The sequence below is a fragment of the Pseudovibrio exalbescens DSM 16456 genome, from assembly GCF_000422785.1.
Lineage (GTDB): Bacteria > Pseudomonadota > Alphaproteobacteria > Rhizobiales > Stappiaceae > Pseudovibrio > Pseudovibrio exalbescens.
In genome coordinates this window covers 115,343-230,685 of the sequence record NZ_KE383919.1, presented here as the reverse complement: position 1 = coordinate 230,685, position 115,343 = coordinate 115,343, and the positions used below count along the sequence as shown (strand labels likewise).

At 56.0% G+C, this 115,343-nt stretch carries 111 protein-coding genes and 3 tRNA genes (2 of these 114 running past the window's edge); 90 read left to right on the top strand and 24 right to left on the bottom strand.

Annotated elements, in window-relative coordinates:
- The 5 genes from G512_RS0117955 to G512_RS21740 form a co-directional block, all read left to right on the top strand.
- Positions 1–186, top strand: the final stretch of a protein-coding gene (locus G512_RS0117955) for a polysaccharide biosynthesis/export family protein (protein WP_028482901.1). Its footprint begins 951 nt before the window's first position; only the last 186 of its 1,137 coding nucleotides appear in the window; its start codon lies off the left edge, out of view; its stop codon occupies positions 184–186.
- Positions 187–254: 68 nt separating this feature from the next.
- Positions 255–1,622: a capsule biosynthesis protein gene (locus G512_RS21755; RefSeq protein ID WP_051269594.1), complete on the top strand. Its 1,368-nt coding sequence runs from the start codon at positions 255–257 to the stop codon at positions 1,620–1,622.
- Positions 1,612–2,925 (top strand): capsule biosynthesis protein, encoded by a 1,314-nt coding sequence (locus G512_RS21750; protein WP_051269592.1) that lies wholly within the window; start codon positions 1,612–1,614, stop codon positions 2,923–2,925. Before G512_RS21755 ends, G512_RS21750 begins: the two co-directional genes overlap by 11 nt.
- A complete protein-coding gene (locus tag G512_RS22285; RefSeq protein ID WP_051269589.1) occupies positions 2,922–4,415 on the top strand; it encodes a capsular polysaccharide export protein, LipB/KpsS family in 1,494 nt (497 codons plus the stop codon). Before G512_RS21750 ends, G512_RS22285 begins: the two co-directional genes overlap by 4 nt.
- A gap of 29 nt (positions 4,416–4,444) precedes the next feature.
- Positions 4,445–5,338, top strand: coding sequence for an SDR family NAD(P)-dependent oxidoreductase (locus G512_RS21740; RefSeq protein WP_162143392.1), 894 nt, complete (start codon positions 4,445–4,447; stop codon positions 5,336–5,338).
- Positions 5,339–5,363: 25 nt separating this feature from the next.
- Here G512_RS21740 and G512_RS0117930 read toward each other — a convergent pair whose 3' ends face one another.
- Together G512_RS0117930 and G512_RS0117925 are read right to left on the bottom strand one after the other, a co-directional pair.
- Positions 5,364–6,683 carry a UDP-glucose dehydrogenase family protein gene (locus tag G512_RS0117930; RefSeq protein ID WP_028482900.1) on the bottom strand — a complete coding sequence of 440 codons (1,320 nt, stop codon included), beginning with the start codon at positions 6,681–6,683 and terminating at the stop codon, positions 5,364–5,366.
- Between the two features lie 222 nt (positions 6,684–6,905).
- On the bottom strand, positions 6,906–7,298 hold the full coding sequence (locus G512_RS0117925) for a hypothetical protein (protein WP_143181424.1): 393 nt from the start codon (positions 7,296–7,298) through the stop codon (positions 6,906–6,908).
- 286 nt (positions 7,299–7,584) lie between these two features.
- On the opposite strand from G512_RS0117925, the gene G512_RS0117920 reads away from it, so the two are divergent.
- Positions 7,585–8,271 carry a response regulator transcription factor gene (locus G512_RS0117920; protein WP_028482898.1) on the top strand — a complete coding sequence of 229 codons (687 nt, stop codon included), beginning with the start codon at positions 7,585–7,587 and terminating at the stop codon, positions 8,269–8,271.
- A gap of 106 nt (positions 8,272–8,377) precedes the next feature.
- Here the strand turns inward: G512_RS0117920 and fliI are convergent, their stop codons facing one another.
- The 4 genes from fliI to G512_RS0117900 are packed head-to-tail and all read right to left on the bottom strand — an operon-like array spanning position 8,378 to position 11,858.
- A complete protein-coding gene (fliI, locus tag G512_RS0117915; protein ID WP_028482897.1) occupies positions 8,378–9,694 on the bottom strand; it encodes a flagellar protein export ATPase FliI in 1,317 nt (438 codons plus the stop codon).
- Complete coding sequence (locus G512_RS0117910) at positions 9,695–10,357, bottom strand: hypothetical protein (RefSeq protein ID WP_028482896.1); 663 nt, start codon at positions 10,355–10,357, stop codon at positions 9,695–9,697. It abuts the gene before it with no gap.
- A gap of 3 nt (positions 10,358–10,360) precedes the next feature.
- Complete coding sequence (gene flgF, locus G512_RS0117905; RefSeq protein WP_028482895.1) at positions 10,361–11,080, bottom strand: flagellar basal-body rod protein FlgF; 720 nt, start codon at positions 11,078–11,080, stop codon at positions 10,361–10,363.
- Between the two features lie 4 nt (positions 11,081–11,084).
- On the bottom strand, positions 11,085–11,858 hold the full coding sequence (locus G512_RS0117900) for a DUF1217 domain-containing protein (RefSeq protein ID WP_028482894.1): 774 nt from the start codon (positions 11,856–11,858) through the stop codon (positions 11,085–11,087).
- A gap of 152 nt (positions 11,859–12,010) precedes the next feature.
- On the opposite strand from G512_RS0117900, the gene motA reads away from it, so the two are divergent.
- From motA to G512_RS0117710, 38 genes are all read left to right on the top strand, one after another.
- Entirely contained in the window at positions 12,011–12,871 is an 861-nt protein-coding gene (gene motA / locus G512_RS0117895) for a flagellar motor stator protein MotA (protein WP_028482893.1), read from the top strand.
- Positions 12,872–12,874: 3 nt separating this feature from the next.
- The gene (locus G512_RS21735) at positions 12,875–13,852 is read left to right on the top strand and encodes a flagellar motor switch protein FliM (RefSeq protein ID WP_081657548.1); all 978 of its coding nucleotides are present in this window, start codon (positions 12,875–12,877) and stop codon (positions 13,850–13,852) included.
- Positions 13,833–14,513 (top strand): hypothetical protein, encoded by a 681-nt coding sequence (locus G512_RS22280; protein WP_051269583.1) that lies wholly within the window; start codon positions 13,833–13,835, stop codon positions 14,511–14,513. The genes G512_RS21735 and G512_RS22280 overlap by 20 nt, the downstream gene beginning before the upstream one ends.
- A 172-nt stretch (positions 14,514–14,685) precedes the next feature.
- The gene (gene fliN / locus G512_RS0117880) at positions 14,686–14,964 is read left to right on the top strand and encodes a flagellar motor switch protein FliN (RefSeq protein ID WP_228130537.1); all 279 of its coding nucleotides are present in this window, start codon (positions 14,686–14,688) and stop codon (positions 14,962–14,964) included.
- Between the two features lie 17 nt (positions 14,965–14,981).
- Positions 14,982–16,019: a flagellar motor switch protein FliG gene (locus G512_RS0117875; protein WP_028482891.1), complete on the top strand. Its 1,038-nt coding sequence runs from the start codon at positions 14,982–14,984 to the stop codon at positions 16,017–16,019.
- A gap of 45 nt (positions 16,020–16,064) precedes the next feature.
- Positions 16,065–17,129, top strand: coding sequence for a flagellar biosynthesis protein FlhB (gene flhB / locus G512_RS0117870; protein ID WP_028482890.1), 1,065 nt, complete (start codon positions 16,065–16,067; stop codon positions 17,127–17,129).
- A complete protein-coding gene (locus G512_RS21725; protein ID WP_208975060.1) occupies positions 17,126–17,629 on the top strand; it encodes a hypothetical protein in 504 nt (167 codons plus the stop codon). Before flhB ends, G512_RS21725 begins: the two co-directional genes overlap by 4 nt.
- Positions 17,630–17,820: 191 nt before the next feature.
- On the top strand, positions 17,821–18,204 hold the full coding sequence (flgB, locus tag G512_RS0117860) for a flagellar basal body rod protein FlgB (protein ID WP_028482889.1): 384 nt from the start codon (positions 17,821–17,823) through the stop codon (positions 18,202–18,204).
- A 3-nt stretch (positions 18,205–18,207) separates the two neighbouring features.
- Positions 18,208–18,627, top strand: coding sequence for a flagellar basal body rod protein FlgC (gene flgC, locus G512_RS0117855; RefSeq protein ID WP_028482888.1), 420 nt, complete (start codon positions 18,208–18,210; stop codon positions 18,625–18,627).
- Positions 18,627–18,980, top strand: a complete 354-nt coding sequence (locus G512_RS0117850) for a flagellar hook-basal body complex protein FliE (RefSeq protein WP_028482887.1) — start codon at positions 18,627–18,629, stop codon at positions 18,978–18,980. The genes flgC and G512_RS0117850 overlap by 1 nt, the downstream gene beginning before the upstream one ends.
- Positions 18,981–18,990: 10 nt before the next feature.
- Positions 18,991–19,779 (top strand): flagellar basal-body rod protein FlgG, encoded by a 789-nt coding sequence (flgG, locus tag G512_RS0117845; protein WP_028482886.1) that lies wholly within the window; start codon positions 18,991–18,993, stop codon positions 19,777–19,779.
- A 23-nt stretch (positions 19,780–19,802) separates the two neighbouring features.
- Positions 19,803–20,282 carry a flagellar basal body P-ring formation chaperone FlgA gene (flgA, locus tag G512_RS0117840; protein WP_028482885.1) on the top strand — a complete coding sequence of 160 codons (480 nt, stop codon included), beginning with the start codon at positions 19,803–19,805 and terminating at the stop codon, positions 20,280–20,282.
- Positions 20,283–20,285: 3 nt separating this feature from the next.
- Positions 20,286–21,413: a flagellar basal body P-ring protein FlgI gene (gene flgI, locus G512_RS0117835; RefSeq protein ID WP_407636270.1), complete on the top strand. Its 1,128-nt coding sequence runs from the start codon at positions 20,286–20,288 to the stop codon at positions 21,411–21,413.
- Positions 21,410–22,021 (top strand): MotE family protein, encoded by a 612-nt coding sequence (locus G512_RS21720; RefSeq protein ID WP_102867537.1) that lies wholly within the window; start codon positions 21,410–21,412, stop codon positions 22,019–22,021. Before flgI ends, G512_RS21720 begins: the two co-directional genes overlap by 4 nt.
- 20 nt (positions 22,022–22,041) lie before the next feature.
- Complete coding sequence (gene flgH / locus G512_RS0117825; protein ID WP_036490176.1) at positions 22,042–22,725, top strand: flagellar basal body L-ring protein FlgH; 684 nt, start codon at positions 22,042–22,044, stop codon at positions 22,723–22,725.
- A gap of 9 nt (positions 22,726–22,734) precedes the next feature.
- Positions 22,735–23,223: a flagellar basal body-associated FliL family protein gene (locus tag G512_RS0117820; RefSeq protein WP_051269577.1), complete on the top strand. Its 489-nt coding sequence runs from the start codon at positions 22,735–22,737 to the stop codon at positions 23,221–23,223.
- A 56-nt stretch (positions 23,224–23,279) separates the two neighbouring features.
- Positions 23,280–23,969, top strand: coding sequence for a flagellar type III secretion system pore protein FliP (fliP, locus tag G512_RS0117815; RefSeq protein WP_081657568.1), 690 nt, complete (start codon positions 23,280–23,282; stop codon positions 23,967–23,969).
- Positions 23,970–24,296: 327 nt separating this feature from the next.
- Positions 24,297–25,184 carry a hypothetical protein gene (locus G512_RS0117810; protein ID WP_036490066.1) on the top strand — a complete coding sequence of 296 codons (888 nt, stop codon included), beginning with the start codon at positions 24,297–24,299 and terminating at the stop codon, positions 25,182–25,184.
- Positions 25,185–25,276: 92 nt separating this feature from the next.
- The gene (gene fliF / locus G512_RS0117805; protein ID WP_028482879.1) at positions 25,277–26,962 is read left to right on the top strand and encodes a flagellar basal-body MS-ring/collar protein FliF; all 1,686 of its coding nucleotides are present in this window, start codon (positions 25,277–25,279) and stop codon (positions 26,960–26,962) included.
- Positions 26,959–27,597, top strand: coding sequence for a hypothetical protein (locus G512_RS0117800; RefSeq protein WP_028482878.1), 639 nt, complete (start codon positions 26,959–26,961; stop codon positions 27,595–27,597). Before fliF ends, G512_RS0117800 begins: the two co-directional genes overlap by 4 nt.
- Before the next feature lies 1 nt (position 27,598).
- Positions 27,599–29,494 (top strand): flagellar motor protein MotB, encoded by a 1,896-nt coding sequence (locus G512_RS23010; protein ID WP_028482877.1) that lies wholly within the window; start codon positions 27,599–27,601, stop codon positions 29,492–29,494.
- Positions 29,495–29,498: 4 nt separating this feature from the next.
- Complete coding sequence (locus G512_RS0117790) at positions 29,499–30,707, top strand: hypothetical protein (RefSeq protein WP_028482876.1); 1,209 nt, start codon at positions 29,499–29,501, stop codon at positions 30,705–30,707.
- Positions 30,704–32,158, top strand: coding sequence for a flagellar hook-length control protein FliK (locus tag G512_RS0117785; RefSeq protein ID WP_143181423.1), 1,455 nt, complete (start codon positions 30,704–30,706; stop codon positions 32,156–32,158). The genes G512_RS0117790 and G512_RS0117785 overlap by 4 nt, the downstream gene beginning before the upstream one ends.
- Positions 32,115–32,684: a transglycosylase SLT domain-containing protein gene (locus G512_RS0117780; protein WP_407636271.1), complete on the top strand. Its 570-nt coding sequence runs from the start codon at positions 32,115–32,117 to the stop codon at positions 32,682–32,684. Before G512_RS0117785 ends, G512_RS0117780 begins: the two co-directional genes overlap by 44 nt.
- Before the next feature lie 113 nt (positions 32,685–32,797).
- Positions 32,798–34,009, top strand: coding sequence for a flagellar hook protein FlgE (locus G512_RS0117775; RefSeq protein ID WP_028482873.1), 1,212 nt, complete (start codon positions 32,798–32,800; stop codon positions 34,007–34,009).
- Between the two features lie 14 nt (positions 34,010–34,023).
- Positions 34,024–35,493 (top strand): flagellar hook-associated protein FlgK, encoded by a 1,470-nt coding sequence (flgK, locus tag G512_RS0117770; RefSeq protein ID WP_028482872.1) that lies wholly within the window; start codon positions 34,024–34,026, stop codon positions 35,491–35,493.
- Between the two features lie 3 nt (positions 35,494–35,496).
- Positions 35,497–36,558 (top strand): flagellar hook-associated family protein, encoded by a 1,062-nt coding sequence (locus G512_RS0117765; protein ID WP_028482871.1) that lies wholly within the window; start codon positions 35,497–35,499, stop codon positions 36,556–36,558.
- Between the two features lie 34 nt (positions 36,559–36,592).
- Positions 36,593–36,940, top strand: a complete 348-nt coding sequence (flaF, locus tag G512_RS0117760; RefSeq protein WP_028482870.1) for a flagellar biosynthesis regulator FlaF — start codon at positions 36,593–36,595, stop codon at positions 36,938–36,940.
- A gap of 11 nt (positions 36,941–36,951) precedes the next feature.
- The gene (flbT, locus tag G512_RS0117755; protein ID WP_028482869.1) at positions 36,952–37,386 is read left to right on the top strand and encodes a flagellar biosynthesis repressor FlbT; all 435 of its coding nucleotides are present in this window, start codon (positions 36,952–36,954) and stop codon (positions 37,384–37,386) included.
- A 15-nt stretch (positions 37,387–37,401) separates the two neighbouring features.
- Positions 37,402–37,833 carry a flagellar hook assembly protein FlgD gene (gene flgD, locus G512_RS0117750; protein WP_028482868.1) on the top strand — a complete coding sequence of 144 codons (432 nt, stop codon included), beginning with the start codon at positions 37,402–37,404 and terminating at the stop codon, positions 37,831–37,833.
- 104 nt (positions 37,834–37,937) lie between these two features.
- Complete coding sequence (gene fliQ / locus G512_RS0117745; RefSeq protein ID WP_028482867.1) at positions 37,938–38,204, top strand: flagellar biosynthesis protein FliQ; 267 nt, start codon at positions 37,938–37,940, stop codon at positions 38,202–38,204.
- Positions 38,205–38,299: 95 nt separating this feature from the next.
- Entirely contained in the window at positions 38,300–40,375 is a 2,076-nt protein-coding gene (flhA, locus tag G512_RS0117740) for a flagellar biosynthesis protein FlhA (protein WP_028482866.1), read from the top strand.
- Entirely contained in the window at positions 40,372–41,127 is a 756-nt protein-coding gene (locus G512_RS0117735; RefSeq protein WP_208975059.1) for a flagellar biosynthetic protein FliR, read from the top strand. The genes flhA and G512_RS0117735 overlap by 4 nt, the downstream gene beginning before the upstream one ends.
- Before the next feature lie 3 nt (positions 41,128–41,130).
- Positions 41,131–41,544 carry a hypothetical protein gene (locus G512_RS21705; RefSeq protein ID WP_073833325.1) on the top strand — a complete coding sequence of 138 codons (414 nt, stop codon included), beginning with the start codon at positions 41,131–41,133 and terminating at the stop codon, positions 41,542–41,544.
- A 49-nt stretch (positions 41,545–41,593) separates the two neighbouring features.
- A complete protein-coding gene (locus G512_RS21700) occupies positions 41,594–42,091 on the top strand; it encodes a rod-binding protein (RefSeq protein WP_036490064.1) in 498 nt (165 codons plus the stop codon).
- Entirely contained in the window at positions 42,091–42,534 is a 444-nt protein-coding gene (locus G512_RS0117720) for a hypothetical protein (RefSeq protein ID WP_028482864.1), read from the top strand. Before G512_RS21700 ends, G512_RS0117720 begins: the two co-directional genes overlap by 1 nt.
- A gap of 6 nt (positions 42,535–42,540) precedes the next feature.
- Positions 42,541–42,999, top strand: a complete 459-nt coding sequence (locus G512_RS0117715) for a hypothetical protein (protein WP_028482863.1) — start codon at positions 42,541–42,543, stop codon at positions 42,997–42,999.
- A gap of 2 nt (positions 43,000–43,001) precedes the next feature.
- Positions 43,002–43,316: a hypothetical protein gene (locus G512_RS0117710; RefSeq protein WP_208975058.1), complete on the top strand. Its 315-nt coding sequence runs from the start codon at positions 43,002–43,004 to the stop codon at positions 43,314–43,316.
- Between the two features lie 10 nt (positions 43,317–43,326).
- Here G512_RS0117710 and G512_RS0117705 read toward each other — a convergent pair whose 3' ends face one another.
- The 3 genes from G512_RS0117705 to G512_RS0117695 form a co-directional block, all read right to left on the bottom strand.
- A complete protein-coding gene (locus G512_RS0117705) occupies positions 43,327–44,016 on the bottom strand; it encodes a GntR family transcriptional regulator (protein ID WP_028482861.1) in 690 nt (229 codons plus the stop codon).
- Positions 44,017–44,231: 215 nt separating this feature from the next.
- Positions 44,232–45,296, bottom strand: coding sequence for a succinylglutamate desuccinylase/aspartoacylase domain-containing protein (locus tag G512_RS0117700; RefSeq protein WP_028482860.1), 1,065 nt, complete (start codon positions 45,294–45,296; stop codon positions 44,232–44,234).
- 65 nt (positions 45,297–45,361) lie between these two features.
- Positions 45,362–45,574, bottom strand: coding sequence for a SlyX family protein (locus tag G512_RS0117695; RefSeq protein WP_028482859.1), 213 nt, complete (start codon positions 45,572–45,574; stop codon positions 45,362–45,364).
- A gap of 813 nt (positions 45,575–46,387) precedes the next feature.
- Between G512_RS0117695 and G512_RS0117690 the strand changes: the two genes are divergently transcribed.
- From G512_RS0117690 to trpB, 7 genes are all read left to right on the top strand, one after another.
- On the top strand, positions 46,388–47,977 hold the full coding sequence (locus G512_RS0117690; RefSeq protein WP_028482858.1) for an ABC transporter substrate-binding protein: 1,590 nt from the start codon (positions 46,388–46,390) through the stop codon (positions 47,975–47,977).
- A 125-nt stretch (positions 47,978–48,102) separates the two neighbouring features.
- Entirely contained in the window at positions 48,103–49,113 is a 1,011-nt protein-coding gene (locus G512_RS0117685; protein WP_028482857.1) for an ABC transporter permease subunit, read from the top strand.
- A 3-nt stretch (positions 49,114–49,116) separates the two neighbouring features.
- Positions 49,117–50,016 carry an ABC transporter permease subunit gene (locus G512_RS0117680; protein WP_028482856.1) on the top strand — a complete coding sequence of 300 codons (900 nt, stop codon included), beginning with the start codon at positions 49,117–49,119 and terminating at the stop codon, positions 50,014–50,016.
- Between the two features lie 5 nt (positions 50,017–50,021).
- Positions 50,022–50,864, top strand: coding sequence for an ABC transporter ATP-binding protein (locus G512_RS21695; protein WP_051269574.1), 843 nt, complete (start codon positions 50,022–50,024; stop codon positions 50,862–50,864).
- A complete protein-coding gene (locus G512_RS0117670) occupies positions 50,864–51,691 on the top strand; it encodes a dipeptide ABC transporter ATP-binding protein (protein ID WP_028482855.1) in 828 nt (275 codons plus the stop codon). The genes G512_RS21695 and G512_RS0117670 overlap by 1 nt, the downstream gene beginning before the upstream one ends.
- A 454-nt stretch (positions 51,692–52,145) precedes the next feature.
- Positions 52,146–53,729, top strand: a complete 1,584-nt coding sequence (locus G512_RS0117665; protein ID WP_028482854.1) for an ABC transporter substrate-binding protein — start codon at positions 52,146–52,148, stop codon at positions 53,727–53,729.
- 231 nt (positions 53,730–53,960) lie between these two features.
- On the top strand, positions 53,961–55,175 hold the full coding sequence (gene trpB, locus G512_RS0117660; RefSeq protein ID WP_028482853.1) for a tryptophan synthase subunit beta: 1,215 nt from the start codon (positions 53,961–53,963) through the stop codon (positions 55,173–55,175).
- 86 nt (positions 55,176–55,261) lie between these two features.
- On the opposite strand, the gene G512_RS0117655 is transcribed toward trpB, so the two are convergent.
- From G512_RS0117655 to gph, 4 genes are all read right to left on the bottom strand, one after another.
- Positions 55,262–55,474 carry a hypothetical protein gene (locus G512_RS0117655; protein WP_143181422.1) on the bottom strand — a complete coding sequence of 71 codons (213 nt, stop codon included), beginning with the start codon at positions 55,472–55,474 and terminating at the stop codon, positions 55,262–55,264.
- Between the two features lie 129 nt (positions 55,475–55,603).
- Positions 55,604–55,679: transfer RNA gene (locus G512_RS0117650), tRNA-Val, on the bottom strand.
- 121 nt (positions 55,680–55,800) lie between these two features.
- Positions 55,801–57,105: an MFS transporter gene (locus tag G512_RS21690; RefSeq protein ID WP_081657546.1), complete on the bottom strand. Its 1,305-nt coding sequence runs from the start codon at positions 57,103–57,105 to the stop codon at positions 55,801–55,803.
- A gap of 952 nt (positions 57,106–58,057) precedes the next feature.
- On the bottom strand, positions 58,058–58,732 hold the full coding sequence (gph, locus tag G512_RS0117640; protein ID WP_028482851.1) for a phosphoglycolate phosphatase: 675 nt from the start codon (positions 58,730–58,732) through the stop codon (positions 58,058–58,060).
- A 234-nt stretch (positions 58,733–58,966) separates the two neighbouring features.
- On the opposite strand from gph, the gene rpiA reads away from it, so the two are divergent.
- From rpiA to gltX, 9 genes are all read left to right on the top strand, one after another.
- On the top strand, positions 58,967–59,656 hold the full coding sequence (rpiA, locus tag G512_RS0117635) for a ribose-5-phosphate isomerase RpiA (RefSeq protein ID WP_143181421.1): 690 nt from the start codon (positions 58,967–58,969) through the stop codon (positions 59,654–59,656).
- Between the two features lie 59 nt (positions 59,657–59,715).
- Complete coding sequence (locus G512_RS0117630; protein ID WP_028482849.1) at positions 59,716–60,228, top strand: DUF2059 domain-containing protein; 513 nt, start codon at positions 59,716–59,718, stop codon at positions 60,226–60,228.
- A 140-nt stretch (positions 60,229–60,368) separates the two neighbouring features.
- Positions 60,369–61,751, top strand: a complete 1,383-nt coding sequence (gor, locus tag G512_RS0117625) for a glutathione-disulfide reductase (RefSeq protein ID WP_028482848.1) — start codon at positions 60,369–60,371, stop codon at positions 61,749–61,751.
- Between the two features lie 78 nt (positions 61,752–61,829).
- Positions 61,830–62,468 carry a hypothetical protein gene (locus G512_RS0117620; protein WP_028482847.1) on the top strand — a complete coding sequence of 213 codons (639 nt, stop codon included), beginning with the start codon at positions 61,830–61,832 and terminating at the stop codon, positions 62,466–62,468.
- Positions 62,469–62,811: 343 nt separating this feature from the next.
- Entirely contained in the window at positions 62,812–64,188 is a 1,377-nt protein-coding gene (locus G512_RS0117615; RefSeq protein WP_028482846.1) for a class II 3-deoxy-7-phosphoheptulonate synthase, read from the top strand.
- A 107-nt stretch (positions 64,189–64,295) separates the two neighbouring features.
- Positions 64,296–64,919 (top strand): response regulator, encoded by a 624-nt coding sequence (locus tag G512_RS21685; protein WP_073833317.1) that lies wholly within the window; start codon positions 64,296–64,298, stop codon positions 64,917–64,919.
- Positions 64,920–65,021: 102 nt separating this feature from the next.
- Entirely contained in the window at positions 65,022–66,692 is a 1,671-nt protein-coding gene (locus G512_RS0117605; protein ID WP_028482845.1) for an NAD+ synthase, read from the top strand.
- Positions 66,693–66,808: 116 nt separating this feature from the next.
- Positions 66,809–68,023 carry an MFS transporter gene (locus G512_RS0117600; RefSeq protein WP_081657545.1) on the top strand — a complete coding sequence of 405 codons (1,215 nt, stop codon included), beginning with the start codon at positions 66,809–66,811 and terminating at the stop codon, positions 68,021–68,023.
- 142 nt (positions 68,024–68,165) lie between these two features.
- Positions 68,166–69,530, top strand: a complete 1,365-nt coding sequence (gene gltX, locus G512_RS0117595) for a glutamate--tRNA ligase (RefSeq protein WP_028482843.1) — start codon at positions 68,166–68,168, stop codon at positions 69,528–69,530.
- On the opposite strand, the gene G512_RS0117590 is transcribed toward gltX, so the two are convergent.
- Positions 69,493–70,689, bottom strand: a complete 1,197-nt coding sequence (locus tag G512_RS0117590) for a DUF2865 domain-containing protein (protein ID WP_162143391.1) — start codon at positions 70,687–70,689, stop codon at positions 69,493–69,495. The genes gltX and G512_RS0117590 overlap by 38 nt on opposite strands.
- A gap of 219 nt (positions 70,690–70,908) precedes the next feature.
- Here G512_RS0117590 and G512_RS0117585 point away from each other — a divergent pair, with 219 nt between their 5' ends.
- Positions 70,909–71,412, top strand: coding sequence for a CreA family protein (locus tag G512_RS0117585; RefSeq protein WP_028482841.1), 504 nt, complete (start codon positions 70,909–70,911; stop codon positions 71,410–71,412).
- Positions 71,413–71,621: 209 nt separating this feature from the next.
- Here the strand turns inward: G512_RS0117585 and G512_RS22270 are convergent, their stop codons facing one another.
- Positions 71,622–73,478, bottom strand: a complete 1,857-nt coding sequence (locus G512_RS22270) for a L,D-transpeptidase family protein (RefSeq protein ID WP_051269573.1) — start codon at positions 73,476–73,478, stop codon at positions 71,622–71,624.
- Between the two features lie 276 nt (positions 73,479–73,754).
- Between G512_RS22270 and cysS the strand changes: the two genes are divergently transcribed.
- From cysS to rarD, 3 genes are all read left to right on the top strand, one after another.
- On the top strand, positions 73,755–75,203 hold the full coding sequence (gene cysS / locus G512_RS0117570; RefSeq protein ID WP_028482840.1) for a cysteine--tRNA ligase: 1,449 nt from the start codon (positions 73,755–73,757) through the stop codon (positions 75,201–75,203).
- Between the two features lie 95 nt (positions 75,204–75,298).
- Positions 75,299–76,900: a citramalate synthase gene (gene cimA, locus G512_RS0117565; RefSeq protein WP_028482839.1), complete on the top strand. Its 1,602-nt coding sequence runs from the start codon at positions 75,299–75,301 to the stop codon at positions 76,898–76,900.
- A gap of 42 nt (positions 76,901–76,942) precedes the next feature.
- Entirely contained in the window at positions 76,943–77,878 is a 936-nt protein-coding gene (gene rarD / locus G512_RS21675) for an EamA family transporter RarD (RefSeq protein ID WP_036490062.1), read from the top strand.
- A gap of 53 nt (positions 77,879–77,931) precedes the next feature.
- On the opposite strand, the gene G512_RS21670 is transcribed toward rarD, so the two are convergent.
- Entirely contained in the window at positions 77,932–78,534 is a 603-nt protein-coding gene (locus tag G512_RS21670) for an LOG family protein (protein WP_036490060.1), read from the bottom strand.
- Between the two features lie 219 nt (positions 78,535–78,753).
- Between G512_RS21670 and G512_RS21665 the strand changes: the two genes are divergently transcribed.
- From G512_RS21665 to G512_RS22670, 7 genes are all read left to right on the top strand, one after another.
- On the top strand, positions 78,754–80,070 hold the full coding sequence (locus tag G512_RS21665; protein ID WP_051269571.1) for an Ig-like domain-containing protein: 1,317 nt from the start codon (positions 78,754–78,756) through the stop codon (positions 80,068–80,070).
- A gap of 381 nt (positions 80,071–80,451) precedes the next feature.
- The gene (locus G512_RS0117545) at positions 80,452–82,389 is read left to right on the top strand and encodes an ABCB family ABC transporter ATP-binding protein/permease (protein ID WP_028482838.1); all 1,938 of its coding nucleotides are present in this window, start codon (positions 80,452–80,454) and stop codon (positions 82,387–82,389) included.
- Positions 82,390–82,487: 98 nt separating this feature from the next.
- Positions 82,488–83,189, top strand: a complete 702-nt coding sequence (locus tag G512_RS0117540; RefSeq protein ID WP_028482837.1) for a phosphatidylserine decarboxylase — start codon at positions 82,488–82,490, stop codon at positions 83,187–83,189.
- 13 nt (positions 83,190–83,202) lie between these two features.
- Positions 83,203–84,033 (top strand): CDP-diacylglycerol--serine O-phosphatidyltransferase, encoded by an 831-nt coding sequence (pssA, locus tag G512_RS21660; RefSeq protein ID WP_073833314.1) that lies wholly within the window; start codon positions 83,203–83,205, stop codon positions 84,031–84,033.
- Between the two features lie 280 nt (positions 84,034–84,313).
- A complete protein-coding gene (locus G512_RS0117530) occupies positions 84,314–84,853 on the top strand; it encodes a dihydrofolate reductase family protein (RefSeq protein ID WP_028482836.1) in 540 nt (179 codons plus the stop codon).
- A complete protein-coding gene (locus G512_RS0117525; protein ID WP_028482835.1) occupies positions 84,850–85,425 on the top strand; it encodes a TetR/AcrR family transcriptional regulator in 576 nt (191 codons plus the stop codon). The genes G512_RS0117530 and G512_RS0117525 overlap by 4 nt, the downstream gene beginning before the upstream one ends.
- 115 nt (positions 85,426–85,540) lie before the next feature.
- A complete protein-coding gene (locus tag G512_RS22670) occupies positions 85,541–85,717 on the top strand; it encodes a hypothetical protein (protein WP_155943667.1) in 177 nt (58 codons plus the stop codon).
- Here G512_RS22670 and G512_RS23005 read toward each other — a convergent pair.
- The 4 genes from G512_RS23005 to G512_RS0117500 all read right to left on the bottom strand — a co-directional run bounded on the left by G512_RS23005 (position 85,672) and on the right by G512_RS0117500 (position 91,294).
- Entirely contained in the window at positions 85,672–89,154 is a 3,483-nt protein-coding gene (locus tag G512_RS23005) for an efflux RND transporter permease subunit (RefSeq protein ID WP_051269570.1), read from the bottom strand. The two genes, G512_RS22670 and G512_RS23005, sit on opposite strands and share 46 nt — an antisense overlap.
- Positions 89,154–90,254: an efflux RND transporter periplasmic adaptor subunit gene (locus tag G512_RS0117510; protein WP_028482834.1), complete on the bottom strand. Its 1,101-nt coding sequence runs from the start codon at positions 90,252–90,254 to the stop codon at positions 89,154–89,156. The genes G512_RS23005 and G512_RS0117510 overlap by 1 nt, the downstream gene beginning before the upstream one ends.
- A gap of 18 nt (positions 90,255–90,272) precedes the next feature.
- Entirely contained in the window at positions 90,273–90,824 is a 552-nt protein-coding gene (locus G512_RS0117505; RefSeq protein ID WP_028482833.1) for a PadR family transcriptional regulator, read from the bottom strand.
- Positions 90,825–91,003: 179 nt separating this feature from the next.
- Positions 91,004–91,294 carry a hypothetical protein gene (locus G512_RS0117500; protein WP_028482832.1) on the bottom strand — a complete coding sequence of 97 codons (291 nt, stop codon included), beginning with the start codon at positions 91,292–91,294 and terminating at the stop codon, positions 91,004–91,006.
- A gap of 189 nt (positions 91,295–91,483) precedes the next feature.
- Here G512_RS0117500 and puuE point away from each other — a divergent pair, with 189 nt between their 5' ends.
- The 5 genes from puuE (at position 91,484) to G512_RS0117470 (ending at position 98,855) form a co-directional block, all read left to right on the top strand.
- On the top strand, positions 91,484–92,395 hold the full coding sequence (gene puuE / locus G512_RS0117495; RefSeq protein WP_028482831.1) for an allantoinase PuuE: 912 nt from the start codon (positions 91,484–91,486) through the stop codon (positions 92,393–92,395).
- A gap of 362 nt (positions 92,396–92,757) precedes the next feature.
- Positions 92,758–93,426 (top strand): L,D-transpeptidase, encoded by a 669-nt coding sequence (locus tag G512_RS0117490; RefSeq protein ID WP_028482830.1) that lies wholly within the window; start codon positions 92,758–92,760, stop codon positions 93,424–93,426.
- Positions 93,427–93,724: 298 nt separating this feature from the next.
- Positions 93,725–94,909, top strand: a complete 1,185-nt coding sequence (locus G512_RS21650) for an efflux RND transporter periplasmic adaptor subunit (protein ID WP_051269568.1) — start codon at positions 93,725–93,727, stop codon at positions 94,907–94,909.
- An 87-nt stretch (positions 94,910–94,996) separates the two neighbouring features.
- Positions 94,997–98,146 (top strand): efflux RND transporter permease subunit, encoded by a 3,150-nt coding sequence (locus G512_RS0117480; protein WP_028482829.1) that lies wholly within the window; start codon positions 94,997–94,999, stop codon positions 98,144–98,146.
- 361 nt (positions 98,147–98,507) lie between these two features.
- Positions 98,508–98,855 carry a hypothetical protein gene (locus G512_RS0117470; RefSeq protein ID WP_051269566.1) on the top strand — a complete coding sequence of 116 codons (348 nt, stop codon included), beginning with the start codon at positions 98,508–98,510 and terminating at the stop codon, positions 98,853–98,855.
- A 36-nt stretch (positions 98,856–98,891) separates the two neighbouring features.
- Here the strand turns inward: G512_RS0117470 and G512_RS0117465 are convergent.
- The 3 genes from G512_RS0117465 to G512_RS21645 all read right to left on the bottom strand — a co-directional run bounded on the left by G512_RS0117465 (position 98,892) and on the right by G512_RS21645 (position 100,341).
- Positions 98,892–98,965 (bottom strand) — tRNA-Gln (locus G512_RS0117465).
- Positions 98,966–99,077: 112 nt separating this feature from the next.
- Positions 99,078–99,151, bottom strand: a tRNA-Gln gene (locus G512_RS0117460).
- Positions 99,152–99,339: 188 nt separating this feature from the next.
- Positions 99,340–100,341 (bottom strand): LysR family transcriptional regulator, encoded by a 1,002-nt coding sequence (locus tag G512_RS21645; protein WP_208975056.1) that lies wholly within the window; start codon positions 100,339–100,341, stop codon positions 99,340–99,342.
- Between the two features lie 123 nt (positions 100,342–100,464).
- Between G512_RS21645 and G512_RS0117450 the strand changes: the two genes are divergently transcribed.
- From G512_RS0117450 to G512_RS0117385, 14 genes are all read left to right on the top strand, one after another.
- Positions 100,465–101,331, top strand: coding sequence for an ABC transporter permease (locus G512_RS0117450; protein WP_028482826.1), 867 nt, complete (start codon positions 100,465–100,467; stop codon positions 101,329–101,331).
- A 1-nt stretch (position 101,332) separates the two neighbouring features.
- The gene (locus G512_RS0117445; RefSeq protein WP_028482825.1) at positions 101,333–102,118 is read left to right on the top strand and encodes an ABC transporter permease; all 786 of its coding nucleotides are present in this window, start codon (positions 101,333–101,335) and stop codon (positions 102,116–102,118) included.
- Between the two features lie 31 nt (positions 102,119–102,149).
- Positions 102,150–103,289, top strand: coding sequence for an extracellular solute-binding protein (locus G512_RS0117440; RefSeq protein ID WP_028482824.1), 1,140 nt, complete (start codon positions 102,150–102,152; stop codon positions 103,287–103,289).
- A 74-nt stretch (positions 103,290–103,363) separates the two neighbouring features.
- Positions 103,364–104,449 (top strand): ABC transporter ATP-binding protein, encoded by a 1,086-nt coding sequence (locus G512_RS0117435; protein ID WP_028482823.1) that lies wholly within the window; start codon positions 103,364–103,366, stop codon positions 104,447–104,449.
- A complete protein-coding gene (locus G512_RS0117430; protein WP_028482822.1) occupies positions 104,446–105,801 on the top strand; it encodes an aminotransferase family protein in 1,356 nt (451 codons plus the stop codon). The genes G512_RS0117435 and G512_RS0117430 overlap by 4 nt, the downstream gene beginning before the upstream one ends.
- Positions 105,802–105,814: 13 nt before the next feature.
- Entirely contained in the window at positions 105,815–106,744 is a 930-nt protein-coding gene (locus tag G512_RS0117425) for a BKACE family enzyme (protein WP_028482821.1), read from the top strand.
- On the top strand, positions 106,744–107,247 hold the full coding sequence (locus G512_RS21640; RefSeq protein WP_051269564.1) for a GNAT family N-acetyltransferase: 504 nt from the start codon (positions 106,744–106,746) through the stop codon (positions 107,245–107,247). The genes G512_RS0117425 and G512_RS21640 overlap by 1 nt, the downstream gene beginning before the upstream one ends.
- A complete protein-coding gene (locus G512_RS0117415; RefSeq protein WP_028482820.1) occupies positions 107,228–108,250 on the top strand; it encodes a histone deacetylase family protein in 1,023 nt (340 codons plus the stop codon). The genes G512_RS21640 and G512_RS0117415 overlap by 20 nt, the downstream gene beginning before the upstream one ends.
- The gene (locus G512_RS0117410) at positions 108,247–109,347 is read left to right on the top strand and encodes an NAD(P)/FAD-dependent oxidoreductase (protein WP_028482819.1); all 1,101 of its coding nucleotides are present in this window, start codon (positions 108,247–108,249) and stop codon (positions 109,345–109,347) included. The genes G512_RS0117415 and G512_RS0117410 overlap by 4 nt, the downstream gene beginning before the upstream one ends.
- A gap of 16 nt (positions 109,348–109,363) precedes the next feature.
- Entirely contained in the window at positions 109,364–109,714 is a 351-nt protein-coding gene (locus tag G512_RS0117405) for a RidA family protein (protein WP_028482818.1), read from the top strand.
- A 130-nt stretch (positions 109,715–109,844) separates the two neighbouring features.
- Positions 109,845–110,846 carry an amidoligase family protein gene (locus tag G512_RS0117400; RefSeq protein WP_073833342.1) on the top strand — a complete coding sequence of 334 codons (1,002 nt, stop codon included), beginning with the start codon at positions 109,845–109,847 and terminating at the stop codon, positions 110,844–110,846.
- A complete protein-coding gene (locus G512_RS21635; protein ID WP_073833311.1) occupies positions 110,843–111,541 on the top strand; it encodes a gamma-glutamyl-gamma-aminobutyrate hydrolase family protein in 699 nt (232 codons plus the stop codon). The genes G512_RS0117400 and G512_RS21635 overlap by 4 nt, the downstream gene beginning before the upstream one ends.
- A gap of 479 nt (positions 111,542–112,020) precedes the next feature.
- Positions 112,021–113,325, top strand: coding sequence for a Ppx/GppA phosphatase family protein (locus G512_RS22500; protein WP_228130531.1), 1,305 nt, complete (start codon positions 112,021–112,023; stop codon positions 113,323–113,325).
- On the top strand, positions 113,322–114,029 hold the full coding sequence (locus G512_RS0117385) for an RlmE family RNA methyltransferase (RefSeq protein ID WP_028482815.1): 708 nt from the start codon (positions 113,322–113,324) through the stop codon (positions 114,027–114,029). The genes G512_RS22500 and G512_RS0117385 overlap by 4 nt, the downstream gene beginning before the upstream one ends.
- 20 nt (positions 114,030–114,049) lie before the next feature.
- Here G512_RS0117385 and G512_RS21630 read toward each other — a convergent pair whose 3' ends face one another.
- A protein-coding gene (locus tag G512_RS21630) for an MFS transporter (RefSeq protein WP_036490059.1) crosses the window boundary here: on the bottom strand, positions 114,050–115,343 show its 3' portion. 140 nt of this gene lie beyond the right edge of the window; 1,294 of the gene's 1,434 nt are visible here — the last part of the coding sequence; the start codon falls outside the window, past its right edge; the stop codon is at positions 114,050–114,052.

Sequence of the window (115,343 nt, the reverse complement as noted above, 5' to 3'; positions counted from 1 at the left end):
CCGGTGGTTTATCGATTGAACCTGCGCCGTGCAGACGGGTTCCTGCGGGCACGATTTGTCCAGATGAAGGACAAGGACATTCTCTATGTCGCGAACCACCCAACCGCAGAGTTCGGCAAGTTCCTGCAGATCATCTCGCCGTTGCTTTCCAATGTCTCCACCGTAAACCGTTTGGAGTTTTTCTAGGATTGCTCAGCCGACTGCCGGGTTTAAAACAAAAAGGACGCCCGAGGGGCAAGGGAGGCGCACGATCAATGGGGGACAAGCAGCGGGTCATATTGTTTCTGCAAGGTCCACCGTCGTTTTTCGCACGTGAATGGGCCGATGAACTGGAGCGCCGCGGTGCCCGTACCTTGCGCATCAACCTGTGCATCGGCGATTGGGTGTACTGGCGGGGCCGGCGCACGGTGTCCTATCGAGGCCCTTTGAAAAACTGGCGGTCCTATCTGGAAAATTTTCTGCGCCAGCACAGCGTGACGGACGTGGTGTATTATCAGGATCGTTTTCCTTATCACGCCATCGCCAACGAAGTGTGCGCGACGTTGAAGATCCCGTGTTACGCTTATGAGTTCGGCTATCTCAGGCCCGACTGGATCACGCTGGAACGTGATGGCATGGGAGCGTATTCACGGTTTCCGGAGGATCCGGCCCGCATTCGCGAACTGGCCAGGCAGCTTCCCAAAGCAGATCGGTCCATTGAATACCCGCATCCGTTCTTCAATGAAGCGTTTGGAGAGGTATTCTATCATCTGGCCAATTTCTTCTTTCCCTGGCCCTATCTGCGCTTTGATAGCGACAAGGTTTACAATCCCTTGGTGGAATACCTGGCGATGATCCCCAGGTTGCTGATGGCGCGGCGCAAGGATGAAAGCGCCAACATGCTGATTGAGGACGTGATTGAAGTTGCTGCAGGTTACTTCGTCGTGCCCCTTCAACTCCAGAGCGACTATCAACTGCGCTACAATGCCGGGTTTGACCATCTGAGTGAAGCTATAGATCAGGTCATGGCCAGCTTTGCGCGTACCGCACCCAAGGCTCAACATCTGGTTTTCAAGGTCCACCCGTTCGACAATGGGATTGAGCCGTGGACCGCCATTGTGCGCCGTTTGGCCCGCACCCATGGGCTCAAAAGGCGTGTACACGTCATAGATGGCGGTAACCTGGTGACCTTGCTCAAGTCCGCCCGCGGGGCCGTGATGGTCAACAGCACCACAGGGTTGCATGCGCTCCGGTTGGGGTGTCCCGTCAAGATCCTGGGTATTGCGATCTACGATATTGCAGGGCTGACAGCGCAGGGCAGTCTGGATCAGTTCTGGCAGAACCCGACACCGCCGGATCCCGAGCTGCTTGCGGATTTTGAAAAGGTGTTGGCCGCCACCATTCAGATCAAGGGCAATTTTTACACGCGAGAGGGGCGGCGGGCCGCTACAGTCACCGCGACGGACCGGCTGCTGTCGGGAACCATCAATCAGCCCGGCGCGCTTGAGCCGGTGGCCCCACGGCTCAAACGGGCGGCCGCACAAGGGATCCCGTTGCGGGCCGAGGACCAGATCGCCTCGCGTGGCCGTCGGACCAAAGAGGCCAGCGGGCCAAGCCTCGGGGAGCTGGAACATGAACATTGACGCCAGCGTTCTTGGGTCTGATGAACTGGCAGAACGCAGTTTTGTTTTCCTCCAGGGACCGTTGTCGCCGCTGTATCGCCGGGTTGGACGCAAGCTTGAGGCTGCTGGGGCGCAGGTGTGCCGGATCAACTTCTGTTTGGGCGATGCCTTGCACTGGCCTTCGTTGAATACTGTGCCATTCCGGGGGCGCCCGCGGCAATGGCCAGCGTTTTTTCGCGATGTTCTAAGGCACCTCAAGGCAACGGATCTGGTCTGTCATGGCGATCAGCGGCTGTACCATCGTCTGGCTATCGAAATGGCGAGGCGGGACGGGGTTCGGGTTCATGTCAGCGAGATGGGGTTGCTGCGTCCCGGATACATGACCTTGTGCAGGAATGGTCTGGGGTCAGCGTGCCCCATGCCGCGTGATCCGGTTCAAGTCCGGGCGCAGGCGCACATGCTGCGGAAAACAACTGCGTCCGGCGGGGAGTTTCCCACGCGGTTCACCATGCAAGCCTTGCCGGATGTGGTGTACAATCTGGCCAATTATTTCGATCTCTTGGCCTTCCCGCACTACCAAAAGCACACCCTTTATAACCCGGTGGTCGAGTATGGCCGCTGGATTGCCAAGTTGGTGGGTCGGCGACATCAGGAGCGACGTGCGGCTGCCGTGATGAAGAGATTGTGCGATGAGCCTGCCCCTCGCTTCCTGTTTCCCCTTCAACTGGAAGGTGATTTTCAAATCCGTACCCAATCCCAATTTGGCAGCATGATCCCGGCGCTTCGTCACGTAATGGAATCGTTCGCACGCTCAGCGCCAGCCAGCGCTCACCTTGTCGTCAAGGAACACCCCCTTGATGCCGGCTTTGAAGATTTTGGGGGCGTACTGAAGCGTCTTGCACGCAGTTTGGGATGCGCACAGCGGGTGCATTTCGTGCAAGGCGGGCCCATGCCGGCTTGGCTGGCGCTCTGCCATGGTGTGGTTACGGTCAACTCAACCGCAGGGCTCGAGGCATTGCAGGACGCCAAACCCGTCAAGTGTCTGTCGCCAACACTATATGATCTGCCGGGGCTGACCGATCAGCAAACCTTGGATGGGTTCTGGCGCAATCCGGTAAAGCCCGAGATGGACCTGCTTCAAGACTTCCTGAAGGTGCTGATCGCGCAAACGCAGGTGCCCGGATCCATCCATCATCCGGGTGGTCTGACAACAGCAGTGGAGAGTTTTGTTTCCAAACTCGCCTGCACCTTTGAGCCGCACCAGGAAACGTCGGGGCTGCAGCCCGATCTTCAGGCTCACTATGAAAGTGAGGGTCGTGCATGATCGGCGTGCATTGTTTTGAAGGTCAAAGTCGGCGCTGGCTGAAGGCGCTGGGCATCTTGACCGGTTTGAACCCCGCGCTTGCTGTCTCTCGCCCCATGGCGCGGGCGGGGATCGTTGCCGCTGAATCTCCCCAGTTGGTCGAAGCGGTGAGATGGAGCCTTGAGGCGGACAAGCCTTTGTGGGTGTGGCAAGCCAAGGGTGTCCAGCAACCGGAGCATGTGCATGGCGAGTGGTTGTTGAACTGCAAAATCATCAACTACAATAAGTCGTTAGGAAAGAAAGCGGACTCTTTTTTTGAGGGGCTTGAGAAAGCACTGGAGCAGGCCCCTGAACGTTTTGTTCTTTCCGGCGGCGAGATCCTTGAGCCCAAAGAGGGGGCGTGGCTATGGCAGGCGCGCGCGCGCCACATCGAGGAGGCTTGTGCACCGCTGGTGTGTCTGGGCGTGAAGGCGTGGAACCACCGCTCCATGAGCCACCTTTTGGGCAATGGCCAGAATGTCACCTTTGTGTCCAGCGCCGATCAGGCTCTGGACACTGCAAGGCGTCTTGGCGGTCCGTTGGTGGTATGGGGCATGCAACAATCCGATGAGGTTTTGGCCAGATTTCGAGCCGCAGATATACCGGTTCGCAGGATTGAAGATGGGTTCATACGGTCCGTCGGGTTGGGGGCCGGTTTGGTGGCCTGTTCGTCCATCGCGATGGATGATGAGGGGCTGTATTATGCGCCCACAACGAACAGCCGGCTGTTTCGCCTCTTGTCGTCCTTCAAGTTCTCACAGCACCAGCGTGAAAGAGGCCTCACACTCAAGCGATTGTTGAGTGAAAGCCGGGTCACGAAATATAACCTGACCGGCAAGACCTTGTGGCAACCGGCGGATCGCAGCCGAGAAATCATTCTGGTTCCGGGGCAGGTGGCGGACGACATGGCGGTCCGGCGCGGCGTTTCAGATCGGTTGGCGTCTCAGTCAGACGAGAACATCAACATTCAGTTGTTGCAGGCCGTGCGTGAGGACTATCCGCAGGCCCATATCGTGTACAAACCCCACCCAGACGTGGTCAGTGGCTTGCGCAAAGGCCATATCGACGCCCCGCAAGCACAAGGGTTGTGCGACGAAGAGATCGGGCGAGCGGACCTCATTCATCTGATAACTCAGTGTGATCGGGTCGCGACACTTTCCTCGCTCACCGGTTTCGAGGCATTGATCCGCGATAAGCCGGTGACGACCTATGGCCTGCCTTTTTATGCGGGATGGGGGTTGACGGAGGACAGAACGCGTTCCTCTGCGCGCACACGAACCCTGAAATTGGAGGAACTGATTTACCTCGTACTGGTGGAATACACTCGCATGATCGACCCGCTCACCTTGAGCATTACGACACCGGAGCGCCTGATCCGGCGATTGGCACAACTCAGGGAACGGCGGCAAAACCAATCATGGCGTTGGGTCTTGCAGCAGGTGTCTTGGGCTGGACGCCGTTTGGGTATTTGAGCAAAGGCACAGCGAGGGAAGGCGACCACATGGCGAAACAGCCGCAAACCATCGTGATAACCGGCGCAAGTGGCGGCATCGGCAGCGAGCTTGCCTTGGCCTACGCCGCGCCGGGCCGTCGGCTGGCCCTCTTGGCTCGAAATCGGCATAAGCTTGAAACACTGGCACTGCGGTGTTCAGATGCCGGGGCTCATGTCCATCTCATCACGATGGATGTGCGTGATCGTCTGGCTTTGCGCCGCACACTGAAAGCCTTTGATGACCAGTACCCGGTGGACGTTCTGATAGCCAATGCCGGGATTACCTGTGGTGTCGCGCCGTCTACCGGTTTGGAAGATCCTGAAGAGGCTCACCGGCTGACCGAGGTAAACTATACGGCTGCTGTCGAGGCGGCAGAAGCGGTGCTTCCGGGCATGCGGGCGCGCAATTGCGGTCAGATAGTTTTCCTCTCGTCGCTGGCAGGGCTGCGCGCCTTGCCCGATATGCCAAGCTACAGCGCGACCAAAGCGGCTGTAGCGGCATACGGAGCCGCCCTGCGCGGTCAGCTGCGCGGAACAGGGATCCATGTTTCAGTGGTGTTTCCCGGCTTTGTCACCAGTGCCATGTCACAGCGTCATCAGGGACCCAAGCCCCTCGAGATCTCGGCCGTCCGAGCCAGCAAGAAGATCTTAAAGGGAATACAACGCCGCCGCTCGGTAATCGCTTTTCCGAAGATCTTGGTTGGCTTGATCTGGTTGCAGAAAACATTTCTCATTCCCCGGCTCTCTGATTGGACAATGAGCTGGTTTCCCGCTCGTATTGATCCCGATCCCAGCTACAGCGCAGTACCGGACCCGGATCAGGCTCATAAAACGGTCAAGCCTCAGGGGGCGGAAGGGGAGGCAAACAAAAAACCCGCCAGCACTATGCCAGCGGGTTTTTGAGAACTGTTTTGCCTGTAGCCAATGCCTACCGGATTTCTTGTGCCGGACGGCCCACACAGAAATAGGAAAAGCCGTGCCGTTCCAACTCGTCCCGGCCGTAAATGTTCCGTAGATCAACCAGAACCGGGGTTTTCATCAGGGACTTCAGGCGGGTAAAGTCCAGCGCGCGAAAGGCGTTCCATTCCGTCACAATCACCAGGGCGTCCGCATCCTGCGCAATCTCGTAGGCATCTGTACCGAACGTGACATTGTTCATCAGTTCGGCTGCGCTTTCCATGCCTTCAGGGTCATAAGCGTGAATGGCCGCGCCCTTGTCTTGTAAAGCCTGAACGATGGACAGGGCCGGGCTGTCGCGCATGTCGTCCGTGTTGGGCTTGAAGGTGAGGCCAAGAATGGCAATCTTCTTGCCGCGCACGTTGCCGCCAACAGCCTCTTGAACCTTACGGGACATGGAACGCTTACGCTGATCGTTGATGGAACATGTGGTTTCAATAAGACGAACAGGCGAAGAGTTATCCTGAGCTGTTTTGACGAGAGCCAGCGTATCCTTTGGGAAGCATGAGCCACCATAACCGGGACCGGCATGAAGGAACTTGGAGCCAATGCGGTTGTCGAGGCCAATGCCGCGGGCCACATCCTGCACGTCGGCACCAACAGCTTCGCTCAAATCTGCTATTTCGTTGATGAAGGTAATCTTCATGGCAAGAAATGCATTGGCGGCATACTTGATCAGTTCTGAGGAACGCCGTGAGGTGAACAGAATTGGTGACTGGTTCAAATAAAGCGGCCGGTAAACTTCCGTCATGACCTCACGGGCACGCTCACCTGTCACGCCAACAACAATTCGGTCAGGCCGTTTGAAATCGTCGATCGCTGCCCCTTCACGCAAAAACTCCGGGTTGGATACCACGTCGAATTCAGCAGACGGGTTGGTTTCTCGAATGATGCGCTCGACTTCATCACCCGTGCCAACGGGCACGGTGGACTTGGTTACAACAACCGTAAATCCATCAAGGGATGCTGCGATTTCTCGCGAGACGTCATACACAAAGCTAAGGTCTGCATGGCCATCACCACGCCGAGACGGTGTGCCGACAGCGATGAACACAACATCGGCTTTCTGGACGGCGCTGGGCAGATCGGTGGTAAAGGTAAGGCGACCTTCGTCACAGTTTCGTTTTACCAGTTCATCAAGGCCCGGCTCGAATATGGGGATCTGACCGCGCTTCAGGCCTTCAATCTTCTCGGCTGCCTTGTCAACGCAGATTACTTCGTGTCCAAAGTCTGCAAAGCATGCCCCCGAAACGAGGCCCACATAGCCACTGCCAATGACTGATATGATCATGGTCGCTCCTGTTGTCGGCACAAAGCCGATCTGTCGTGCCAGTATGTTTGGCAGAACGCTTATCGCGATCCTGTGACCAAGAAAAGTCTTTCGTCGCCTTAAAGGGTATGGGTGGGGACAAGAACCATAGAACTGTCACAGAAGAAAGGGGACTGCACACTTCATAGGAGTGGTTGGGGGGCGCAATCCGGGTCGTCACAACGCTGTTGTGACGGGGCCGGCTCATTTAGTGAGGGCGTAATAAAGCCCTTTTAGCGCCCTCAGGTCCTTGGCGGTGAATGTGTGTATGTCGCACGGCTCAGAGACAAAGCAAACGCCAGCTTCTGATTTATTCTTCCAAACCACCTCAAACAACGCAATTTTACTATCATCATCAAAGTAGAGTTGCCCCTGCTTTGGGACGTCTGTTGTCTCGCTTACCAGCAACCGGGCGCCTTTGCGGGTCCGATCGCGCACGATGCATTCTGCCACAAATTGGTCATTAAGATCGCAAAGCTTACCTTCTCTAAAGCGAATCCTTTGCCGATTCTCGCTGCGTCGTTCCATAAAACTGCGAAATTCCCTGATTTTTATCCCATAAAATTTAAAGGGCATCGTTGAATGGGTTTTTTCCATCGCGCCCAATTCATGTCACGTTCTGTCGTGCAAAGCTTGCCACAAACTGACCATTCGCCGGTTAATAAGGCAGGCTTCCTTGTTGAGATTCCGAAAGGATTCCGTTTCGAGGGAAAAATAGAATAAAATTTTATATAAATCTCTATAGATTTTTCCAAGATTAAATTGGTTAACAAAGTGTTAACCTCTTATATAAACTAAATAATTTCACAAAAACATAAATTGACAGGGCAGAATGAACTGTATTAGTGCCAATGGTGTCCGTGGGGTATTTGGATTTGGGGTTATGTATCTAATTGTAGATGAACAGGAGCTTGTGACTGAAGGTTATACCTCTGGTTTCAAGCGTGAAGGAATTTCTTCTAGCGGTTTTAATCCGTCAGAGTTTCATGACTGGATTAGCTCCGCGCCGGAGACGGATTTTGAAGCGGTTGAAGCCATCTTGATCGGTGACTGCATTGACCGCGAACAATATCCGGAAATCATCCGCCGTCGATGTGGCCAGAAGCCTGTGATCGCACTCAACAGCACGACTCAGCTTGAACAGACCTTGAAACTGTTTGCTGCAGGCGTGGATGATGTGGTCCGCAAGCCGGTGCATGTTCAGGAAATACTGGCCCGGGTCAATGCCATCAAACGCCGGACCCAGACCCAGTCTGTCCAAGTGGATCTGGGAGATCTGACCGTGTTTTTTGACGGCCGTGATCCGCAGGTTAGCGGCGATACATTACCACTGCCGCGCCGTGAGCGCCGTATTCTGGAATATCTGGCGCAGAACAATGGTCGTCGTCTGACCAAGGCGCAGATCTACAATTTTGTCTATGGCATCTTCGAAAGCGAAGTGGATGAGAACGTGATCGAAAGTCACATCAGCAAGCTGCGTAAAAAACTGCGCAAGCGCTTGGGCTATGATCCGATCGATTCAAAGCGCTATCTGGGATACATCATCAACACGACGCAAGAGGCGCGCTGACGTCGCCTCACCCAAGACATCACCACCACAATCCATCATGAAAAGGCCCGCCTGATTGAACCAAGGCGGGCCTTTTTTGTTGCGATTGCAGAGGGGAAGAGGGCAGCTACAGCATTTGGGCCAGCTCGGTGAAGGCGTCCGTGCTGGAAGGGTCTGTAGAGCTCTGTGAGAGCGCCTTGTAGAGCTTGGGTACGATCTCTAAGGCTTGATCAAGGAACGGCTCCACGCCCTGTTTGTAGCCGCCCATCATGCGCAAGTCTTTCGTGTCTTCGAATTTGGCTACCATGGCCCGCAATTTCAGAACCAGATCACGTTCTTGCGGCGACCAGGCGTGTTGCGCCAGACGAGAAACCGATTGCAGGATGTTAACCGCCGGATACCGGCCATCCTCGGCAATGTGTCGGTCGAGAACAATATGCCCGTCCAAGAGGCCGCGGATGTTGTCAGCAACCGGATCATTGTGATCATCACCGTCCACCAGGACGGAGATGACGGCAGTAATCATGCCGGTTCCCTCAACGCCCGGTCCGGTGCGCTCCAGCAACGCCGGAAGTTCCGTGAACACGCTGGGCGGATAGCCGCGTGATACGGCGGGTTCTCCAGCTGCCAGTGCCACATCGCGCAAAGCGTGGGCATAGCGGGTGATGCTATCCAGCACCAACAGGACAGAATCGCCCTGATCACGAAAGTATTCTGCCACGGATACGGCTGTTTTGGGCGCCAGGCGGCGCATCATTGGGCTTTCATCGCCAGTTGCAACAACAACGACGGATTTGCCCATCTGCTCGCCAAGTGTTTCTTCGATAAACTCGCGCACTTCGCGGCCGCGCTCACCGATCAGGCCAATCACCACAGTATCGAAGGAATTGCTTCGGGCGATCATCGACAGGGTAGTGGATTTGCCCACGCCAGAACCTGCGAAAATTCCAAGGCGCTGACCGTGCAGCATCGGCGTGAATATGTCGAGGACACGTACGCCGGTCCGAGCATGTTCGGTTACCCGCTTTCTTTGAATGGCGGGAGGTGGGGGCCGATTGAAAGGAACTTCTTCCGCGCCGCGCTTGAGGGGATCAAGCATGTCCACGGGTTTGCCCATGGCATTGATGACGCGGCCCTTCCAGCTTGGGTCTGGCCGCAGGCACAACTCTCCTGCGCGTTTGATGCGTGTTCCCAAACCCAGATCGTTGCGCGGAGAATACGGTTTGACGATGACGCTTTCGGCGTCGATCTTGATGATTTCACCGAAGCAGGTTTCACGGCCATTGTTGAAGGAGACCTGATCACCCAGGTTGACACCGCTTGAAAGGCCACGAACGCGCAAGTAGTTGGATGTTACTTCGCTCAGGATGCCGGTTACATCAATGTCCCATGCATCAGATGGCACATGCCGTGTCAGCTTTTGCAGCCGCTCCAGATCGTGCATTTACGACTCGCCCAGATGTTTGGCCTGCAGTTGCCGGAGAACGTCTTCTGGGAACACATTGCGCGGGTCGTTTGCCAGTCCTGCAAGGTCAGGTACCGGTGTTTCCTCGGCCTGTTTTTCCCGCGCCGCGTTCGCTTCGCTGTCATCGGAGGCAGATGGCATCAGGCCCGAAACGTCTGGGGCTACTGCTGCCTGCTTAGCTGCTGCCATGCCCACGTTGCCAAACAGCGCGGGAATATCTTTCACGCCGTTCTCATAGGAAACGCCAGCCACGTCAGTGGGCAGGGCATCGGCTTCAAGCGTGGCAAGTTTTTGCGACAGGGCATCGGCGCCAGACTCTGCAACCATGGTTTCCTGCTCAAGCTCGCCGGTGACGGACATTTGAACCATGTTGGCCGCCATCAGACCCACCATGCCCACAGGACCGCCCAGCAAGCCGAACAGGCTGCTCCCGATCGCACGGGAGCGAACGGAGGCTTCATCCCCTGTGAAATTCTGATAGAGCGTGTTGATTCCCGGAATGTGTTGCAACGGATTCAGGATATCGATGAACTCATCCATGGTGAAATCGGGAGCAGGGGCAGCCTCGTGGCCCTGCGCCTGTTCATTCAGCCGGTTGATCATCGGGCTGCCGGTATTCGTCGAGACTCCATCCACATACATGGGTCAGCCTCCCAACTGGCGGATTGCATTCTGCCGAGCCGATTCAGCAGTCTGCATCGCATTGTTCGTGCTCTCGAACGCGCGCGTGATTTCGATCATGCGAGAGATTTCCATGATCGCGTTCACGTTGGAACCTTCAACATAGCCCTGTTCAAGGCCGTTCTCCGTGAACTCGAAAATCGGTTGGGCATCCTGATCCGGCACGACGGCCGAGTTGCCCATGCGGGATAGTTTGGCTCCCTCCGGAATCTCATAGAGACCGATAACCGCCACACGCTGGTCGTTTTGGAAAACGGACCCATCGCGCAGGATGTTCGGTGTGCCGCCGGCCGGATCCAGAGCAATGGGACCACCGCCGGCATCAAGAATGGGGTTGCCCTCAACCGTGCGAAGCAAGCCGTCCACCGAAATCTGCATGCGTCCATCGCGGGTGTAGGCGACGCCGTTGCCGGTTTCAATGCCCAGCCAGCCTTGGCCGGCAATGGCCACGTCCAGCGGGTTGCCGGTTTGTTTGATCGGTCCAGCCTGCCGGTTGATGTAAGTCTGTCCTTCAGAGGCGAAGGAGACTGGATCAAGCCCGGCCCGATTGACTTCGGTGCTGAACTTGACCGCATCCGCCCGATAGCCCGCTGTATCCATGTTCGCAACGTTGCGTGCCACCGTTTCAAGGCGGCGTTCCAAGGCCAACTGACCTGAAAGCGAGACGTAAAGCGACGATTCCATAGCTTTAACCTCCAAACTTGAGGGAGTTGACCTGCAGCAGAAGGTCCGGATTTACACCGGGTCCCGTATTCTGAAACAGCGATAAGGTTGGTGCCGATGAGACGTTGTTCTGAACATCGTAGAGATTGGTGAACTTCGTCAGAAACTCACCCAATTGTTCGGGGTCCTTCAAGCTTTCCAGATCCAGACGCTGGTCGATGTAGTCTGCCTGGCGATCCACATCCGTGCCAACCATTGATTCCGGCATGCCGATGGCCGTACGCACCACTGCATAAAGGGCCTGATCCGCCAGAATGTCATAGGCGGTGTTGATCTCTGGTGCCTTGCGCTGGAAGTAGAGAGCCAGACGCACTCCTTCGTTCTGCGCGCCTTCCTGCTCCTCCAGTGTTTGAAGGATGTAGGAATCGACGATTTCCTGCTGCGCCCGATCAAAGTTGGTCGCAGTTCCGCCGTAGGCTTCGAAATTGAAGGCCTTTGCGAACTCATAGTAGCGCTTGTCATTCAGACGGTTGGCGTAGCTGTCCTTGTCCTGAATACCTTGTTCAAGCACGTCGCGCATGAGGCCCTTGGCATAGGCCATGTCGCCCAGCCCCTTTGCCTTCATGGCGTATGTGAAGATGCGATCGTCCTCGAGAAACTGGTCGATCGTTTTGATATTGCGAATGTTTTCCAGATAGTACTGGCTTTCACGGTCGACGATCGGGTCCTCGGAGGTCCGCTTGATCGTCGACCCCATGTCGCGTGTCAGCATGGTGTAACGCAGCGCTGTATCAAGCATAGGGCACCTCAAGATTACTAAAATCTCCGACAACCTAGGGCTGATTGCTTGCCTGAAACTGATTTGGGGTCTGTTCGGTGCGCCAGTTTCAGACAAGCCAGTGCCTCTAGAACGTTCTCAATCTGGAATTGGCTCGAAGAGTGGAGCGCGTTTTGAATATTATTGTCGGTTTGGTGATCGTGATCGGGTCGTTGCTCGGTGGTTACATGGCAATGGGTGGTCATCTTGGCGTGCTATGGCAACCCTTCGAGTTCGTAATCATTGGCGGTGCTGCTTTTGGGACATTTGTTGTCGGGAACTCCTTCAAGACAATAAAGGACACGGGGCGAGGCATCGTTCAGGCTTTCCAATATGCCGTGCCGAAGAAGCGGGATCACCTTGATACGCTGAGTGTGCTTTATGGTCTCATGCGCACGCTGCGCGCCAAGGGGCGCAACGACGTGGAAGCCATTATTGATAATCCGCATGAATCGGAACTGTTTCAGCGCTTTCCCAGCGTTTTGGGTAATGAATCCCTGACCAGCTTCATCTGCGATTACTTCCGCCTGATCGTGATTGGCAATGTGCGCCCCCATGAGATTGAAGCCCTCATGGATGAAGAGCTGCATACCATCGGTCGGGAAGAGTTGAAGCCTTACCATGCATTGAGCACGTTGGCCGAAGCCTTGCCTGCATTGGGTATTGTTGCTGCAGTGCTGGGTATCATCAAGGCGATGGGCGCCATTGATCAGGAGCCCGAAATTCTAGGTGCGCTTATCGGTGCTGCGCTGGTCGGAACTTTCCTCGGTATCTTCCTGTCCTACGGCATCGTCAGCCCTATCGGGCAAAAGATCAAACAGGTTCGTGAGCGCCGCTATCGCCTCTACATCGAAGTCAAGCAAACCCTTCTGGCCTTCATGAATGGTGCAGCTCCGCAGATTGCTTTGGAGCACGGTCGCAAGACCATCTCCGCAGATGCGCGCCCAACCATTGATGAAGTTGAAGAAGAGACAATGAACGCAGGAGCCGCTTAACCCATGCAGTACGAAAGCGATGTGATCGAGCCGGGCACCTATGATGACAGTGAAGAAGATAACGGGGCAAAGTTTGACTTGCCTCAGCGTCTTCTCGATGCGGCAGGTATCGGCGTTGATCGGTTGCCCATGCTGCACGTTGTTTTCGACCGCATGGCGCGCCAATACATAGACATCTTGCGTCAGATGGCAGCGTCAGCTCCGTACATCGCGGTTCAGTCCGTGCGCAATGATCGCATTGGTGATGCGCTGGATGTCTATGAAGACAAGGCCATTATTGCGGTTTTGCATGCTCAGGAGTGGGATGCGCGCATTCTGCTGGGTTTTGACAAGCAATTCATCTTTTCCATGGTGGAGCTGCTGCTCGGCGGCGATGGGGAAGAGGAGCCGTTCATCGAGGATCGGGCCCTGACCAGTGTGGAGCAGCGCCTCGCACACAAGATGTTTACCGAAGCGGCGCAGGCAATGGCCAGCGCCTTCGAAGCGATTGCGGATGTCACGTTGAAGGTAGAGCGCCTGGAAACGCGCACCGAGTTCGCGCAAACCGGTCGGCGCAGCAACCAGTGTGTCGTTTGTCAGATGGCCGCCGAGCTTATCGGGCGCGAAGGCGAGATCTTCATTGTAATTCCGCAGTCGGTTCTGAACCCGCTGCGACAGAACCTGACACAGGTCCTTTCCGGCGAAGTTGCAGGACGGGATACCCGCTGGACGAAACAGTTCCAGCACGAAATTCAAAAAACAGAGGTGAAGCTCACGGCTGTGCTTGAAGAGCAGCGCCTGACTTTGGATGAGGTAGCTCAATTCGAGGTCGGTCTTGTGCTTGAGCTTAATGCAACACCCAAAACACCTGTGCGGCTGGAGTGCAACAGACAACCCCTGTTCAACTGTAAACTGGGACAGGTTGCTGGGTCCTATACCGTCCGAATTGATGAGTTGATCCAGCAAGATGGAGACCTTCTAGATGACATCATATCTAATTGACGGATTTTTATTTCTCGCGCTTTTGCTCACCACGTGGCGGGTGGTGCTCATGTACAGGCAGCTGCGGGTCATGGCATCGCATCATGAAGACTATCAGCGGGTCTTTGATCAGACATCGGACGCGATGGATGCCATTAGCGTCACGCTGCAAGAGCTGCGTGTTCGTGGTGAAGAAATCTCCAATACCTTGAGCGAGCGTATCGATACCGCCAAGGAAACAACCGTGGATATGAACTCGGTCATCCATAAGGCTCATGAGGAAATGAGCCATTTGCAAGAATATGTCGACTGGCTTCAGGCGGCCGCAGACAAGGTTGGAGTAGACCTGTCTCATGTTGATGCCCGCGTTCCGGATCGCCCGGCAGGCCGAGGCGCTCGAAGCGCCGCGCCGCGCAGCCGGTTGCACGCCGGTCAGGGCCGCGCGATGCAGGGTGCGGCGAAGCCGGATGCCTCTCACAAGGCGCAGGGTGCCGCAGCGGGCCGCGCTGCAGGTGGTGCGGCCGCTGGGGGCAAGTCGGAGGCGGGTACGGCACCTGCAGGAAAGGCCGGGGAGGGTCAGTCTGGTGAGGCTGTCTCAGCGGTTAACAAACAGAATTTGCGTGTGCGCAAGGTAAGCTTTGGACAGGCTGCGCCGTTTAGAAGCGTAAATGTCAAAGACTAAACTAACAATTCTCTTGGAGTGATTGGCTATGAGCGGTTCCAACGATATGACCAGCGATGAGGCTCTGGCCCTGCAGTGGGAAGCTGCTGCTGCCGAAGCCGATATGAGCATGGAAGAGGCAATGGCTGCAACGCCAGCCGCTTCAACCTCTCAGGCGCAGGATAGCGATGGCATGAGCGATTCCAACGTGGATCGCAATCTGGATGCCGTGCTTGGCATTCCGGTTGACATGCAGGTCGTGCTGGGCTCCGCCACCATGCCGGTTGCAAGCTTGTTGAAGTTGGGCCGTGGCGCTGTCATCCCGCTCGATCACCGTGTGGGTGAGCCAGTCAATATCGTGGTGAACGGGCGAACGGTTGCCCGAGGTGAGATCGTGGTTGTTGAAGATGATAATTCACGGTTCGGCGTCTCTCTGACAGAGATTGTGGGCGCCAAGGGTAGTTACGCGTAAGGCGATAGGGAAGCAGCATGAACAAAGCGCTTCAGGTTCAAGGAACCGGAACAGCGGTGGCTGTTCACAAATCCGGGACACAAAAGGCCGCAGCCCTGCTTTTGGCGATGGGCAACGAGAAGGCGACACGGGTGCTCAAGCATTTCGACAATGACGAGATGCGTCTGATCATCCGGTCGGCGGCCGAACTGGGGACGGTGCCAGCAAATGAACTTGAGGAACTGATTGAAGAGTTCATCGAACTGTTTTCCGGCGGTGTAAACCTGTTTGGTACGGCAGAGGGCGCTGAAGGTCTCCTCAGAGGGATCCTGCCGGAAGAGCAGGTTGCCGAGATCATGTCCGATGTCATGGGGTATTCCAAACGCTCCATATGGGACAAGGTCTCTCAGATCTCGGAGCACGTGCTGTCGACCTATCTGCAAAAGGAGCATCCGCAGACGGCTGCTTTCATTCTGTCAAAAATTTCGCCGAATGCTGCAGCGGGTGTCATCTCGCAAATTCCGCGGCGCAAGAGAAATGAGATCGTCCGCCGCATGCTGACCCTCAAGCCAATTGTTGAGGACGTGATGGACGAAGTGCAAAAAACACTCCATGAAGACTTCATGGTCAACTTCGCCCGTACTGTGGGTACGGATGCGCATGCGCGGATGGCGGACATCCTCAACAAGATGGAACGCGACGATCTTGAGGACACGTTGGACAATCTTCGGGAAGTGCTGCCCAAGTCGGCGGAACAGCTCGCAGGTCTTCTGTTCACGTTCGACGATATCGTCAATCTGGATCAGCGTACACGGATGGCAATTTTCGACGACATCAATACGGACGTCATCACTTTGGCTCTGAAGGGAACCGAGCCAGACTTCCGCGATGCGATCCTGTCGTCCATTTCTTCGCGCGCCAAACGTATTGTCGAGAACGACCTGGCCTCCGGCGAGCCATCACCACAGCGTGAGGTATTCGATGCCCGTCGCCAGATCACCGATCTGGCTTTGGAAAAAGCGAACAGCGGAGAGATCGAGCTCGACCTGGGACGTAGCGAAGAGGTCTACATCTAATCCGGCATGCCGGTTTTCATGGGCGGCTAGTTCAGGCGGGTGGGCATGTCGGAAGATCAGGATAAAGAGAGTAAAACAGAAGAGCCTACGGAGAAGCGAATCCGGGATGCCATTGAGAAAGGCAATATCCCGGTATCGAAGGAAGCCTCCGTTCTCGCGTCTTTCGTAGGCATGATGTTTATTCTGACTTTCATGCTTAACGACGCTGGTGCCGGCTTTTCGGGCTTTTTACGTTGGTTCCTCGACAATCCTGGCGAGATACGCATGCTCAGCGATGAGGATGCGGTGGAATTGCTGTATATCGTGTCCTTGGAGTTCGGTCGGTTTTTCATGCCGATCGCGGGTCTCTTGATCATTCTTGGACTGGCCGCCTCATTCTTGCAAAACGCACCGCGCCTGGTCCTGGATCGCATTCAGCCGAAACTGAATCGTATTTCTCCGATCAAGGGGTTCGGCCGCATCTACAGCATGAATGGCTTCATGGAGTTTGTTAAATCCCTGATAAAGCTGAGCATCGTTGGGGCGGTTGCATTGATTGTGTTGCGGTCTCAGCAGGCGGTGGCACTTACTGCCATGTATCAGGACCCTTCGCTATTGCCGCAGACCATTTTGCAGATCGCGATCAAGTTGCTCTCGGCCATTTGTGTTGCAACGATTGCGTTGGTCGGCTTCGATCTGGTGTTGGCACGGTTCCAGTGGCGCAAGAACTTGCGTATGACGCGGCAAGACATCAAGGACGAGTACAAGCAGGCAGAAGGGGATCCCATCCTCAAGGCACGCATGCGGTCGCTGGCGCGCGACCGGGCGCGCAAGCGGATGATGTCCAGTGTAGCCGAAGCGACGGTGGTGGTCGCCAACCCGACGCACTTTGCCGTCGCGTTGCATTATGATCGTGGTGAGAATTCAGCGCCCCGAGTGACCGCGAAAGGGCAAGATCTCGTTGCGCTCAAGATCAAGGAGATCGCCTATCAAAACGATGTCCCTGTGGTTGAAAACAAGGAACTGGCGCGCGGGCTGCATGCAGCCGTAGCGGTAGATCAATATATTCCCCCTGAATATTACAGGGCAGTTGCAGAAATTATTTCTTACGTGTATGTGAGTAGAAGATGAGTAGATGTGTAGCCGCGCGTAAGGATGCCATGCGGACATTTCCATTAGCCGAAAGTCTAGTCGACGCGAGCGAAGTAGATACGACGGTTACCGAACATGCAGAGCGCGAGGCTTTGCTTGCAGAAGCCATTCGGCCGTTGGCCGCCGAACTGCGCCTTGTCGATTTGAATTGCCTTGCACGGCATATTCTTGGGCATGAGACCGGCAATATCGCCGATTTGATCGAGTCCTCCTGTGAGCTTTATTTCAAGGACGGGACGATCAGTTACGCGGGCACGGCGACCATTGATCTCAATTGGTCGGGCGATCAGTCCGTATGCTTTCATCTCAACTTTCAGAATAACGGCGTGACTGTGATGTTTGAATTGTTCCTGTTGCCGCTCAAGTCGGCCGTGGACGTCAAGTTCATCGCGTTTGATCGTTTGGAGCGTGACGTGCTGGACAATTCGCAGCGGTTTCGTGATGCACTGGAAGATGCAGTCCTGTCCGGACAATCCTGAGTTCCTGAAAGTGGGGAAGGGCGTGTGGCTCGCACTTGGTGCGGGCCTTTTTTATTGGTGTGTCCTGCTTTGGGTACGGGCATCTGGTGCCATCAACCGGCGGTGGTGGGTCTGAATGGCTTTGGCCGTCAGGCTCGTGCAAGATTCGATTGGTACCCAAGGGTCACTAATGTGATCCATGGAGTAGCGTTTTGGAACCGGTTTACTTGTTCGATCTTGCTTCGCGCCAATCCACTTGGCTGTCCGTCAGGCAGGCGACAATTGCCGAGAACGTCTCTCAGGCAGATACGCCTGGCTACACTGCAAAGGATGTCGAGCCCTTTCGCGATGTTCTCGACAAGACGCAGTTGGGCATGATCGCCACAACCTCTGGTCATTTGGGCGGCGATTTCGAAACAGCGCGTGATGTGCGCAATGTGGAGGCTGAGCCTTGGCAGGTGTCGGCCTCTGAAAACTCCGTCTCTCTGGAACAGGAAATGATCAAGTCGGGTGAAGTGGCCCGATCACATCAGCTGAATACGGCTGTTGTGCAGAAGTTCCACGGCCTTCTTCTGGCTAGTTTAGGAAAGCGATGACACATGATTGATCCTTTAGCCGCATCATTGAAAATCAGCGGGTCGGGGCTGCATGCGCAATCGCAGCGTATGCGCGTTGTCTCCGAGAACCTCGCTAACGTTCAGTCCACGGGCAAGACCGAAGGGGCTGATCCCTATCAGCGCAAGACCATTACTTTTCAGAGCGAGATGGATCGTGCGCTCGGTGCGGAGCTGGTGGAAGTTGATGGCATCGGCAAGGACGATAGCGCCTTCCGTATTGAATATGATCCGTCGCATCCGGCTGCAGATGAGAATGGAAACGTCAAGTATCCGAATGTGAACACGCTCATTGAGCTTTCTGACATGCGCGAAGCAACTCGCTCCTATGAGGCCGGGTTGTCGCTGATGAAGCAGTCGCGCGAAATGATTACCCGAACAATTGACTTGTTGAGGTCGCGTTAATGGTTGGATTTATCGAAGGTTTGGGCAGTGTCGGTAGCCTGATGTCCAGTTCCCGCTCTGTTGGGACAGAGGCACTTGGTGGCGCAGCAGAAACTCGTCAGTACGCGCCGGTCGGCGATACGGCGCAAACGCAAGAAGCCAGCTTTACCGAAGTGATGGCCGATGCCATGCAGCAAACCGCTGACACGGTAAAGACAGCGGAAGCAACGTCAATCTCTGGCATCAAGGGCGAAGTCTCCGCTCAGAAGGTGGTCGAGGCCGTGATGGAAGCTGAAATTCAGCTGCAAAGTGCCATCGCCATCCGGGACAAGGTCGTCTCGGCCTATCAAGAATTCTCCAGAATGTCGATCTAGGGGCTAGACCATGAAAGCACTGGCAATCGCTGCGACTGGTATGGCTGCCCAGCAGACCAACCTTGAAGTCATTTCCAACAATATCGCCAACATGAACACGACCGGGTTCAAGGCCTCCCGCGCAGAGTTCACCGATCTGCTGTACCAGATCGACCGTGCCGCGGGGATTTCCACGCAGGCTGGTGAAGCGCCGATCCCGGAAGGCATTCAGCAAGGGTTGGGTGTAAAGACGGCGGCTGTACGCAAGCTGCATTCCCAAGGCGCACTGGTTGAAACGAGCAACACATTTGATCTGGCAATTGATGGCAAGGGGTGGTTTCAGATCACCGGTCCTGATGGCGAGACGCTCTTTACCCGCGCCGGCGCATTCAACGTGAATGCGGAGGGCCAGCTCGTGACGCTGGACGGCTATGAAGTGCAGCCGGGCATTGTTGTGCCGGAAGATGCTGTTCGCGTCTCCATCAACCAGAGCGGTCAGGTGTTTGCCATCCTTGATGGGGATGAAGCGCCGCAGGATCTGGGGCAGATGTCCCTGGCGTCCTTTGTGAACGATGCGGGTTTGTTGGCGATTGGCGGGAATCTTTTCCGTGAAACGGAAGCATCCGGCGCAGCGACTGAAGGTGTTCCAGGTGATCCGGGGCTGGGGGTTATCCAGCAGGGGTATCTTGAAACCGCCAATGTGGATCCGGTCAAGGAAATCACAGAGCTGATCAGCGCTCAGCGGGCCTATGAAATGAACTCCAAGGTCATTCAGGCCGCCGACGACATGGCTGGCACGGTCAGCAAGGGCATCCGATAAAACCTAGAAAAGCGAGAGCGAACGTGACGAGACCACGCCCCTATCTTCGCCTCGCCATGGCGGCGCTGGCATCTGTGGTTATAACTGCTTCCGCCGTGGCGCGAGACAACAGTGTAATCGACCTGCCGGTGCCCTCAATTGTGATCTATCCCGGTGATGTGGTGCGGGAAGGCATGTTGCAAGACAAGGCCTTCTTGAAGCGTGGCGTGGCCGATATGGCCGTTGTTCGCGGCGCCGACGGGGCGATTGGCAAGGAAGTGCGTCGCACTTTGGTGCCAGGACAGCCAATTCCTCTCAATGCCTTGAGAGAGCCGTTGGTAGTAAAGCGCGGCACGCTGACCAATCTCGTTTTCCGTGAAAATGGCCTTGAGATTATCGCAGTGGTCGAGCCGCTTCAGTCGGGGGCGTTCGGTGAAATGATCAAGGCACGCAACGTGGATACGGGGCAGCAGGTAACGGGGATTGTCCAGACGGATGGTACCTTGCTGATAAGGGGTAATTGAGAAGTGTTTACCAAAGTTCTGCGGATTGTAACACGAGCCCTTGGGGCCGGTCTTCTCAGTTGTCTGATGGTGGCGAACGCGAATGCGCTTGTTCGCATCAAGGATATTGCGGAGCTGCGCGGCATTCGCGATAACCAACTCGTTGGCTATGGTTTGGTTATAGGTCTGAACGGGACGGGCGATACCATGCGCAACTCGCCGTTCACCGAGCAATCCCTGCAATCCATGCTTGAGCGGATGGGTGTGAACGTACGAGAAGCGCAGGTTCGGTCCCAAAATGTTGCGGCTGTGGTTGTCACCGCTGACCTGCCACCGTTCGTGGGCAATGGTTCGCGCATCGATATCTCCATTGGGTCGTTGGGTGATGCATCGTCCTTGCGCGGCGGAATGTTGTTGGTCACTCCGCTTATGGGTGCTGATGGCAACGTGTACGCCGTAGCGCAGGGGTCGGTCTCGGTCTCCGGGTTCAATGCGGAGGGAGATGCGGAAAACCTGACCCAGGGCGTACCCACCTCCGGTGTCATTTCCAACGGCGCGCTCATCGAAAAGACGCTTCCGGATTATTTTTCCAACATGCCCAAGCTGGTGTTCGAGTTGAAGAACCCGGACTTCAAGACTGCGGTCCGTGTGGCTGATGCCATTAACGCATTCACCACCACCCGTTATGGGCGCAAGATGGCGCAAGAGGTGGACTACCGGGCTATTGAAGTCCGCAAACCGCAAGGCATGAGCCCTGTACGGTTTGTTTCCCAGATTGAAAGCCTTCTTGTGCAGCCAGACACGCCTGCCAGAGTGGTTGTGGATGAGCGGACTGGTACAGTGGTTATTGGCCAGAACGTGACGATCTCAACGGTCGCTGTTACGCACGGCAACCTGACGGTTCGTGTCTCGGAGCGGCCCGAAGTATCGCAGCCCAACCCGTTTGCGGAACAGGGTGAGACCACGGTCGTACCGCGGACGGAAATCGAGGCGGTGGAAGAAGATGGGCAACTGCAGATTGTCGGCGGAACGAATCTGCAAACTCTCGTCAATGGCCTGAACCGAATTGGGCTCAAGCCCAGCGGCATCATTGCCATCCTTCAGGCGATCAAGCGGGCCGGCGCACTGCAGGCCACCCTTGTGGTCAAGTGATTGAGAAGGCGCACAACAAGCCACAGGCAAGTTTGCGCCTTCAAGATCAGCTCAACTCATTCCTCAGGACTTATGGTGCGATGGCTTTTTGCATGAAATCGCTAAAACTTGCGAGCGTCGGCGGCGTCTTTCTTTTTGCCGCGTCAGTGGCATCGCTGGCTCAGGAAACTCAAGAGCCCCTTGATGAAGTTACGAAGCAGGCGATCGAGGATGCACTGAACTATTGCGAAAACGTTTCTGAAGATGCGGAGGCCATTCGCATGAAGTGGCAGATGCGCGCAATGTTCGATGCAGAAGAACAGATGAACGCCAAGATAGCCCAATTAGACGAAAAGGTGGCGGAGTTGCGCGAATGGGTCGAGCGTCGGGAGCAGATTCTTCAACGCGCGGAAGGCCACGTTGTCGACATCTACTCAAAGATGCGCGCCGAGGCAGCCGCCGAGCAGCTTTCCACGCTGGATGATATCACCGCCGTTTCTGTTCTCATGCAGATGAAGGCTCGTCAGGCCGGCGCGATCTTGGCTGAGATGCCAGCTGAACGAGCGGCATACCTGACAGACACCATGGCTCTACTCACCCAGAAATATTCAAAAGGGGCCGACTCGTGAAGAAACTAGCTCTTCTGTTCATGGCCCTGTCACTGGCCGGATGTAATTCGCTGAAGAACGTTGGCAAGGAACCGGAGCTGACGCCGCTTGGCAACGGTCTTGCGCCCAATGTTGGCGCGCTACCCGTGGCCACATCGGTTCAGAGCAAATCCGAAAAGCGTGCCTTCCATGGTTTGTGGGCGGAAGGAGAGCAAGACTTCTTCCGCGACCCACGGGCGAAGAAGATCGGGGATGTGCTGACCGTTACCATCCAGATTGATGACAAGGCCCAGATCGACAATGAATCCGAGCGCTCGCGGAACTCTGATGCGCGCACGTCGGCAGATGCGTCTTTCGCTTGGGGCTCCATATCAAGTGGCGCTGCAAACGGCAATATTGGCGCGTCCGGCAAGACGACCAGCAAAGGTGAAGGCGCCATTGATCGTTCTGAAAAGATCAAGCTTTCCATTGCAGCGGTCGTTACGCAGGTGTTGCCCAATGGCAATTTGATCATCAGTGGGCAGCAGGAAGTGCGGGTCAACTATGAGGTGCGCGTTCTGTCGGTAGCTGGCATTGTGCGACCGGAAGACATAACAGGCCGCAACACAATTCCTTATGACAAGATTGCAGAGGCTCGTGTGTCGTATGGCGGCCGCGGTCGCATCACGGAAGTTCAACAGCCTGGCTGGGGGCAGCAGGTCATGGACATTATCGCACCTTACTAGGAGAGACCCATGATCGGTGGCTTGTTGAAACGCCAGTCTTCGCTGATTGAGACCGTTATAGCTTTTGTTGTTGTAACTCTTGTTGCGCTGGGGAGTGGATACATTCTGGGCGACAAGCTGGTGACGACGGTACATGACACGTTGTTGGCCGAGCGGGAAGTGGAGCAGGAAGGGATTGTAAATCCCATCTACGCTGAAGAGAGCCAGATTCTGTCCCTGAACCCGATTGTGACCAACTTGCTGTCTTCCTCAGAGAACTGGATCCGCATAGAAGCATCGTTGGTCATTGAAACCGCCCGCCTTGGTGACATGGACCGGGATGTGCTGGCCAAGGAAATCGAGCAGGATCTATTGGTCTACGCCCGCACGCTGGGGCCCCGTCAGTTGGAAGGCTCCAGAGGTTTGTTGCGCTTGAAGGACGATCTGAATGAGCGGGCCCGCATGCGAGGCGGGGATGCAGTGCATGAACTGGTTCTAGAATCGGTGGTCATCCAGTGAAGCTGAAAACGCTCCTTTTCGGTGTTGCCGTTCTGCTTCTGACCGTAACAGCGGGTATGGCACAGGAATTCGATCTGTCCTCGGTACTGCCTGATGGTCAGCCGAGCACGACCGGTCGGATAATTCAATACATTGCTATTCTGACGGTGCTGTCACTGGCCCCGGGTATCCTGATCATGGTCACGAGCTTCACCCGATTTGTGGTGGCGTTGTCGTTCGTGCGGTCAGGCATGGGGCTTCAGACGACTCCCGCAAACATCATTCTGATTTCTCTTGCCTTGTTCATGACGTTTTATGTCATGGCGCCCACCTTTGATCGAGCGTGGCAGAACGGTCTCCAGCCGTTGATTGCCAACGAGATCACTGAGGCCGAGGCGTATGATCGCATGACCGATCCTTTTCGTCAGTTCATGCTCAACAATGTGCGGGAAAAGGATTTGGCGTTGTTTGATAGTCTGGCGGTGGAATCGTTTGACTACGACCGCAACGTACCTGTCGAGGAAATCGATCTTCGTGTTTTGATCCCGGCTTTCATGGTATCGGAGCTGAGGCGCGGTTTCGAAATCGGGTTTCTGATCGCTCTGCCATTTCTCGTCATTGATTTGATCGTCGCAACCCTGACCATGTCCATGGGCATGATGATGTTGCCGCCAACGGTCATCTCGCTGCCGTTCAAGGTGCTTTTCTTCGTCCTGGTGGATGGGTGGCATCTTCTGACGGCGGGATTGATCCGATCGTTTGTCTGATACAAGCTGACATCGCAGTGCGAATTTCAGGAGGCCGTCCAATGAGGCGGCCTTTAGTATTTTTACATAAATAGATACCCGCCTAACTTAATAAAATTGTATCTTTGGTCAGGCTGAAGCAAGTTCATTCACTATACTTGGCAAGTGTACAATGTGTACTCAATCAATCATTCAAGGTGTTGGGGCTGTCGGCGTCTAGGCGACAGGTCATGCTGATGCACCTTATGCCATGGAAAGGTGAGGGGCATGCGGCCTTTTCCATCCAAACCTGCGAAATCCCATAAGCAATCAAAACCCAGCCGAATTTCGCTCAGGGCAATGTGTGGCATGATAACGGTGCTTGGTGAGGAAACCGATGTCGGGACCGCGCTGGCCGTCGATCATGGCGAGGATGGGGCCATGCCTGAACAGGATATGGTTGCTGCATACCACAAAACGGTCGCTGATGGCTCATCGGAGGTGCTGGAGCTTGCCGATCTCCAGGTCAGTCTCATAGGGTACCTGTGCCAAATTCGCGACTTGCTGAATGAAGCTGGTGCGCCGGGAGTGGACCGTGGCAAGGTGCAAGCGGAAATTAGTATCCTTCAGGAAAAAGTGTCCTGTTGCGCCAATCAGTTGGCCTTCAAGCAGGAGCGCTGCAAGCGCCAGGACTTCGTTGCGCGTTCCGACGTTGAATATCTGGCTGTGCCAATCGATGTCATGACCGCCGCTGACGGATCCGCGGTCGTCACCAAGGCATTGTTGAACCTGTCTCGCGTGGTTTTGATAACTGGCAACGGCGCAGGGGCCTTGGAACAACCGGTCTGTCGACCTGATGCCAACCTTGAACCCGCCCCGACGGTTCTCACGATGGATCTTTTGGACCTGACACAGGGCGTGGAGGGGGAGGCCCGTCTGTTTGAGGTGCTCTCTGCCGTTGAAGGCCTTGAGCGGCGACTTCAGGATGCCAGGGGCACCTTGGCGGCTTTTCTCAATCGACTGGATGCCCATCAGTCCGCCCTTGGGCAAAAAGTCGAAGCCATGCGCGACCACCTGTTGGAAAAGGTGAACGAGAGCCTGTCCTTGCGGGCAGCGTTGCAACTTGCCGGGCTGACGGCAGAGCATCTCGCCAGCTCGTCTCAGGGAATCGCGGAGGGCCGGTTGAGCGATTTTCAAGCCATTACACCTTTGGGTAGGTCAGGTGATGGGCCGCGTTCGCCCATTTCGATCCCTTGAAACTGGCTGTTTTCCGCCAATAATCGCCGCACCACCTTCGCGCAAGGTTATTGGTCAAAATAGGGCAGGAATGTAAAGCATCAGAGGTGCGTATGGCTGCCCGCGAAAACGCAGAAAAAATCTATGCCAACCTGGCTCAGCTTGGAACAAAGCGGCTGATCGCCCTTGGCTTTGTTGGTTTGATCACCTTTGTAGCGATTGGTGTTGCTGCATATCTTCTGTCACGTCCCCAACAGGAAGTGTTGTATGCGAACCTGGAGCGGGACGACGTAAGTCAGATCGGGACGGCTCTGCAAAATGCAGGCATCCCGTTCGATGTCAGTTCCGATGGCTCGGTGGTCACGGTTGATGTTGGGTCAACAGCTCGGGCGCGCATGCTGCTGGCCGAGAAGGGGTTGCCACGTGGCTCTGGCGCTGGCTATGAGCTCTTTGACGAAATGGGGTCGCTTGGGTTGACCTCGTTCATGCAAGGCATCACCCGGGTTCGCGCTCTCGAAGGGGAAATCTCCCGCACAATTCAATCCATGCGCGGCATCAAGGCCGCCCGGGTTCATCTGGTGTTGCCGGAGCGCGCGTCGTTTCGCACCGAAGATCAAAAGCCGACGGCGTCGGTTCTCATTCGCACAGATCCGGGTGAGGTGGGTAGTCTTGCGCAATCCATCCGTCATCTCGTCGCTGCCGCCGTACCGAACCTGTCTGCAGACGGTGTAACGGTGCTGGACACCGAAGGGCAGCTTCTGGCGGCTGGTGATGCCGAGGCGAATGCGTCTACTGGCCGCAAGGTCATGCTGGAAGAGACCATGGTGTCGCGTGCGCAGTCGTCCATTCGCCGTGCGCTGCTGCCTTATCTTGGAATCGGGAATTTCGAAGTCAGCGTTTCGGCTCAACTCGACACCGACCAACAGCGCGTTTCGGAGACGATCTTCGATCCCGAAAGCCGTGTGGAACGGTCCTTCCGCGTCGTGCGTGAAAATGAGCAATCTCAAAACGCCAGTGTCGAGACACCGGTCACGGTTGAACAAAACCTGCCTGAAGAAGAGATCGATGCCCAAGGCGGCGAGCGCTCGTCTGAGCAGAACGAACGCCGTGAAGAACTAACAAACTATGAAATCTCAAGCCGTACAGTCGAAACCGTATTCGATGATTACAAGATCGACCGCCTGTCTGTCGCGGTTGTGGTGGACCGTCATCGTCTGCTGGCTGACTCCGGCACTGGTGAGGAGATTACCCCTGAGCAGCTGGATGAAAAGCTTCAGGAAATCGAGCAGATCATCGCCACCGCTGCAGGTCTGGATCAGAGCCGCGGTGACCGCATCACTGTGAGTGCGGTGAACTTCCTCACACCACAAGGTCAGCTGCAACCTATCCCTCAGCAGACCATAATGGATGCGCTGATGCGCAACATGGGTAGTCTGGTCAACGCACTGGCAATCCTTGTCGTTACGTTGATGATCATCTGGTTTGGTCTTCGTCCAGCCGTCGCCTTCCTGCTGCCAACTCAGCAGGAACTGGAAGATGAAAACGCAGCGAATGCCTCTGCGTTGGCGGCGTTGCCTGAAGGGCATGCAGAGCAGGCCGCTCTGGAAGGGGCAGCGGGCGCTGAGGGCGGATATGCCGCCCTTGGAGGTCCGGAGTTCGCTCACGTGGCCGATGATGAAGATCCGACCATGGTCAACCGCGTAGCGCTTCGCAAGCTGGAGCGTGCAGTGGATCTGGATGATGTACAGGCTGCGATTATTCTCAAGCAGTGGATGTATAACCAGGGTCATGCCTCATGACAAAGGCGCTGGCAGATACTCTCGCCGACTTTACGGATGCGACCGAGAGAGGGTCACATGATCCGCTCGAACTGAACGATGTTGTCGCCATCCTGCCCAAGGCGTACGGCGAGGGCGGCGACTGGGTCGGCCGTGTTTTTGAAGCGTACGAGAACGGCTTTTCGGAAGGTGAGGAGTCCAAACAGGCTGAGTGTGATGCCCGCATCGAGGAAATGAAAAAGGAACTCGATGAGAAGTTCGTCACGACCCAAAAAGCCTGGAAGGAAGAACAGGGCCGCATCCTTGAAGAACAAGTGAAGCAGGCGCTGGCTGGACTTGAAGAAAAGGTGTCTGCAGCTGTTGCGGAAATCCTGATTCCGTTCCTGCACGATCAGGCGCGAGAAAAAGCCATTTCCACGCTCTCACAGGTCCTTCGTCGTCACCTCTCCGACAATCGTGAGGCGGTGATTGAGGTCAAGGGACCAAAGGATCTGCATGACCTCTTCGAGCGAACTTCCGGCGATCTGTTTCACTTGATGAATTACACAGAGACAGAAGGCGGAGATCTGGAGGTGCGCGTGGGTGAAATGACGCTGTCCTCCGGTCTTTCGGAGTGGATTTCAGAACTTCACGCAAAAGAAGAAGGCAAGGGGTGAAATGGCTGAAAAAGAGCAGTCTGAGCTGATCATTGTCCGGCGCCGGAATGACGATCTTGATCAAGGCGGGAAGTCTGGCGTGTGGAAGATCGCTTATGCCGACTTCACGACCGCCATGATGGCCTTTTTCCTCGTGATGTGGCTGGTCAACGCTTCCGATAGCGCTACCCGCGCCGGTGTCGTTGCCTACTTCAACCCCATGAAGATCGTTGATACAGCCTCGCAACCGAAAGGGTTGCGGGACCCGGAAGACCCCAATCCGCCCGCTGAAGGCAATGAAGGCATCGAGGACGGCAAGAACGCCGGTCTCGGTGGAACGGAGCTGAATGGCCCGGCAACCGGTGGGGGGCTGGATGAACCGGAGCCGATCACCGAGTCGGAGACAGAAGACGCCAACGGCGCGGGACGTTCTTCTGAGAAGGTTCCCGGTGATGCCAGTCGTGTGAAAAGCCCTCGAGGCGGCAAGGCCGGCAGCTACACGGAACAGGAACTTTTTGACAATCCCTATGCCGTTCTTGCCGCGCTGGCCGTTGAAGCCGAAGCGTTGGTTGAAACGGACGGCACTGCTGGGCAGGGCGGCCCTGGTGCCATGCAACGCGCCAAGACGCCTGTGTTGTTTGCCCGTCCGAACCGGGACCCCGAAGGGCAGGGTCTTGCAGAGGGCTCCAGTTTTCGCGATCCCTTTGATCCATCCGGTTGGCAGAGCGAAGAATTGCCAGGCAACTCTCCATTGCTCGCCCGGGTTCCAATCGTGACGGAAGTCGAAAATGGGCTGGATGTGACTGCATTGAGCCCGGAACAGATCCGTGTTCTTGAAGACGCTAAAGATCTGGCCCGCGCCGGGATCAAGGATCCGGAAATGGAAGGTCAGGAAGAGGCCTTGAAAAGCGGATCTGCCATTGTTTATCGCCCTGAAGCTGGATCTGACATCGCTGGCAAGGAGCAAGGCACGCAAGTGGGGCTAGTCAAGCGTGAGGAAGCCGAAAACGGCGGTGCTACAGAAAGCTCTGTAATTGTGCTGGGGCAAGCTGCGCAGGACGAGGCGGCTGCAGGAGAAGCCGAGTTTGCCGAGATTGCAGAAGTTCTCGCGTCTCAGCGCCCGGATTCGGATGGTTCGGGCAACGATGGGACGGAACTGGCGGAGAACGGAACCTCGGATCAGCCTTTTGAGGGGGCGACTTCGCAAAAGGAAGACGGCACCTCCGATCAAACAGCAGATGGAAGTTCTGATCAGACCGAAGATGGTGGTTCCGGACAGCCATTCTCTGGCACTTCCGACTTGAAGGAAAACGGAACGTCGTCTCAAAGCGAAGATGGCACCTCTGACCGTGAGCTTGATGGCGAAACCAACACGATGTTGATGGCGAACTCAGACAAGTCTGAACAGGGGATTGGTGAAACCAAACCGGCGGTGCCTGCACAAAAGCCGGCGGCTGAGGCGCGCCTTGCGGAAATTCGCAGTCGCGTGGGTAATGCTCTGAGCGGTGTGGCATCTGGTGCCAGCGTCGAGTTCTCCCACAATGCCGAGGGCGTGCTCATTCAGGTAATGGACAACGATCAGTTCGGCATGTTTGAGGTTGGATCGGCTGAACCAAAGCCCCAGGTGGTCAAAGCCATGGAGCGCATTGCCGAAGTGCTCAAGCAGGAAAACGGCAAGATCGTTATACGCGGGCATACTGACAGCCGCCCGTTCCGCTCTGGCAACTACAACAACTGGCGCCTCTCAACGTCGCGCGCTCACATGGCCTACTACATGCTACGGCGAGGCGGCCTTGATGAAGAACGGTTCGTAGGCATCGAAGGGTTTGCGGACAAGCGCCCCAAGGTGCCAAGCGATACGCTGGCACCACAGAACCGTCGCATTGAAATCATGCTGTTGAATGACCCGGAGGTCTGAGAGCATGAGGTTGCGTCATTCCATCAGAGCCGCCTGCCTAGCCATTGCACTCGGCGCAACGGGTACTGTGGCGGTCAGGCCGGCAACAGCACAGGTCTCGGTGTCTGCCAATCCGGATCTGATGGTTCTGGAGATGCAGATCCTCCAGGATGAAATCATCAAGGGCAACCGGGAAGCCTACGATTTGCTGCAACCCTCACTGTTGGTGTTGGGCCGCCGCTTCCTGTCGGTCGATCCCCAGATTTGGGAAAAGCGCAAACAGGCCAATGCAGCGGTTGCGTTTATGCTCAGCGGCGGCTCCGGATCGGTATTTCAGGAGTTGGCCTCGCGCGGCATTACGTTCAACACCGACTCCAATCTGTTTGCGGGCGCAATGGCCTACTCGCAAGGGAACCGGACCGCTGCTAAAAACCTGCTTTTAAAGGTTGATGTTCATGACCTTCCTTCAGGCCTTTCAGGTCAGGTGGCCTTGGCCCAAGGTATTCTTCTCAGTCAGGACCAGCCAGCCAAGGCAAACAAACGCTTCGATCTGGCCCGGCTGCTCATGCCCGGTACCTTGGTCGAGGAAAGCGCGTTGCGTCGTCAGGTGCCGCTTGTTGCGCGCATCGGTCAGCATGACAAGTTCGAGCGCTTGGCGCAGCGCTACTTGTTTCAATATCCCAAGTCGATCTTTGCCGATGATTTCCGCAAGACCATGGCGGAAACCATGAGCACGTCAAGCTATCTGCAACGCGAGACGGATTGGGACAAGGTGTTCCAACTGATCGCTGATTTTGATGAAAAATCGCGGTTGCAGGTGTTGTTGACCTTGTCACGGGCGTCGCTGGTGAGCGGCAACATGCAGTTTGCCCGCAAGGCGGGGCACATGATTTTGGAAATGGACAAGCTTGAGCCGGAAGAGCGCCGCAACGCGATGCTTTATGTGGCTGCGGCAAAGGCGTCGTCAGAGGATTGGCTGGAGGCACTTCGAGGGATCGGCAAGATCGAGTACGCGTCGCTGTCCCCAGAGAACAAGGTGCTTACTGACGCCGTTGCCCGGGTGGCCAACTCCGTTCGCGCATGGCCATCTCCCAAGATCACCGAAGCATCTATTTTTGCGCCCCATCTGCCGCCCAATGAATTGAAGAAGTATGGTGTCAACACTGAGGTGTTGGCCGAAGTTCATGAGAGTCTCGCGCAAGCGAATGCTGTTTTGAAGGACGCAGAATTTTGAGTAACGCACCAGTCCTGATGACCCCCGGCATGAGCGGGGGAGCCAAGACGCCGAAAGGCGGATCGGGTGACGCAGCCGAAACACAGGCGCGCAGTGGAGAGTTCACTGCTCTGTTCGAAAAGCTCGGCGGGAAGGGCAAGGAGCACGCCTTGCCCGGTCGCGATGGCGGGCAAAACGCGCTAGCGGCCAACGAAAAGGGGGGCGCTGCACAAGGCTTGCCGACGAGCGAGGAAATGCAAACGGCGCTCAAGCAGCTTCTTGAGCAAAATCCGGAAGGTAAAACCGCGGCCAAGGCCGTGAAAAACCCGGAAAATGCGCCGGAAGTCTTGCTGTCTAAATTGGCTGCTGGCGAAGAGCTGGAGCCCGGTGCTGAAAAAGCCTTGAAACGTTTGCTCGCACTCGCTGGTGATGAGACCGGTGGGGACGCGTCTGAGGCTGCCGAAAGCACAGACGTGAGCGCAGCAAATCAAACCGGATCGGCGCAGGCGACCGCAGCGCAAACTGCCGCTGGACTTGTTGTGGCACTCAACGCCGCGCAAGCCAACCAGGGGCAGATGCAAGGGCAAGCTGGTGCCGTGGTGGGCGCGACCTTGCCCCGTGCTTCTGGGCAGACAATGGAAACGGGAAAAACCGTTGACCTGCAAACCGCAACCGCTGCTGGAGAAGGTTCTAAACTTGGAAAGGCGACCCCGATACCTGGTGAGGGTGTGGCTAAGCCGGTAGCGGATCAAGTCGCGGCGGGCCAAGGCAAGGTGATGCCGTCCAACACGGCGGAAGAGATGCGGGTTGATCCGAATGCGGGCACCAAGCCTTCTGTCGGAGAAGCGGAGGTGTCGCCGGAGGCCAAGGACGTGAAGGTTCTCAAGGCTGAGACCCATTTCATGCCGACGAGTGATCTGAAGGGGCCATCTCGTCAGGTGGCGGAAGGTGTAATGCGTGCAGATGGTGGTTTGAACGATCCGGCCAAGCTGGTTCGTGAGCTGTCTCAGGCGGCGCAGAACAGCAAGTCTGCGACACCCGTAAAGACACTGGAAATACAGCTGCGACCAGAAAATCTTGGCACCGTACGGGTCTCCATGCAGCTTTCAGGTGATGCCTTGGAAATTACGATGACCGCAAGCTCCAAGGAAGCGGCCGAGCAGTTGCAACGGGATAGTCTGGCGTTGACCAAGGTGCTGCGCGATGCCGGTTATCGGACGGATTCCGGAAACCTGACGATCAATGTTCGCAACGACGTGTCTGATCAAGTGCGGCAGCATTTGTCCGGTCAGGGCGACAGAGGCATGGGCGATCGAGCCGGATCAGGTGATGGTCGCCAAGGCGGTGACGCGCGAGGCGGGGACGGGCATCCCAATCAAAACGGTCGTGAGAAAGCTTTTCAGGAGGGCAGAGGACGTGATGCGCGTTCTGGCGTCGACGCTGCTGATTTGCGCGACGGTATTTACCTCTGACACCGGAGCGTTGGCGACCACGGCTTCCAAAACCGGAATCCGGTTGTGTGAACGTGAGTTGGAACGTGCCGCCGCTCTCTACAACGTGCCCCTCGGTATTCTTTATTCCGTGGGACTTACCGAAACCGGGCGCAAAGGGTCACTGCACCCCTATGCGCTCAATATCGAGGGGGCCTCTCACTTTGCCCCAAGTGCTGCTGATGCAGTGCGCGCAATCCGCCGGGCACAGGCCCGCGGCAAGAAGCTAATAGATGTGGGGTGCATGCAGATCAACGTTTTCTATCACGCGCAGGAATTTCCTTCGCTGAAGAGCATGTTGGTCCCTCGGGAAAACGTGACCTATGCGGCTCGTTTTCTGAGCGAACTCAAGCGCAGGGAAGGAACATGGACCATGGCTGTAGCGCGTTATCACGCCGGTCCAAATAACGACCCTGCACAAAAAAGATACATCTGCCGCGTCATCGCCAACATGGTGGCCAGCGGCTTCGGCAAATGGACGTCGAATGCCCGTCAGTTTTGTCGATGAAAACGGCGCAACTACCCGTTCTGAATGAGAAAACTCAGTCAGGCTCGGGCAAGTTTACAACGGTTAACTGAGGACACATCAAGGGTCCCTGCGATCTTAGGAGCATTAGATCGATGAGTATCTACGGTATCATGAACACCAGTGTGTCTGGGATGAACGCTCAGGCGAACAAGCTTTCCACTGTTGCTGACAACGTGGCGAACGTGAACACGGTGGGCTACAAGGGTGTTGAAACCCAATTCTCGTCCATGGTTGTCGGGTCCGGCGGTTCGGGCCACAACTCAGGCTCCGTGCGCACATCAGTCGTGCAGTCCATTTCCCAAGAAGGCGGTTATAATTTCACGACAAGCGGGACCGATCTTGCTGTGCGTGGCAATGGCTTCTTCATAGTCAACGATGCCTCGGGTACACCGTATCTGACGCGCGCCGGTGCATTTGTCATCGACAACAGCGGTGATCTGGTGAATACGGCAGGTTACTATCTGCAGGGGTACCCGATCGACGCCGCGGGCAATATCAACAGCGCCGCCAACAGCACCGCTGGTCTTGAAACGGTCAATGTCTCGAATATGGAGATGCAGGCGGTTCCTTCCGATAGCGGCAAGCTGAATGCCACTTTGCCGTTTGGTGCTGCCGTGGGCGACACGGAATCCACCTCCATGGTGGTCTACGATTACAACGGTAACGAGGTGAAGGTTGATTTCGCCTATACCAAGACAGGTGTAAACCAGTGGGAAGTGACGGCGACGTCGAGCGATCCTGCTTACACCGCAACGTTGAACCCCGCGACGGCGACGCTGGATTTTGATCCGGCAACGGGGTCCGTCACTGCCGGTGGCAATTTCGACATTGAGATCACGGGTCCGGATCCTGCCGCGCCGATGCAGACCATCGCAATGGATGCGGGTGGCAGCAAGCATCTGGCTGGGGACTTTTCGGTTCTTGATGTTGATGTGAATGGTAACGCCCCATCATCGGTAGAATCCATCCGCATCGATCAGGATGGCACCTTGAATGCGATCTTCGGAAACGGCGATGAAATCGCCATCTACAAGATCCCAGTGGGTGATGTGCCAAGCCCGGACAATCTGACGGCCCAGAGCGGGAACGTGTACTCGGTAACCAACGCTTCTGGTGAGTTGCGCATTGGCCTGCCTGGCGAAGCCGGACTGGGTGACATGCTGTCAGGCGCGCTTGAGGGGTCCAACGTGGACCTGGCTACCGAATTGACGGAGATGATCCAGTCGCAGCGGTCCTATAGCGCAAACTCCAAGGTGTTTACCACCAGTTCCGAGATCCTTCAGGAACTCGTCAATCTGCGCTAAGGGGTGGTTAGGCTATGTCTCTGTCATCAGCACTGCTGACAGCTCAGGCGTCCATTCAGGCGCGATCTGCTGAGCTTGCGATCAATTCTCAGAACATTTCCCAGGTTAACAACCGGGGTTACAGCCGCCAGTCAGCGGTTGTAACCACCGTATATGCCGGAACAAGCACTGGCATATACGTGTCCAATGCCCAGCGGGCGGCGGACCGGGCCGGTTTGGAAACCGTCATCGCGAATGGCAGCACTGCAACAGCGTCGGAGACCTATGCCAGCCTTCTCGACCGCTTGGGTGCCACGGACAGCGATCCGTTCTCAGGTGGATTGTCGTCGGGGTTGGGCAAGCTTGAATCCGATCTGCGCGCCTATGCCAATGATCCGACCAATCTTGTGTTGGGTCAGACTGTCATCAATAGCAGCAATGCCTTGGTGACAGACCTGCACAACGGTGCGTCGCGGGTTCAAAAGCTGCGGACTGATTCAGATGCTGCGATGGCCACCTCGGTTGACAAGATCAACAGTATCCTTTCGGATCTGGAGAGCTTGAACGAGGACATTGTTGCTGGCACAGCCGGCAACAAGGACGTCAACGCGCTGTTGGATAAACGCGATCAACAGTTGCTGGCCTTGTCGCAGGAAATCGGAATTGAAGTTGTCTATCGCGACAACAACGATCTGGCTATCTACACCGATAGCGGTGTTACCCTGTTTGAAACGTCCGCTCGCGATGTCAGCTTCACGCCCACTGCGGCCTTTGACGCCAACACGGTTGGGGGTCAGGTGGTTGTGGATGGAGTGTCAGTGGTAGGCCCAGGTGCCACAAAGCCGGTCTCTGGCGGTGCCTTGGCCGGACATGCCCAGATCCGCGATGAGACGGCAGTAACACTTCAAACCCAGTTGGACGAAACGGCCAGTGCGCTGATCGACATCTTCAAGGAAGTGGATCAGAGCGGCGGCGGTGGACCAGACTTGACCGGCCTGTTTGATTGGTCCGGTGGTCCGGGTATGCCAACTGCTGCGGATATTCCGGGGCTCGCATCTAAGATCAAGGTCAATGCCGCGGTTGATCCGGGGCAGGGTGGTAATCTGGAATTGTTCCGCAACGGCGGGGTCAACGGTGCTGCTTATGTTTACAACGCTGCAGGCACGGACGGTTTTGCCGAACGGTTGAACCAATCCATCGATCTGATGAATGCAGATCGTACGTTTGATCCAGCCTCTGGTGTCAATCCGACGTCCAGTCTGATGACGTTCTCCACCAACTCGACCAGCTGGTACTCGGCAGAACGCCAGCGATCTACAGATGTAGCCATGGTGGATTCGGCAGCGTTCACGTCTTCCGTTGATACGCTATCCAACAAGACGGGCGTCAATCTCGATGTGGAGATGCAGCGCATGCTGACGCTGGAAAATGCCTATTCCGCCTCTGCATCGCTACTCGGCACCATTGACGACATGTTTAAAGAGCTTTTGGCCACGGTGAGGTAAGTAATGGCAATCTATAATGTTTCCAGCATGACCATGTCCTCGCGCATGGTGCAGTTCATTCAGGAAGGCAATAACGAGTTGCATCGCCTCACCATTGAGAATGCAACCGGTAAACATGCCGATCTTGGTCTTGCGGTGGGTGCACAGGCTGGCACGGCCTCGTCCTTGCGCAATGATTTCAACTATGCTGAACGTTTGGACCTGTCCAATAGCCAGACTGAGATGAAGCTGGATGTTGCCTATCAGTCGGTAGACACGCTGCGTGAAGCCGCCGATGCGTTCCGCTCGCAGATGATTGGTGTGCGCGATACCGGCGGCTCCATCATCACCTTGTCCAAGCTGGCCAACACGGAAATGGACTCCCTCACATCCCTGCTGAACACCAGTGCCGGTGGGGTCTACGTGTTTGGTGGCGAGAACGTGGGCAGCGGGCCCATGCAGGATTTCGAAGCCTCGGCCAAGGCAGCGATTGAAGCGGAGTTTGCAACGCACTTCGGGTTTCCGTTGAGCGACAGCGCAAACACAAAAAACATCACGAAGGCCCAGATGCAGACGTTTCTGGACGACACCTTCAACGATGAGGCAAGTGCGACCAATCAATTCAATGCGGCAAACTGGGGGGCGAACTGGTCCAATGCAACAGACACGGTGATGTCTGCAAACATTGAAACCGGCGTGAACGTGAACAGCACGCAGTCGGCTAACGATCAGTCCTTCAAGCAGCTTGCCAAAGCCTATGCCATGGTTGGGCTAATTGGTGCAGCAGATCTGGATCCTGAGACTGAATCTGTCGTCATCGACAATTCGGTAGCTGCAATCACTCAGGGTATCGACGGGATCAACAAGGTGCAGACCGATATCGGTGCGGTCCAGCACCGTTTGGATCTTGCTGAAAAGAGCCTCGACAACCGCATGTCCACCTTGAACATCCGTGTAAACGAAATCGAGAACGTCGACCCGAATGAGGTGGCTGTTCGGTTGACGGAAGCCGAGACCCAGCTTGAAGCCAACTATGCGATTACCTCGCGTTTGAACAAGCTGAGCCTGCTCAACTACATCCGCTAATCGGCCAGTCAAAGAAACATAAAAAGGTTTTGTCATGTATCAGATGTCCTACGCCGAAACCCTGGAAGATTCAGCGGTTGATAAACGCGCCCAGGAACGGGAAGTGTTCACGCTGGCGATCAAGCAACTGGAAGAAGCGCGGGATGCTGGGCCTACCTCCGATGAAGCCGCAAAGGCGTTGATAACAATCCGTCAGCTTTGGTCGTTTCTGATCGAAGACCTTGGCAGCGACGACAATGCTTTGCCCATGGACCTCAGAGCGGAGCTCATTTCCATCGGCATTTTCTGCATCAAACACGCAGACAAGATCCGCAGTGGCGAAACCGAAGATTTCGACACACTGATTCAAGTGAATGAGAATATTCGCGACGGTCTGAATTAAGGGGAGTGCACATGCGTATTCATCTGCGCGCGGGCGAAAAGGTTTTCGTAAATGGAGCTGTTCTCAGTTTTGATCAGAAAACCACGATCAACTTGTTGAACGACGCCACGTTTCTTCTGGAAAGCCATGTGATGCAGCCGGAAGAGACCACGACACCGCTGCGCCAGCTCTACTTTGTGGTTCAGAATGCACTGATTGACCCTTCGAGCGAGCCGCAGGTTCTTGCCCTCTACAAGGACATGATTGCGGCACTGCGTCGGGCCGTAAGTAATCTGGACATCCATGAAGGGTTGGACCGTGTGGAAGACCAGATGAAACGGGGGCGCTTCTTTGAAACGCTGAAAACCCTGCGCAAGCTCTTCAAGGTCGAGGCGGATGTGCTCGCCAGCGGAGACTTGCCTGCGGATATGCCATCCATCGATCACGTACGCGGCCAGGCCGCCTAAAACGGGAGCAACATCATGACAGTCGCTGGAGTAAACAACGTTGCCTCCGCTTCCTCTCAGCCGTCGGCACAAGCAGACCGCAATGAAGCCTACATGGATTACGAGGCTTTCTTGCATCTGTTCATGGAATCCTTGAAAAATCAGGATCCGACTCAGCCAATGGACACAGCAGAGTATATGGGGCAGTTGGCCCAGTTCTCGGCTGTGGAACAGGCGACGATGACCAACCAGAATTTGGAAGCAATGCTCAACCAGAGTTCTGTTGATCAGGCCGCTGTGCTTATCGGCAAAACGATAACAACACATGACGGAAAAGTCTCCGGGACTGTTGAGTCCGTGCAAGTCACCCATCAGGGTAACGTTGCTGTACTGGAAGACGGAACGGCCATTCTTATGCAGCCGGGCGTGACTATTTCCGATGCGCCATTGGAGAATCCTGAGGCGTGAGGCCTTAAGATTGCAAACCGCATACGAGTTGACCGCTTCCAGCCTTCAATATGGTTGGGGGCGGGTGGCCAGCCGGGGCCTGAATCGGCAAACTGGGCAATAGAATGAACGAAGCAGACGCTCTCGATATCATGCGAAATGCGGTTTGGACCGTGCTTGTGGCGACAGGCCCCGCAGTGGGTGTTGCCATGGCCGTGGGGCTTGTGATCGCCCTGTTCCAGGCGCTGACGCAGATTCAGGAGATGACCCTCACGTTCATTCCTAAAATTGTTGCGATCCTTATCATGGTCGCGGTCACGGGTCCGTTCATTGGTGGCCAGATTTTTGCGTTGACCGAAATGCTATATGGCCGAATTGAAAACGGTTTTTAGCCCATTCCTTCCGCTCCTCCACGCTCACACAAGTTTCCTTCGGCATGGTCCTGAGAAATTGGACGGGTTTTTGCTGACTTCAGGTGAAATGTAGAATGAGCGATGCAGTGCAATCAGTACCATCCAGCCGCCGGGATCTGGGATTTGCGGTTGGGATAATCTTTATCCTGTCTGTGCTGTTCCTGCCCATGCCGACCTTCATGATTGACATGGGGCTGGCGATATCGGTGGCGTTTTCCGTGCTTATTCTCATGGTGGCATTGTGGATTCAGCGGCCCCTTGAGTTCTCCTCGTTTCCCACAATCCTGCTGATTGCCACGATGTTGCGTTTGGCTCTCAATATCGCAACAACACGCGTCATTCTTGCTGAGGGGCACGAAGGACCTCTTGCTGCTGGCTACGTCATTCACGGCTTTTCGAAGTTTGTCATGAGTGGCGACTTCGTGATCGGTCTGATCGTTTTTGCGATTCTTGTCACCATCAACTTCCTCGTGATCACAAAGGGTGCAACCCGTATCGCCGAGGTTGGCGCGCGCTTCACCCTTGACGCCATTCCGGGCAAGCAGATGGCCATCGACGCCGACCTGTCAGCCGGAATGATTGATGATAAGGAAGCGCAGCGCCGCCGCCACGAGTTGGAAGAGGAGAGTTCGTTCTTCGGCGCCATGGACGGTGCCTCGAAGTTTGTTCGCGGCGACGCGGTGGCAGGCCTGATTATTACGGCCGTCAATATTCTCGGTGGTATCATCATCGGCGTGACCCGTTACAACATGGAGTTGTCCGAAGCAGCAGATGTGTTTACCAAACTGTCCGTGGGGGATGGTCTGGTGTCGCAGATTCCGGCGCTTGTCGTCTCGCTCGCGGCGGGCCTTCTCGTCTCGAAGGGCGGTACGAAGGGCTCGGCAGAGCAGGCCGTTCTCGGACAGTTGGGGGGCTATCCGCGTGCTCTGGGTGTGGCATCACTTCTGATGTTGCTGATGGGTGTATTGCCGGGGCTGCCATTTCTCCCCTTTGCCTTTCTTTCTGGCGTACTGGCGTTTTCCGCTTACTCCATTCCCCGTCGTCTGGAGGCTCAGCGTAAGCAGGAAGCGGCGGCTAAGCAGGCAATTGCCGATCGGGAAGCAGAGGCCAAGCGCGAGTCGGTCAAGGACAGTCTGGAACTGCCTGAAATCGAAGTGCGCCTTGGCAAGCAGTTGACCTCGCGGCTCTTGGCGGCCAAACCTGAAATCGGAAGTCGCATCAACAAGATGCGCAAGAAATTTGCAGAGCAGTATGGTTTCGTGGTGCCGGAGATCAAGTTGACCGACAACATTGATCTTGAACCGAAAAGCTACGAGTTCCGCATTCATGGGACCATGGTTGCCGCCCAGGATATCCGAGTCGGCGAGTTGCTTGTCATCGGTGGGGAGCGAGACTTGCCCGCCTTGCCAGGCAAAGAGACCCGCGAGCCTGCGTTCGGCATGAAGGCCATGTGGGTTCCCAAGGCGTTCGAGCACGAAGTAAAGCGATCCGGGTATACCACCGTTGATAATCTTTCGGTCGTGTTGACCCACTTGTCCGAGGTCATCCGAAACAACCTGGCGCAGTTGCTCTCGTACAAGGACATGCGCAATCTGTTCGATCGTCTGGATCCAGCTTACAAGCGCTTGATAGATGATATCGTTCCCCAGCATGTGAGCTATTCGGGGCTTCAGGCCGTGCTGAAGTTGTTGCTTGCGGAACGAATCTCCATTCGAAATCTCTCCTTGATCCTTGAAGCGATTGCGGAAATTGCGCCGCACGCACGCCGTCCGGAACAGATTGCCGATCACGTACGTACGCGCATGGCTACACAGATCTGTGGAGACATTGCCGATGATGGCCATCTGAAGGTGCTGCGTTTGGGCAACCGCTGGGATCTGGCCTTCCACCAGGCCTTGCGCCGCGATGCCAGCGGTGAAGCGATCGAGTTCGACATGGAGCCCAAACAGGTCGAAGATTTTGCAAAGGAAGCGTCGGAGGCGATCCGGCAACGGATTGCAGCAGGCCATCGTTTTGCTCTTGTTGTTGCTCCGGAGGCCCGAACCTATGTGCGCATGATCACGGAGCGCATGTTCCCGGCCTTGCCGGTTCTGTCTCACATGGAAGTGGCGCGTGGCATCGAAGTGGAGACCTTGGGGACGATCTCGTGAATCTGACGGAAATCCCGACGCTTCTTTTATCAGCGTTTGTGATTTTCTGCCGAGTGGGCGGCTGTTTGATGGTCATGCCCGGGTTCGCCTCGCCACGCGTGGCGCTTCGGGTGCGCCTGTTCATTGCTCTGTCGGCGACGCTTGCTATCACCCCGCTATTGCTGTCCCAGGTTCAGCCGGCGGTGGCTCAAGCAGATACGGGGCAACTGGTTCGCATCATTTTGGCTGAGCTGATTATCGGCATTGTGATTGGTCTGTTCGGTCGGGTGTTTTTTGCCATGTTGCAAATGCTTATGGGCGCTGCTGCCAATGCCACCAGCTTCAACATGCCTGTGCCCATGGTGGAGGATAACGAGCAAGTGCCCCCGTTGGCTGCCATTGTGACCTTGTCTGCAACGGCCATGCTGTTCATATCGGATGCGCACATTGACGTGTTTATGGCTATCGCTCAGTCCTATGCAGCCGTCCCGGTGGAGGGGGTATTCATGCCGAATGCGGCCACCCTGCAATTGGCTGATCGCCTGACACAAGGGGCTCTTCTGGCGTTGCGCATCACTGCGCCGTTTTTTGTCTACGGTGTGATCATAAATCTATCGTTGGGGCTGACCAACCGGTTGATGCCACAGCTTCCGGTGTACTTCGTGGGGCTGCCGATCATTGTTCTCGGGGGTGTCTTCGTGCTCTATCTCACAATTTCCGAGATGATTTCTTTGTTCTTCAATGGTTTGGGCATGTGGTTGGTGTTGGAGTAGGCCATGGACAGAAAACGCATGGCGCGCCTTCAGCGCATCGTCAAGGTTCAGCGCCAACAAGAAGAGGCCATTCGCTACGAAATCTCGGTAGCCAACGCTGATATTCACGCGCTGGAGGAGCGAGCGGAGGACCTGACAAGTCAGTGGGGCAGTCATGAGGGGCCGCTCGGGGAAGTGGTCAATCAGACGATCGCGCGGAAACTGAAACGAGCTGCTGCCGAGAAAACGCGCAAGCAGGCCCGAGTAAAACAGTTGACGGATCAACTGTTGGGTGAAAAGCGCAAAACCACCATGGCCGAAAAGCAGCATAAGGAAGCCAAGACCGATCACGACCGAAATGCCGAACGCAAGTCTTTGATGGAAGTGGCCGAGCTGCAGGTCCTCAAACAAAGGTCAGGCCGGGATAAGCCTCGCTAAGTACGGTTTCGGCAACTAGGTCCACCCCTGAACCTTGAGGTTTTCGCTCATGGCTGTTTCTCCCATCGGTGATATCGTGATGGATGTCCTCAAGCAGGCTGATCCGCTTGAAGTCTCGTCGGCCCGGCAATCCTTGTCAAAGCCTGTGTCCGTTGCTGCGAATCTTCCGGTCGCTGGCGAAGAAGTGTCTTGGGTCTCGGCAATGGCGCGTGCCGAGCAGGTCGGCGCCAGCGGAACCGGAGCTTCGTTTGCTTCTTCAGGTACGCCGGTTGAAAGCCGCACGGCGGAAGGTGTGCATTCCGTTGCCAATGCTGCGCAAGACAGTCTTGGCGAAAAGCTCGAAGCTGCTGTTTTGCAAACCTTCATCAAGTCCATGCTGCCCACCAACATGGATAGCGTGTTTGGCAGTGGCACAGCTGGTCATATGTGGAAGGGCATGATGGCCGAGCAATTGGCGGCCCAGATGGCGCGTAGCGGCGGTATAGGCTTGGCCGAACGGTTGGTGCCTGACTCTCTCCAGACAGAAACTCAAAAAGGTGACGCATAATGTCTGAACAGGCGCATACAAGCCTCGTCAAGGAAGCAGACACGCATCAACAACTCACGCAAGCCGAGCCCGTTCAGACCGGCCGGTACATGTCCGGGCAGGAATACGCCCGCCTTGAGGCCATTATCGAGCGCGCCGAGCGAGTCGTTGAGGAAGAAATTCGCGCTATAAACGCCCACGAGGCCTTCGATCTTGAAGAAGCTGCCTACCGCAAGAGCAAGGTCATGCTGGAGTTGGAGCGCGTTGGTGAAACTGTTGCGCTGGATGACTTGCCGTCCGCACTGGTGGATCGCCTGCAAAACCTGCGTGAACGGGTGGCATTGAACCTCAAATTGCTGTCCACCCAATTGGAAACAGTGCGCGATTTGTCGAGCAAGTTGACGGATGCCATTCGGGAAATCGATTCCGATGGAACCTATGACGCGTCTGCAGGAGGCTTGTAATCCGCAATGTTCAAGATACTTCTGACCGGCATATGGATCTGCGGCGTGACCTTGTTTGCCGGATACGCCACGGCTCTCTGGAAAACGCAGAACGACCCCATGATGCAAAAGGAAGCGCATCTGGAAGGGCTTGACTACCAGAAAACGCAGCCAATCAATGTGCCTGTATTGGAAGATGGTCACATTTACGGGTACATCATTGCCAAGTTCGTTTTCACAATTGATGCAGAAACCTTGGCAAAGCTGGCTGTGCCGCCTCATGCGTTCGTGGTGGATGAGGCGTTTCGTCTGATTTACGCCCGTGCGGACAAGCGGTTCGCGCAGCTGGAGCGTACGGAGCTGAAAGACATCACCGACGAAATCAAGACACGCGTCAACGAGCGGTTTGGCGTGGATATCGTTCAGGATGTTCTGGTGCAGGAGTTCGCGTTCCACGTGCCTCAGGAAGCCGTGGAGCCCATGTAGCAATGACGGGCGGATATCAGGTCATCCACCGGGCAGTGGGATACATTGATCAGGACGATGAAGGGCATGATATCCGTGCCAACCTGTTGGTAGTTGCCAGGCCTCCGTCCGCGCCCCCGCGCTGCGAAATCATGTACGCGCCGGTGCAAGCTTCTGATGTGTATAGCGGTATTTGGCGTTTTGAAACCGCACATGGCGAGATGCGTGTGCGTCAGTCGACCCTGTATGGCGGGCGCCGGGTCGCGGTTGAGCAAGGCAAATCCTACTCAATCTTGATGGGAGCGAGCGGACGAACCGCTCGCATCGACCCCATCTAGCAGCGCTGCCTCAACGAGCCAGCGCAATCTGTTCATGCTGCTCTGCCTGTTCCACGGCAAAATGCGTCAGGTGGTCCATCAACTGCGTAATGGCTTCCTGTGCCTTGTCCGCATCGTTGTTGGCCAAAGCCACAGCTACATCGCGGTGCAGGATGGCTGAATCTTCCAGCTTCTCAGCCCCTCGGAAGGCACTCCATGCGCGTCTGCTCATGGTCTGCAGCGGAGCACAGGCCCGTGCGGTGTATGGATTGCGTGATACCGCGCACAGCACCTCATCAAAGATTTTGTCAGCTCTCAGATAGCCCTTCACATCTTCAGCGCGCGCTTGCTTGAGAATTTCCTCAGCACATTCCGCCAGAGCCTCACGCTCCTGCGCTGTGGCCCGCTTGACGGCTGATGCAACCATCAGCTGTTCCAGAGGTTTACGGGTTTCCAGCATCAACACATATTCGGCTGGTTCGACTTCAGAGACAAACAGGCCTTTGCGGGGTCTGATGACAATCAACCCTTCGGTAGAGAGCCGCTTGATTGCTTCGCGCACAGGAGTACGACCGATTTCGGTTCGTTCACAAAGATCGCTTTCTGTCAGAACCATGCCCGGGGAGAGGTCAAGATTTACAATCAGTTCCTCAATGAGACGGTAGGCCTTGTCGGCCAGGCTTTCCCGCGCATGTTCTGCCAGCAAATGGTCAATCGCCATGGGGCTACTTTCTTATTTTAGCATTCACACGATCACAGCCTGCCCTCGGGCAGGTGCAGTTATGATGACGACAGCAGAAATATCTGTCAAACAACTGGAGCAACGTGTACAGCTTTTACGTTAGATTAGGAAGGCCCGATGACATGCGTACAGATGTCACACCTTCGGGCCTCATCTTGCTGTTATCCCAGAGGAGCCTTGGATGAGGCTTGCGATTAGTTCTCCAGAATACTTCCTTTGCCCGTAGCACTGGGCTTGCTGCCAAGCAATTTCAGCAGGGCATCCCCGGAACGGGTGTAACGATGACTACGGCGCGTGAGGATAAGACCAGCCTGTGGAGCCGTTAACGTAACGTCTCTGTCAGGATTACCCGGTTCACGGATAAGGGTTACCAGAGGTTGCCCTTCTTCCACTTCAGAACCCGGATCGACGTGGTAAAGAATGATCCCCGGGACAGGAGCCTCAAGCATGTCGATATTCAGGAGTGGAATGACCGGACCCTGATAGGGTTTGGGCGGGCTGACGCCCATGTCTGCTTCAATGACACCGCGCGCCACGAGAAAGTTGAACAAACGGCGCGCGTCAAGGTGGGCCGTGGTGCGGTCTACATCGCGTTGGCCACGAAGCTCGATGGTGGACACGACCAGCTTTTCCTGCAGGATCTTCTTGTAGTCTGGGCCAAGATAGGGGGCCAATGCGGCAGATTCAAACGGCTGGTCCGCATCTCCCGACCACAACAACACCGCATCGGCGTCAAGGCATGAGGCCAGGTCTTGTGTTTGTGGCCAAAGCTCTTCAGCGATGTAAACGTAATTCAGGCTCTCGTCATCGCAGTGAAGGTCAAGGATGATGTCGTGACCAAGGGACAGCTTCGCCAAGCGCCATTTCAGCTTCTTGTCCGCTGACATGGATGTATCATCAACCGGCAGAAGGGCCTGATCAGGGCGCTCGAGGTGAGGGTGGGCGCGATTGAAGTTGTCGCGAGTTCCAAGGCTGAAGCGCCCTTCCATTTTCTGGAAGTGATATTGCGAGGAGCCGATTGGGTTGGCGTGGGGCACGACGGTTACTGCGCCCAGAACGCGCCCTTCCGCCTCGGCTTCGCGAAGCATTTCAAGAAAGAAGTGCAGGGCTGCAGGGCCGGGGAGTTCGTCGGCATGCAGACCGGCTTGCAGATAGGCTGATGGGGCTGTGTCGCTGCGAGCACCGCTCACAGTGTAAACGGGAATGCTGTAAGACACGCCCGTGGTATCGCCTTCAATCGTTTCAATTGTGCGTTTCATATGTTCTTCGCTTGTCGCGTTCTGATCTAGTATGTCGATGTTGAGCACATAACAGGGGAGGTCCCTCAGTAGTGCGGGGGCTTGCGGTCCGCCGGGATGTGGTCCGCAATGTCCTGCAGATCACTGACCAACTCGCGCATTTGGTTGAGCGAATTCATCAGTCGGTCGATCGTTTTGCCTTGTTGCGTGACCACCTGGTTCAGCGTGTCGATCGTATCTGACTGATGTGCGACATGAATTTCAAGATCGATTATACGCTGTTCGAATTCATCACTCATGGTTGAACCCTGTCCTCGGCACCTTTTGGAATTGGTCGGCGGCTTCCCGCCATTGGCAGAGAATGAGGTCTAAGCGACCGAAAAACAATGAAAACTCGACGGTTTTGGACGGAATTGACCATTTCGCAGTCAGAACTATCCGGCTTGAGGGCGCAGGACTGGGCTGTCCGGTTTTTTCTTCACAGCCGTTCGGCTTGGAGGAGTTGTTTTAAGCCAACAAGACCGCTCGCCCGCATTCTGTGAAGAGGTGATGGAATCAAAAAACGTGCTGAAATTTCCAGATGCCGCTAAGAGAGCAAAACAATGTCCACATGACGAAACTGCGGATATGGCCCCTTATCCACAGCAATGACTGATGTATCAATGTGGCGGTTATGAGCGTTTTATTGCGTAGATGCCTAAAATATAGGCTTGAAATGCCGTATGGGTCAGAGCTGTTGCCCTAATTTTGCGCGCGCTGCACACTTGTGCGTGTAAAGCAAAAATATTTAAGTGAAAAAACTAATTGAAGGGCGGGGAGTGGAATTTTCTACTGCTATCGTCGGTGACTAGTGAAAGATTATGACATTTTGTTGGTTTAATCCCTAATTTCTCTCCTTGATATGCGCCGTGCTTTTTTACAGGCGGTTAGCGGGAGGATCACTGGGGGCAATCGAACCGATCACACGTTTTGATCGGTGGGCGAGGTGTCGCAATTTTGAGCACTGATGAGCCGCCAATGGATTTCGGAGTGAGGTGGCACAGAGCCGTCACTCCACAAGCGAGCGGAAAACAGCCGCTTCAATAACACACTGGAATACCTAGAGGACGATAATGGAACTTAAAAAGAGCCTATTGATGGGAGGTGCGCTTGTCGCTGCTTTGGCATTCGCAAACCCGACCCTCGCCAAGACCTTGGTTTATTGCTCCGAAGGGTCGCCTGAAGGCTTCACCCCGGCACTTTACACGTCTGGCACCACCTTCGATGCAAGCTCCCGTCAGGTTTTTGACAAGCTCGTCCAGTTTGATTACGGCACCACCAAGGTGATCCCGGCGCTGGCCGAAAGCTGGGACGTATCCGAAGATGGTCTGGAGTACACCTTCCATCTGCGCAAGGGCGTAAAGTTCCACAGCACCCGTGAATTTACGCCTAGTCGCGACTTCAACGCGGATGATGTGATCTTCTCCTTCATGCGCCAGTTGGACAAGAGCCACCCGTATCATGACGTGTCGGGCGGCAACTATCAGTACTTCAATTCCATGTCCATGCCGGACCTGATCAAGTCCATCGACAAGGTCGATGACTACACTGTGAAGTTTGTACTGACTCGTCCAGAAGCGCCGATGATTGCCAACCTGGCCATGGATTTTGCTTCCATTCATTCAGCGGAATATGCCGAGCAGATGATGGACAGCAAAGACACCTTTGACCAGAAGCCGGTCGGCACGGGTCCATTCCAGCTTGTTGGCTACCAAAAGGATGCGGTCATTCGCTACAAGGCCAACCAAGACTACTGGGCCGGGCCGGCCAAGGTCGACAATTTGGTTTTTGCCATCACCCCTGATGCGTCGGTACGTTACCAGAAGGTCAAAGCGGGCGAATGCCATGTCATGGCTTATCCCAACCCGGCTGACATTGACGCGATGAAGGACGATCCGAACATCAACCTGATGCAGCAGGAAGGTCTGAACGTCGGTTACATGGCCTACAACACGCAGATGGCCCCGTTCGACAATCCAAAGGTCCGTAAGGCGCTCAACATGGCTGTCAACAAGCAGGCCATCATCGACGCCGTGTTCCAGGGTGCGGGTAAAATCGCCAAGAACCCGTTGCCACCGACCATGTGGGGGTACAACGATTCCGTCGAAGATGACCCGTATGATCCAGAAGCGGCCAAGGCCATGCTGGAAGCAGAAGGCGTCACCGATCTCGACATGAAGATCTGGGCAATGCCGGTTCAGCGGCCCTACAACCCCAATGCCCGCCGCATGGCTGAGCTAATTCAGGAAGACTTCTCCAAGATTGGCGTGGATGTGGAAATCGTATCCTACGAATGGGGCGAGTATCTGAAGCGCTCCAGCTCGACGGATCGTGACGGCGCGGTGCTTTTGGGCTGGACCGGGGACAATGGTGATCCGGATAACTTCCTGTCCGTGCTGCTCAGCTGCGATGGCGTTGGTGGATCCAACCGCTCGCAGTGGTGCCATGAAGGCTTTAATGAGCTGATTATGAAGGCAAAGACCGTTTCTGACATGGAAGAGCGTACGGCTCTTTATGAAGAAGCGCAGGTTGTCTTCAAGGAGCAGGCTCCATGGGCAACACTGGCACATTCGATCGTTTTCGAGCCGGTCAGCAAGCGAGTTGAAGGCTACAAGATCGACCCGCTGGGAGGTCATTACTTCTATCCTGTAGATCTGAAGTAGAATAATTTTCCGCTGGACTTTGTCTATCCCGGCGAGTATTCGCCGGGATACTTTTGTATTTTCACGTATCGCAGCGGTTGTTTTGGGTCGCTGTGTGCCAAACCGTCAAAAAGTGTGTCAGCAGAATGCTTCGTCTCATATTGAGAAAACTGGGGCTCCTAATACCCACATTCATTGGAGTTACCCTGACTTCGTTCTTTTTCATTCGCTTACTGCCGGGGGACCCAATTCTACTTCTCGCTGGGGAGCGCGGGGTAAGTCCAGAACGCTATCAGGAACTGATGGTACAGTTCGGCTATGACCAGCCGATCTGGCAGCAGTACCTGACCTATCTGGGCAACATCTTTCAAGGGGATCTGGGCACCTCAATCGTGACCAAACAGCCGGTTTTGACGGAGTTCATGGCTCTGTTCCCGGCAACCATTGAACTGTCGGTGTGCGCGATCATCTTCGCCGCTGTCGTGGGCCTGCCAGCGGGTATTCTGGCTGCAGTACGACGCGGTAAAACGCTTGATCATACCGTGATGACCACCGCTCTGGTCGGCTATTCCATGCCCATCTTCTGGTGGGGATTGCTTCTGATCATCCTGTTTTCGGGCATCCTGCAATGGACCCCCGTTTCAGGCCGTATCTCCCTGATGTACTGGATCGAGCCCGTGACCGGCTTCATGCTGATCGACACGCTGCTCTCCGATCAGGACGGCGCATTCTGGTCCGCCGTGAACCATTTGATTCTGCCGACGATCGTACTTGGCACCATTCCACTGGCTGTCATCGCCCGTCAGACCCGCTCGGCCATGCTTGAAGTGCTGGACGAGGACTACGTCCGTACGGCGCGCGCCAAGGGGCTGTCCACCTACCGAATTGTGGCTCTTCATGCATTGCGCAACGCTTTGATCCCGGTGATCACCGTCATCGGACTTCAAATTGGTGTATTGTTTGCGGGTGCCATTCTGACGGAAACCATTTTTTCCTGGCCGGGCATCGGCAAATGGATGGTGGATAGCATCTTCCGCCGCGACTATCCGGTCGTGCAGGGCGGGTTGCTGATGATCGCCGCCATCATCATGCTTGTGAACCTTCTCGTCGATCTGGCCTACGGTCTGGTCAATCCGAAGATCCGGCACACGGAGTAAATCATGACTGATACAACTCAGAACAGCGCGCCGGATACCCGCCTCGAAGTGCTCAAGGGCTTCTGGCGTCATTTCAAGACCAACCGTGGTGCGGTTTTCGGCCTGTACTTCTTCATCGTACTGGTTTTCATCGCGGTATTCGCGCCTCTTATCGCGCCTCATGGTGCAACGGTTCAGTATCGTGATGCCCTGTTGGTGCCACCAGTCTGGATGGATGGCGGTTCTTGGAACCACATCCTCGGCACCGATGCCGTTGGTCGTGACCTGTTGTCTCGCCTGATCTACGGCAGCCGGTTCTCCTTGTTCATTGGCGTGGTTGTGGTCTCGGTTGCACTGGTTGTCGGCATCTGCCTGGGACTTGTCGCCGGCACGTTCCGGGGCTGGATTGATACCGTGATCATGCGCATCATGGACATCATTCTTTCTTTCCCGTCCTTGCTTCTGGCGCTGGTGCTCGTGGCCATCCTCGGACCATCACTGATCAACGCCATGATCGCCATCGCGATCGTGCAACAGCCGTACTACGTCCGTTTGACCCGCGCTGCGGTTATCTCGGAAATGAGCCGTGAGTATGTCATGGCCGCGCGGGTGTCAGGTGTTCGCACATTGCGTCTGATGTTCGTAACGGTGTTGCCCAACTGTATGGCGCCCCTGATTGTGCAGGCTGCATTGTCGTTCTCCACGGCAATCCTTGACGCGGCCGCTCTTGGCTTCCTTGGCATGGGCGCTCAGCCACCAACCCCGGAATGGGGCACAATGCTGGCAGAAGCCCGTGAGTTCATCCTGCGTGCGCCATGGGTTGTCACCTTCCCGGGTGTTGCGATCCTGACGACCGTGTTGGCCATCAACTTGATCGGTGACGGGCTGCGCGATGCGCTCGATCCCAAGCTGAAGAGGAGCTGACCCCTATGGCTCTATTGGAAATCGAAAACCTGACGGTGGAATTTGACACCGTGACTGGTCGCTTCCGTGCCCTCGACAACGTCAGCTACTCCATCGAAGTTGGGGAAGTGTTGGCCATCGTGGGTGAAAGTGGCTCGGGCAAGTCCGTTGCCATGCTGGCGGTCATGGGGTTGTTGGCAAGCAATGGGCATATCCAGGCTGATCGCGTCGAGTTTGAGGGCATGGACCTGCTCAACATGTCTCGCCGCAAGCGCCGCAAGGTGATCGGCAAGGACATCTCCATGATCTTTCAGGAACCCATTGCCAGTCTGAACCCCTGCTTCACAGTGGGCTTCCAGATTGAGGAAACTCTGAAGGAACATACCAGTCTGGACAGGAAGCAGCGCAAGGCCCGCGCCATTGAACTTTTGAATTCCGTAGGCATGCCTGAACCGGAAAAGACCCTGAAGAAGTTCCCGCACCAGATGTCTGGCGGGCAGTGCCAGCGCGTTATGATCGCCATGGCCATTGCTTGTGAACCCAAGCTTTTGATTGCGGATGAGCCCACCACGGCGCTGGATGTGACCATTCAAAAGCAGATTCTGGATCTGCTCATGGACCTTCAGGCCAAGTCCGGCATGGGGCTTATCATGATCACTCACGACATGGGTGTTGTGGCGGAAACAGCCGACCGGGTGGTTGTGCAGTACAAGGGCAAGAAGATGGAGGAGGCCGACGTGCTTTCCCTCTTCGAGAACCCTCAAAACCCGTATACCAAGGCGCTGCTGTCCGCTCTGCCGGAAAACGCGACGGGCGACCGGTTGCCAACGGTGTCGGACTATCACATGAACGGTGAGGGGGCAGCCTGATGGCAGAGGATATCATTCTTGAAGCCCGCGACCTTGTGCGTGAATATCGCAGCAAGGAAGGCATGTTCGGCAAGGTCAACGTAACCCGTGCGCTCAAGGGCATAAGTTTCAAACTCGAGCGCGGCAAGACCCTGGCGGTGGTGGGGGAAAGTGGCTGCGGCAAGTCAACGCTTGCCCGTATCCTGACCCTGATTGATCCGGCAACAGATGGCGATCTTCTGATTGAAGGCAAGAAAATTGACATTGCCAAGCAAAAGATCACGCCGGATCTGCGCAGCAAGGTTCAGATCGTTTTTCAGAACCCATATGGCTCGCTGAACCCGCGCCAGCGTATTGGTGACGTTCTTACCGAGCCTTTGATGCTGAATACCGACCTTCCGGCGCAAGAGCGCCGCGACAAGGCCATGGAAATGCTGGTCAAGGTTGGTCTGGGCCCTGAGCACTTCAACCGCTACCCGCACATGTTCTCGGGCGGCCAGCGGCAGCGTGTGGCCATCGCCCGTGCGCTGATGCTGAACCCGAAGCTGCTCATTCTGGATGAGCCGGTATCGGCACTGGACCTGTCTGTTCAGGCGCAGATCCTGAACCTGCTTGCCGACCTTCAGGAAGAGTTCAACCTGACTTACCTGTTCATCTCTCACGATCTGTCAGTGGTGCGTTACATCGCCGACAAGGTCATGGTCATGTATTTTGGTGAGGTCGTTGAGTACGGCACGCGGGACGAAGTGTTCGATAACCCTCAGCACGAGTACACCAAGACCCTGTTCAACGCGACGCCGAGAGCAGACATTGCCCATATCAAGGAACGTCTGGCTCGCACCGGATAGGTGCCGGGAGAGTGTGACTTGAGAGTAACCTTTGAAGGCTGGCGGTATTCCGCCGGCCTTTTTCATGTGTCGATCCAGTGGGCAAGCACAACGGCTGATTCCATGAAAAGTAGCGGGCTGAAGCTATCGATTCTTCCGTTAGTTGTGGCGCGTCCGCTGCGCGAGTTCGTTGGCACGATTTTACGAAACTCTGCCCAAATCCAATATAAATCGGCTGAGTTTTTGCGCTGCAAAGGGAGAATATACCTGAATTACCCAATGAGGTGTTTACCTATTTCCCCCTTCAATATATATCAGTGGGGCCGGAATGCACGGCGCGACGCGCAGCTTTGGTGCGTGAGGGTCGGGTATTGCGGGGCAGATTGGTCTGGGATGCGAAGCGGCGCGGAGAGAGTGATGCTTTGCTCACCAGATAGATATCTGGAGAAAAATACCAATCAGTTGGGGACGTACTATGAAAAAATCATTTTTGCTTGGCAGTGTACTGGCCGCTTCCGTTGTAATGGCTGCGCCAAGCATGGCCAAGACGCTCGTTTATTGTTCTGAAGGGTCTCCGGAAGGCTTCACGCCGTCGCTGTACACTTCCGGCACCACGTTCGATGCTTCTTCCCGCCAGATCTTCAACAAGCTAGTCGAGTTTGAGCGCGGCACGACCAAGATCGTCCCTGCGCTTGCCGAAAGCTGGGAAGTCTCCGAAGACGGTAAGGAATACACCTTCAATCTGCGCAAGGGTGTCAAGTTCCACACAACCGACACCTTCACGCCCACCCGTGATTTCAATGCAGATGACGTAATCTTTTCGTTCATGCGCCAGTATGACGAAAACCACCCGTATCACGATGTTTCCGGCGGTACCTATGAGTACTTCAACGCCATGTCCATGCCGGACCTGATCGAGTCCATCGAAAAGGTTGACGACTACACGGTGAAGTTCAAGCTGTCCCGCCCAGAAGCGCCGATGATTGCGAACCTGGCCATGGACTTTGCGTCCATCCACTCTGCCGAATACGCTGAGCAGATGATGGACAACAAGGAAGCGTTTGACCAGAAGCCGGTCGGGACCGGACCTTTCCAGCTTGTTGGTTACCAGAAAGACGCCATCATTCGCTATCAGGCAAACCCTGAATACTGGGCTGGCAAAGCGCCAATCGACAATCTGGTCTTCGCGATTACCCCGGATGCCTCTGTCCGCTACCAGAAGCTGAAGGCTGGTGAGTGTCACGTGATGCCATTCCCGAACCCGGCTGACCTTGAAGCCATGAAGAGCGATGACAGCATCAACCTCATGCAGCAGGAAGGCCTGAACGTCGGTTACCTTGGCTACAACACTCAAATGGCGCCATTTGACAATCCGAAGGTTCGTAAGGCGCTGAACATGGCCATCAACAAGGATGCGATCCTTGAGGCCGTGTTCCAGGGTGCTGGTAAGGTTGCAAAGAACCCGCTTCCGCCAACCATCTGGTCTTACAATGAGGAAATCGAAGACGATCCGTATGATCCGGAAGCCGCCAAGGCCATGCTGGAAGCGGAAGGCGTGACTGATCTTGACATGAAGGTCTGGGCAATGCCGGTTCAGCGTCCGTATAACCCGAATGCACGCCGCATGGCACAGCTCATTCAGGAAGATTTCTCCAAGATCGGCGTGGACGTTGAAATCGTCTCCTACGAATGGGGTGAATACCTGAAGCGCTCCAAGGAACTGGATCGCGATGGGGCCGTACTTCTGGGCTGGACAGGCGACAATGGTGACCCGGACAACTTCCTCGCAGTTCTGCTTGGTTGTGATGCTGTTGGTGGCTCTAACCGTGCACAGTGGTGCCATGAGCCATTCGAGGAGCTGATCCAGAAAGCCAAGATCACGGCCGATCCGGAAGAGCGTACCGAGCTTTACAAGCAGGCACAGGAGATCTTCAAGGAGCAGGCTCCATGGGCGACCATCGCTCACTCTGTTGTGTCTGAGCCGGTCAGCGTTCGCGTCGAAAACTACAAGATCGACCCGTTCGGCGGTCACATCTTCTACGGCGTCGATATCAAGTAAGAACTGGAAAACGCTTCGTTTTTCGTGGCCCTCCGGCGAAATTCGCCGGAGGGCTTTGCGTTTGTAACCTCATCCTTTTGGTTAGAAATACGCGATTGCGCCTCATAAGCTGACGTTCAATGATGATCCCCGGAAGAGTCGATAAGGAACATGCAGGATCAGGCCAGCCGAGCCGGGGATCTTCGCTTTCCAGATAGACTTGATCGAACTGACATGAAACGTGGGGAAACAATGAGCGGCTATCTTAAGCAAGTGCCTGACAAGGATGGATATTTTGGCAATTATGGCGGGGCATTCCTGCCACCGCAACTGGAGCCGCATTTCAAGGAGATCGCGCAGGCTTACGAGCGAATTTCTGGTGATGCCTCCTACATTGCCGAGCTGCGCTATATCCGAAAGCATTATCAGGGGCGTCCGACACCAATCTCTCATGCCCGCAACCTCTCTACCAAGTTGGGCGGCGCGAATATCTACTTGAAGCGTGAAGACCTGAACCACTCTGGCGCTCACAAGCTGAATCATTGCATGGCAGAAGCCTTGCTGGCCAAGCATATGGGCAAAAAGAAGCTGATCGCCGAAACAGGAGCCGGCCAGCATGGGGTCGCACTGGCCACGGCAGCGGCCTACTTTGGGCTCGACTGTGAAATCCACATGGGCGAGGTGGACATCGCCAAGGAGCACCCGAACGTGAAGCGAATGAAGCTTCTTGGGGCAACGGTTGTACCAGTGAGCTTCGGTGCGCGAACCTTGAAAGAGGCCGTGGATTCAGCGTTTGAATCCTATCTGGGCCAGACGGAAGAAGCCATTTATGCCATTGGGTCTGTCGTTGGGCCACATCCTTTTCCGAAGATGGTTCGAGACTTCCAACAGATCATCGGCGTTGAAGCTCGCGAACAATTCATTGAAATGACTGGCAATCTTCCCGATCACGTGGTGGCCTGCGTGGGTGGAGGCTCCAACGCCATGGGACTGTTTTCCGGCTTTGTCGATGACGATACGGTGCAACTTCACGGTGTTGAGCCGATGGGGAAAGGCCCGAAGGAAGGGGACCACGCGGCGACAATCACCTTTGGCCAGCCCGGCCAGATTCACGGGTTCAAATGCCTGGTTTTGACGGATGCCAATGGTGAACCGGCGCCGGTGCACTCGATCGCGTCGGGGCTTGATTATCCGGGAGTTGGACCGGAGCACTCTCATCTTCATGAAATCGGCCGGGCAAAATATGGCTCAGCTACAGATGAGGAAACCTTGCAGGCGTTTTATGCACTGTCTCGTCTGGAGGGGATTATCCCGGCTTTGGAGAGCAGTCATGCTGTGGCCTATGCCATGAAAATGGCAGCGACACATGCGGGAGAAACCATCCTTGTGAACTTGTCGGGGCGCGGGGATAAAGACCTGGACTACGTCACCGACAACTTCGGCCATGGGGAAGACTATCCCCTCTAGGGCCTTGTATGCATATGGACTTTCCTGCACGGTTTTTCGCAGGACAACGGGGCGGCCAGTGTGCCGCCCTAACTCATTTCAAGGGATCAGCTCTCCGGGTGTGGTGCTTTCAGCCGTTGATAGATCAAAGCAGGCAGGCCAATCACAACCGCGAGGGCGGCGGCAACCTTGAAGTTCGGGCCTCCATACAAGACGATCTGAACAAAAACCAAAGCTGCGAAAATCAGGGTGCACAGGCCGAACAGCATGCCGCAGAACAAGAACACCTGTTCTGATCGGCTCTTCTTTTGGGATGCCAAAACAATCACTCTCGAAATGCGTTAGGTTTGCGTTGTAATGCACAAAACAGGGATTTGACGCAAGAGCGAACGCATGCAAACACGCTTTTGAGGTAACGTGAGAACGACAATTTTTTGGTGGGGAGAGAATGGTGGGCGATGAGAGACTCGAACTCCCGACATCTTCGGTGTAAACGAAGCGCTCTACCAACTGAGCTAATCGCCCGACCTTTGCGCCGTGCGGCGCGTCGTCGTTGGAGGCGTATTTAGGCGGTTTGATTTGAGAGCGCAAGCCTCCACTGCAGTTTTTCCCAAAAGAAATCCAAAAAAGTTGTTCCCCTGTGATTTTATTGAGGTTTTTCCAAAGGATGACAGGTTGGTGACGCGCTTTCCAGCGCATTGGCCACGGTTTCAGGGGCAACACCAAGTCCGGCACTGGGGTAACTGGTGTAGGACAGTTCCAACTCCGGTTTTTGCGAGGGGCGCTTGTGCAGACGCCACAGGGTAAAGGCCGCCAGCAATCCGGACAGAACAGCTGCCAGAAGCGGGGCTGCCGTATCTGGAAACACAGGCGCCATGGCGCTGATGGCCAGAGGTCCGATGACGCTGCCGAGCGCCCAGACGAACAGCAAATAAGTCGACAGGGCAGGTCCGTTGTCGACCTTGAACTCGAACCCATGGGCAAGGCACAGGGAATAAAGCGGAAAGCTCAATCCCCCGAGAATGATCAAGAGAACGGCCAAAATGGTGAACAGCCCGTCTTGTGAGCCATTGGCCACCTGCCAGTGTTTGAACGGATCGGCCGCCAGATACAATGTGGTCAGAACGCATATGATTATTGCGCAGCCAAGGATCAGGAAACGACGATCCATGGTGTCGGACAGCGCACCAACCGGCCATTGAAACAGGAGACGGCCCACATAGAGTTGGGCAACGAGAAACGCTGTAGTTCCGGCCGTCACGCCGGCATCAGACAAGGCGAAGGGCACCACGGTCAGAAAGCTCGTGGTGATCGCTCCCGCAACGAAAGCTCCGGTGACAGCAACCGGAACCTCCCTCAGGACCTCGCGAAAGGACAGGCGGCTTTTGGCTTCGGTCACGGGTGGCACAGACCGGGTCAGGCACAAAAGGACGATGGCACAGAGGCTTAGCAGCAGCATGATGTCCAAAAGCAGCTGGTCATCTGTTGCAAACTGGAAAATCAGCACTTGGGACAGGATCGCCATCAGGCCAACCGCCAGAGAGTTGATGGAAAGAATGCGGCCGCGCACCGCATCCGGCGTGGCAACACTGAGCCAGGCATCGGCTGCTGAGAACAACATGGCCACGGCACCACCCATGACAAAACGCAGACCGGCCCAGATCATGAGGTTGTCCGTGCTGCGAGCCAGAAGGATCATGATCGCGGTCAAGCCGGCGCCAGCGGCGAACGCCCTGATGTACCCGACGCGGTTGATGATCTTCAGCCCGCGCAGGCATCCCCCCATGAACCCGAGAGAGTAGGCCGCGGCAAGCAGGCCAACTTCTGCGGTATCGCCGCCATGGGCACCCACAAAAAGCGGCACGAAAGTCATCATGGCCGAGCTTGCAACCTGCATGCATGCTGCGGCGACGATGATTGCCATAAGGGGAACGAGATAGGTTCTGACCATAAATTTGTGGACTCACTCAATCCTAAGGGGGCGCATGGCGCGGTACACCGCGACACGGCGGCCTCAGGACTGCCTTATGACGAGCTTGTGCGGAGTTTTTGCGCGCCCTCTATGGCTTTTTTTCGAAGAATTCGGGCACGACTTTGGCCCCGTGGCTTATGAGGGGCGGATTTTGTAGGGCAGAACCATCGCTGTCATCCCGGACAAGCGCAGCGCTGATCCGGGATCCAGAGTTGCCGGTGAGGGCGTGTGGATCAACTGCCCGCCTGGATCCCGCGTCAAGCGCGGGATGACGAATGTAGGGCAAAGCTTCGCTGTCGGGTCTCAAGGACGCTGGACGGCGACGCGGCCCGGCGAGGTTGCGGTGTCTGGCGTTCTCTATGGTCACCACTGCTCCGTACAGCTGTCATCCCGGACAAGCGCAGCGCTGATCCGGGATCCAGAGTTATTGGTGGGAGCGTGTGGACCAACTGCCCGCCTGGATCCCGCGTCAAGCGCGGGATGACGGTGGAGTGTGTGGATGGAGTTTTGGATCTCATTTTTTGGATGCCTGGTGTTTGTGAGACCTCCCGCTTCCGCCCCAGCCACCGGTGTCATCCCGGACAAGCGCAGCGCTGATCCGGGATCCAAAGTTATTGGTGAGGGCGTGTGGATCAACTTCCCGTCTGGATCCTGCGTCAAGCGCGGGATGACGAATGTAGGTCAAAGCCTCGCTGCCGAGTTTAAACGACGCTGGATAACCAGAGGTGGGGGAGGTGTCGCAATGAGCCTATGTATTTTTAGGGTACCGCCAGATTGGGATGAGGGGATGAGGCGGGGCCGAGCGTTACGGAATAGCCGCTGATGGGATGTGCTTCCACTTGGAAAACAGCGCGGGAAAAGAAAAGGGCCGCATCCACGCCACGCAGGGCGATGGATGCGGCCCGTCTTCAAGCCTGAAAAGACGCGATGATCAGGCTTTTTCCTGAACCTTCTCGATAGCGTCCTCCAACTCGTCGTAGTGAGAAATCACCACGTCCGGTCCGAGTTCGCTGACATGTACATCCGTGTAGCCAAAATCCACGGCAATAACAGGCAAGTTGGCGTTGCGTGCTGCCTGAATGTCCGCGCGGGAGTCGCCGACGAAGATCGAGCCTTCAGCGGTACCTCCGGCCATGTCGATGGCGCCAAACACCGGCATGGCGTCCGGCTTGTTCTTGGAGAAGGTGTCGCCGCCAACGACGGCATCGAACAGGTCATCCATTTCCAACGCCTTGACCAGCGGCATGGCCAGTTTGTGCAGCTTGTTGGTGCAGATGGCCGTCTTCCAGCCCTGTTCGCGCAAACGGCGGATCGTATCCAGAGCCCCCGGGAAGGGGTAGGAATGGTCTGCAATATGCGCTTCGTAGTAGCGGATGAACTTGGCCAGCAACGGATCGAGCACTTCATCAGTTGGCTCAACCTTGTTGGCCTTCAAGCCACGACTGATCAGTACCCGCACACCAGCGCCAACCATGGTGCGGACCCGCTCGGCTTCGATGGCTTCATAGCCTGCGTCCACAAGGACGTGATTCATCGATGCAGTCAGGTCACCCATTGTCTCGACAAGGGTGCCGTCCAGATCGAATACCAATACCGGTTTAGTCATAAAAAATGCTCGTTGTCGTTCCATTTGTCTGCGCCAACCTAGCCAAAGTTTATGACCTGTCAATTTGCAGTGAACGCGGATCACAGGGATTCTTTTCACGCTTGGCCGACCGGCATGGACATGTTAAGCAGCCCGTGGCAGGGCATGAGGCGGTGATATGAGACGGGAAAAACCGCTGCTGCGCAGCGATCGTCCTGCGATCATCGGCCGGAACGATTGGGAATGAACGCGCAAATGAGTGCAGCACTGAAAAGCGAGGCCGCAGCCGCGGCCTTGAAGGAAGTCCGGAACGGAATGCGGTTGGGCATCGGATCTGGCTCCACAGTCAACGAGTTGATCAAGCTTCTGGCAAAGGAAGTCGCGGCCGGGCTGGACATCATTGGTGTGCCGGCATCTGAAGCCAGCGCTCAGCTGTGCAATCAGCTTGGCGTGCCGCTGACCACGCTGGATGAAACCCCAGAGTTGGACCTGTGCATCGACGGTGCCGATGAAATTGCCAATGAGTTGGCCTTGATCAAGGGCGGCGGGGCTGCCCTGTTGCGCGAAAAAATCATCGCGACGGCCTCGGCGCGCATGGTGGTAATCGCAGATCGCAGCAAAGTTGTGGACACGCTGGGCAAATTTCCACTTCCTATTGAAGTTGTGCAGTTTGGCTTGGGCGCAACGCGAGTTAAACTGGAACAGCACCTGAAGACCAACGGACTGAGCGGCGAGTTGGTACTAAGAGGCGGGGCGGAAGCGCCCGTTGTAACAGATAACGGCAATTTCATCATCGACGCCCACTTGGGAACCATTCCGGATCCAGAGGCATTTGCCAAAGGCCTGAATGATATTCCGGGGGTTGTCGAAAATGGGCTCTTTATCAATCTCGCCATGCGCGCTTATGTTGCCGGCGATGACCGGGTCGAGATTATTGAGCGATAGTGCCCGGGTCCCAAGACCTGCGGATCAAGAATTCATTTTTGAGAGGGAGAGCTACGATTATGCTCGTTAAATCACTGAATGCGATTGGAAAGAGCCTTGCCGGAGCCGCACTGGCCATTGCGTTGTTGTCCGTGCCGTCTGTAGCTCAGGAAAGCTTTTCCGAAGCGCATCTGGATGCGGCCCGTGAAGCCATCATTGCGACTCGGTCCACTGAAGGCTTTGACAATATTTTGCCTGACGTTGCCGAGCGCACCCGCGCCCTGTTCATTCGCTCCAATCCGGCCATGACCGCCGAGATTGACCGGGTGGTGAATGAAGTGGCGCTGGAGCTGGCCTCCGAACGTCCGGAACTGGACAAGATCATCTATGAAGTTTGGGCACGTCGCTTCTCTGAGGAAGAACTGAAGCAGATTGCCGAGTTTTACAACACGGAAGCCGGGTCCAAACTGGCAAAGCTCGGCGGCCAGTTGAGCGCGCTTTCCATGGGTGCAGCGAAACAGTGGGGCGATGCCTTGAGCGAGCAGATGGTTGCCATTTCTCGCGAACGCCTGCAGCAGTTGGCAGTCGAATAAGCCACTACCTAGCGTAGAACGTATACACGGGCAGCTCGCGACTTGAAAAAACGCGGGCTGCCCTTATTTTTGTGGTGACACGCACGCAAGGCCGATGTCTTTGAGGACACGGCCTTTTCCATGAAAAAAGGCATTTGCCCATGTCCCAATACGATTATGACCTGTTCGTCATCGGCGCTGGCTCCGGTGGTGTGCGCGCAGCTCGAATTGCAGCGCAGCACGGTGCCCGCGTCGCGGTCGCCGAAGAATTCCGCTATGGGGGAACCTGCGTGATCCGCGGCTGTGTTCCCAAAAAGCTGTTTGTCTATGCCTCGAAATTCCCAAAGGAGTTTGAGGATGCGGCGGGCTACGGTTGGAACGTGAGTGAAAAGCCCAGCTTTGACTTCAACGCTCTTGTCGCAGCCAAGGACAAGGAAATCGAACGGCTGGAAGGCATTTACCGGCGCAATCTGGAAAAGGCCGGTGTGGAGCTTCACGATACAAGGGCTGTACTGGAAGGGCCCCACGAAGTGCGCCTGTTGGCTACCGGCAAGGTGGTGACGGCTGAACGCATCCTGATTGCAGTGGGCGCCAAGGCCAATATCGATCCCGGTTTGCCGGGAAGCGAGCATGTGATCACCTCCAACGAAGCTTTCCATCTGGACAAGCTGCCCAAAAGCATTCTCATCACGGGTGGGGGCTACATCGCAGTGGAGTTCGCCGGGATTTTCGCGGGCATGGGCGTGGATACCACGTTGATGTACCGGCGAGAACAGATCATGCGCGGTTTTGACGATGACCTGCGTGCAACGCTCCATCAGGAGATGGAAAAGAAAGGCATCAAGATCATCACCCAGGATACGGTCACACGGATCGACAAGGAAGGGGATGAGCTGCACGTGACGGCAAAGTCTGGCGCGCAGATGACCTTCGACAAGGTCATGTTTGCCATTGGTCGCAGCCCCAACACGGAAGGGTTGGGATTGGAAAAGGCTGGCGTCGTGATGGACGCAAGCGGCGCGATCAAGGTGAGTGCCGACAGCCAGACCAACGTGCCCAATATCTATGCCGTGGGGGATGTTACCAACCGAGCCAACCTGACGCCGGTTGCGCTGCGCGAAGGCCATGCCTTTGCCGACAGCGTCTACGGCAAGAAGGAATGGGTGGTTGATCACAGCCTGATCCCCACCGCCGTGTTCTCTCAGCCGGAAATCGGCACCGCCGGTCTCACTCAAGCCGAGGCGGAGCAAAAATACGACAATCTGGACATCTACAAGGCGACGTTCCGTCCGATGAAATACACATTGTCGGGACGGGACGAGAAAACGCTCCTGAAGATGATTGTGGATGCCGACACCGACAAGATCCTTGGTGTTCACATCATGGGCCCGGAATCCGGAGAGTTGATCCAGATGATTGGGGTGACAATGGTCATGGGCGCTACCAAGGCCGACTATGACCGCACCATTGCGGTACACCCAACTTCAGCCGAGGAGCTTGTGACCATGCGTGAACCCAGCGAGCGCATTCGCAAGAATGGCTAGGCGGCCGGATCACGAGAACCCATCAAGGGCGATCTGCGGGTCGCCCTTTTTAATGGAACCACCAGCGGGAAAACAAGAATGACGTGGGAAGACGAACAGATCAGCTACTTTGGCTATGGCTCTCTGGTCAATGAAGAAACGCTGCCCGAGGGAACCGTTGTCGTGCCTGGCTTGTTGCAAGGCTGGGTGCGTGAATGGCGCGGTTGTGCCAAGTGGCGTGAGAAGGAACAAGCGGGTATGGCCGGTGTCTGCGCGCTGACTGTACGCCCCAAGCAGGGGGCTGCGATCCGGGGCATGATGGTGCTGGATCGCAAGAAGAACCTGCCATGGCTGGACGACCGTGAATGGCACTACAATCGGAATACGCTGGAAGAGGGCAGCTTCACCCCGGATCAGGCGCAGTTCGTGCCCCATGACACCTTCATGTATTCGGTCAAGACCGAACACTATGAATGGGGCAATGAAGACCATCCCATTCTGTTAAGCTACCTGGACTGCGTGATTGCCGGGTTCCATCGGGTCTGGGGCGAGGCGGGGATCCGCCACTTTTTCGAAACAACGGAAGGCTGGTCTCAGGTGCCGGTGATGAACGATCGGGCGGCCCCGATCTACCCACGTGCCGTAACGATATCAACGGACTTGGCGGGGCGAGTTGATTCTCTTCTGGAACAGCATGGCGCCCGCATCTTGAATCGACACCTGAACAGTGCGGTCTAGTCGTCTGTTATGACTCACGATTTAACGTGGCGCAAAAAACTGTCTGTGAATACAGCGCTTGAGCATCGGGATTGGAACAATATTCCCTATTGAGTGCGCAAACAGTGACCCTGTGCCAACTTTGTAAAAGTCGGGGCAATATTCAGCCTTCGCCCTTTGATATATTGAGTTTACCTCACGCAAGGCGCAGAATCCGGCAGGTTTGGCCTCTGGCAATGCGTGTCACGGGCGTGTATAAGCCTCCCCGTATTTGCTCTTAGAGTTCAATACGAAACTTGTTTTGATGGGGGCCCTGCAAGAAGAAAATCGGGCCTCAATGCCGAAGACTATTGGAGTTAGTAAGATGGCGGAAAAGTGGACACCGGGTTCCTGGCGGTCAAAACCGATCGTGCAGATGCCGGACTATCCCGATAAGGAAGCACTGGCCGACGTAGAGCGTCGCCTTGCATCTTATCCGCCGCTCGTGTTTGCAGGCGAGGCGCGCAAGTTGAAAGCGCAGCTCGCCAATGTTGCCGAGGGGCGTGGTTTCCTCTTGCAAGGTGGTGATTGTGCGGAGAGCTTTGCGGAGCATCATCCCGATCACATCCGCGACTTTTTCCGTGTCTTTCTGCAGATGTCCGTCGTATTGACCTATGGAGCCAAGCAGCCGGTCGTCAAGGTGGGTCGCATTGCGGGTCAGTTTGCCAAGCCGCGCTCGTCGGACTTCGAGACCAAGGATGGTGTCACGCTGCCCAGCTACCGCGGTGACAACATCAACGACATCGCATTCACGGAAGAAGCCCGTACGCCTGACCCGCACCGTCAGGTCATGGCGTATCGTCAGTCCGCGGCAACGTTGAACCTGCTGCGTGCCTTTGCGCAGGGCGGGTTTGCCAATCTGGACCACGTGCACCAGTGGATGCTTGGGTTTGTGAAAGACAGCCCGCAGGGTCACCGTTATCAGGAAATTGCTGATCGCATTTCCGAGGCGCTGTCCTTCATGCAGGCTTGCGGGATCGATCCGGATACGGCGCCTCAGTTGCGTTCGACCGATTTCTTCACCAGCCATGAAGGCCTTCTTCTGGGCTATGAAGAAGCCTTGACACGTATCGATTCCACCAATGGTGAGCCATATGCCACCTCTGGTCACATGATCTGGATCGGGGATCGAACCCGCCAGCCAGACCATGCGCATGTGGAGTTTGCACGCGGTGTGAAAAACCCCATTGGCTTGAAATGTGGTCCATCCCTGTCCACCGATGGCCTGTTGGAGCTCATTGATATCCTCAACCCGGACAACGAGGCCGGACGCCTGACGTTGATTGCCCGCTTTGGTGCAGACAACGTGGAAGAGCACCTGCCCAAACTCATCCGGGCGGTGGAGCGGGAAGGCCGCAAGGTTGTCTGGTCTTGTGATCCCATGCATGGCAACACCGTTACCGCCAATGGCTACAAGACACGTCCGTTCGAGCGCGTGATGAAGGAAGTGGAAGCCTTCTTTGCCGTTCACCGGGCTGAAGGGACGCACGCAGGCGGTGTGCATGTGGAGATGACCGGCCGGAACGTGACCGAGTGCACGGGCGGGGCGCACAAGCTCTCCGCTGATGAACTGGGCGATCGCTATCACACCCACTGCGATCCGCGTCTGAATGCGGACCAGTCCATCGAACTGGCGTTCACCATTGCCGAAAACCTGCGCAAGCAGGGGGTGGTTGAGGAAAAGGCTGTAGCTGCCGAGTAAGCAACTACACGATTTTTCCCAAATTTTAAGGTGTGTTAAAGGGCCGCTAACGAGTGGCCCTTTATTTTATGCGAAATGCAACAATTGCCTCGCCGGGGAGATGTGGTGTGCGGCACAAGAAAGCTGCGTTGAGCAAATATTCCGTTCTGATTGCCGAGGGCAACAACTACATGCGCAGTTTGTTGCGCACGATGGTCTCGGGTTTCGGAGTGCGGCAGATTTATGAGGCACAGGACGGAGCTGATGCCATCGCCGTGGCGATTGACCGCCGCCCGGACCTCATCTTGTGCGAGTGGGTCATGCGTCCGCTTGATGGCGAGGACTTCCTGCGCATCCTGCGGGAGGATTCGGACCCGGAAGTCTCGCAGATTCCGGTAATCGTGATCAGCGCGGATGCCCGCCGCTCCGTCGTGCTCAATGCCATGCGCGCCGGTGTGAACCTTTTCTTGACCAAGCCGCTCTCGCCCGCTGTGCTGCAAGAACGCATGATCGCCCTTATGGAAGGGCACTACATTCGAAAAAAGCCAAAGTTGCACGAAAGCCCGTTGCAGGCCTCCCTGCAACAACATCTGCAGCGGTTGGAAGACGAGCGGCAGCAAAAGCTTGATCCCGATGCACCCGCGCCGCCCCAGCCTGCTCCCCAAAAGGGCAAGACGAGCGCGCCCGGCAAGAGCGCCAGCACAACCAAGGCGCAGGAAAAGGTGCCGTTTCGGCGTGGCAAATCCTCCTGAACAGGTCGGCGGTGGACGGTTCGAGCTAATTTGATTGTCTCGCCCGCCCAGAGCCGCTACACAGGGGAGACTACTTGAAAAAGGCTTAGCTCTAGTATCCCCATGATATCTGACAGTTTTCGCATCGCAGTCGTTCAGGCCAATCCCCGCTTGGGAGACATCGCTGGTAATGTGGCGCTGGCACGCACGTGCTACAGGCAGGCCGCTGAGCAGAATGCCGACCTCGTGCTGTTCTCGGAGTTGTTCATCTCCGGTTATCCGCCGGAAGACCTTGTTCTCAAACCGGCCTTCATGAAAGCCTGCAAGGCAGCACTTCATGAACTGGCGGCAGAAACCGCTGCCGAAGGGCCGGCCATGCTTATTGGTGTGCCGTGGGAACAGGACCATCAACGCTACAACGCTGTGGCCTACGTGGACGGCGGCAAGGTTGAAGCGCTGCGGTTCAAGGTGGATCTTCCCAACTACGGCGTGTTTGACGAAAAGCGGGTGTTCCATACCGGGCCACTGCCTGGGCCGATCAACTTCCGTGGTGTGCGTATTGGTGTGCCAATCTGCGAGGATGCGTGGGGCGATGAGGTATGCGAGTGCCTTGCGGAAACCGGCGCTGAACTGCTGCTGGTTCCAAACGGCTCTCCCTATAACAGGGGCAAGGCTGAAAAACGCTTGCAGATCATGGTGCAGCGCGTTGTCGAAACCAACCTGCCACTGATTTACTGCAACCAACTCGGCGGTCAGGATGAAGTCGTGTTCGACGGCGCTTCGTTTGCTTTGAACGCGGATCGTGTGTTGGCCATGCAGATGCCGCAGTTGGATGCGGCCATCGGCTATGTCGAATGTACGCGAACGGGCGACGGTACATGGAAGCTGGACAGCGCGGACATGAAGCACCTGCCTGAGCGGGATGAGGCAGACTGGAAAGCCTGCGTCATGGGCCTGCGTGACTACGTGGAAAAGAATGGCTTCAAGGGTGTTGTTCTTGGTCTTTCCGGCGGCATCGATAGTGCGATCTGCGCGGCGATGGCCGTGGATGCTCTTGGTGCAGAGCGGGTGCACTGCGTGATGCTCCCTTATCGGTATACCTCCGAGGAAAGCCTTGCGGATGCCAAGGCCTGCGCCGAAGCCCTCCGGGTGCGTTACGATATCGTGCCCATCGCAGAGCCGGTCGAGGGCTTCCACAGCGCTTTGGCCCCCATGTTTGAAGGCAGCGCACCGGGAATTACTGAGGAGAATCTGCAGTCGCGGACGCGCGGCACCATTCTCATGGCAATCTCCAACAAGTTTGGGGCCATGGTGGTGACGACCGGCAATAAATCCGAGATGTCTGTAGGCTATGCCACGTTGTATGGCGACATGAATGGCGGCTACAACCCCATCAAGGACCTTTACAAGACAGAGGTGTACCGGCTTTCGGCGTGGCGTAACACCCAAAGGCCGAGCGGGTGTCTTGGACCGGAAGGCGAGGTTATTCCGCGCAATATCATCACAAAGGCTCCCACGGCTGAGCTGCGTGAAAACCAGACCGACCAGGACAGCTTGCCCGAGTATGATGTGCTTGATGACATTTTGACCTGTCTGGTCGAAGAGGAAATGTCGGTTGATGCCATAGCCGCCCGCGGGCATGATGTGGAGACCATCCATCGCATCGAAAACCTGCTTTACATTGCTGAATACAAGCGGCGGCAAGCAGCACCCGGCGTGAAGGTCACGCAAAAGAATTTTGGCCGCGACCGCCGGTACCCCATAACCAATAGGTTCCGCGACCGCACGACCTGAGCAAGGTCGCTTAGTCTGTAATGAAAGGGTCGGGCAGGATCACCTGTCCGGCTTTCGTCTTTTAAGGGACCTGATCGATCAGTTTCCGCTAACCTCGGTACGTACTATTGAAATTCATGGAATTTTTCATCAGCAACGCTCGGTGGATACTGGGTGGCATGTTGCTCGGGTTTGGCTCCAGTTTTGGACAAACGTTCTTCATTGCTCAGTTTTCTGCGGAGTTGCGCGCAGCTTATGGCTTGTCTCACGGCGAGTTCGGCTCTCTCTACATGGCCGCGACACTGGCCAGTGCCTTCTGCTTCATTTGGGTCGGCAAGATCGTTGACTATGTACCAACCGTCGTCGTGGGGTGCGGCGCGCTGATCGTGCTGGCCGGCTTTACGTTCTTCATGGCATGGCAGGACAGCGTGATCATGCTCGGGCTGTGTCTGTTCGGACTGCGGCTGTTCGGGCAAGGCAGCCTGCCTCACATTTCCCAGACAGCGATGGCGCGATGGTTCAACGCCTCACGTGGCAAAGCACTCAGTCTGGCGAATTTCGGCAACATGCTGGGGGAAGCAATGCTGCCGCTGGTTGCCGTGGCGCTGATGGCGGCGTTGGGCTGGCGCAATCTCTGGCTGTTGGCCGGTGCATCACTCTTGCTCGGATTCCTGCCGATTTCCTATTTGTTGTTGCGCAAGGATCGTAGTCCGCAAAACCCCAGTGCCACCGAGATGGCGCGGGGCCCGGTGACCAGTTGGCAGCGCGGGCAGGTGATAAGAGACTGGCGGTTCTGGTTGGCCATGGCGGCGGCCATTGCCGTTCCCACCTTCATGACAGGTGTCATGTTTCATCAGGTTCAGTTGATGGAGGCAAAAGGGTGGGCGCGCACTACGATACCGGCACTGCTGCCGCTATATGCGGGGCTGGGCGCCGTGTTTTCGTTGAGCGCAGGCGCGTTGATCGATCGGTTCTCGGCAGCGGCGCTGTTGCCGATGATGATCATCCCGTTGGGGTGTGGCCTTTTGGCTCTGTCGGCCATTGAGGCGGAAAGCCTCGTTTTCCTGGCCATGGTTTGCTTCGCCTTGTCCATGGGGTGTTGGGGCGCGGTGATGTCCGCCTATCTGGCTGAAACGTTCGGCACGATGTATCTTGGCGGCATTCGTGCCGTTTATACGGCACTTGTGGTGTTTGGATCGGCCATGGCTCCCGGTGTCATGGGCTTGCTGGTGGACTACGGTGTATCTTTGTCCGAGCAGTTCATCTACTGCGCCGTGTATTGCTTTGCCTTGAGTTTGGCGCTTTACCTCATGCGCGGGGCCATGCAGGCCCAGAAGGAACCGGCAACCTGAGGTGAGGCTGACCCCGGTCCCGCCGAAAGGCCGGGGTTGGTCCAATTCACAGTGCGCAACCGGGCAAAGGGCGGTTGACCCTGCCGGGCCAACCGGCTACCGGAAAAGCACCAATTTCGTGTTTCCTGAAAAAGGATCAGTCATGACAGTAACCGTCCGCTTTGCGCCATCGCCAACCGGCCGCATTCACATCGGAAATGTGCGCCCCGCTCTGTTCAACTGGCTTTATGCTCAAAAGCAAGGTGGATCGTTCATCCTGCGGTTTGATGATACCGACCGGGAACGTTCGACGCAGGAATATGCCGATTCCATTCTTGAGGATCTGACATGGCTGGGCATTAAACCGAACCGGATAGAGCGCCAGTCCGACCGGTTTGCCCTGTATGATGCAGCGGCCGAAAAGCTGAAAGAAGCCGGACTGCTTTATGCCTGTTATGAAACGGCAGAAGAACTGGAACGCCGCCGCAACCGGGCGCGGGCGCTGGGCAAGCCGCCGGTATATGACCGGGCCGGCCTGAAATATACCGATGAGCAGCTTGAAAAGTTCAAGGAAGAGGGACGTGTCCCGCATTGGCGCTTCAAGCTGCCCAACCACAAGGACGGAGACCCGTTTTCTTTCGAACGCACCGAAGTGCATTGGGATGATGTTATTCGGGGACGCCAGACCGTGGATCTGGCGTCGCTGTCAGACCCGGTTCTGATCCGCGGTGATGGCACTTATCTTTATACTCTGCCGTCCATAGTCGATGACGCGGACATGGGGGTAACTCATGTCATTCGCGGTGAAGACCATGTGGCCAATACCGGCGTTCAGATTGCCATTTTCGAGGCGCTGGGTGCCAATGTGCCCATGTTCGGTCACCATAACCTTTTGACAACCGCAAGCGGCGAAGGTTTGTCCAAGCGCACCGGCGCGTTGTCCATTTCTTCCTTGCGCGAGGCCGGGTATGAGCCAATGGCTGTGTGCTCGCTGGCGGTGCTGACCGGTACATCCCATGCGGTGGAGCCGGCAGCCGATCTCGACGCGCTGGCAGACATGATCGACTTTACGGGGATCTCCAAGTCGGCAGCCAAGTTCGATCCTGAAGAGGTGGGGCACCTGTCCGCTCGCATCGTGCACGGTCTGCCTTACGATCAGGTCGCTGCTCGTCTGGATGCGCTGGGCATTCAAGCATCGGAAGCTTTCTGGAACGCGGTCAAGGAAAACTGCAATACGGTCAAGGACGCAGCGCAGTGGTGGCCCGTGGTGACAGGACCCGTGACGCCGGATATTGCTGATGAGGATCGCGAGTTCATCAGTCAAGCACGTGATCTGCTACCAGAAGAGCCGTGGGATGAAACCACGTGGGGTGTCTGGACCAAAGCCGTGAAAGATGCCACCGGGCGCAAGGGCAAGGGGCTGTTCATGCCGCTGCGCAGGGCTTTGACAGGCCTGACCCATGGGCCAGACCTGAAGTCATTGCTGCCGCTTATTGGTCGGCAAAAAACTTTGGACCGACTTGCCTGACCGGACCGGTCTTGGGAGCAACTTTTCTCGGCGCGGGACGTTCGTTCCGCGCCGTTTCATTTTGGCTGTGCGGAGTGGTCGTCTGTGTCGCGACTGACTCCGAGGCAGTGCCTTGATTCTCTACTTCATCCTGCTGACTCTGCGTTGCCAGATCCTTGGCCCCGCTCTCTTGAATCTCTTTGTCAGCGGTTGGCGCATCAAACAGAGTTTTGGGTAGGTGCTCGCCGGTGGCAGGCACACTGCCAGAAGAAAAGTCTGGCGCTGCGGAGGTGCCATCTAGTGGCGGCAGGCTGGCTTCCTGAATGTCCTCGGCCTTCGGCAAGTTCATGGACCCGTTGCAAGTACAAGACGCCGCGCTGCCTTCCTTGAAGCTGTAGGCCGTTGGCAACGCCGTGTAAGGGGTGCCGCCGGGGGTGCGCAGCTGGTCAATGCCTTCTTGCGGCCCATGAATGTAAAGCTGCGTTTCTGTGCCCGGACACATGGTCTGGCACAGGGCAACATCTTCATCCAGATGCGCCTGAGGGGTGGCCTTGCTTACCGGGAAATAATAGCCGTCGCAGGTGCGCACGCAGTAACTGGTATATAGCTGGCCGCCGTCCTGTTGCCGCACGGTCGCCGAGGACCGGCTGGGCTGGGGAGAAAGCGGCTGAACGTCCGGGCGCATGTAGGAAGGGCGCTCGTCAATTGGCACGCTGTGTTGAGGTGCGCCGACAGGGGGGAGCTGACTTCCGGGGACCTGATAGCCCCGATCGGTTGGATTGCTGTTTGCCTCATAAACTTGCGGTGGCGTGGCGGGGGCCCGTCCACTACAGTTCAGATCGATCAGGGACTGGCGCACGGCTTCAAGGCGCGCCTGCACCGAGCCGCTACGCACGGCGCGATCACGTTCATCTTCAAGATAATCAAGATTGGCCTGCATATCTGCAAGGCGTGCGGCCAAGGCATTGCATTGTTGGGCGGGCGCGTACTCGCTGCCACATCCCAGCCGCTGCGCCTTCTGGCGGGTTAGGCGGATTGTTTCAATTTGCTGGGCATACGCCCCAGAGAGCGCCGAGCGCTGTGGTCGCGAGTCGGCCTGTTTGCTTAGCCGAACGAACTCGGCCTCAAGTGTACTGCAGGCCTGCGGACGTGCCGTTGCCGCTGGGGCAAGAAACGTCACTGCCACTCCAACTGAAAACACGAAATTGGCAACTTTTCCAAACACGATGTGGACCTTGGTTTGTATTCTATAATCATGGAATTGGGCGTGGTATGCGCCCATAACACTGGCAATACTGTGACCAGTGGCCGAAAATCTCAGTTTTTTGGAACCGCCCTTTGGGAACCCTACGGGAATCCTTATATCAGGTTCCGGTGTGTTTTAAGGAGTAAACCTTTTATGAAGATTGCCTCTATTTCCATTCTTGCTTTTGGACTGGCGCTTTCCCCCGCCTTGGCGCAGGAGCCGGACCTGATTTTCAAGAAGTCGACTGTATGGAAGTTCATGAGCCCGGACCACAAACTTGCAACCTATGCCATTGACGACCCACTGGTGAAAGGTGTGGCCTGTCACTTCACGGTGCCCGAAAAGGGTGGGTTCAGCGGAATGCTGGGACTAGCCGAAGAAGTCTCGGACATTTCGTTGGCATGCCGTCAGGTTGGCCCCATCGAGTTTACCGAGAAGTTCGAGCAGGGCGATGAAATGTACCGTGAAAGCCGGTCGATCTTCTTCAAGAAGATGCGCATCGTTCGCGGTTGTGATGCCAAGCGCAACACGCTGGTCTATCTGGTCTATTCCGACAAACTGGTAGAGGGCAGCCCGAAAAACTCCACCTCTACGGTGCCTATCATGCCGTGGGGCGACAATCCGGCGCCCCAATGCGGTGACTATATGGAGAGTTAAACGCCTGCTGCCATCAAAACAGTGGCGAGCATGACGACCGGGCTGGCAATCAGCGTGGCAAGAGCGACGGAACCGAAGAAAATCCGTGTCATGGTCTGTCTCCTCAAATTCGGTGCCTCGAAAGGCGTTGATCTTGAGCAGACCATAGACCACAGAGGTTGAAGCTTTGCTGAGTACAGCGTTCAACTGGCGTTCATCTTTGTAAATGCTCAGGAGAAAGGCGCGCTGCGGGTCTCCAGAGCCTCAATCAGGCGGGCGTCATTGCCGTAGATGTCGAACCGGAACTGCACGGTGTCCGCAGCATCGACGAAGGCTGTGAAATAGCGCAGATGCACGGGCACCTTGTTGGACAGGTTGATGCGTTGCGGGTTGGAGGACTTGGATCTCAGCTTCATCAACCGATCCTTGTCCCATCCCTCATCCTTGAAGAGGAGGTCCCCGAAGTCGAAAGGGTTCTCAACGCGAATGCAGCCATGGCTGAACGCCCGTCCACTGCGCGAAAACAGATGCTTGGACGGCGTATCATGCAGGTAGATGGCGTGCCGATTGGGGAACATGTACTTCACCCCGCCCAGTGCATTGTTCCGTCCAGGACGTTGCTGCAGCGTGAAATTGAAGAAGCGTGGCTTGACCGTACTCCAGATGATGCTGCGCGGGTCAATCTCCCGGTTGCCGTGAAAGACGCGAATGCCCCGGCGCATGACCTCGGTCGGGTCTCGTTGCAACATGGGCAAATAGGTTTTCAAGGCAATTGAGCGCGGAATGGTCCAGGTTGGGTTGACTTCCGCGTAAGAAATGGCGTGGGAGAAGATGGGGGTCTTGTACTTCGGTTTGCCGACAACAACCCGCGTCTGGTGAATGGTGAGCCCATTGCGTACAACCTTCAAGGTTTGATCGGCAATATTGACGTCCACGAAACTGCCTGTTGCCTGATAATCGTACCAACGCAAACGCTCGAGGTTGGCCTCAATCTGGCGCACTCGTTGCTCAAGCGAGATATTGAGCGTCGTAAAGGTATTTCGCCCGGCAACCCCATCAGCGCTGAGGCCATTGGCCCGCTGAAACGCCTTGACGGCCTCCACAACATCTCCATCGTAATGTTGATCGGTATCGTCCAGCGATCCCTTGTAAAACCCTTCTTCGGACAAACGACGTTTCAGGGCCGGCACACGTGCATCCACATCGCCCTTGCGCAATGTCTTTCCAGAAGGCACGTGGGTATAGCTCTTGCGGGCGGCGAGCTGACGATAATGCTTCAGCTTTTCCTGCAGTTTTGCATAGGCAGGGTCCTTGGGCGCAAAAGATGCCATCAACGCGGGAATGGATTTAGCCTCGTCGAGACGCTCCAGAAGGTCCTCGACGCTCAGATGCTTGGGCTGCAGGTAAATCTCAGAGCCGGTCGACATGGGATCCACCGCACCCGATGCCAGGTCATCTGCCAGCGCCAGATAGGCGAGGGTCAGGTCCAGCTCCACCTCGTGCTGGGCCGGCCAATCCGACAATCCGCCATTCCGAGTCAAATACGCGTGAGGCAGATAGTCTTCCTGTTTCAACCCGTGGTCCGGGGCCGAGCGAACCTGTTTGATCAAGGCTTCACCTTGAACCGACAAGCCTTTGCCCTTCGTCCAGAGGCTTTCATGGCGCCGTCCACGATAAAAATCGATGACAGCTTCTTTGGTTTCATCGCCTTCAAGACGAGGAGCCTTCTTCAAAAAACTGCGGAAAACTCCCCGGTCGAAGGCATCCCGGCCGGCCAATGGGTCTGAGGTCTCCGTGGTTGCTGTGGTTTCCGGAGCTGCAACCGATGGTTCAATCGATTTGATTCGTGTTTTTGCGGATGGTTCAACCGCAGGTTCAGGAACTGATTGGCTGGCGGCAGGAGCTGCGCTGTCTGCGGTTTCTTGTCGGCCCGGACCCGGTACGGCCGCCGCCAAAACCGCATCGTTGTCGTGCAGCCCGAGAGGGTCAACAACTTGATTTTGAACAGAGTTCTCGGCAATGGCAGCAGAACTGACCAAGCACAGAACGGCGACACAGGCACTCAAATAAAAACGCAGGGAAGTCACGAGCGATAGCTTCCTTTTTGTTACAGACAGCACGTAGAGGGAGGTTTGCCCCGAGTTATAGGAATAATTAACCCTAGAAACTTTAGTGAGGATTGCACGCAGCATCTTGACCTGTACGCAACAATCGGCGAAAAGCAAGGTCATGAAAACGGCGATGCACATTTCTTCTATCATCACCATTATTTGCAGCTAGCGACATCGCTGGCTGTGGCCGTTCCTTTCTGCCTTTTTTCGTGAGATGGACGCCCCGGCCAGCTGGCCAGGAGATCCGCATTTATGAGCGCTCACAATAAATTGATGCTCACCAACACGCTCACGCGAACAAAGGAAGAGTTTGTTCCCATCGATGAGAACAACGTGCGCATGTATGTGTGTGGTCCCACCGTCTATGACTATGCGCATGTGGGCAACGCACGCCCTGTGGTTGTGTTTGACGTGTTGGCACGCCTGCTTCGGCTTCTTTATGGCGCGCACCATGTCACGTATGTGCGCAACATCACCGACGTTGACGACAAGATCAACGCGCGCGCCGCGCAAGAAGGTGTTTCCATTCGGGATCTGACTGAAAAGACGGCGGCCCAGTTCCACGCGGATATGGGCGCGCTCGGTGCACAGATGCCGGACATTGAGCCTCGGGCAACCGAACACATCGAAGAGATGAAGCAACTCATCGAAACCTTGGTCGAAAAAGGCCATGCCTACGTTGCCGATGATCACGTGTTGTTCCATGTGCCGAGCATGGAAGACTACGGTCAGCTTTCTGGTCGCTCGCTTGACGAGATGATCGCAGGTGCTCGTGTGGAGGTGGCCACCTACAAGAAGGATCCGACCGACTTTGTTCTCTGGAAGCCATCGGAAGAAGGTGAGCCGGGCTGGGATAGCCCCTGCGGTATAGAACGTCCGGGGCGGCCGGGTTGGCATATCGAATGCTCGGCCATGTCTGCCAAGCATCTGGGAACGACTTTTGACATTCACGGTGGCGGGATTGATCTGACGTTTCCTCACCACGAAAACGAAATTGCCCAGTCTCGATGCGCCCATGGGACGCCGGTCATGGCCAATGTCTGGATGCACAACGGCTTCCTGCAGGTTGAAGGGGAGAAGATGTCCAAGTCTCTTGGCAACTTCTTCACCGTTCACGAGCTTCTTGAAACGGATCGACTGGGTGGCCGCAAGTGGCCGGGTGAGGCCATTCGCTACACGCTGTTGCAAACGCAGTACCGGCAGCCCATCGATTTCACCGAGAAGGGGCTTCAGGAAGCTGACAAGCAGATCAAGCGTTGGACGGACCTGTTCATCAAACTTGATGTGGTACCCAGTGCCGACCCCAAACCGGTTCAGGACGTCGTGGACGGGTTGTTGGATGACTTGAACACGCCGCGCGCCTTTGCTTCGCTCCACAAGTTAGCCCGTGCAGCCCGTTCTGGTGATCGGGATGCGGCTCAACAACTGGCGGATTCGCTGGCTTTCCTCGGTTTCGACCCCAAGGCATGGGTAGAGGCCACGCAGGAAGAAGAGCAGTCTGCGCTCGAAAGCATTGACCCGGCCTTGAAACAGCGCGTTGAGGAGTCCATTGCGCGCCGGCTTGAAGCACGAAAAGCCAAGGACTTTGCCGAGTCCGACCGCATTCGTGACGAGCTGGCCGCAGAAGGCATTATTTTGAAGGATCAGAAAAACAAGGAAACGGGTGAAATCGAAACCACCTGGGAACTGAAACAAACCTAAAAACTCAGGATGCGTGCTGGTCAGGTTGGGAGGAGACCTCGAACAAAGGAGGCGAAATCTGATCGGCACGCCACTTCCAGTCAGGGACATGACACATGGCCAAGGAACGGCTCTACCTTTTTGATACAACTCTGCGCGACGGGGCGCAGACATCCGGTGTCGACTTCTCCGTAGATGAAAAGATCGCCATCGCCGGTTTGCTGGACCGTCTCGGCGTGGACTATGTGGAAGGCGGCTATCCCGGTGCAAATCCGACGGACAGTCAGTTTTTCGAAAAAAAGCGCACCCAGAATGCCACGTTCACCGCTTTTGGCATGACAAAGCGTGCAGGACGATCCGCCTCCAATGATCCGGGGCTGCAGGTCCTGTTGCAAAGCCAGTCAGATGCAATCTGCTTCGTGGCAAAGAGCTGGGACTATCACGTCAAGGTGGCCCTCAACTCCACCAATGAGGAGAACCTTGAGGGCATTTCCGAAAGCGTGGCAGCAGCTGTCGAGGCCGGCAAAGAAGCGCTGGTTGATTGCGAGCACTTCTTTGATGGCTTCAAGGCGAACCCCTCGTTTGCATTGGCTTGTGCCAAGGCTGCCTTCGACGCAGGGGCGCGTTGGGTGGTGTTGTGCGACACCAACGGGGGAACGCTTCCGGATGAAATCGCAAGCACTGTCAAAGCGGTGCAGGAGGTTGTGCCGGGCCATCATTTGGGCATACATGCCCACGATGATACAGGGCATGCCGTGGCGAATTCACTCGCAGCAGTGTCCGCAGGCGTCCGCCAGATCCAGGGCACACTCAATGGCATTGGCGAGCGTTGTGGCAACGCCAACTTGATCACGTTGATCCCGACCTTGATGCTGAAGGCACCGTTCAAGGATGCCTATGACTTGAGTATCAGCGAGCAGTCACTGCGTGATATCACAACGATTTCAAGGGCTTTCGATGAAATCCTGAATCGAACTTCGAACCTGCATGCGCCATATGTGGGCCGCAGTGCATTTGCTACCAAAGCGGGCATTCACGCCTCGGCTCTTCTGAAAGAGCCCGAAACCTATGAGCATGTGCCGCCGGAAGTTGTCGGCAACCAGCGCCGCGTTCTGGTGTCGGATCAGGCCGGTAAATCCAACCTCTTGGGAGAACTGAAGCGCCTTGGAATTGAGGCCGACAAGTATGATCCTCGTCTTGATGCCTTGCTTGCCGAAGTAAAGGAACTGGAAGCTCAGGGCTATTCCTATGAAGCGGCCGATGCCTCCTTTGAGTTGATGGCCCGTCGCCGCCTGTTCTCGGTGCCGGACTACTTCAACGTGATCTCGTTTCGAACCGGTGTGGAGCGTCGTTACAATGCGGTTGGCGATCAGGTCACGGTGTCAGAAGCCGTTGTGAAAGTGGAGATTGACGGTCAAACCCATATGTCAGTGGCGGAAGGGAATGGTCCGGTCAACGCGCTGGACCTGGCTCTGCGCAAGGACTTGGGACGCTATCAGGAAGTCATAGATCATCTGGAGTTGATTGACTACAAGGTGCGTATCCTCGATGGCGGCACTGGCGCTGTTACCCGCGTCCTGATCGAAAGCATGAACAAACGGACGGGCCAGCGCTGGTTTACAGTGGGCGTATCCAGCAATATTGTGGATGCTTCGTTTAGAGCGCTTACGGATTCTGTGCGCTACATCATCTTCAAGACACAACAAGCGGCCGCCTGATTGCGCCCCACGGCGCAGGCGAGACGTGCAAGGAGTGGGCCGATGGTCACGTCGGATTTGACCAGTCTCCAGTCAGAGGAAGCCCGGGCTTTCAAGCTCGGGCTTTTGTCGGCGTTGGGAGCCTACCTGATGTGGGGCGTTGTGCCCGCCTATTACAAACTCACGGCAGACGTGCCGGCAATGATCGTGATTTGCTATCGCATCCTCGGCTCCGTGCTTTTTGTTGGCGGATACCTGGCGCTAGCGGGGCGGCTCGATCAGTTGCGCGATGTTGTGGCAAGCCGAAAAGTATTTGGTTTTGTCGTGTTGGCCTCGGTTCTGGTAACCACCAACTGGCTCGTTTTCATCTACTCGGTGGAAGCGGACCGAGTGTTGGACGCAAGCTTGGGTTACTTCATCAACCCGTTGATAAGTGTGGCGCTGGGCGTGGTCTTTCTCAAAGAGCGCCTGTCCCGCGGCCAACTGTTCGCGCTGGTCCTTTCTGCGGCTGCCGTTCTTTACCAGACCCTGCAACTGGGCGTGTTTCCTTGGATTTCGCTCACGCTGGCGTTTTCGTTTGCCCTTTACGGTCTCGTTCGCAAACGCACGCCTGTTGGCGCGATTTCCGGTCAGCTCGGTGAGGTGCTGATTGCATCACCTCTTGCAATTTTTGGCCTGTTTTACTTTGCCGGGCAGGGGCTTACCGTCGTGCCCGCTCAAGATCCGTGGTTGCTGGTGGCTCTTGTGGGAACAGGGTTGGTAACCGCAGCGCCCCTGACACTGTTTGCCTTCGGTGCCCGGCGATTGCCACTGACCTACATCGGCTTTCTGCAATACGTGGCGCCATCAATGCAGTTCATGTTTGCAGTGTGGGTTTGGAACGAGCCACTCTCCACGGAACGGTTGACCGGTTTTGTGGTGATCTGGATTGCCCTGGCGATTTTCACGGTGGACAGCGTCCGCGGTCATCGAAAACGCAAGCGGAACCAAGCCGGCTGAAGCCGGGCCGTTGGCCCGGCGTCTTCAAGGTGGGGCGGCGGTGCCGCCGCGTGTCAGTATTGGGCGACCGTACCCACAGCCCTGTCTTTGTGAAGAATCGGCTTTTGGATCGACTGACGCAGTAGCGGGATGGCATCTTCAATGCGATCTGCGACTTCGTAGCGAACCTCGGCTTCATCGCGGATGAACTTTTCCTGCTGCATGTGCTGCAGAAGGGTTTTCAGCGGTTCCCAGAAGCCATCAACATTGGCCAGCAATACAGGCTTCTGGTGCTGTCCCAACTGCGCCCAGGTGAGCATTTCCACCAGTTCTTCCAGTGTTCCGATTCCCCCCGGCAGGGCGATGAAGGCGTCGGCCTTTTCAAACATCAGCCGTTTGCGCTCGTGCATGTCACTGGTGACGATCAGATCATGGGCTTCTTCCAGCATGACCTCTCGGTTTTTGAGGAATTCCGGAATAACACCGGTCACAGTGCCGTTGTGTTTTAGGACGGTCCGCGCCACAATGCCCATCAGGCCAACGGAGCCACCGCCGTAGACAAGGCGAATGTCATTTTGTGCCAGCAAGCGCCCCAGCGTCTCGGCCGCTTTTGCGTATGCCGGGTTGGTTCCTTCACCGGAACCGCAATAAACACAGATTGTTTTTAGTTCATTCATAGTGATCGGTTGCCCGTTTTGGTCTGGGGTTGATGCTTGATGAGGTCATCCCCCAAATCTATCAGGTTGGGCGGCGGCGGAAAGACAAATCTGTCGCACACTAGTGCGAAACCACGTGAACTTGTGTAAGATATTGAGAGATCGACTAAAAGGTGCCAAAAGAAGGTGCATGAGCGCGCGCGGAAACCGCAGCGCGACGACAGGAGCGGACAGGGAACAATGTCGAACAATGGGATGAACTGGCTTTTGGGGACAGCAACGCTTGTGGCTGTAGTTGCCATTGGTGTGGGCGTCTATGTGTTGAACACTGGCTCATCCCCGCAAGAGCAAACTGCCAAGGATGCACCGCTGGTCACGAAGGTCAAGGGATCCGGCGCCCAGTCGGGACGGAGCGCGGCCTCTGATGCGGAAGACAAGGCGGCCGCTGATGAACAGGATATGCAGGTCGCTTCCATTGATCCTCACTCGTCTCCGGATGAGGATGGTGTGGCCTCAAGTGTGGAAGTGACGCCAACCATCAAGCCGTCCTTCGACGTCATGCGTGTTGAGCCTTCCGGCGATGCCGTGGTGGCGGGCCGTTCGGAAGCAGGAGCAATCGTTGCTGTCATCTCCAATGGTGAAGTGCTCGGCAAGGGCGTTGCCAACAAGAATGGCGAGTTTGCCATTGTCTTGGAAAAGCCACTCAAGCCCGGCGATCACGATGTAAGCCTTGAGGCCACGCGGGAAGCCGCGGACGGCAAATCGGAAAAGACTGTTTCTGACCAGCGCATCGCCGTATCCATCCCCAAGGATGCCAGCGAAGAGGTTTTGGTGGTGCTGAACGATCCGAAGGGACCGTCAACCGTGCTTCAGGTGCCTGAGGCGCAACCGTCAGAAACCAAAACCGCATCGGTTCAAAAGACCGAAGAGAGCAATATTGTGGTGGGCGCTGTCTCATCTTCCCAAGCCACCAACCAAGCTGGAGACGCGTCCGCAACGCAGCAAACTCTGCCGCAATCAAGCTTGCGCGTTCAGGCTGTGGAATCTCAGGAAGGCAAGGTGTATGTGGCCGGTGAAGGCGAACCGGGCAGCAAGGTACGCGTGTATGTAGGAGATGAGCTGGTTGGGGAAACCCAGACCGACAAGAACGGCCGTTGGCTCGTTCAGGGCAATCAGCAAATCGCAGTCGGTGACGTGAACGTGCGCGCTGATGAAGTGAAGGGCAGCGATGGCAAGGTCGTTGCGCGGGCTCAGGTAACGTTCGCCAAGGCGGATGATCAGGTGATCCTGCGGCCTCTGCAGGCTGTGGCCACGGGCACTGCCTCCGGCGGCGCTGGCGCAACCATCGAGGCTGGTGTAGGCCAACTGCCCAATGTGATCATTCGAAAAGGGGACAATCTCTGGACCATCTCCCGCCGCTTGTATGGGGAAGGCATGCGCTACACGACAATCTATCAAGCCAACGACCGGCAAATTCGTGATCCGGACCTGATTTATCCGGGGCAGGTGTTCGTGTTGCCGGAAAGCGATGTCAATTGGAAAACACAGACCAATTGATCCATCATACCTTAAGTGAAAGCGCTGCGCCCTGGGTGCGGCGCTTTTTGCATGGGGCCTTGCCTTCGCACTGGAAACGCGCTAGGCGAGCCCCAATATAAAAACACCAATATTGTTAAATTTTCGCGCGCACGAGCCAAACTCCAGATGGTCGCTTCGCCCATTTTCCAGTGCTTGCGGCTGGATCGCCGCATAACAAGGGACCTGGTGGCACTCTTGCTTTGAGAACGGCATTCGAGTTGAACAGCGCAGGGCCGGTTAACATCCTGCTGGATGAAGGCCGGTTTCGTGCGCTATAAGGGCCGCGCCGCGCGGTACGCCGGGTGATCACCCCGATTTGCCATGATCTCCGGTGGTTTTGAAAGAAGAAAAGGCAAGCGCATGACAGCCGCGACCCGGAATAAACAGCAGACCAAGACCGAACTTGATGCGGACGACAGCGGGCTTTTTAAGACGCTCAAGTCATTGTGGCCGCACATGTGGCCCTCCGACCGGCCCGATCTGAAATCCAAGGTAGTACTGGCCATGATCGCATTGATCATTGCCAAGGTCGTGACCGTCCTGTCTCCCTATTTCTTTGGCTGGGCGACAGATGCCTTGAACGAACCGGAGGCCTTGCCGGAGTGGTTGCCGCAGGCGCTGGTTGCCCCCGTGATGTTGGTTATCGCGTATCAGGCTGCCCGTGTTCTAGCCATCGGATTCAACCAATACCGCGATGCAATCTTTTCCAGCGTGGGCCTTCATGCTGTGCGTGAGCTGGCCAATCTGACGTTCCAGCATCTGCACGCATTGTCTCTCCGGTACCACCTCAGTCGGCGGACCGGCGGGCTGACCCGCATCATTGACCGCGGTGTGAAAGGCATTGAAGGCATTGTTCGTTTTACGATTTTGAGCGGCGTGCCGACGGTGGTGGAATTTGCCTTCATGGCAGCCGTTATCTGGTTCCAGTTCGGTTTCTGGTATGTGGTCGCTGTCGCTCTGACCGTTGTGGCCTATGTCATTTACACGGTGAAGGCATCCAACAAGCGCATTCAGATTCGCCGGGACATGAACGCCGCGGATACGGACGCCAATACGAAATCCGTAGACAGCCTGCTCAATTTCGAGACGGTCAAGTATTTTGGCAACGAGAACATGGAGCGTAGCCGCTTTGATACCGCCATGCGCGGCTATGAGGATGCCGCGGTAAAAACGTGGACATCGCTGGCATGGCTGAGCTTTGGTCAGGCCCTCATTCTGGGGACCGGAATGGCCGTGTGCATGGTCATGTCCGCGCGCGCCATTCAAGCTGGTACCCAAACGCTTGGCGACTTCGTGATGATCAACGCGCTACTGATGCAGTTGGCTGTACCTTTGAACTTCATCGGCTTTATCTACCGCGAAATTCGCCAGGGAATTGCCGATCTGGAAGCCATGTTCGGGGTATTGAACGTCGAACCGGAAATCCAGGACAAGCCCGGCGCGCATCCCATCGAGATTTCCGAGGGCAAGATACGGTTTGATGATGTGCATTTTCACTACGATCAGGCCCGCAGCGTCTTGAAAGGAGTGAGTTTCGAAGTTCCTGCAGGCAAGACAGTGGCCATCGTGGGGCCGTCTGGCGCCGGCAAGAGCACGATCTCGCGGCTTCTCTACCGGTTTTATGACGTTACCAGCGGCGAAATTACAATCGACGGTGTCAATGTTCAGGACGTGACACAGAGCTCCTTGCGTCACAAGATCGGCATGGTTCCGCAGGACACCGTGTTGTTCAACGACACTATCGCCTACAATATTCGCTATGGTCGGCCGGATGCAACGGACGAGGAAGTGAGCGAAGCGGCACGGCTGGCACAGATTGATGGCTTCATTCGTTCGCTGCCCGATGGCTATGACAGTCAGGTCGGCGAACGGGGCCTCAAATTGTCCGGGGGCGAAAAACAGCGCGTTGCGATCGCCCGTACCATTTTGAAAGCACCGCCCATTCTGGTGCTTGACGAAGCGACATCCGCTCTGGATACCCACACCGAGCAGGAGATCCAGTCTGCGTTGGACATGGTATCCAAGAACCGTACAACACTGGTCATTGCGCACCGATTGTCGACCGTGGTCAATGCCGACCGGATTCTGGTCCTCAAGGATGGCGTTGCCGTTGAGCAGGGAACCCATGCAGAACTTCTGGCCAATGACGGTCTTTACGCCTCCATGTGGGCACGGCAACGCGAGGTGGATGAAGCAGAAGCCCGCCTTGAGGCTATGCGTCAGGAAAATGAGGGGTTCATTCCCAAGGGAAAAAGCGCAGAAGATATGGCAATCGGGTCACTTCCAGTTGAAGGGTGAAGCAAGACACTCTATGACCCGATAAGCCATGTGCTGTGGCCTGTCGGGCCCGCACGCGAAGCAGGGGCCACGGACGGACCATGAGCAAGGGGTGAGCTATGTCGCTTTCAGACACGATTTCGAAGACTTTCGTGCCTATCCATCGGGAAGGGTATCCATTTATCGCCATTGCAGCAGTTGCGACAATCATCCTTGGATGGTTCTGGTCGGTGCTGTTCTGGATTGGGCTTATCCTGACGGCGTGGGTCGTATATTTCTTCCGTGATCCGCCGCGTGTCACGCCGGTTCGTGATGGGTTGATCGTGTCTCCCGCAGACGGCACTGTATGCCTTATCGGCCCGGCTGTGCCACCGCGTGAGCTGGACATGGGCGACAAGCCTCTCATGCGCGTTTGCATCTTCATGAACGTGTTCAACTGCCACGTGAACCGCGCGCCGATGACAGGGCGTGTCACGCGTGTGGCTTACAAGGCAGGTAAGTTCTTGAACGCCGAGTTGGACAAGGCCAGTGAAGACAATGAGCGCAATGGCCTGATTATTGAAAACGACGAGACCCGCATTGGCGTGGTGCAGATTGCTGGACTTGTGGCCCGCCGCATCGTGTGCTTTGTCAAGGAAGGCGAGACCATCTCCGCAGGTGATCGGTTTGGGCTGATCCGGTTTGGATCCCGGCTGGACGTGTACATGCCGGAAGGGACCAAGCCTCAGGTTGCACTGGGCCAGACCATGATTGCTGGCGAAAGCGTAATTGCGGATCTCAAGAGCACCGGAGACAACGATCTGGTGACAAGATACTCCTAAGAGGTACGACAGGGTGACGGCTCCATTTACCCCTTATGATCCGGGCGGATCAGTCAAGAACAAGAAACCCAGATCCCAACGGTTCAAGAAGGTCCCGGTACGGGTGATCCTGCCCAACGTGGTGACGTTGCTTGCCTTGTGCGCCGGGTTGACAGCCATTCGCATGGCCTTCGAAGCCCGCTGGGAATTCGCAATGGGGCTGATCATTCTGGCTGCCGTGTTGGATGGTCTGGATGGGCGCGTGGCTCGGTTGTTGAAGGGCACGTCCCGGTTCGGAGCCGAACTGGATTCATTGGCGGATTTTGTCAATTTCGGTGTGGCGCCGGCGATCATCCTGTATGCCTGGATGCTGGAAGAGGCGTCTTCTCTGGGGTGGATAGCCGCCATGATCTTTGCGATCTGCGGTGCACTGAGGTTGGCGCGCTTCAATGTGGCACTGGATGAAGACAAACCCAAATGGGCAAGCAAGTTCTTCACTGGCGTTCCTGCGCCTGCCGGCGCTTTGACGGTGTTGCTGCCGCTTTATGTCGAGCGACTTGGGGTGCCGCATTGGGAAGAGTTGGCAATGCCCATTGGCCTTTACACGTTGCTTGTCGGATGTTTGATGGTCAGTCAGATCCCGACCTTTTCCGGCAAGCAGGTCGGGAACCGGATCAGCCGAGAATGGGTCCTGCCGCTATTTGTGGTGTTCGTGGCGCTGGTTGCGTTGCTTGTTAGTTTCCCATTCGAGACCATGACCTTTTTCACGGTCAGTTATCTGATGTCCATTCCATTCGCCTATCGCTCCTATCGCAAGCACTTGAAAGCGGATGAACAAGAATCTGAAGCCGATCAGGAAGTCTGAACGGAGCCCAAATCCTGATCTTCGATGAAGGCATGAAAAAGCCCGGTGCGAGTGCGTGATGCATTCCATGCGGTAGACACGATAACGAAAAGCCCTGTCACGCAAGCCGCGGCAGGGCTTTGTTTTTGAAAGAGAACACCTTGATTTTCTACTGGTGTCCAAGCGCGAAAATCCCGAGAGAAATTTTTTGGGTGCCGCTAGGGGTATCTGAGCCATTGCAGTTGCCGACTTCCAATCCTTTGTATTATACAGTGTATAATATAAAGGATTGGAGAAAAGCATGCCCACAGGACACATCATGATGGCAATGAGCCTCGACGGATTTGTTGCGAGACCGGACCACACCCTCGATTGGTTGGAGAAACAGTCGACGACGGGTGAAGATCATGGATTTGAGGCCTTTCAGCAAAGCGTAGATGTCATCGTTATGGGCTCTGGCTCCTTCCGAACGGTGCTTGGTTTCGGCGAATGGCCCTATAGAAAACCGGTCGTCGTCCTCAGCCGATCGATGACATCTGAGGACATCCCTGAAAACCTGCGTGACAAAGTGGAGATCACTGCGCTCAAGCCTAAGGCACTGATGAAGGCCTTCGATGAGCGCGGCATCCAGCGTGTCTACGTTGACGGCGGCGCGGTCATCAAATCCTTCATGAAAGCAAAGCTGATTGCTGATATGAAGATCTCGATTGTTCCGGTCCTGATAGGTGAGGGCATTCGCATTTTCGATGAATCGAGAGGCGATACGGACCTTGAGATGGTTTCGATAGAGAAATTTCCCTCGGGGTTAGTCGACCTTGTCTACAAGGTCAAAGCCCCATGACGAAGGAGCAAGGCGCAGGACGTCCGCGTAAATCCGATTCCAAGCTAACAAAGCAAAGCATCATTGCCGCCGCCTTGCCCATTGTGCAGCAACACGGGGTGAATGCACTTTCGTTTCGAGCCCTTGCAGACCAGCTCGGCGTGACACCAATGGCCGTCACATACCATTCGGGTAGTAAGTCGGAACTCTTGGCTGATCTTGTTGAAGCCGCGTTCAGAGACGCGCTTGGAGAGATTGGCGGCCGGACTGCAACTGAACGAGCGCGGTTGATATTAGTCCGTTATTGCACCTGTGCCTTGCGAAACGCACACCTCTTGCGAGCCGTCTTGAATGACACGTCAATAATGGGGCCAAGCCTGTACCGGATAACGGAATCACTCAGCCAAAACACCAAGATCCTCAACGATGGGGATAAAGGCGATGTGTTGCTGCACTTGCTTATCGATTACACGCATGGGTTTGTTCTTTCTGCGACAGCGAACAACGACAACCCACTGATCATCGACGATTTCTTGCGCGGGCTCGATTGGATCTTGGATCGCGTCGTGTCAAACGACGAAAGCACAAAGTAATGAGTATTTTCATACACTGAGATGACTAAAGCGTCTCAAGTACGATGACTGGGTCATTTCGCATCTTCATGCGCGCGTACTTGGAAAGACCTTTAAAGAATATGGTCGTGATCGAATGGGTCGCGGCCATATTTTGATGATCGAGTTCGAGAAGGCCGTCAGTGCGCTGGCCTCCAACCACACGAAAAAGCCCGGCTCAAGTGCGCCGGGCTATTCGCGTCTTGCTCTGGCTGCGAAGGCGGCCAGTTATTCGGCGGCCACCGGCACGGCTTCCTTTTCGCCGGGCTTTTGACGCTCGTGGCGCGGCTTCATGCTTTGCTCATCCACGTCAGATGTGCCAGCATCATCGGAGCCACCGCCAGAGAACCGGTTGATGAGCTTGGCGAAAAATGCCCCCCATACGGTTGGCAGCGCCAGCATGACCGGGATCAGAACCAGCGTTAGCAACGTTGAGAAGCCAAGCCCGAAGATGATTGCCGTTGAAAGCTGAATCCACCACACGGCAATCGGCCCCCCGTAAGAGATGACCTGATTGACGAAGTCGAAGTTCACCTGAGTTGCCATGGGTATGAGCCCGGCAATGGTCGTGATGGTGGTCAACAGCACCGGACGCAGCCGCTGTGCTGCCGTTTGCAGCATGGCATCAATGGGTGGTTCTCCATCCCCGCGCAGACGGTTGTATGTATCGATCAACACAATGGCATTGTTTACCACGATACCTGCGAGGGCGACCACGCCCGTGCCGGTCATGATGATCGAGAATTTTTGCCCGGTGATCAGCATCCCCAGCAACACCCCGAAGATGGACAGCACAACGGTCGAGAGCGTGAGGATGCTCTGATAAAAGCTGTTGTACTGGGTTACGAGGATCAGGAACATCAGGAACAAGGAGCCCACCATGGCCTTCATCAAAAACGCCGAAGACTCTTTCTGCTCTTCGTCCGCGCCCCGGAACTTCAGGGCCACACCTGATGGCCACTTCTGTTCATCAAGCCAGGATTGCAGCTCATCTACCTTGGCCGCCACGTTGTAGCCCTCGGCGAGATCCACGTTGGCCTTGACGTCCATGGCATAAAGGCCGTCACGCCGAGTGATGCTCGAGACCTTCTGCTGAGGTGAACGCTCCACGAAATTGGCTAGGGGCACCATTCCCAAATCGGTTTGCAGCCGCAGGCCATCAAAACGGTCCAGTGTCCGTTCGTCCTCGGGCAATCGAACGCGAATGTCCACTTCATCTTCAGAGTCGGCGGGGCGGTACTGCCCGATCATCACGCCGTTGGTGACCAACTGAACCATGGCGCCGACCGAGGAAATATCAGCGCGATACCGCGCGGCCTTCTCGCGGTCGATATCCAGAGACCATTCAATTCCGGGTAGTGGGCGCCCATCCTCCTGGTCCAGCAAGCCTTCCATGTTGTCCATGTGAGCGCGAACGCGAGCCACAGACGCTACAACATCGTCGTAGTCGTTGGAGGTGACCTGAAGGCGGATGTCCTTGCCGGTGGGGGGGCCATCCTCCTTCTTTCGGGTTTCAACGCGAATGCCCGCGAGCGAGCTTGTCTGGGTACGAATGTCTTCGAAGATGTCGATCGCCTTGCGCCGGCAGCAGAAATCGGTCAACTCCAGATCCAGACGCCCGATCAGATCGACCGGTATGTCGCTGCCGCCCACACTGCCGCTCCCGCCACTTGGGAACGCGCGCGCGATGACATTTTCAATGCCGGGAATGCGCAGGACGATGTCGTTGACCTCCTCGACCAATTCGAGGGACTCTCGGGCAGACATGTTACCGCGACCGGAAATGAACACGCTGGCCAGTTCCGCTTCTTCGTCAACAAAGAACTGTACGCCGTTGTTGTTCGTCATGAACTGAGACAGGATGAGAAAGCAAATCCCGAACATGGCAACAATGGTCAGGACAGAGCCAACCATATTGCCCGCCAGCTTTTTCAGAGTGCGCACATAGACGCCCGTAATGCCACGCACACGCGACGGATCAAAGCTGCCTTCACCGGAAAACGCCCGCGCAGCCTCAAGTTCTTCCAGTCGACGTGCCTCCGCCCTGCGCCGGGACATGTTGGCCAGTCGCCGCATGATCCGCAGCACGGGTATGAACACGGCAAGCGCTACGCCAAGTCCACAGGCTATAGCAAACAGTGGTGAGGACGCCTGCAGCACGGGTAGGGAAGCAACAACAAGCCCCGCGACGCCCGCAACGATCGGGGTCATGACCCATTCTGCATGGCGGCCGAGAAATGCCGATATCTGTGCCACCACGCCGCCGGTTACCGGAAGGAATATCATGGCCGTAACCAGAGATGCCGACAGCACGATAATGACCATGATGGGCAGGTAGCTCATGAACTCGCCGGAAACACCCGGCCAAAGCAACATGGGCAGAAAAGCAGCAAGCGTCGTCGCCGTTGAAGAGACGATGGGCCAGAACATCAGTTTGGAGGCGCGGATATAGGCCTGTTTGGGCGGCATGCCCTCTGCGGCCTTGCGATCTGCATACTCCACCATGACAATGGCGCCATCCACCAGCATCCCGACCGTGAGCACGAGGCCAAACATCACCATGTTGTTTACGGTCATGCCGAGGGTGTAGAGGATCAGGAAGCCGGACATGAACGAGGTCGGGATTGCCAACCCAACCAACAGGGCCGACTTCAATCCCAATGCCGCCACGACGATGATCATCACCAGCATGACAGCCGTCATGATGGAGGACTGCAAAGACCCAAGAACGCTGTGAATGTTCTCGGAGACATCCAGCATCATGTTGATCTTGATCGACTCCGGCAACTCCGCCGTGGCCTGTTCGACGGCTGCACGCACGGCCGCGTTGTTTTCGATGATGTTTTGGCCAATGCGCTTCACCACTTCCAGAGTGATGGCTGGCTCGCCATTGACAAGCGTGAACTCGGAGGCGTCCTTGAACGTGCGCTTGATCGTGGCGATGTCGCCAAGGGTCACAACGCTCTCGCCGGACTGCTTGATTGGCAGCGAGAACACGTCTTCTGCCGTTTCCACCAAGCCGGGTACCTTGATGTTGAAACGCCCGGATCCGCCGTCAATGAACCCCGCAGGAATGAGCTGATTGTTCTGCGTCAACGCCTGAACCAGTTCGCTCTGCGATATCTCGTAGGATTCCATCTTAAGCGTATTGATGACCACTTCCAGGAGTTCTTCCCGGTGTCCGGTCATGTCCGCTTCCTTGACCGTAGGAAGGGCTTCAATCACATCCTGCAGATGCCGGGCGGTCTTGAACAGTGCCCGTTCAGGGACATCTCCGGAGACGGAAATGAACAATACAGGCTGCAAAGCCATGTTCTGCGGGAAAATGCTGGGTTCATCCGCATCGTCCGGAATGTTGGCCTTGGCCTGATCAACCTTGTCGCGAATGTCGGCGAGGGCCTTGTCCTTGTCAAAGCTGATATCGAATTCAAGGAGAATGCCCACATGGCCTTCACCGGCGATGGTTGTAAGCTCTTTCAACCCTTCCAGACCACGCAGTTCGGTCTCCATCGGCTTGACGATCAGCCGGTTGGCGTCCTCCGGCGAAATGCCCTGCTGGCTGATGGAGACGTAAAAGAACGGTACGTCAATGTCCGGCGCAGCTTCCTTCGGCACGTTTACATAGGCCGTGATCCCGGCGATGATGGCCACAACCATCATCGTCAATACCGTTCGGGGTCGGTTCAGGATGGTTTCAAGCAGCGAGGTCATCAGTTTACCTCCGCCGTCTCAAAGACGGGCTTCACGGTTTTACCGGCGCTGACATAATCCTGACCAACGACAATGATCGTTGCTTCCTCAGGCAAACCGCTGATCCATACACCCTCTGTATCTCCGCCAATCACTTCAACGGGATAAAAGACCACGGTGTTGGATTCATCCACTCCGCGCAGGCCAATAACCCCGTTGTCGTTCAGCGTAAGGTAAGCCGGGCTCATGTAGTGCGCCTTTTGCTCGGGCAGTTTCAGTTGCGTCAAGGCCGTGATGCCATCCAGTACGGTTCCGTCGGGATTGGGGATCTCCACCTCCACACGGAAAGTGCGGGTATCGGGATCGGCTGACGGGGCAATATAACGAACCTTGCCTTCAACCACGTCGCCGGTAACCAGTTCAATACGGGCTGGTTGTCCCAGATAGACACGGGAAATATTGGTTTCTGAGACAGCACCAATGGCCAGCATGGGGTCTGGATCAATAACCGTGGCGCAAATCTGTCCCACAGACAGGATCGTTCCCATCTCGACCATAGGGCTTTCGACAATGCCGCGAATAGGGGACCGGATCTCGGTGCGGGACAGCTCGATCTCGGCTTCACGCAGCTCTGCCTGAGCCGCATCACGGGCAGCTTTCAGCGCAGCAACCCGGTTGTTTGCCGTGAATCCCTTGCCAGACAACTCGTTGGCAGCTTCAAAGTCCAGTTGGGCTTGAGCCAGTTGGGCGTTGGCCTGCAACACCCGTGCCTCACGCGCGCCGCGGTCGAGGACACACAGGAGATCGCCAGATTTGACACGTTGTCCTTCTTGCACCAGGCGCTTTTCCACCTGTCCGGTTGTTTCAGCCCGAACCTCGACTTTGGTGTCTGCCTCGGTGCGGCCTCGCAGGTCCAAATAGGAGCGGCGCAGTTGTGCCTTGAAACGCTCTACGCGGACTGGAAAGGCTTCCTCATTTTCAGCCTCGACACGAACCGCCGGAGGAGGAACGGAGTTTTCATTTGCTCCCTGGCCTCCGACCACAATGGTCCCGGAACTCATCCAGAGGGCAACCCCTCCAGCAATGGCAGCAGCAAGAATGTAGGAAAATCGGATGGCCATGAGGGTCTCTTCCAGCGTCTATTCGGCGGCCTGTACCCGTGCCTGGGAGGAGGCATGTGACAGGGCTTCAAGTTCAGATCGGTTGTTTTCAATAAATTTCAGGGCAGCTGCCATGGTCTCAATGCCTGACCGCAAGGTCCAACAAGAAGCAGGATTGCTGCAAATGGAGAGTTCTTCTGAGAGTGCTTGAATGCGTTGGCGCAACTCGTCTTCGCGCGCGTCAATACGTTCACTCAGGAATTCGGGCGGGAGGTGCGCGGCATGTAGTGCCAGCATTAGAAAAGGAGAGCGATAGGTGTCGTCAAACGGCGGTTCCTGCAACTCTTCAACGAAAGCAGCGCGGCCTTTGTCCGTAATGGTGTAGACCTTGCGGACAGGCTTGCCGGGGGTCGTTTCTTCGCGGCAGGTGACCAGACCCTCACGTTCCAGCTTGTTCAAGCATGGATAGATGGATCCATAACTGGCGTCAGTGAAGTAACGATGTAGCCCATCACGCGACAGCTTGCGCAATTCATAGCCGGTTGTCTCGCCCTTGACGAGCACCGAAAGACAGAATTTCCGCGTGGTCATGATGCCGAACTTTCACTGTGTGCCGGATCCCGGTTATGCCGGAAATATTTTATATATCGCTCTGATGCAGGTCGTTATACGTATCGACGCGATATAAGTCAAACGTTGAGTGCCGTATTGGCATTGCGCGCTATACGATTTTCGGCAGCCCGGCAGATCACTCGGCCACAGGGCAGCACTTAGTCAGTTTCGGGATGGATTGCGCGAATACGTTCTTGCAAGCTGGAGCCGGGAAAATGAGCGTTCAGCAGGCGCAGAGCTTCAGAACTGGAGCAGGGGTGGTGACGACAGACGAGCTGTTTCATGGCGGCAATCCGGCGCTCGATTTCGGCTTCATGCGCCATCAGGGCTGCGAACCGCGACGTGGGCATCTCCATTTTGGGAGAGCCGGCCCAGCGGTGTTCAGGTGCAATGGTTCTCGAGGAACTGCCGGAACCTTGGGAAGCTGACTGTTGTAGTGCCTGAGCCATCGTCCAAACCTTTGAACCTGTATAAGTGAACCTTACGTAACTTTATCGAAAGCTAAGCGGTTAATATGGCAGTCACAAGACAGTCCCGGTCATTTGAGGGGCACATGGGATGCGGTGGGCGTTCATTGAGGATCTACGGTTAACCCGTTGTGAAGGCAATTTTGAAAGTTGAGTGGACTGAGAGGACCAATGCAGCACGATTACCCCAGAGACCTGATTGGATATGGTCGTTCCACACCGGACCCAGCATGGCCGAACGGCGCACGGATAGCGGTCCAGTTTGTCATCAATTACGAAGAGGGTGGCGAAAACTGCATCTTGCATGGAGATGCTGCTTCTGAAGCGTTCCTCTCGGAAATCATGGGGGCAGAGCCATGGGTCAACCAGCGCCATCCCAACATGGAAAGCATTTATGAGTACGGCAGCCGGGCTGGTTTTTGGCGGTTGTGGCGAAGTTTCACCCAGCGTGCCCTGCCGGTTACCGTGTTTGGTGTGGCAACGGCGTTGCAGCGCAATCCGGATGCTGTGGCAGCCATGAAGGAGGCCGACTGGGAAATCGCATCTCATGGGCTGAAGTGGATCGACTATCGAGATTTTTCCAAACAGGAAGAACGGTTCCACATGGAAGAGGCCATTCGGATCCATGAGGAAGTTACAGGTGAGCGCCCGCTGGGATGGTATACTGGACGATGCTCCGAACGCACCCGCGAATTGGTAACGGAAACCGGTGGCTTTTTGTATGACGCCGACAGCTATGCAGATGATCTGCCCTATTGGGTGGAGAGTGCAAATGGTCCGCATCTGGTGGTGCCGTATACGCTGGACGCCAACGACATGCGCTTTGCAACGGCGCAGGGGTTCAACGCGGGTGAGCAGTTCTTCGCTTATCTCAAGGACACATTTGATACATTGTATGAAGAGGGGCAGGGTGGTGCGCCGAAGATGATGTCGGTCGGCCTTCATTGCCGTCTGGTGGGGCGGCCGGGTCGAATGGCGTCGTTGAACCGCTTTTTGGACTACGTTAGCGACAAACCAGGGGTTTGGGTGGCCCGCAGGGCAGATATTGCCCGCCATTGGCATGATCATCACAAACCAGCTTGATGTTTCAACTATCGCTTTGAGTTGCGGATCAAGCCGCTACACAATTTCGTGAGCGGCTTGTTTGTTTAAAACAGTTACATTGATGCCGTAAGCCGTGTGGATAGACCGAATTTGCCATATTTCGACATAATCGGATGGTCTAAGCGCCCCTAGAAGATTTGGGTCCCGTTATGCAACGGAGCTTTTAAGCTTCATTAAGTATAAATGGGTCAAATTTGACGAAATATTTTTGGGTGATCTGCAAAGGATCGTTACGGGCAATACGCATGATTTGCCCGACAGGCCCAGCGAGAATTGAAAAGGAAAGTGTGGTGACGGCACCCGAACACACAAAGACTATCAGGGATTTTGCATCAGCGCGTTTGACCCGTCGCGGTTTTCTGGTGGGCTCATCAGCCTTGTTGTTGGCGGGGTGTCAAACCACGTCGTCCAGAGCGCCGCGCGTACAAGCCGATCTGCGCAAGGATCCTTATTATCTGGCCATGTACGGTCCAATGCCTGAAGAAAAGTTCCCGATCCCGGCAGTCGACCTGAACAAGGTTTCCGATGATCGCTTTTTGCGGCAGGTTGTGCCTTACACCGGCCCTGAACCTGCGGGCACCATCGTCGTCGATCCGGCAGAGCGCTTTCTCTACCTTGTGCGCGGTGACGGCAATGCCATGCGCTACGGCGTTGGGGTGGGTCGCGCCGGCTTTGGATGGGCGGGCAATGCTCGTGTCCAGTACAAGCGTCAATGGCCCCGTTGGACACCGCCGGCTGATATGATCAAGCGCCGGCCGGAACTCGAAAAGTATAGATACGGCATGGAGCCAGGGCTTGGAAACCCGTTGGGCGCGCGGGCATTGTACCTGTTCGACAACGGAGTTGATACGCTCTATCGCATCCATGGAACGAATGAGGACTGGTCTATCGGCCGCAATGTATCCAGTGGCTGTATCCGCTTGTTCAACCAGGATATTATTGACCTTTACAACCGCGTGCCGGACGGCAGCCCTGTGATTGTGCGCAGTGCGCCAGCAACGACGGTCTAGTCACACCTGGATTTGATGTAGGGAAGGGCGCCCGAGTTGTAACGCGGGCGCCCTTGCTATTATGGCATGTGGTCCGACGAGCCTTGAAAAGTGTATCAATATGTATCAATCGGCGAAATTTCGATAGGTTTGTTACCAATTCGGCACATGTGCCACTAGCGTCCAGGCCGGATTCGGGGAATAAGGCAGTGGGGAATAATGAAAGATAACCCAACCTGACGCGTTACGGGCCGAACGCTGTGGCAGGCAGGTGCCTGTCGTAGTTCCAAACGACAAAACGAGATTGGAGTGTCTTCCCATGGGGGCTCTGAAAAAGGTTGGCACAGCGGGCTTCATGGCCGCGGTGCTGATTGCTGGCTACCACTTCGTGGTACAACCGTTGATAGCCAATAAAACCTTGCCCGGTTTTTACGAGTTGGGCACGTTCATGCTGCAGGCCAATGCAGCCGAGGCACATGCTGCCGGGCCACAAGGAGGCGCACCACGCAAGATTGCGGTGCATGCCCGCAATGTGACACTTGAGGAAACCGACACGTTCGTTCGGGCCATTGGCACCGGACGCTCTGTTCGAACAACCAACCTCTACCCCGAAACGACGGGCCGTGTGACCACCATCGCCTATCAGGCGGGTGATTATGTCGAGGCCGGTCAAACCGTCATCACGCTGGATAAAGCCAATGAAGAGTTGGCGGTCAAGCAGGCCGAACTAGAACTGCGAGATGCGATTGATCAAGTTGATCGCTATGAGCGCCTGATCAAATCTCAAACCATTTCCGAAGTGCAGTTACGTGACGCGCGCACCGCGCGCGACAAGGCGCAGCTGGCGCTGGAAAAGGCGCAATTGGACCTACAAAAACGCAAGATTGTGGCACCGTTTTCTGGCACGGTGGGCATTGTGGCCGTAGAAGTGGGGGATCTTGTTGATGCTTCTACCCGCCTGACAGGTCTGGATGATCGCAACAAGATTTTGGTTGAGTTTGTCGTGCCCGAACGGTTTGCCAACGAGGTGTCTCGCGGCGGCGCGGTCGAGTTGGCAACGGATGCGGTCCCGGGCCGCCAGTTCAAGGGCACCATCACTGCGTTGGACAACAGAGTGGACGCGACATCGCGAACCCTGCGCCTGCGTGCACAAGTCAGCAACCCGGAAGGCTTGCTGAAGTCGGGCATGGCGTTTTCCGTGCGTGTGTTGCTTGAAGGAGAAAGCTGGACAGCTATTCCGCCGCTTGCATTGAAGTGGGATCAACAGGGCGCTTATGTGTGGGTTGCGCGTGCGCAAAAGGCTGAGCGCGTGAGTGTACGCATCATCGAACGCAATTCTGATAGCATCCTGGTGGATGGCGATTTGAAGGTTGGTGAAGTGGTTATCACAGAGGCAACACGAGGGTTGCGTCCTGGTGCGCCGCTCGCTTTGGAAGCACATCCCGGCTTTTCGCTGAAGGTACCGTCTGGCCCAGCAGACGGTTCTGCACTGCCAGAAGCCTGAGACAGCCCCAAGACACACATATCAACTCAGATGGTGCTCCGCCCCCACGCGAGCCCCTCTGCGATGAACCCGTGAGTACATGTTAAGATGAACAAGCCGAGCTCTTCTCCCGACAAGGCGCTCTACAGCGGCATTTATGCTCTGTGTGTGCGCCGGCCGGTCTTGGCCATTGTCCTGAACTTGATCCTTGTGGTTGCCGGTGTTGCGGCCTTGCTGGGCGTCGAAATCCGGGAAATGCCCAACGTGGACCGTCCCGTGATCTCGATCACCACCACCTACAAGGGGTCCCCGCCCGAAGTCGTTGATGCTGAAATTACCAGTGTGGTGGAAGAGGCTGTGGCGCGCACCTCAGGTGTGTTGTCCATTTCGTCCACATCAAGCTATGGTCGCAGCCGCGTGACTGTTGAGTTCAACGACAGTGTGGACCTTGGCGAAGCGGCAAACGATATTCGCGACGCAGTTGGTAGTGCTGCTCGCGACCTGCCTGAGGACGCCGATACGCCCGTGGTCGTGAAAGCGGACGCAGACGCAGAACCGGTGATGCGGGCTACCGTTACATCCTCTCAGATGTTGATTGAGGATCTGAGCGCGCTCACCGAGGATGTGATCGTGGATCGGATTGCCGCCGTTCCGGGTGTGGCCAGTGTGGATGTCTATGGCAGCCGAGAGCCCATCTTCAAGGTCGCGTTGGACATGACGGCGCTCTCCAGTCGAGGCCTGACACCACAAGACCTGAGGGACGTGCTGAGTGAACTGGCCATGGATACCTCTGGCGGCGCGCTGGAGACCACCTATCAGGAACTGTATGTGCGCGCTGACAGCGACATTGAAACCGCTGATGACATTGCCAACGCCAAGATCAATGCCACAACCCGCGTGAAAGATGTGGCCATTGTCACCTATGGTCCGGACGACGCAGCATCCGGTGCGTTCATCAACGGTGCACGGGCCATTGGGTTTGGCATTGTGCGTGCTGCCAGTTCCAACACCATAGAGATTTCGCAGGGCGTTCGCGCGGTCATTGATGAGCTGCGTCAGCAATTGCCAGATCACGTTTCCATCAACATCACGTCGGACGATGCGGTTTTCATTGAAAGCGCCATAACTGAAGTTGTATTCAGCCTGCTGTTGGCCACGGTGATTGTTATTGCCATCATTCTCGTATTCTTGCGATCATGGCGTGTCACCTTGATCCCGGCAGTCACGGTGCCGGTTGCGCTAACGGGTGCCGTTGTGGGGATCTGGTTGGTCGGGTTTTCCATGAACATCCTCACTTTGCTGGCATTGTTGCTTGCCACAGGCATGGTGGTTGATGATGCCATCGTGGTGCTGGAGAACATTACCAAGCGCATACACAAGGGAGAGGGCGCGCGTGCGGCCGCCATTCTGGGCACCAAGGAAGTGTTCTTCGCGGTTATCAGCACCACGGCGACGCTGGCCGCAGTCTTCATTCCCATCTCGTTCTTGTCGGGCAGCGTGGGCAAGTTGTTTTCGGAGTTCGGGTTTGTTCTGGCCATTTGTGTCGGACTGTCGTCATTCGTGGCCTTGACGCTGGCCCCGATGATGGCCTCGCGTTTGCTCAAGCCGCTTAAACCGAACGAAGCTGAGTTCTCGCCCATTTGGGCGCCGGTGACCTGGATTGGCGAGCGGCTTGCCGCCCTTTACGAGCGGATTCTGGCTGTTGCGCTGAAAGTGCCAGCCCTGGTCGTCATTATTTCAATCGGGTTCGGTGCGTTGGGCTGGCAGTTTTATAATAGCCTGCCGGAAGAGTTGACGCCCTTGGAAGATCGAGCCATCGTGTTGATGTTCGCCCGCACGCCTCAGGGCTCCAGTCTGGACTACACCCGGTCCAAGCTCAGCGAAATCGAAGACATCGCGCGCAGTTATGTTGATAGCGGTGAAGCGCAAGCGTTGATGACGATCGCAGGTATTCGCAATTCAAAAAACACAGGCTTCCTGATCATGCCCCTGCAAGGATGGTCGGACCGTGATCGCAGCCAGCAAGCCATTGTCGCAGAGATGAATCAGGCCCTGCGCCAGCTCAAGGGAATTGATATCTTCCTGATTCAGCCGAATACGCTGGGCATTCGGGGGGCCGGCGAAGGGCTGAGCTTTGCACTTACCGGCACCAACTACGATGTGCTGGCCAAGGGCGCACAGGATCTGACCTACGCACTTCAAAGCGAGTTGGGTGACAAGATTGGACGCGCCAACATCGATTATGAAACCACCCAGCCACAGTTGCTGTTCAGTGTGGACCGTGAACGTGCAAAAGACCTAGGTCTGTCGCCTCAGATCGTCACCGCAACCTTGCGCATGTTGCTGGAAGGATCGGAAGTTGCCGAGCTGTTCGTGGAAGACGACAGTATTCCACTGATCATGGAGGCAGGTGCAACGCCATTGCGCTCAACGCGCGATCTGGAAAACCTGTTCGTCAAGGCGTCAGACCGTATCATGGTGCCCATGTCGTCCATTGTGAGCGTGTCGGAGGAAGCGGTTGCTCCCTCCCTGACCCGAGAGCGCCAGCAGCGTGCGGTGCCCATCTCCATTGGCTTGGCAGAGGGATATGACCTGTCTCATGCGATTGAGGACTTGCAGCGAATTGGCGATGAAGTGTTGCCGTCGGAAGTCTCCATAACGCTACTGAGTGAAGCGGCGGTATTGGAGCAGACCTCCTCTAACATTCTGATCACGTTCGGCTTTGCCATCCTGATTGTCTTTCTTGTGCTGTCAGCTCAATTCGAGAGCTTCATCAGTGCGATCGTGATCTTGTCGACGGTTCCGTTCGGTCTGGCGGCGGCGATCTTCGCTATCGCTCTGACCGGCGGGTCGCTCAATGTCTACAGTCAGATCGGCATGGTGCTTCTGGTTGGCATCATGGCTAAGAACGGCATTCTTCTGGTCGAGTTCGCTAATCAGTTGCGCGAGCAGGGAAATGATGTGAGGCAGGCCATTCATCAGGCCTGCTTGCAGCGATTGCGCCCCGTCATGATGACGGTCATCTCCACGGTTCTGGGCGGTGTACCCCTTGTTCTGGCGTTTGGCGCCGGCGCCGAAGCGCGTATGGAGCTGGGGTGGGTCATGGTGGGTGGTCTTGGGTTTGCCACCTTTGCCACCTTGTTTGTGACCCCGGCCGCCTATCTGTTACTCGCCAGATTCAGCAAGCCGCGTCACCATCATCTCAGCCGCGTGCATGAGGAAATGCTGGCAGCTCAAGTGCCAAAGGCGGATGGATAGATCTTGTCGTTCTTGTTGAATGTCGAAAAGGCCCGCAGCGCGCGGGCCTTTTTGCTGTGATGTCCCCAGTGTTTTCCCGCGCTGGAAGGCATGACGCGGGCATTGAATGTTGGTGTTGCGCTTGCCAGAAACGGGGGCTGAATCCTCAAGATTACTTTCATGATTTACTGAAGAGTGAGAGGTAATTGTTTTGGGTTCTCTGTATAAAATTCGCGATCCCCGTTCAAATAGGGTTTTGTGCAAGAAAGAAACAATTGCATAATAATTGAATCAAAAATGTCATCAAAATGAAATAAAGCGCAACAAATGCGCCTTCCTTATGGTAAGGTTTTGGGGTTGATAACGAGAAAAGGCACTCCCCATGACGATAAGGCGGACGCATCATGTTCTGGCTCTGGTAGCGCTTGGCTGCCTGACGCTTTTTACCCCGACTTCTGCGACGGAGATCCAGAAGCTTTCCGTTGTTGAGGGCCGGGCAGAGGTCATCGATAAAGGTGCTTTGCGGATTTATGATACCTATGGCATCACTCAGGTTGAACTGATGTGGCCTGCCAAGTCCGAGATCGATTTGCATGGGCAACTGATCGGGGCCAAGTCGGTGAAATGTTTGCTGTTTGGTGACACCACGTCCGTGAGCTGCCTAGCCTTTGATGCGTTCGGCTCATCGTGGCAGTTAGGCGGCAGGAAGACCTTTGCCCTGACACGCTAAGTCACTGTACAAGCTTGATGAATTTTACGGAAGGGATGGCTGGGGAACCTGGACTCGAACCAGGACTGACGGAGTCAGAGTCCGCTGTTCTACCATTAAACTATTCCCCAGTAGAACAATGTTGCTGGCTTTCAAAACGAAGCCTTGAAACATCATGTGAGCTCGTGCGGCCTGTGCTGCACGCCTGATCTTCTGTTCAGATCAAACAACGCCGAAATAGATTGGCTGGGGAACCTGGACTCGAACCAGGACTGACGGAGTCAGAGTCCGCTGTTCTACCATTAAACTATTCCCCAGTAGAACCAATATGTTAGGCGCAAAAGTGCAATGGAAAGCTCAACCATCGCGGCCGGTGGAAGGCTATTTATGACTTGCGCGCACGCTTGTCAATCGTTGGAGGCAAGTTCCGCCAAAAAACCAAGCATCCCCGCGCTCATCTGTGTAAAACATGTCGGGATCTAAGGATTATTGCGCCACTTGCGCTTCATGGCAGCGGCAGGTGGGCGCTGCGGCCTCTTTCACTCATGGTTTCAAGCGAATAGGTGCGCTGCTCGATCGGGGTCATCTCGATCAAGTGCAGCAGCTTGGCCAGCAAGGCCTGTTCCGCGCGGTTCATCTTGGCCTTCGGGTTCCAGACAACATGCACATCAATGGCAGGCAAACTGTCATAGGGCGGCAGTTGCCACAAGATACCATCTCGCAAGTCACGCCCAACCACATGAAGCGGCAAGGGGCCAACACCCAGACCGGCTACAATCAGACGGCGAACCTCCTCTAGGTTTGCCGAAGTGGCTACGACCCGGTCATCCAGAGCCAGCTCTGCGCGCAGCAAAGAGACCGGACGAAGGGCTTCGCTCATCTGGTCCGTGATGAAGGATACTGAAGACTGGCCCGCCAAATCGGACTTGGTCAGATCAGAACGGCCAAACAAGGGATGCTTGGGGCCGCAAAACAACCCGAAGAATTCCCGGAAAAGACGACGATACTCCAGCCTCGGATTTCGGTCCCGTACCAGACACACCGCAAAAGAGGCCTGACTTGCGTTCACCGCCGCCAAACTCTCTCGACTGGAGGCAATGTCAATGGAGAGGGTCGCATTCGGATGTTCCTCATGAAAGTCACTCAGTGCCTGATCGAGTAGGGGACATGTCACATGCGATGCCATAGCGATGCGCACATGGCCACGCACGGCATCTGTGATCTCGCGCATGATCGTGTCCAGGCGCAGGATCGAACCGTAGATCTCAACGGTTTCCTCGTACAGCATCTTGCCGGCTTCAGTCAGGTGAAAATGACCCGGCGTGCGCACGACCAGTTTGCGGTCCAGGTGGTCTTCCAGACGCTTGAGTGCGCTTGAGACGGTAGGTTGCTTGAGCCGCAAAGTTGTGGCTGCCTGAGTGATGCTGCCGGAACGCGCGATGACCATGAACGTACGCAGCAGATTCCAGTCCAGATTGCGAGCAAGTCGTTCAGCAGAGTCGATCACTTAACTGCGCCTATTGATGAGATTTATAATCAAAATTCCGATTATCTATTTGCTCAATGGTTAGGGCTCTGCAACTCTAGCGTCAAGTAAAAACACCTATAAAACTTCCAAGAGGGATATCATATGACGGTGGAGACGCGCGAAGCGCGACAGCCGATCATTCTACTTACGCCTGCGCTAAGCACGATTGGGCTACTGCTCATTGTGCCGCTGGGGTTTGTAGTGGTCTATTCGTTCTGGCTGCGTACAGCGACCGGGGCGGATCAGGTTGGCTTTTTTCTGGACAATTGGGTCGAGTCGCTGACGGACCCGTTCTATCGCGACATTCTTCTGAACACGATCAAGATTGCGCTGATCACCACCGTGGTATGTGCACTGGCAGGCTATCCGACGGCCTACTTCATTGCTCGTTCAAATGGCAATCGGTTGGTGCTGCTTCTGCTTTTGATGCTGCCGTTCTGGATCAGCTATATCATTCGTACAATGTCCTGGATCAACATTCTGGGCGTTTCCGGGGCCTTCAACTGGGCGCTGATGTCGGTGGGGCTGACCAGCGAACCCATCCAGATGCTTTACAACGAGGCAACCGTCATTCTCGGGCTGGTTCATTTCCTGCTGCCCTTCATGATCCTGAATGTCTACGTGAGCCTTGAAGGTATTGATCGCACGCTGGAAGATGCGGCGTGCTCCCTGGGGGCCAACCGATGGAGGGCCTTTCTTGAGGTGACATTGCCCCTGTCTCTGCCCGGGCTGGCGGCAGGCGGGTTGCTGTGTTTCGTTTTGGGCGCGGGCACCTACATCACGCCGCTGGTTCTCGGTGGACCGACCGATGCCATGTTCGCCAACCTCGTTTTTGAAGCCATCATCACCCAGTTGAACTGGCCGCTTGGCTCGGCCTTGTCCTTGATGTTGCTGGTGGTTCTGGGCGCTGTTGTGATGGTCTACAACCGGTATCTGGGCATGACGCAACTCATGAAGGGGTTACAGTAGGATGGGTTGGTTTCTTGTTCGTGGCTGGGCGTTTCTGGTCTATCTTTTCATGTTCTTGCCGGTTGCGGTGGTGGTGCTGCTCAGCTTCAATGCGAGCCAGTTTGGCAGCTTTCCCATGACGGGTGTTTCATTGCGCTGGTTTGCCGAGCTGTTCTCCAATGAAGCCATACTCCGGGCCTTCCGCACTTCTTTCATTCTGGGTTTGTGTACGGCCATGATCTCGACCGTGCTGGGTGTTTTGGCCAGCATGGCTCTGGTACGCTACAAGGTGCCCGGACGGGCGGTGATCTCCATGTTGTTGATCGCACCCATTCTCATTCCCGAAGTTGTTTTGGCTGTTGCCTTGTTGCTGTTCCTGAACTTCTTGTCCCTGAACAAGAGCTTCGGCATGCTGCTCATGGGGCACGTGGTGTTTACCCTGCCATTCGTCGTGTTGGTGGTCCAAGCGCGGCTTGTGGCAATCAAACGGGAATACGAGGAGGCAGCCCTGAGCCTTGGTGCCAATCCGGTGCAGACCTTCTTTCAGATCACACTACCGCTCATGGCTCCAGCCATTTTTGCGGGCATGCTGTTCGCTTTCACCATCAGTTTTGACGATATCACCGGAACATTGTTCTGGAAGCCGGGAGGGGTGGAAACGGTTCCAACCCAGATCTTCGCCATGCTGCGCAATTCCATTTCTCCAGAAATCAATGCGCTGGGAACGGTGATGATCCTTCTTACCGTCGGGCTTCCACTACTCGGAGCTGCCATCGCCAGAAGAATGGCAGGAAAAATAAATACTTAAATCACCTTCACACAAAAACACAGAGGGACGCATGGACAATACGAAACGATACGAGCGCTTGCTTGAGCGCTATGGTAATGGCGATCTTTCCCGCCGCAAATTTCTCGGGCTTTTAGGGGCTGCGGGTCTGGCTTACGGGGTCCAGATGCCGTTTTCCAAGGGCGCATTGGCGGCCGTGAGTGAAGTTCGCTTTGACGGTTGGGGCGGGGTTGTTTCGGAAGCTTTCCGTAAACATGCCTTCGATCCATACACCAACGCGACGGGTATCAACGTGGTTGATGGCACGTTTGGCGGTGGCGATGAATATCTGTCGCGCGTCAAGGCCAGCCAGCCCGGTGAATACAACATTGCCCATCTGTCCGGCGTGTTCGACTACGCCCGCTATCACAACCTTGGCCTTGCCTCGGAGTTGAACGAGGCCAATATCCCGAACCTTGCGAACGTCATTCCGAAACTGATTGATGTTTTCCGCAATGTGACCGGCGGCACCTTGTCGTGTGTCCCTTACGACTATGGCACGACGGGTCTGGCCTATAATCGCAAGTTCATTTCCGATGACGAGATGAAGGAAAAAGGCGCTCGCATCCTTCTTGAAGAAAAGTTCAAGAACAAGATCGGCGGTTGGAGCGATTGGCGCACTCGTATCTGGTACGGGTCCCTGCAAACGGGCCAGAACCCGAATGGGGCTGAGGATATGGACGCCGTTTGGGATGCCATCCGAACCCACCGGGACCTGGCATTGAAATACTGGAACTCCGGTGCTGAGTTGATGTCTTTGCTGGCGGAAGAGGAAATCTACGTCACTGAAGGCTGGTCCGGCCGCATTTATGCGCTGCAGGAGCAGGGGCACGATATTGGTTACTACGATCCGCCCAACAGTTTCGGGTGGCAGGAGTGCCTGTTTGTCATGAAGGGGTCGCCGATGGCCGAGTGTGAAGAGCTGCTGAATTTCATGCTTGAGCGCGATACAGCGGTGGCCGTGGCTGAAGGCCAGAATTATCCGCCTGCGTTGGATCCCAACAAGGTCGATCTGGGCAAGAAGGTGCCTACACTTCCTGCGTTCGATCCAACCGGAACCTTGAACGGTCTGACCTTTGCTGATCCTGCATACTGGAACGGTAACGAGGCTGAATGGTCCAAGACGTTCGGCCGGGTTCAGAAGGGCTACTAAGCTGACATCGCGGCGCGTCGCACTTTGAAGGCGGCGCGCCCCGCAAGAAGAACAGGAAAGTTGGAGAGTTTGGCGTGGGCACGGTAACACTAGAGAATGTCAGTAAAAGGTTTGGCGGGTTCACAGCCGTTCATCCCACCTCCTTGCATATCCCAGAAGGAAGCTTTCTCACCCTTTTGGGACCATCCGGGTGCGGCAAGACGACGACACTGCGCATGATCGCCGGGCTTTTGGATCCCTCGGACGGCGAGATTTTCATCAAGGGCAAATCAGTCAACAACTTGCCGATCTACAAACGGAATCTGGGCATTGTGTTCCAGAACTATGCCTTGTTTCCGCACAAGACCATTTTCGAGAATATCGCCTTTGGCTTGAAATATCGGGGCGTTTCGAAGCAGGAAACAGCGCGACGGGTCCGCGATGTGTTGGATCTCGTGCAACTGCCTCACGTAGCCGATCGCTACCCCAAGGCCTTGTCTGGTGGCCAGCAGCAGCGAATAGCTCTTGCCCGCGCCATTGTCATTGAGCCGGATGTTTTGTTGTTGGACGAGCCGCTATCGGCTCTGGACGCCAATTTGCGCGAGGATATGCGCGTGGAGCTTAAGCGCATTCAGCATCAGATTGGCATTACCACCGTCTTCGTAACCCACGATCAGTCGGAGGCTCTTGCCATGTCTGATGAGATCGTTGTCATGTCGGCAGGGCGCATTGAGCAGCAGGGACAGCCGGAAGCGGTTTACAACACGCCGGCAACCGAGTTTGTGGCCCGCTTTCTGGGCGCCTCCAACGTGTTGCCCGCCACGACACAGGTTATGGCCGCTGAGGACATTCAAGTGGAAACCAACCACTTCGGTCGGCTGGTGCTGCCACGCAAGCGCGCGCCCCAGATCGAGGGCGAGGGACGCTCCCAGCTGATTGTTCGTGCCGAGAAAGTGCATGTTGAGCCAGCCGGTCAAACAATGGACGGCGCCATTAGTGTGCCGGGCCGTATCGAGGCGGTCGACTATCAGGGTCAGGCTGTGCGCTATTTTGTGCGGGTGGGGGATACTCAGCTGCAGGCGCTTAATATGATCAAGGAACATCCGTTTGAAGAAGGGGCAGAAGTCTCCGTGAACGTAAGGGGATGGGATTGCACCCTGTTGCCGGAGGCTGCAGCATGACACAACGCCCGGAAAGCAAGCTGTTTTATCAATCCCGCCGAAGGCGCCCGCTGCTGGATCAGGCGCGCGGGGTCTACATGTGGGATGTAGACGGCAAGCGTTATCTCGACGGGTCCTCCGGGGCCATGGTGTGCAACATTGGGCACTCAAATCCGCATGTATTGGAATGCATGCGCCGGCAGATGGACAAGTCCAGCTTTGGATACCGCTTGCACTTTGAAACGGAGCCGGCCGAGCAACTCGCTCAAAAGCTGGCATCTCTGGCTCCTGAAGGGCTGGAAAAGGTGTTTTTCGTTTCCGGCGGTTCAGAGGCAGTGGAGAGTGCCATCAAGCTGGCGCGCCAGCATGCGGTGGCAACCGGGGACAGCCAGCGTTACAAGGTTATCTCGCGCTATCCCAGCTACCATGGCTGCACACTCGGGGCACTGGCTCTCACGGGGTATGCGCCCATGACGGCACCCTTTGATCCCATGATGCAATCCATGCCGAAGATCCCCGCACCACGGGCCTATCTGGACGGATTGGATCCGGAAGACGAGGCGACCGGTAAATTCTATGCGGATATGCTTGAGGAGGCCATTCTGCAGGAAGGCCCTGAGACTGTTCTGGCTTTCATGGTCGAACCAGTCGGCGGGGCCTCAACCGGGGCTTTGCCACCGCCGAAAGGCTACATGCAGAGAATCTCGGAGATTTGTCGGCGCTATGGTGTTCTGTTGATCCATGACGAGGTTATGACCGGCGGGGGCCGTACAGGAGCTTTCTTCGCTGGTGATCATTGGCAGGTGGAGCCAGACATTCTGGTGCTCTCCAAGGGCCTCGGTGCGGGCTATGCACCGCTGGGGGCCATGATTGCGCATGAGCGGATTGTCGAGCCGGTGTTGGACAAGGGGGGCTTTATCCATGGCTACACTTATGCCGGCAATCCGTTGGCGTGTGCTGCCGGGTTGGCTGTAATCGAGGAAATTGAAGCTCACCAGATGATGGCGAATGCGTCGTCAATTGGAGCGGAGCTCAAAGCTGGATTGCAACAACTGATGCAGCGCCACGAGTTGATAGGCGACGTGCGCGGAAAAGGGTTGCTCCTTGCTTTCGAGTTGGTGGCCGACCGAGAGACCATGGCCCCATTGCCTCGGGAAGCCGGGGCCTTCGACAAGCTGGTGGAAATCGCCTACGACAAGGGGCTCATCATCTACTCGCGGCGGACGCGGGGTGGGTACACTGGGGACCACTTCCTCGTTTGTCCGCCCATGATAGCAACAGCAAACCACCTGGATGAGATTCTCACCACGTTGGATGCTTCCTTGACCACCTTCACCAACGACCTGAAGCCGGACTTGTTGAAAGCAGGCTAGGATCCCAAGGGCCATGTCAAAAATCATCATCACCTGCGCGGTGACGGGGTCGATTCATACTCCGACCATGTCGCCGCACCTGCCATATCGTCCGCAGGACATCGCCGAGCAGGCCATTGAGGCCGCCCATGCAGGGGCCGCCATATTGCATCTTCATGCCCGCGACCCTCAAACTGGTCGCCCGTCAGCGGATCCAGCGCATTTTGCTGCGTATCTGCCGCAGGTAGCGCGCTCATGTGATGCTGTTCTGAACCTGTCTACCGGTGGCAGTGCGGTCATGACGCTGGAAGAGCGCTTGCAGGCGCCGCTTCAGTTCAAACCGGAGATGTGTTCGCTCAACATGGGCACGATGAATTTTGCGCTCTATCCGGCTGCGGACCGGTTTACCAACTGGCAGTTCGACTGGGAAAAACCGTTTCTGGAAAACTCTGATGATCTGGTCTTCAAGAACACGCCGCGAGACATTGCGACCGTCTTGACCAAACTCGGCCAGGAGCGCGGAGCGCGCTTCGAATTCGAGGTTTATGACATTGGTCATCTTTACATGCTGGCCCACTTTCTCGACCGTGGGTTGATCAAGGCCCCGCTGTTTATTCAGTTTGTTTTTGGTGTTTTAGGTGGTGTTGGCGCCGATCCCGATCATTTGACACATTTGGTAGCTACAGCCCAGAAGTTGTTTGGCGATGACTTTTCGTTCTCTGTTCTGGCAGCGGGGCGGCACCAGATGAATTTTGCCGCCATTGCCGCGGCCATGGGCGGGCATGTTCGAGTTGGGCTTGAAGACTCGCTCATGATTGCACGTGGGCAGCTTGCTCGTTCCAACGCCGAACAGGTACGAAAGGTCACAGCCATTGTGGAAGCGCTGGGCAGGGTGCCCGCGTCGCCTGATGAGGCACGACAGATGTTGGGTCTCAAAGGGGCTGAGAAAACGGAAATGAAGTAATGAGCACTGTGACATTGAGAAAAGCGGAAGCCAGAGACGCGGAGCGTTTGCATGACGCGTTGGAGCAGCTTTCGAACGATTTGGGTGATGACCACCGAGCCACGGCAGCAGATCTGCTGCGTCACGGTTTCGGCGCATATCGTGCCTTCTTTGCTGTCATAGCCGAAAAGCAGGAAACCGGAGAAACACTCGGTGTTGCAATGGCATCGCCGGTTTATTCAACCGTGAAAGGGGCCGCTGGCCTTTACATTTCGGACCTTTGGGTTTCCGAAAACGCCCGTGGAATGGGGCTTGGGCCCCGTCTTCTGGCGGCAGTAGTAGCCGAAGTGCCCTCGGAATGGAATGTCGGCTTTGTCAAACTCACGGTGTACGAAGACAACCCGAGAGCACGTCAGTTTTATGATCGGCTCGGGTTTTGGAAGGACCCTCGCGAAACGGATCTCATCCTCGGCGGGAAGGAATTTAAGGAGCTGATGAGCGCAAATGAAGGCGATAGTCGATGACCGGCAGGCCAAACATGACCCAAAGCATTTCATGGCGAATGGTGTTGTTTTGCCAAATCCGGAGCAGCCAGCGCGCGTTGAGGCGCTGATCCGAGGTGCCCGAGCTGCGGGCTGTGAGTTTCAGGCCCCGACCGACCATGGCTTGGGGCCGATAGCGGCTGTTCATTCCAGTGAGTATCTGGTGTTCCTCAAGAACATCTATACCCGCTGGCAACGTATTGATGGCGCAGCTGCAGAGGTGATCCCCAATATCCATCCTGATCGCCGAGAGGCTAGCTACCCGAAGTCGGCCGTCGGGCAGGCCGGATATCATCAGGCCGATACCTCGTGCCCCATAGCCGAACACACGTTTGAGTCAGCCTATTGGTCAGCACAAACGGCCATGACGGGTGCAAACCTGATGTTGGCCGGCGAACAGAGTGTCTATGCCTTGTGCCGGCCCCCTGGCCATCATGCGTTCTCAGATTTGGCCGGAGGTTTCTGTTTTTTCAATAATGCTGCCATCGCAGCGCGATATCTGGCTTCTCAGGGCAAGCGGCCGGCCATTCTTGATGTGGATGTCCATCACGGGAATGGGACACAGGGCATTTTCTATGGGAATGATGAGGTGCTGACTGTCTCCATTCATGCCGCACCCGAACGTTTCTATCCGTTTTTCTGGGGGCATGCGCATGAACGGGGCGAAGGCGTTGGTCTTGGATCCAACCTTAATTTGCCACTGCCGCGGGGTACGGGAGATGATGTTTACCTGCAAACACTGGACAAGGCTCTGGAACGGATTCAGGCCTACGGGTGTGATGTCCTGATCGTGGCGCTGGGCCTTGATGCCTATGAAAACGACCCCCTCAAGGGCTTGGCTGTCACCACAGCCGGTTTCAAGCGTATTGGTGCAGCGATTGCCGCTCTGGGTCTTCCCATGCTGCTGGTTCAAGAGGGGGGCTACCTGTCCGCCGAGTTGGGCGACAACCTGACCCATTTTTTGCAAGGGGCTGAAGGTCAATGACACATGTAAGCGATGTAATCGTAATTGGTGGCGGAATCGCCGGAATCGGTGCAGCAGCACACCTCAGCTCGGCTGTTCAGGTTACCGTATTGGAGGCAGAAGGAGCCATCGGTCACCATAGCACGGGCCGCTCTGCTGCGATCTTCATCAAGAATTACGGTAATAGCACTTTGCGCAAACTGAATGCAGCATCAGAGCCTTTCTTGATGAACCCCGCGGGTGTGTGCGACGAGACGCTGCTAACGCCGCGTGGGCAGTTGCTCATTGCAAATGCCGATGAAGTGGATGAATGGGAGGCCTATCTGGAAGGGTCCGATGGCATGGAGCGTCTGACACCGGCGCAAGCTGTCGACCTTGTGCCAATCCTTAAGCCTGACCAACTGGCCGCCGTAGCCTATGAGGGTGCGGCGCAGGACATTGATGTGGACCGCCTGCTTCAGGGGTATGCGCGCAAATTGCGCCGCGATGGCGGGCACATCGCGCTCAATGCGGCGGTGGAGACCATCACCTACGAAAACGGACAGTGGACGATTACGGCCTCCGGTCAAACGTATCAGGCGCCTGTGGTGGTCAATGCAGCGGGCGCATGGGCCGATCACATCGCGCAAAAGGCAGGCGTTGCCACCGTGGGTCTGGTTCCAATGCGTCGTTCAGCTGCGATCATACCCGCGCCGGATGGGCACGACGTTAGCCGGTGGCCCATGGTGGCCAGTGCGGCCAACTCGTTCTACGCCAAGCCCGAAGCGGGAAAGATTATGGTCTCGCCCGCCGATGAAGACCCGGTCGAGCCCCACGATGCCTGGGCTGACGACATGGTGCTGGCTGAAGGTTTGCATCGCTATGAACAGGCGGTCACAAGCCCGGTCACCCGTGTTGAGCACAATTGGGCCGGTCTGCGCAGTTTTGTGGCCGACCGATCACCTGTTGCGGGGTTTGCGCCCTCGGCGCAAGGTTTTTTCTGGCTGGCTGCTCAAGGGGGCTACGGCGTTCAAACGGCTCCCGCCATGTCGCAGCTCGCGGCAGACCTGATCCTGAACCGAACACCGGCATTGGATGCTCAGGTGGTTCAGGCGCTGTCTCCAGAGCGTTTTCACTAAGCAAAGGACAAATCAAATGACTGAGATCAAGCGCATGCATGTCGGCGCTCGCATGAGCCAGATCGTAACACACAACGGCACCGTCTGGCTTGCCGGACAAGTGGGCAATCCCGGAGAAAGCGCCGCGGACCAAACACGCACCATTCTGGCTAACATCGACAAGCTGCTGGCAGAGGCCGGGTCGGACAAGACGCGTGTTCTCTCGGCAACCATTTGGCTGTCCGACATGAAGTATTTTGCTGAAATGAACGAGGTTTGGGACGCGTGGGTGCCGGAAGGTCATGCACCGGCGCGTGCCTGCGGTGAAAGCAAGCTGGCAACTCCAGAGTTCCTTGTTGAAATCATGATTGTTGCCGCTCAGGCTTAACCTGAGCATGAAAGAAAGCGAGGTCGGCGGGAGGCGCAATTCCGCCGATCTTTTTGATTCTACGGCAAATGTGGCACGGAATGCCCTTTTTCGCGACTATGTTAGCTGCGTGAGGGAAAAGGGGTATTCAATGAATTTCGATTTGCAGGAATACGTTAGAGAAGAGCGCCCTCGGCACGTTGGGTTCGAGATTGAATATGCTGGCGTTGGATTGCGTCCAGTGGCGGAAATCATTGCCGGTCTCTATGGTGGAACCATTGATCTGGAAAATGATCTGGCCGGCAAGGTGCGCGATACCCGTTGGGGTGATTTCAAGTTGCTTCTGGATTCAGCGCCGTTGCACAAACTGCATGGCGCGATCACACGAGCCGGTGCGGACGTGAGCGATTTGCCCGAAATGTTGCGGGATATACCCCAAAAACTCGGGGATACTCTGGGTGAAGTCTCCGCCCACATCGTCCCCTTCGAGGTCGTGCTTCCCCCTGTGCCGGTCTCCGATATTCCGGAGCTTGAGAACCTGGTTGTCGCCTTGCGACAGCAAGGAGGACTGGGCACCCGAGGAAGCCTGATCTATGCCTTTGGATTGCACATAAATCCGGAAGCAGCTTCATTGAGCACCGAGAGTATCCTTGGTCATCTCCAAAGCTTTCTGCTTCTTGAGGCGTGGCTACGCGAAGAGCACAACGTGGATTTCACGCGGCGCTTGTCCGGGTTCATTGCGCCGTTCAGCAACGACTATCGCAAACTGGTCCTCAATGCTGCCTACAAGCCGGATCTCACGCAGTTGATCACGGACTATCACCGCTTCAATCCAACCCGTAGTCGCACGCTTGATCTGCTGCCGTTGTTTTCTCATCTGGACCACGCAACGGTTGAACGCCTCTACGGCAAGGAAGAGAAGATCTCACCGCGACCGACTTATCACTATCGTCTCCCGAATTGTGAGTTGGGCAACGCGGACTGGACCTTGGGGGTGGAATGGGAGCGGTGGCGCATCGTAGAAACGCTGGCGGCTTCTCCCGCCAAACTCGCGCGTTTCATGGAAGCGTGGCAGCACCATTATAGTCGCCTTTTGACCAGCGAGTCGGACTGGCTTGATTTCATAGACAGGGAACTGCCAAAATCAGAATGATGCGTTCAAGGCCTTTGATCGGAGTAACCACGTCGGACCGTTCGTCCCGTACGCTTTGGGTGTTTTCCTATCTGGCGGTGACAATGGCTGGCGGTCGGGTTAAGAAAATCAAACCCGGTGTGGATCTGCATACCGCCAATTGTGATGGTTTTCTGATCACTGGCGGGAGTGATATTGACCCCGCACTCTACAATCATGAAAACACCAGTAGCTATGGATTGGACAAGGCGCGCGATGCGATGGAATGCGCGCTGGTCCGCCACGCTGTAGAGCACGGCAAACCCGTGTTCGGCATCTGTCGCGGTGCCCAGATGATCAACGTTGCGCATAACGGGACCTTGCACCAGAACGCACGCGATGTTTACGAAGGCTTCAGCCCTCATTCCAACATGATGCGCAAGATCTATGCTCGCAGGCGGGTTTATCTTGAGCAAGCGTCGCTCGTAGCCAAAGCGTTCGGCGGTGACATGACCCCAAAGGTGAACAGTTTGCACCACCAGTCCATTGGCGATCTTGGGCAGGGTCTGCGCGTTACGGCGCGCGACAGTCTCGGCATGGTACAGTCAGTAGAAGCTGGCATGCGGCACAATCATTACATTCTAGGCGTTCAGTGGCACCCTGAATTGATCCTCTACAGGCCGTCCAGCCGCCGGCTTTTCCGCGGATTTGTCGAGGCTTGCAGCGCAGGTCTCTAGAATGGGCTCGGGTGCCGACGACGGAAACCAGTAGGGGGTGCACGGAATTAGCTTTGTACCACCTGAAAGCGCCCATTGCCCTGTGCGTCGTGAGTGCCTAATATAAGGGTAACTTGAAATGACTTGAGCTGCGCCATGTCCGCGGCTCCACAAAGGCACAGTACTTGAGCAAAACGGGTGACGATTCCTCTACGCAAAGAGTGAAGTCGTCCGGCGCGAAGAGCGGCCACTACGCAACCAAAAGACGTAGACGGTCGAGGAAAAGGAACGGAGGCGGAGGTGGCCAGACGCAAGCCCCAGCGCCAGTTCAGGCATCCAACTCACCAGTAGCGGCTGGTGAGAGCGGTTCTACGCGTCCGGAAGGCATCAAGCGTCAGCGGAAAGCGCGTCGACACAAGCCCAACAGGGCTGAGCGTCGAGCGTTGGCAAACAAAAACAGAACGCTTCCTGTGGTTCACGTAGAGCCAGATGGAACGTCTGTGCATATCGAAACGCCGCCGCCTCCACCAGAACCCGAGGTGGCCCGGCAGGAAAACAAAAACGACTTCCATAAACAGGCGGACGACAAACGAGCCAGACACGGTTATGGCCGCGGATCACATGGGGTCATTCGTGATCGCGAGGAAGAAAGCCGGCGATCGGATGGGACGCAGCGTGGGCGAGAGCGCAATCACCGTGGACCGCGCTCTGAACGCGGGGCATCGCCGCACCGGTATCCGCCTAACGGGCTTGGGTCGCCGCAGGCCCAGGTCAATGGCGCCAGCAAGGAGCTGTACGCCGCGTTGGATCTGGGCACAAACAATTGTCGATTGCTGATCGCGCGGCCGGAGCAGCGCGGTTTTCGTGTGGTTGATGCCTATTCGCGCATTGTGCGGCTCGGAGAAGGGGTCGGATCCTCGAAACGGTTATCCAATGCCGCCATGGAACGAGCGATCGAAGCTCTCAAGGTCTGCCGGCAAAAGCTGGATGAACGCGGCGTGCGGCGATCGCGGTTGATCGCAACGGAAGCATGCCGTGCCGCGGATAATGGCGTTGACTTCATCAATCGGGCCCGCAAGGAAGCTGGCCTCGATCTGGAGATCGTGACGCAGGAAACAGAAGCGCGCCTTGCCGTTGCAGGCTGCGTGTCCCTTGTTGATCCGGAAGCCGATGGCGTTTTGCTGTTTGATATTGGGGGCGGTTCCTCCGAGATTGTCTGGCTTGATTTGCGCAATCGCTACGGCGCACGGGGATTTGCGCTGACTCGTTTCATTCGCACATGGATTTCGCTGCCGCTGGGTGTCGTCAACTTGGCTGAGCGACATGGCGGCAAGAATGTTACTTCCGACTTGTTCGAAGCCATGATAGAGGACGTTTCTGAAAAACTGGAGGCGTTCCCGTTAAGCTCTGAACTGTTGAGTGCGATCAACGCTGGAAACGTCCATATGCTGGGTACTTCAGGCACGGTAACGACCTTGGCCGGGGTACATCTGGACCTCAAGCGCTATGATCGTCGCCGCGTTGATGGAGCGTGGATGGATACAGACGACGTCAGCGCCATGGTTGGCAAACTGCTTTCCATGTCCTACGAGGAGCGCGTTTTAAACCCGTGTATCGGTGAAGACCGTGCTGACCTGGTGCTTGCTGGTTGCGCCATTTTGGAAGCGATCCGGCGGCGCTGGCCCTGTGAACGCCTGCGGGTTGCCGACAGGGGACTGCGCGAGGGTATCCTTATGGAAATGATGGCCTTCGACAAGGTATGGCGCAACAACAAGCGACGCGGTGGTGGAAAGGAAAAAAGATGAGTGGCAACACCAGTGGCCGCGGACGTGGAGACCGAGGGATGTTCCAGCGCGTGAAAACTGCGCGGCGTCGGTCCAACGCGTCTACACTTTGGCTGCAACGCCAGCTGAACGATCCGTATGTGCAAAAATCGAAGATCGATGGTTATCGATCCCGGGCGGCTTACAAGCTGCTGGAGATCAATGACAAGCACAAGCTGCTCAAACCTGGTATGCGCGTGGTGGATTTGGGGGCAGCTCCTGGAGGGTGGTGTCAGGTGACAGTACCCATCGTCGGTTCTACAGATGATGCGCCCCTTGTGGTCGGCATCGACTATCTGGAAATGGAACCGATACCCGGTGTCGTGCTGTTGCAGAAAGACTTTCTGGATGATGATGCTCCGGAGCTCTTGATGAACGCGCTTGGCGGGCATCAGCCGGATATGGTGATGTCCGACATGGCCGCGCCAACAACAGGGCATCGGCAGACGGACCATTTGCGGACCGCATATCTGTTTGAAGTGGCAATCGACTTTGCGCGGCAGAACCTCGCGCAGGGCGGTATGTTCCTTTCCAAGGTATTTGCTGGTGGCGCCGAGGCCTCGTTGCTGCAGGACCTGAAGAAAGAGTTCAAGTCCGTGGCCCACATCAAACCACCGGCGAGCCGCAAGGAAAGCCCGGAGATGTACATTCTTGCAAAGGGTTATCGCGGCGATAACAGCCGTTAGAGCTGATCCCGTATGCCCGCTCAGTTGCGGCTGTCCGAAGGCGGGCGGGCCGCATGGCCAACTGTAGTTGCCTCATGGCGGGACGCTTCGGCGCCTGCCTGAGGGCTCAGGCGCACAAACTCAAGGATCGCTGCAAGCATGATGATTGAGATGGCCGCAAAACTGAGTGAGAAGTCGGTGGCCGTTACAGTATCGGCGCCTCGCACCGATTGAAACAGATGCAGCAGCATTGCCCCAATCCCGACCCCCATCGTTATGGAGAGTTGCTGGGCCATGGCACTGAAACTGGTCGCGCGGCTCATCTGGTCATCATCCAGTTCGGAATACCCGACCGAATTGATGGCGGTGAACTGCAGCGACCGGAAGAAACCGCCCAGATACAACAGGAAAAACATGAGCGCCGGTGCGGTGTCCTGCCGAAACAGGGCCACAATGGCCATGGTGGCGGACACGACCACCGTGTTCCAGATCAACACGGTTCGAAAACCGAACCGTGACAACAAACGCGCGGCAAACATCTTCATGGACAGGGCGCCTAGCGCCGCGGCCAGAACGATCAGGCCAGATGCCAAAGGGGTCTTGCCGAAACCTTCCTGCAACATCAGCGGCATCAGAAACGGATAGGCTCCGTTCCCAAACCGGAAGAGCGTACCGCCAACAACACTTGCCCGAAATACCGGTATCCGCAGCAATGTAAGGTCCAGAATGGGTGTCGGAACCCGCCGGGCATAAAACACATAGCCGGTGAACGCGACCACGGCAGTGCCAAGCAAGGAGAGGGAGAGAGGCGCCACTGGTCCCCGTTGCAGGATTGCCTCTATCCCCAACACCAGCGCCACGGCTCCAACACCGAGAATGAAAAAGCCTGCCCAATCGAAGGGCCGTGGGTCTTCGGCCTTGAAATTTTCAAAGAACAGCAGCGCCATGACAACCCCGATCAAACCGATGGGGATGTTGATCCAGAAGATCCAGTGCCAGCTCGCGTAAGTGACCAAAAAGCCCCCGAGAGGTGGCCCAAGTACAGGTCCAACCAGCGCAGGCACACTGACCCAGACCATGGCCTGCACCATGGCGTGGCGGGGTGAGGACCTGAGCAGAACCAACCGGGCGACGGGTAGGGTCATTGCCCCGGCCATGCCCTGAAAGGCCCGTGCAACAAGAAGCTGGGTCAGGCTATCGGAAAGGCCGCAGGCGATGGATGAGGCCATGAAGAACAAAAGCGCGGCGATAAAAACCGGCTTCGTGCCGAAACGGTCCGCAATCCAGCCGCTCATGGGAATGAACACAGCCAGCATGAGCAAGTAAACCGACATG

Coding starts and splice junctions, on each gene's coding strand:
- G512_RS0117505 (WP_028482833.1), bottom strand. CDS start 90,824: ATGACCACGCGGAAATTCTGTCTTTCGGTGCTCGTCAAGGGCGAGACA.
- G512_RS0117545 (WP_028482838.1), top strand. CDS start 80,452: ATGACAGCCGCGACCCGGAATAAACAGCAGACCAAGACCGAACTTGAT.
- G512_RS21690 (WP_081657546.1), bottom strand. CDS start 57,105: ATGGTCAGAACCTATCTCGTTCCCCTTATGGCAATCATCGTCGCCGCA.
- G512_RS0117615 (WP_028482846.1), top strand. CDS start 62,812: ATGGCGGAAAAGTGGACACCGGGTTCCTGGCGGTCAAAACCGATCGTG.
- G512_RS0117630 (WP_028482849.1), top strand. CDS start 59,716: ATGCTCGTTAAATCACTGAATGCGATTGGAAAGAGCCTTGCCGGAGCC.
- G512_RS21740 (WP_162143392.1), top strand. CDS start 4,445: ATGGCGAAACAGCCGCAAACCATCGTGATAACCGGCGCAAGTGGCGGC.
- G512_RS0117710 (WP_208975058.1), top strand. CDS start 43,002: ATGACGGGCGGATATCAGGTCATCCACCGGGCAGTGGGATACATTGAT.
- flgC (WP_028482888.1), top strand. CDS start 18,208: ATGATTGATCCTTTAGCCGCATCATTGAAAATCAGCGGGTCGGGGCTG.
- G512_RS0117440 (WP_028482824.1), top strand. CDS start 102,150: ATGGACAATACGAAACGATACGAGCGCTTGCTTGAGCGCTATGGTAAT.
- G512_RS0117765 (WP_028482871.1), top strand. CDS start 35,497: ATGGCAATCTATAATGTTTCCAGCATGACCATGTCCTCGCGCATGGTG.
- G512_RS22285 (WP_051269589.1), top strand. CDS start 2,922: ATGATCGGCGTGCATTGTTTTGAAGGTCAAAGTCGGCGCTGGCTGAAG.
- G512_RS0117405 (WP_028482818.1), top strand. CDS start 109,364: ATGACTGAGATCAAGCGCATGCATGTCGGCGCTCGCATGAGCCAGATC.
- gor (WP_028482848.1), top strand. CDS start 60,369: ATGTCCCAATACGATTATGACCTGTTCGTCATCGGCGCTGGCTCCGGT.
- G512_RS0117910 (WP_028482896.1), bottom strand. CDS start 10,357: ATGTATGTGGATGGAGTCTCGACGAATACCGGCAGCCCGATGATCAAC.
- cimA (WP_028482839.1), top strand. CDS start 75,299: ATGGCCAAGGAACGGCTCTACCTTTTTGATACAACTCTGCGCGACGGG.
- G512_RS0117425 (WP_028482821.1), top strand. CDS start 105,815: ATGTCAAAAATCATCATCACCTGCGCGGTGACGGGGTCGATTCATACT.
- G512_RS0117685 (WP_028482857.1), top strand. CDS start 48,103: ATGCTTCGTCTCATATTGAGAAAACTGGGGCTCCTAATACCCACATTC.
- flhA (WP_028482866.1), top strand. CDS start 38,300: ATGAGCGATGCAGTGCAATCAGTACCATCCAGCCGCCGGGATCTGGGA.
- G512_RS0117540 (WP_028482837.1), top strand. CDS start 82,488: ATGTCGCTTTCAGACACGATTTCGAAGACTTTCGTGCCTATCCATCGG.
- trpB (WP_028482853.1), top strand. CDS start 53,961: ATGAGCGGCTATCTTAAGCAAGTGCCTGACAAGGATGGATATTTTGGC.
- G512_RS0117920 (WP_028482898.1), top strand. CDS start 7,585: ATGTATCTAATTGTAGATGAACAGGAGCTTGTGACTGAAGGTTATACC.
- G512_RS0117415 (WP_028482820.1), top strand. CDS start 107,228: ATGAAGGCGATAGTCGATGACCGGCAGGCCAAACATGACCCAAAGCAT.
- G512_RS0117695 (WP_028482859.1), bottom strand. CDS start 45,574: ATGAGTGATGAATTCGAACAGCGTATAATCGATCTTGAAATTCATGTC.
- G512_RS0117585 (WP_028482841.1), top strand. CDS start 70,909: ATGAAGATTGCCTCTATTTCCATTCTTGCTTTTGGACTGGCGCTTTCC.
- G512_RS0117705 (WP_028482861.1), bottom strand. CDS start 44,016: ATGGCGATTGACCATTTGCTGGCAGAACATGCGCGGGAAAGCCTGGCC.
- G512_RS0117700 (WP_028482860.1), bottom strand. CDS start 45,296: ATGAAACGCACAATTGAAACGATTGAAGGCGATACCACGGGCGTGTCT.
- G512_RS23010 (WP_028482877.1), top strand. CDS start 27,599: ATGGCTGAAAAAGAGCAGTCTGAGCTGATCATTGTCCGGCGCCGGAAT.
- G512_RS21705 (WP_073833325.1), top strand. CDS start 41,131: ATGGACAGAAAACGCATGGCGCGCCTTCAGCGCATCGTCAAGGTTCAG.
- G512_RS21735 (WP_081657548.1), top strand. CDS start 12,875: ATGCAGTACGAAAGCGATGTGATCGAGCCGGGCACCTATGATGACAGT.
- G512_RS0117800 (WP_028482878.1), top strand. CDS start 26,959: ATGACAAAGGCGCTGGCAGATACTCTCGCCGACTTTACGGATGCGACC.
- G512_RS23005 (WP_051269570.1), bottom strand. CDS start 89,154: ATGACCTCGCTGCTTGAAACCATCCTGAACCGACCCCGAACGGTATTG.
- G512_RS21665 (WP_051269571.1), top strand. CDS start 78,754: ATGTCGAACAATGGGATGAACTGGCTTTTGGGGACAGCAACGCTTGTG.
- G512_RS0117445 (WP_028482825.1), top strand. CDS start 101,333: ATGGGTTGGTTTCTTGTTCGTGGCTGGGCGTTTCTGGTCTATCTTTTC.
- rpiA (WP_143181421.1), top strand. CDS start 58,967: ATGAGTGCAGCACTGAAAAGCGAGGCCGCAGCCGCGGCCTTGAAGGAA.
- G512_RS21650 (WP_051269568.1), top strand. CDS start 93,725: ATGGGGGCTCTGAAAAAGGTTGGCACAGCGGGCTTCATGGCCGCGGTG.
- G512_RS21635 (WP_073833311.1), top strand. CDS start 110,843: ATGATGCGTTCAAGGCCTTTGATCGGAGTAACCACGTCGGACCGTTCG.
- G512_RS21700 (WP_036490064.1), top strand. CDS start 41,594: ATGGCTGTTTCTCCCATCGGTGATATCGTGATGGATGTCCTCAAGCAG.
- fliP (WP_081657568.1), top strand. CDS start 23,280: ATGGCACAGGAATTCGATCTGTCCTCGGTACTGCCTGATGGTCAGCCG.
- G512_RS0117600 (WP_081657545.1), top strand. CDS start 66,809: ATGGAATTTTTCATCAGCAACGCTCGGTGGATACTGGGTGGCATGTTG.
- G512_RS0117400 (WP_073833342.1), top strand. CDS start 109,845: ATGAATTTCGATTTGCAGGAATACGTTAGAGAAGAGCGCCCTCGGCAC.
- G512_RS0117450 (WP_028482826.1), top strand. CDS start 100,465: ATGACGGTGGAGACGCGCGAAGCGCGACAGCCGATCATTCTACTTACG.
- G512_RS0117720 (WP_028482864.1), top strand. CDS start 42,091: ATGTCTGAACAGGCGCATACAAGCCTCGTCAAGGAAGCAGACACGCAT.
- G512_RS0117510 (WP_028482834.1), bottom strand. CDS start 90,254: ATGGCCATCCGATTTTCCTACATTCTTGCTGCTGCCATTGCTGGAGGG.
- flgG (WP_028482886.1), top strand. CDS start 18,991: ATGAAAGCACTGGCAATCGCTGCGACTGGTATGGCTGCCCAGCAGACC.
- flgH (WP_036490176.1), top strand. CDS start 22,042: ATGGCCCTGTCACTGGCCGGATGTAATTCGCTGAAGAACGTTGGCAAG.
- flbT (WP_028482869.1), top strand. CDS start 36,952: ATGCGTATTCATCTGCGCGCGGGCGAAAAGGTTTTCGTAAATGGAGCT.
- flgF (WP_028482895.1), bottom strand. CDS start 11,080: ATGGAATCGTCGCTTTACGTCTCGCTTTCAGGTCAGTTGGCCTTGGAA.
- G512_RS0117925 (WP_143181424.1), bottom strand. CDS start 7,298: ATGGAAAAAACCCATTCAACGATGCCCTTTAAATTTTATGGGATAAAA.
- fliI (WP_028482897.1), bottom strand. CDS start 9,694: ATGCACGATCTGGAGCGGCTGCAAAAGCTGACACGGCATGTGCCATCT.
- G512_RS0117930 (WP_028482900.1), bottom strand. CDS start 6,683: ATGATCATATCAGTCATTGGCAGTGGCTATGTGGGCCTCGTTTCGGGG.
- G512_RS0117790 (WP_028482876.1), top strand. CDS start 29,499: ATGAGGTTGCGTCATTCCATCAGAGCCGCCTGCCTAGCCATTGCACTC.
- G512_RS0117690 (WP_028482858.1), top strand. CDS start 46,388: ATGGAACTTAAAAAGAGCCTATTGATGGGAGGTGCGCTTGTCGCTGCT.
- G512_RS0117620 (WP_028482847.1), top strand. CDS start 61,830: ATGACGTGGGAAGACGAACAGATCAGCTACTTTGGCTATGGCTCTCTG.
- G512_RS0117470 (WP_051269566.1), top strand. CDS start 98,508: ATGACGATAAGGCGGACGCATCATGTTCTGGCTCTGGTAGCGCTTGGC.
- gltX (WP_028482843.1), top strand. CDS start 68,166: ATGACAGTAACCGTCCGCTTTGCGCCATCGCCAACCGGCCGCATTCAC.
- G512_RS0117820 (WP_051269577.1), top strand. CDS start 22,735: ATGATCGGTGGCTTGTTGAAACGCCAGTCTTCGCTGATTGAGACCGTT.
- G512_RS0117680 (WP_028482856.1), top strand. CDS start 49,117: ATGACTGATACAACTCAGAACAGCGCGCCGGATACCCGCCTCGAAGTG.
- cysS (WP_028482840.1), top strand. CDS start 73,755: ATGAGCGCTCACAATAAATTGATGCTCACCAACACGCTCACGCGAACA.
- G512_RS21695 (WP_051269574.1), top strand. CDS start 50,022: ATGGCTCTATTGGAAATCGAAAACCTGACGGTGGAATTTGACACCGTG.
- G512_RS0117500 (WP_028482832.1), bottom strand. CDS start 91,294: ATGGCTCAGGCACTACAACAGTCAGCTTCCCAAGGTTCCGGCAGTTCC.
- puuE (WP_028482831.1), top strand. CDS start 91,484: ATGCAGCACGATTACCCCAGAGACCTGATTGGATATGGTCGTTCCACA.
- G512_RS0117530 (WP_028482836.1), top strand. CDS start 84,314: ATGCCCACAGGACACATCATGATGGCAATGAGCCTCGACGGATTTGTT.
- G512_RS21755 (WP_051269594.1), top strand. CDS start 255: ATGGGGGACAAGCAGCGGGTCATATTGTTTCTGCAAGGTCCACCGTCG.
- G512_RS0117810 (WP_036490066.1), top strand. CDS start 24,297: ATGATAACGGTGCTTGGTGAGGAAACCGATGTCGGGACCGCGCTGGCC.
- flgD (WP_028482868.1), top strand. CDS start 37,402: ATGACAGTCGCTGGAGTAAACAACGTTGCCTCCGCTTCCTCTCAGCCG.
- G512_RS0117670 (WP_028482855.1), top strand. CDS start 50,864: ATGGCAGAGGATATCATTCTTGAAGCCCGCGACCTTGTGCGTGAATAT.
- G512_RS0117665 (WP_028482854.1), top strand. CDS start 52,146: ATGAAAAAATCATTTTTGCTTGGCAGTGTACTGGCCGCTTCCGTTGTA.
- G512_RS21640 (WP_051269564.1), top strand. CDS start 106,744: ATGAGCACTGTGACATTGAGAAAAGCGGAAGCCAGAGACGCGGAGCGT.
- fliN (WP_228130537.1), top strand. CDS start 14,686: ATGAGCGATTCCAACGTGGATCGCAATCTGGATGCCGTGCTTGGCATT.
- G512_RS0117775 (WP_028482873.1), top strand. CDS start 32,798: ATGAGTATCTACGGTATCATGAACACCAGTGTGTCTGGGATGAACGCT.
- G512_RS0117900 (WP_028482894.1), bottom strand. CDS start 11,858: ATGCTTGATACAGCGCTGCGTTACACCATGCTGACACGCGACATGGGG.
- G512_RS0117385 (WP_028482815.1), top strand. CDS start 113,322: ATGAGTGGCAACACCAGTGGCCGCGGACGTGGAGACCGAGGGATGTTC.
- flaF (WP_028482870.1), top strand. CDS start 36,593: ATGTATCAGATGTCCTACGCCGAAACCCTGGAAGATTCAGCGGTTGAT.
- G512_RS0117525 (WP_028482835.1), top strand. CDS start 84,850: ATGACGAAGGAGCAAGGCGCAGGACGTCCGCGTAAATCCGATTCCAAG.
- G512_RS22670 (WP_155943667.1), top strand. CDS start 85,541: ATGGGTCGCGGCCATATTTTGATGATCGAGTTCGAGAAGGCCGTCAGT.
- fliQ (WP_028482867.1), top strand. CDS start 37,938: ATGAACGAAGCAGACGCTCTCGATATCATGCGAAATGCGGTTTGGACC.
- flhB (WP_028482890.1), top strand. CDS start 16,065: ATGTCGGAAGATCAGGATAAAGAGAGTAAAACAGAAGAGCCTACGGAG.
- gph (WP_028482851.1), bottom strand. CDS start 58,732: ATGACTAAACCGGTATTGGTATTCGATCTGGACGGCACCCTTGTCGAG.
- G512_RS22280 (WP_051269583.1), top strand. CDS start 13,833: ATGACATCATATCTAATTGACGGATTTTTATTTCTCGCGCTTTTGCTC.
- G512_RS0117875 (WP_028482891.1), top strand. CDS start 14,982: ATGAACAAAGCGCTTCAGGTTCAAGGAACCGGAACAGCGGTGGCTGTT.
- G512_RS0117715 (WP_028482863.1), top strand. CDS start 42,541: ATGTTCAAGATACTTCTGACCGGCATATGGATCTGCGGCGTGACCTTG.
- G512_RS21750 (WP_051269592.1), top strand. CDS start 1,612: ATGAACATTGACGCCAGCGTTCTTGGGTCTGATGAACTGGCAGAACGC.
- G512_RS0117605 (WP_028482845.1), top strand. CDS start 65,022: ATGATATCTGACAGTTTTCGCATCGCAGTCGTTCAGGCCAATCCCCGC.
- G512_RS0117430 (WP_028482822.1), top strand. CDS start 104,446: ATGACACAACGCCCGGAAAGCAAGCTGTTTTATCAATCCCGCCGAAGG.
- G512_RS0117410 (WP_028482819.1), top strand. CDS start 108,247: ATGACACATGTAAGCGATGTAATCGTAATTGGTGGCGGAATCGCCGGA.
- G512_RS0117850 (WP_028482887.1), top strand. CDS start 18,627: ATGGTTGGATTTATCGAAGGTTTGGGCAGTGTCGGTAGCCTGATGTCC.
- rarD (WP_036490062.1), top strand. CDS start 76,943: ATGGTCACGTCGGATTTGACCAGTCTCCAGTCAGAGGAAGCCCGGGCT.
- G512_RS21725 (WP_208975060.1), top strand. CDS start 17,126: ATGAGTAGATGTGTAGCCGCGCGTAAGGATGCCATGCGGACATTTCCA.
- flgK (WP_028482872.1), top strand. CDS start 34,024: ATGTCTCTGTCATCAGCACTGCTGACAGCTCAGGCGTCCATTCAGGCG.
- G512_RS21670 (WP_036490060.1), bottom strand. CDS start 78,534: ATGAATGAACTAAAAACAATCTGTGTTTATTGCGGTTCCGGTGAAGGA.
- fliF (WP_028482879.1), top strand. CDS start 25,277: ATGGCTGCCCGCGAAAACGCAGAAAAAATCTATGCCAACCTGGCTCAG.
- G512_RS0117480 (WP_028482829.1), top strand. CDS start 94,997: ATGAACAAGCCGAGCTCTTCTCCCGACAAGGCGCTCTACAGCGGCATT.